At 54.2% G+C, this 94,493-nt stretch carries 96 protein-coding genes, 3 tRNA genes and 1 other RNA gene (1 of these 100 only partly in view); 59 read left to right on the top strand and 41 right to left on the bottom strand.

The genetic code is table 11. From position 1 onward, the window contains the following. The 4 genes in view from glnE to ROA7450_RS02190 are tightly spaced (at most 57 nt apart) and all read left to right on the top strand, a layout consistent with a single transcriptional unit that may run on beyond the window. On the top strand, positions 1 to 961 hold the 3' portion of the coding sequence (glnE, locus tag ROA7450_RS02175) for a bifunctional [glutamate--ammonia ligase]-adenylyl-L-tyrosine phosphorylase/[glutamate--ammonia-ligase] adenylyltransferase (RefSeq protein WP_085804133.1). It extends 1,838 nt beyond the left edge of the window; the window shows 961 of its 2,799 coding nt (coding positions 1,839–2,799); the start codon falls outside the window, past its left edge; the stop codon is at positions 959 to 961. Further along, positions 958 to 1,230: a hypothetical protein gene (locus ROA7450_RS02180; protein ID WP_085804016.1), complete on the top strand. Its 273-nt coding sequence runs from the start codon at positions 958 to 960 to the stop codon at positions 1,228 to 1,230. Before glnE ends, ROA7450_RS02180 begins: the two co-directional genes overlap by 4 nt. Before the next feature lie 57 nt (positions 1,231 to 1,287). Continuing rightward, on the top strand, positions 1,288 to 2,481 hold the full coding sequence (locus tag ROA7450_RS02185) for an RSP_2647 family RNA methyltransferase (protein ID WP_143534320.1): 1,194 nt from the start codon (positions 1,288 to 1,290) through the stop codon (positions 2,479 to 2,481). Further along, entirely contained in the window at positions 2,478 to 3,026 is a 549-nt protein-coding gene (locus ROA7450_RS02190) for an RSP_2648 family PIN domain-containing protein (protein WP_085804018.1), read from the top strand. The genes ROA7450_RS02185 and ROA7450_RS02190 overlap by 4 nt, the downstream gene beginning before the upstream one ends. Positions 3,027 to 3,132: 106 nt before the next feature. Here ROA7450_RS02190 and ROA7450_RS02195 read toward each other — a convergent pair whose 3' ends face one another. Both ROA7450_RS02195 and ROA7450_RS02200 read right to left on the bottom strand, forming a co-directional pair. Continuing rightward, positions 3,133 to 3,822 carry a M48 family metallopeptidase gene (locus ROA7450_RS02195; protein ID WP_085804019.1) on the bottom strand — a complete coding sequence of 230 codons (690 nt, stop codon included), beginning with the start codon at positions 3,820 to 3,822 and terminating at the stop codon, positions 3,133 to 3,135. A 48-nt stretch (positions 3,823 to 3,870) separates the two neighbouring features. Beyond that, positions 3,871 to 4,773, bottom strand: coding sequence for a hypothetical protein (locus tag ROA7450_RS02200; protein WP_085804020.1), 903 nt, complete (start codon positions 4,771 to 4,773; stop codon positions 3,871 to 3,873). 355 nt (positions 4,774 to 5,128) lie between these two features. Between ROA7450_RS02200 and ROA7450_RS21400 the strand changes: the two genes are divergently transcribed. Beyond that, on the top strand, positions 5,129 to 5,257 hold the full coding sequence (locus ROA7450_RS21400) for a hypothetical protein (protein WP_268808435.1): 129 nt from the start codon (positions 5,129 to 5,131) through the stop codon (positions 5,255 to 5,257). Between the two features lie 238 nt (positions 5,258 to 5,495). Next, on the top strand, positions 5,496 to 5,717 hold the full coding sequence (locus tag ROA7450_RS02210; protein WP_085804022.1) for a Rossmann-fold NAD(P)-binding domain-containing protein: 222 nt from the start codon (positions 5,496 to 5,498) through the stop codon (positions 5,715 to 5,717). An 81-nt stretch (positions 5,718 to 5,798) separates the two neighbouring features. On the opposite strand, the gene ROA7450_RS02215 is transcribed toward ROA7450_RS02210, so the two are convergent. The 5 genes from ROA7450_RS02215 to dksA form a co-directional block, all read right to left on the bottom strand. Beyond that, positions 5,799 to 6,947 (bottom strand): M24 family metallopeptidase, encoded by a 1,149-nt coding sequence (locus ROA7450_RS02215; protein WP_085804023.1) that lies wholly within the window; start codon positions 6,945 to 6,947, stop codon positions 5,799 to 5,801. A 203-nt stretch (positions 6,948 to 7,150) separates the two neighbouring features. Next, on the bottom strand, positions 7,151 to 8,572 hold the full coding sequence (locus tag ROA7450_RS02220) for a protein adenylyltransferase SelO (protein ID WP_085804134.1): 1,422 nt from the start codon (positions 8,570 to 8,572) through the stop codon (positions 7,151 to 7,153). Between the two features lie 29 nt (positions 8,573 to 8,601). Next, a complete protein-coding gene (locus tag ROA7450_RS02225) occupies positions 8,602 to 9,048 on the bottom strand; it encodes a GNAT family N-acetyltransferase (protein ID WP_085804024.1) in 447 nt (148 codons plus the stop codon). Positions 9,049 to 9,157: 109 nt separating this feature from the next. After that, positions 9,158 to 10,342 carry an FAD-dependent monooxygenase gene (locus ROA7450_RS02230; protein ID WP_085804025.1) on the bottom strand — a complete coding sequence of 395 codons (1,185 nt, stop codon included), beginning with the start codon at positions 10,340 to 10,342 and terminating at the stop codon, positions 9,158 to 9,160. A 71-nt stretch (positions 10,343 to 10,413) separates the two neighbouring features. Continuing rightward, complete coding sequence (gene dksA / locus ROA7450_RS02235; protein WP_143534321.1) at positions 10,414 to 10,836, bottom strand: RNA polymerase-binding protein DksA; 423 nt, start codon at positions 10,834 to 10,836, stop codon at positions 10,414 to 10,416. 189 nt (positions 10,837 to 11,025) lie between these two features. Here dksA and ROA7450_RS02240 point away from each other — a divergent pair, with 189 nt between their 5' ends. The 4 genes from ROA7450_RS02240 (at position 11,026) to ROA7450_RS02250 (ending at position 14,701) form a co-directional block, all read left to right on the top strand. After that, on the top strand, positions 11,026 to 11,865 hold the full coding sequence (locus ROA7450_RS02240) for an AAA family ATPase (RefSeq protein ID WP_085804027.1): 840 nt from the start codon (positions 11,026 to 11,028) through the stop codon (positions 11,863 to 11,865). Between the two features lie 100 nt (positions 11,866 to 11,965). After that, the gene (locus ROA7450_RS02245) at positions 11,966 to 13,324 is read left to right on the top strand and encodes a DUF2927 domain-containing protein (protein WP_085804028.1); all 1,359 of its coding nucleotides are present in this window, start codon (positions 11,966 to 11,968) and stop codon (positions 13,322 to 13,324) included. Between the two features lie 18 nt (positions 13,325 to 13,342). After that, entirely contained in the window at positions 13,343 to 13,510 is a 168-nt protein-coding gene (locus tag ROA7450_RS21120; RefSeq protein ID WP_200812913.1) for a hypothetical protein, read from the top strand. 6 nt (positions 13,511 to 13,516) lie between these two features. Further along, positions 13,517 to 14,701: a vWA domain-containing protein gene (locus tag ROA7450_RS02250; protein WP_085804029.1), complete on the top strand. Its 1,185-nt coding sequence runs from the start codon at positions 13,517 to 13,519 to the stop codon at positions 14,699 to 14,701. On the opposite strand, the gene ROA7450_RS02255 is transcribed toward ROA7450_RS02250, so the two are convergent. Beyond that, on the bottom strand, positions 14,698 to 15,879 hold the full coding sequence (locus ROA7450_RS02255; protein WP_085804030.1) for an NAD(P)/FAD-dependent oxidoreductase: 1,182 nt from the start codon (positions 15,877 to 15,879) through the stop codon (positions 14,698 to 14,700). The two genes, ROA7450_RS02250 and ROA7450_RS02255, sit on opposite strands and share 4 nt — an antisense overlap. Beyond that, positions 15,879 to 16,685: an exodeoxyribonuclease III gene (xth, locus tag ROA7450_RS02260; protein WP_085804031.1), complete on the bottom strand. Its 807-nt coding sequence runs from the start codon at positions 16,683 to 16,685 to the stop codon at positions 15,879 to 15,881. The genes ROA7450_RS02255 and xth overlap by 1 nt, the downstream gene beginning before the upstream one ends. A gap of 330 nt (positions 16,686 to 17,015) precedes the next feature. Between xth and ROA7450_RS02265 the strand changes: the two genes are divergently transcribed. Genes ROA7450_RS02265 through ROA7450_RS02275 form a run of 3 tightly spaced genes read left to right on the top strand, consistent with a single transcriptional unit; the run spans position 17,016 to position 19,438 of the window. Next, positions 17,016 to 17,408, top strand: coding sequence for a DUF6749 family protein (locus tag ROA7450_RS02265; protein ID WP_085804032.1), 393 nt, complete (start codon positions 17,016 to 17,018; stop codon positions 17,406 to 17,408). A 39-nt stretch (positions 17,409 to 17,447) separates the two neighbouring features. Beyond that, positions 17,448 to 18,536: a DUF6902 family protein gene (locus ROA7450_RS02270; RefSeq protein WP_234999384.1), complete on the top strand. Its 1,089-nt coding sequence runs from the start codon at positions 17,448 to 17,450 to the stop codon at positions 18,534 to 18,536. Then, on the top strand, positions 18,536 to 19,438 hold the full coding sequence (locus ROA7450_RS02275) for a DMT family transporter (RefSeq protein WP_085804136.1): 903 nt from the start codon (positions 18,536 to 18,538) through the stop codon (positions 19,436 to 19,438). Before ROA7450_RS02270 ends, ROA7450_RS02275 begins: the two co-directional genes overlap by 1 nt. Positions 19,439 to 19,463: 25 nt before the next feature. Here the strand turns inward: ROA7450_RS02275 and ROA7450_RS02280 are convergent, their stop codons facing one another. After that, positions 19,464 to 19,787, bottom strand: coding sequence for a HesB/IscA family protein (locus tag ROA7450_RS02280; RefSeq protein ID WP_085804033.1), 324 nt, complete (start codon positions 19,785 to 19,787; stop codon positions 19,464 to 19,466). 77 nt (positions 19,788 to 19,864) lie between these two features. On the opposite strand from ROA7450_RS02280, the gene ROA7450_RS02285 reads away from it, so the two are divergent. The 6 genes from ROA7450_RS02285 to scpB all read left to right on the top strand — a co-directional run bounded on the left by ROA7450_RS02285 (position 19,865) and on the right by scpB (position 26,216). After that, positions 19,865 to 21,034, top strand: a complete 1,170-nt coding sequence (locus ROA7450_RS02285; RefSeq protein ID WP_085804034.1) for a deoxyguanosinetriphosphate triphosphohydrolase — start codon at positions 19,865 to 19,867, stop codon at positions 21,032 to 21,034. Positions 21,035 to 21,105: 71 nt separating this feature from the next. Further along, complete coding sequence (argS, locus tag ROA7450_RS02290) at positions 21,106 to 22,851, top strand: arginine--tRNA ligase (RefSeq protein ID WP_085804035.1); 1,746 nt, start codon at positions 21,106 to 21,108, stop codon at positions 22,849 to 22,851. 81 nt (positions 22,852 to 22,932) lie between these two features. After that, on the top strand, positions 22,933 to 23,763 hold the full coding sequence (locus ROA7450_RS02295) for an SPOR domain-containing protein (RefSeq protein WP_085804036.1): 831 nt from the start codon (positions 22,933 to 22,935) through the stop codon (positions 23,761 to 23,763). Next, the gene (gene nagZ / locus ROA7450_RS02300) at positions 23,760 to 24,767 is read left to right on the top strand and encodes a beta-N-acetylhexosaminidase (RefSeq protein WP_085804037.1); all 1,008 of its coding nucleotides are present in this window, start codon (positions 23,760 to 23,762) and stop codon (positions 24,765 to 24,767) included. Before ROA7450_RS02295 ends, nagZ begins: the two co-directional genes overlap by 4 nt. Then, positions 24,760 to 25,554, top strand: coding sequence for a segregation and condensation protein A (locus tag ROA7450_RS02305; RefSeq protein ID WP_085804038.1), 795 nt, complete (start codon positions 24,760 to 24,762; stop codon positions 25,552 to 25,554). Before nagZ ends, ROA7450_RS02305 begins: the two co-directional genes overlap by 8 nt. Beyond that, a complete protein-coding gene (gene scpB, locus ROA7450_RS02310) occupies positions 25,554 to 26,216 on the top strand; it encodes an SMC-Scp complex subunit ScpB (RefSeq protein ID WP_085804039.1) in 663 nt (220 codons plus the stop codon). Before ROA7450_RS02305 ends, scpB begins: the two co-directional genes overlap by 1 nt. 62 nt (positions 26,217 to 26,278) lie before the next feature. Here scpB and ROA7450_RS02315 read toward each other — a convergent pair whose 3' ends face one another. The 8 genes from ROA7450_RS02315 to ROA7450_RS02350 all read right to left on the bottom strand — a co-directional run bounded on the left by ROA7450_RS02315 (position 26,279) and on the right by ROA7450_RS02350 (position 31,713). Next, positions 26,279 to 27,355, bottom strand: coding sequence for a 2'-deoxycytidine 5'-triphosphate deaminase (locus ROA7450_RS02315; RefSeq protein ID WP_085804040.1), 1,077 nt, complete (start codon positions 27,353 to 27,355; stop codon positions 26,279 to 26,281). A gap of 73 nt (positions 27,356 to 27,428) precedes the next feature. Further along, positions 27,429 to 27,505: transfer RNA gene (locus ROA7450_RS02320), tRNA-Pro, on the bottom strand. Positions 27,506 to 27,568: 63 nt separating this feature from the next. Then, positions 27,569 to 28,273, bottom strand: a complete 705-nt coding sequence (locus ROA7450_RS02325; protein WP_085804041.1) for a MerR family transcriptional regulator — start codon at positions 28,271 to 28,273, stop codon at positions 27,569 to 27,571. Between the two features lie 15 nt (positions 28,274 to 28,288). After that, a complete protein-coding gene (ihfA, locus tag ROA7450_RS02330) occupies positions 28,289 to 28,591 on the bottom strand; it encodes an integration host factor subunit alpha (RefSeq protein ID WP_085804042.1) in 303 nt (100 codons plus the stop codon). Positions 28,592 to 28,699: 108 nt separating this feature from the next. Further along, complete coding sequence (locus ROA7450_RS02335; RefSeq protein WP_085804043.1) at positions 28,700 to 29,674, bottom strand: beta-ketoacyl-ACP synthase III; 975 nt, start codon at positions 29,672 to 29,674, stop codon at positions 28,700 to 28,702. After that, complete coding sequence (plsX, locus tag ROA7450_RS02340; protein WP_085804044.1) at positions 29,671 to 30,777, bottom strand: phosphate acyltransferase PlsX; 1,107 nt, start codon at positions 30,775 to 30,777, stop codon at positions 29,671 to 29,673. Before plsX ends, ROA7450_RS02335 begins: the two co-directional genes overlap by 4 nt. Positions 30,778 to 30,800: 23 nt before the next feature. After that, a complete protein-coding gene (gene rpmF, locus ROA7450_RS02345) occupies positions 30,801 to 31,007 on the bottom strand; it encodes a 50S ribosomal protein L32 (RefSeq protein ID WP_085804045.1) in 207 nt (68 codons plus the stop codon). Between the two features lie 151 nt (positions 31,008 to 31,158). After that, the gene (locus tag ROA7450_RS02350) at positions 31,159 to 31,713 is read right to left on the bottom strand and encodes a YceD family protein (RefSeq protein WP_085804046.1); all 555 of its coding nucleotides are present in this window, start codon (positions 31,711 to 31,713) and stop codon (positions 31,159 to 31,161) included. A gap of 89 nt (positions 31,714 to 31,802) precedes the next feature. Between ROA7450_RS02350 and ROA7450_RS02355 the strand changes: the two genes are divergently transcribed. The 3 genes from ROA7450_RS02355 to ROA7450_RS02365 all read left to right on the top strand — a co-directional run bounded on the left by ROA7450_RS02355 (position 31,803) and on the right by ROA7450_RS02365 (position 34,935). Then, positions 31,803 to 32,258 (top strand): outer membrane protein assembly factor BamE, encoded by a 456-nt coding sequence (locus ROA7450_RS02355; protein ID WP_085804047.1) that lies wholly within the window; start codon positions 31,803 to 31,805, stop codon positions 32,256 to 32,258. Positions 32,259 to 32,328: 70 nt separating this feature from the next. Then, on the top strand, positions 32,329 to 33,075 hold the full coding sequence (locus ROA7450_RS02360) for a GNAT family N-acetyltransferase (protein WP_085804048.1): 747 nt from the start codon (positions 32,329 to 32,331) through the stop codon (positions 33,073 to 33,075). A gap of 36 nt (positions 33,076 to 33,111) precedes the next feature. Then, the gene (locus tag ROA7450_RS02365; RefSeq protein WP_085804049.1) at positions 33,112 to 34,935 is read left to right on the top strand and encodes an ABC-F family ATP-binding cassette domain-containing protein; all 1,824 of its coding nucleotides are present in this window, start codon (positions 33,112 to 33,114) and stop codon (positions 34,933 to 34,935) included. 61 nt (positions 34,936 to 34,996) lie between these two features. Here the strand turns inward: ROA7450_RS02365 and ROA7450_RS02370 are convergent, their stop codons facing one another. From ROA7450_RS02370 to ROA7450_RS02380, 3 genes are read right to left on the bottom strand one after another with little or no spacing between them, the layout of a single operon-like run. Continuing rightward, positions 34,997 to 35,752 (bottom strand): SDR family NAD(P)-dependent oxidoreductase, encoded by a 756-nt coding sequence (locus tag ROA7450_RS02370; protein ID WP_085804050.1) that lies wholly within the window; start codon positions 35,750 to 35,752, stop codon positions 34,997 to 34,999. A gap of 52 nt (positions 35,753 to 35,804) precedes the next feature. Next, the gene (locus ROA7450_RS02375) at positions 35,805 to 36,857 is read right to left on the bottom strand and encodes an AbrB family transcriptional regulator (RefSeq protein ID WP_085804051.1); all 1,053 of its coding nucleotides are present in this window, start codon (positions 36,855 to 36,857) and stop codon (positions 35,805 to 35,807) included. 40 nt (positions 36,858 to 36,897) lie between these two features. Beyond that, positions 36,898 to 37,716: a DUF547 domain-containing protein gene (locus tag ROA7450_RS02380; RefSeq protein ID WP_085804052.1), complete on the bottom strand. Its 819-nt coding sequence runs from the start codon at positions 37,714 to 37,716 to the stop codon at positions 36,898 to 36,900. A 229-nt stretch (positions 37,717 to 37,945) separates the two neighbouring features. Here ROA7450_RS02380 and ROA7450_RS02385 point away from each other — a divergent pair, with 229 nt between their 5' ends. The 4 genes from ROA7450_RS02385 to ROA7450_RS02400 all read left to right on the top strand — a co-directional run bounded on the left by ROA7450_RS02385 (position 37,946) and on the right by ROA7450_RS02400 (position 41,649). Then, a complete protein-coding gene (locus tag ROA7450_RS02385) occupies positions 37,946 to 38,347 on the top strand; it encodes a hypothetical protein (protein ID WP_085804053.1) in 402 nt (133 codons plus the stop codon). A 64-nt stretch (positions 38,348 to 38,411) separates the two neighbouring features. Continuing rightward, positions 38,412 to 39,212, top strand: a complete 801-nt coding sequence (locus ROA7450_RS02390; protein ID WP_085804054.1) for an ion transporter — start codon at positions 38,412 to 38,414, stop codon at positions 39,210 to 39,212. Positions 39,213 to 39,430: 218 nt separating this feature from the next. Beyond that, a complete protein-coding gene (locus ROA7450_RS02395; protein WP_085804055.1) occupies positions 39,431 to 40,741 on the top strand; it encodes a DUF3300 domain-containing protein in 1,311 nt (436 codons plus the stop codon). Continuing rightward, a complete protein-coding gene (locus ROA7450_RS02400; protein WP_085804056.1) occupies positions 40,741 to 41,649 on the top strand; it encodes a DUF2950 family protein in 909 nt (302 codons plus the stop codon). The genes ROA7450_RS02395 and ROA7450_RS02400 overlap by 1 nt, the downstream gene beginning before the upstream one ends. Positions 41,650 to 42,523: 874 nt before the next feature. Here the strand turns inward: ROA7450_RS02400 and ROA7450_RS02410 are convergent. Next, positions 42,524 to 42,600 (bottom strand) — tRNA-Ile (locus ROA7450_RS02410). 106 nt (positions 42,601 to 42,706) lie between these two features. Here ROA7450_RS02410 and purM point away from each other — a divergent pair. From purM to rnd, 3 genes are all read left to right on the top strand, one after another. Continuing rightward, positions 42,707 to 43,753, top strand: a complete 1,047-nt coding sequence (purM, locus tag ROA7450_RS02415) for a phosphoribosylformylglycinamidine cyclo-ligase (RefSeq protein WP_085804058.1) — start codon at positions 42,707 to 42,709, stop codon at positions 43,751 to 43,753. Further along, positions 43,750 to 44,343, top strand: coding sequence for a phosphoribosylglycinamide formyltransferase (purN, locus tag ROA7450_RS02420; protein WP_085804059.1), 594 nt, complete (start codon positions 43,750 to 43,752; stop codon positions 44,341 to 44,343). The genes purM and purN overlap by 4 nt, the downstream gene beginning before the upstream one ends. Positions 44,344 to 44,424: 81 nt before the next feature. Next, positions 44,425 to 45,582 (top strand): ribonuclease D, encoded by a 1,158-nt coding sequence (rnd, locus tag ROA7450_RS02425; protein ID WP_085804060.1) that lies wholly within the window; start codon positions 44,425 to 44,427, stop codon positions 45,580 to 45,582. Positions 45,583 to 45,591: 9 nt separating this feature from the next. Here the strand turns inward: rnd and ROA7450_RS02430 are convergent, their stop codons facing one another. Next, entirely contained in the window at positions 45,592 to 46,107 is a 516-nt protein-coding gene (locus ROA7450_RS02430) for a hypothetical protein (protein WP_085804061.1), read from the bottom strand. 126 nt (positions 46,108 to 46,233) lie between these two features. On the opposite strand from ROA7450_RS02430, the gene ROA7450_RS02435 reads away from it, so the two are divergent. Continuing rightward, positions 46,234 to 46,641, top strand: coding sequence for a SufE family protein (locus ROA7450_RS02435; protein ID WP_085804062.1), 408 nt, complete (start codon positions 46,234 to 46,236; stop codon positions 46,639 to 46,641). A gap of 42 nt (positions 46,642 to 46,683) precedes the next feature. On the opposite strand, the gene ROA7450_RS02440 is transcribed toward ROA7450_RS02435, so the two are convergent. The 3 genes from ROA7450_RS02440 to ROA7450_RS02450 are packed head-to-tail and all read right to left on the bottom strand — an operon-like array spanning position 46,684 to position 48,836. Next, a complete protein-coding gene (locus tag ROA7450_RS02440) occupies positions 46,684 to 47,697 on the bottom strand; it encodes a zinc-binding alcohol dehydrogenase family protein (protein WP_085804063.1) in 1,014 nt (337 codons plus the stop codon). A gap of 32 nt (positions 47,698 to 47,729) precedes the next feature. Then, the gene (locus ROA7450_RS02445; protein ID WP_085804064.1) at positions 47,730 to 48,527 is read right to left on the bottom strand and encodes an SDR family NAD(P)-dependent oxidoreductase; all 798 of its coding nucleotides are present in this window, start codon (positions 48,525 to 48,527) and stop codon (positions 47,730 to 47,732) included. A gap of 21 nt (positions 48,528 to 48,548) precedes the next feature. After that, positions 48,549 to 48,836: a putative quinol monooxygenase gene (locus tag ROA7450_RS02450; RefSeq protein WP_085804065.1), complete on the bottom strand. Its 288-nt coding sequence runs from the start codon at positions 48,834 to 48,836 to the stop codon at positions 48,549 to 48,551. Positions 48,837 to 48,910: 74 nt separating this feature from the next. Between ROA7450_RS02450 and ROA7450_RS02455 the strand changes: the two genes are divergently transcribed. After that, on the top strand, positions 48,911 to 49,297 hold the full coding sequence (locus ROA7450_RS02455; RefSeq protein ID WP_085804137.1) for a winged helix-turn-helix transcriptional regulator: 387 nt from the start codon (positions 48,911 to 48,913) through the stop codon (positions 49,295 to 49,297). A 2-nt stretch (positions 49,298 to 49,299) separates the two neighbouring features. Here the strand turns inward: ROA7450_RS02455 and ROA7450_RS02460 are convergent, their stop codons facing one another. The 5 genes from ROA7450_RS02460 to ROA7450_RS02480 all read right to left on the bottom strand — a co-directional run bounded on the left by ROA7450_RS02460 (position 49,300) and on the right by ROA7450_RS02480 (position 52,356). Beyond that, positions 49,300 to 50,148 carry an MBL fold metallo-hydrolase gene (locus ROA7450_RS02460; protein ID WP_085804066.1) on the bottom strand — a complete coding sequence of 283 codons (849 nt, stop codon included), beginning with the start codon at positions 50,146 to 50,148 and terminating at the stop codon, positions 49,300 to 49,302. 39 nt (positions 50,149 to 50,187) lie between these two features. After that, complete coding sequence (locus ROA7450_RS02465) at positions 50,188 to 50,841, bottom strand: DUF1638 domain-containing protein (RefSeq protein ID WP_085804067.1); 654 nt, start codon at positions 50,839 to 50,841, stop codon at positions 50,188 to 50,190. A 167-nt stretch (positions 50,842 to 51,008) separates the two neighbouring features. Further along, entirely contained in the window at positions 51,009 to 51,332 is a 324-nt protein-coding gene (locus tag ROA7450_RS02470; protein ID WP_085804068.1) for a YbjQ family protein, read from the bottom strand. A gap of 1 nt (position 51,333) precedes the next feature. Then, complete coding sequence (locus ROA7450_RS02475; protein WP_085804069.1) at positions 51,334 to 51,549, bottom strand: hypothetical protein; 216 nt, start codon at positions 51,547 to 51,549, stop codon at positions 51,334 to 51,336. A 102-nt stretch (positions 51,550 to 51,651) separates the two neighbouring features. Then, complete coding sequence (locus ROA7450_RS02480) at positions 51,652 to 52,356, bottom strand: cobalamin B12-binding domain-containing protein (RefSeq protein WP_085804070.1); 705 nt, start codon at positions 52,354 to 52,356, stop codon at positions 51,652 to 51,654. 206 nt (positions 52,357 to 52,562) lie between these two features. On the opposite strand from ROA7450_RS02480, the gene ROA7450_RS02485 reads away from it, so the two are divergent. The 3 genes from ROA7450_RS02485 to ROA7450_RS02495 all read left to right on the top strand — a co-directional run bounded on the left by ROA7450_RS02485 (position 52,563) and on the right by ROA7450_RS02495 (position 57,458). Next, on the top strand, positions 52,563 to 53,651 hold the full coding sequence (locus tag ROA7450_RS02485; RefSeq protein WP_143534322.1) for a PA0069 family radical SAM protein: 1,089 nt from the start codon (positions 52,563 to 52,565) through the stop codon (positions 53,649 to 53,651). A 199-nt stretch (positions 53,652 to 53,850) separates the two neighbouring features. Further along, positions 53,851 to 56,514, top strand: coding sequence for a phosphoenolpyruvate carboxylase (locus tag ROA7450_RS02490; RefSeq protein ID WP_234999386.1), 2,664 nt, complete (start codon positions 53,851 to 53,853; stop codon positions 56,512 to 56,514). A 122-nt stretch (positions 56,515 to 56,636) separates the two neighbouring features. Continuing rightward, positions 56,637 to 57,458 (top strand): glycosyltransferase family 8 protein, encoded by an 822-nt coding sequence (locus tag ROA7450_RS02495; protein WP_159453981.1) that lies wholly within the window; start codon positions 56,637 to 56,639, stop codon positions 57,456 to 57,458. A gap of 36 nt (positions 57,459 to 57,494) precedes the next feature. Here ROA7450_RS02495 and bmt read toward each other — a convergent pair whose 3' ends face one another. Continuing rightward, positions 57,495 to 58,514: a betaine--homocysteine S-methyltransferase gene (gene bmt / locus ROA7450_RS02500; RefSeq protein WP_085804074.1), complete on the bottom strand. Its 1,020-nt coding sequence runs from the start codon at positions 58,512 to 58,514 to the stop codon at positions 57,495 to 57,497. A gap of 330 nt (positions 58,515 to 58,844) precedes the next feature. On the opposite strand from bmt, the gene ROA7450_RS02505 reads away from it, so the two are divergent. Then, positions 58,845 to 60,077 carry an MFS transporter gene (locus ROA7450_RS02505; protein ID WP_085804075.1) on the top strand — a complete coding sequence of 411 codons (1,233 nt, stop codon included), beginning with the start codon at positions 58,845 to 58,847 and terminating at the stop codon, positions 60,075 to 60,077. 135 nt (positions 60,078 to 60,212) lie between these two features. Here ROA7450_RS02505 and ROA7450_RS02510 read toward each other — a convergent pair whose 3' ends face one another. Continuing rightward, positions 60,213 to 60,527, bottom strand: coding sequence for a DUF1476 domain-containing protein (locus ROA7450_RS02510; RefSeq protein ID WP_085804076.1), 315 nt, complete (start codon positions 60,525 to 60,527; stop codon positions 60,213 to 60,215). A 156-nt stretch (positions 60,528 to 60,683) separates the two neighbouring features. Between ROA7450_RS02510 and purC the strand changes: the two genes are divergently transcribed. From purC to ROA7450_RS02540, 6 genes are all read left to right on the top strand, one after another. After that, complete coding sequence (gene purC, locus ROA7450_RS02515) at positions 60,684 to 61,442, top strand: phosphoribosylaminoimidazolesuccinocarboxamide synthase (RefSeq protein WP_085804077.1); 759 nt, start codon at positions 60,684 to 60,686, stop codon at positions 61,440 to 61,442. 62 nt (positions 61,443 to 61,504) lie between these two features. Continuing rightward, positions 61,505 to 61,744: a phosphoribosylformylglycinamidine synthase subunit PurS gene (gene purS / locus ROA7450_RS02520; RefSeq protein ID WP_085804078.1), complete on the top strand. Its 240-nt coding sequence runs from the start codon at positions 61,505 to 61,507 to the stop codon at positions 61,742 to 61,744. Further along, complete coding sequence (purQ, locus tag ROA7450_RS02525; protein ID WP_085804079.1) at positions 61,744 to 62,412, top strand: phosphoribosylformylglycinamidine synthase subunit PurQ; 669 nt, start codon at positions 61,744 to 61,746, stop codon at positions 62,410 to 62,412. The genes purS and purQ overlap by 1 nt, the downstream gene beginning before the upstream one ends. 61 nt (positions 62,413 to 62,473) lie before the next feature. Continuing rightward, complete coding sequence (locus ROA7450_RS02530) at positions 62,474 to 64,234, top strand: sensor histidine kinase (protein ID WP_085804080.1); 1,761 nt, start codon at positions 62,474 to 62,476, stop codon at positions 64,232 to 64,234. Positions 64,235 to 64,238: 4 nt separating this feature from the next. Further along, on the top strand, positions 64,239 to 65,576 hold the full coding sequence (locus ROA7450_RS02535) for a sigma-54-dependent transcriptional regulator (RefSeq protein ID WP_085804081.1): 1,338 nt from the start codon (positions 64,239 to 64,241) through the stop codon (positions 65,574 to 65,576). 401 nt (positions 65,577 to 65,977) lie between these two features. After that, on the top strand, positions 65,978 to 68,860 hold the full coding sequence (locus ROA7450_RS02540; RefSeq protein ID WP_085804138.1) for an Rne/Rng family ribonuclease: 2,883 nt from the start codon (positions 65,978 to 65,980) through the stop codon (positions 68,858 to 68,860). Positions 68,861 to 68,927: 67 nt separating this feature from the next. Here the strand turns inward: ROA7450_RS02540 and ROA7450_RS02545 are convergent, their stop codons facing one another. After that, the gene (locus ROA7450_RS02545; protein WP_085804082.1) at positions 68,928 to 69,158 is read right to left on the bottom strand and encodes a sulfurtransferase TusA family protein; all 231 of its coding nucleotides are present in this window, start codon (positions 69,156 to 69,158) and stop codon (positions 68,928 to 68,930) included. Between the two features lie 92 nt (positions 69,159 to 69,250). On the opposite strand from ROA7450_RS02545, the gene ROA7450_RS02550 reads away from it, so the two are divergent. The 3 genes from ROA7450_RS02550 to ROA7450_RS02560 all read left to right on the top strand — a co-directional run bounded on the left by ROA7450_RS02550 (position 69,251) and on the right by ROA7450_RS02560 (position 72,712). After that, positions 69,251 to 70,003 carry a cytochrome c biogenesis CcdA family protein gene (locus ROA7450_RS02550; RefSeq protein WP_085804083.1) on the top strand — a complete coding sequence of 251 codons (753 nt, stop codon included), beginning with the start codon at positions 69,251 to 69,253 and terminating at the stop codon, positions 70,001 to 70,003. 133 nt (positions 70,004 to 70,136) lie between these two features. Next, positions 70,137 to 71,345 (top strand): hypothetical protein, encoded by a 1,209-nt coding sequence (locus ROA7450_RS02555; RefSeq protein WP_085804084.1) that lies wholly within the window; start codon positions 70,137 to 70,139, stop codon positions 71,343 to 71,345. Beyond that, entirely contained in the window at positions 71,342 to 72,712 is a 1,371-nt protein-coding gene (locus tag ROA7450_RS02560; RefSeq protein ID WP_085804085.1) for a cytochrome P450, read from the top strand. Before ROA7450_RS02555 ends, ROA7450_RS02560 begins: the two co-directional genes overlap by 4 nt. On the opposite strand, the gene ROA7450_RS02565 is transcribed toward ROA7450_RS02560, so the two are convergent. From ROA7450_RS02565 to ssrA, 5 genes are all read right to left on the bottom strand, one after another. Next, on the bottom strand, positions 72,709 to 72,936 hold the full coding sequence (locus ROA7450_RS02565) for a ribbon-helix-helix domain-containing protein (protein ID WP_143534323.1): 228 nt from the start codon (positions 72,934 to 72,936) through the stop codon (positions 72,709 to 72,711). The two genes, ROA7450_RS02560 and ROA7450_RS02565, sit on opposite strands and share 4 nt — an antisense overlap. Beyond that, entirely contained in the window at positions 72,933 to 73,109 is a 177-nt protein-coding gene (locus ROA7450_RS02570; RefSeq protein ID WP_085804087.1) for a DUF4169 family protein, read from the bottom strand. The genes ROA7450_RS02565 and ROA7450_RS02570 overlap by 4 nt, the downstream gene beginning before the upstream one ends. Further along, a complete protein-coding gene (gene fumC, locus ROA7450_RS02575) occupies positions 73,109 to 74,503 on the bottom strand; it encodes a class II fumarate hydratase (RefSeq protein ID WP_085804088.1) in 1,395 nt (464 codons plus the stop codon). The genes ROA7450_RS02570 and fumC overlap by 1 nt, the downstream gene beginning before the upstream one ends. 114 nt (positions 74,504 to 74,617) lie before the next feature. Then, positions 74,618 to 75,088 carry an SspB family protein gene (locus ROA7450_RS02580; protein WP_085804089.1) on the bottom strand — a complete coding sequence of 157 codons (471 nt, stop codon included), beginning with the start codon at positions 75,086 to 75,088 and terminating at the stop codon, positions 74,618 to 74,620. Positions 75,089 to 75,238: 150 nt separating this feature from the next. Beyond that, positions 75,239 to 75,593, bottom strand: a transfer-messenger RNA (tmRNA) gene (ssrA, locus tag ROA7450_RS02585). A 271-nt stretch (positions 75,594 to 75,864) separates the two neighbouring features. On the opposite strand from ssrA, the gene ROA7450_RS02590 reads away from it, so the two are divergent. Further along, positions 75,865 to 77,940: a hypothetical protein gene (locus ROA7450_RS02590; RefSeq protein WP_085804090.1), complete on the top strand. Its 2,076-nt coding sequence runs from the start codon at positions 75,865 to 75,867 to the stop codon at positions 77,938 to 77,940. Next, the gene (locus ROA7450_RS02595) at positions 77,941 to 79,287 is read left to right on the top strand and encodes a hypothetical protein (RefSeq protein WP_085804091.1); all 1,347 of its coding nucleotides are present in this window, start codon (positions 77,941 to 77,943) and stop codon (positions 79,285 to 79,287) included. Positions 79,288 to 79,458: 171 nt separating this feature from the next. Here the strand turns inward: ROA7450_RS02595 and ROA7450_RS02600 are convergent, their stop codons facing one another. Beyond that, a complete protein-coding gene (locus tag ROA7450_RS02600) occupies positions 79,459 to 81,282 on the bottom strand; it encodes a BCCT family transporter (protein ID WP_085804092.1) in 1,824 nt (607 codons plus the stop codon). Between the two features lie 393 nt (positions 81,283 to 81,675). On the opposite strand from ROA7450_RS02600, the gene ROA7450_RS02605 reads away from it, so the two are divergent. The 13 genes from ROA7450_RS02605 to ROA7450_RS02660 all read left to right on the top strand — a co-directional run bounded on the left by ROA7450_RS02605 (position 81,676) and on the right by ROA7450_RS02660 (position 92,576). Then, complete coding sequence (locus ROA7450_RS02605; protein ID WP_085804139.1) at positions 81,676 to 82,896, top strand: aminotransferase class V-fold PLP-dependent enzyme; 1,221 nt, start codon at positions 81,676 to 81,678, stop codon at positions 82,894 to 82,896. Positions 82,897 to 83,029: 133 nt separating this feature from the next. Next, positions 83,030 to 83,485 (top strand): TrgA family protein, encoded by a 456-nt coding sequence (locus ROA7450_RS02610; RefSeq protein ID WP_085804093.1) that lies wholly within the window; start codon positions 83,030 to 83,032, stop codon positions 83,483 to 83,485. Positions 83,486 to 83,514: 29 nt separating this feature from the next. Further along, on the top strand, positions 83,515 to 84,600 hold the full coding sequence (locus ROA7450_RS02615; RefSeq protein ID WP_234999388.1) for an NUDIX domain-containing protein: 1,086 nt from the start codon (positions 83,515 to 83,517) through the stop codon (positions 84,598 to 84,600). Positions 84,601 to 84,655: 55 nt separating this feature from the next. After that, complete coding sequence (locus ROA7450_RS02620; protein WP_085804095.1) at positions 84,656 to 85,687, top strand: cysteine synthase A; 1,032 nt, start codon at positions 84,656 to 84,658, stop codon at positions 85,685 to 85,687. Then, the gene (locus ROA7450_RS02625) at positions 85,684 to 88,143 is read left to right on the top strand and encodes a DUF3772 domain-containing protein (RefSeq protein ID WP_234999389.1); all 2,460 of its coding nucleotides are present in this window, start codon (positions 85,684 to 85,686) and stop codon (positions 88,141 to 88,143) included. Before ROA7450_RS02620 ends, ROA7450_RS02625 begins: the two co-directional genes overlap by 4 nt. A gap of 124 nt (positions 88,144 to 88,267) precedes the next feature. Next, positions 88,268 to 88,357: transfer RNA gene (locus tag ROA7450_RS02630), tRNA-Ser, on the top strand. 149 nt (positions 88,358 to 88,506) lie between these two features. Continuing rightward, positions 88,507 to 89,679: a tyrosine-type recombinase/integrase gene (locus tag ROA7450_RS02635; RefSeq protein ID WP_085804096.1), complete on the top strand. Its 1,173-nt coding sequence runs from the start codon at positions 88,507 to 88,509 to the stop codon at positions 89,677 to 89,679. A 20-nt stretch (positions 89,680 to 89,699) separates the two neighbouring features. Continuing rightward, on the top strand, positions 89,700 to 90,638 hold the full coding sequence (locus tag ROA7450_RS02640) for a hypothetical protein (RefSeq protein WP_143534324.1): 939 nt from the start codon (positions 89,700 to 89,702) through the stop codon (positions 90,636 to 90,638). A 94-nt stretch (positions 90,639 to 90,732) separates the two neighbouring features. Then, positions 90,733 to 90,942 carry a helix-turn-helix transcriptional regulator gene (locus tag ROA7450_RS02645; protein WP_085804098.1) on the top strand — a complete coding sequence of 70 codons (210 nt, stop codon included), beginning with the start codon at positions 90,733 to 90,735 and terminating at the stop codon, positions 90,940 to 90,942. After that, on the top strand, positions 90,942 to 91,133 hold the full coding sequence (locus tag ROA7450_RS20710) for a hypothetical protein (protein WP_143534325.1): 192 nt from the start codon (positions 90,942 to 90,944) through the stop codon (positions 91,131 to 91,133). The genes ROA7450_RS02645 and ROA7450_RS20710 overlap by 1 nt, the downstream gene beginning before the upstream one ends. Beyond that, entirely contained in the window at positions 91,126 to 91,437 is a 312-nt protein-coding gene (locus ROA7450_RS02650; RefSeq protein WP_085804099.1) for a hypothetical protein, read from the top strand. The genes ROA7450_RS20710 and ROA7450_RS02650 overlap by 8 nt, the downstream gene beginning before the upstream one ends. After that, on the top strand, positions 91,437 to 91,955 hold the full coding sequence (locus tag ROA7450_RS02655; protein ID WP_085804100.1) for a helix-turn-helix domain-containing protein: 519 nt from the start codon (positions 91,437 to 91,439) through the stop codon (positions 91,953 to 91,955). The genes ROA7450_RS02650 and ROA7450_RS02655 overlap by 1 nt, the downstream gene beginning before the upstream one ends. Before the next feature lie 42 nt (positions 91,956 to 91,997). Then, positions 91,998 to 92,576: a hypothetical protein gene (locus ROA7450_RS02660; RefSeq protein ID WP_085804101.1), complete on the top strand. Its 579-nt coding sequence runs from the start codon at positions 91,998 to 92,000 to the stop codon at positions 92,574 to 92,576. 666 nt (positions 92,577 to 93,242) lie between these two features. Here the strand turns inward: ROA7450_RS02660 and ROA7450_RS02670 are convergent. After that, positions 93,243 to 94,493, bottom strand: a 1,251-nt coding sequence (locus ROA7450_RS02670) for a DMT family transporter (protein WP_234999391.1), incomplete at its 5' end; no start/stop codon positions are given.

The following is a 94,493-nucleotide window of genomic DNA, read 5'->3' on the forward strand; positions in this document are numbered from 1 at the left end:
GCAGCAATATGCCGATTTGGCCGGGGCCGTGATTGAGGCGCTTTGGCCCGTCGTGGTGGCGCAGTTCGCGCAAAAACACGGGATGCCGCCGGGGCGCGGCGCGGCCATTCTGGGGATGGGTTCACTGGGGGCAGAGCGGTTGAATGCGCGCTCGGATCTGGATCTGATTGTGGTCTATGACGCCGATGGCGTGGATTTTTCCGAAGGGCGGAGACCGCTGGCCGCGCGACAATATTATGCCAGATTGACGCAGGCGATGATCACCGCGCTGAGCGTGCCCATGGCTGAAGGGCGGCTCTACGAGGTGGATATGCGCTTGCGCCCCTCAGGCAATCAAGGACCTGTGGCAACGGCTTGGGGGGCCTATCAGACTTATCAACGCGAAGAGGCCTGGGTCTGGGAGCATCTGGCGCTGACACGCGCCCGTGCCGTGGCTGGCGACCCGGAGATGAAGCGGGCGTTCGAGGACTTTCGCATGGCTTTTCTGGGAGAAAAACATCGAGATCCGGCACTGGTTATGAAAGAACTGGCGGAGATGCGTTTGCGCATTTCCGAAGCAAAGGAACCATCGGGGTTGTGGGATGCCAAGTTGGGGCCCGGGCGGTTGCAGGATCTCGAACTCATTGCACAAGCCGCGACATTGATTTCTGATGGCGTTGGGCGTGACAATATCGCGGGGCTGCAAAACGGTGTCGCTTGTGGCTGGTTGAGTGACGCGGATAGCGTTGCGTTGGGGCATGCACATCGGCTTTTCTGGCAGGTGCATCAGGCGGCACGTTTGCTTGGGGATAGACCGTTGGATGCAGAGACAATCGGCGTGGGTGGGGCGGCCTTTGTGTTGCGTGATACCGGGTTTGAAACCATGGTAGATCTAGCGGATGCGATGAGAAATATTTCGGCGAAGGCCGCAAGGGTGATAGACCGGTTGTTGCCGGAGTCGGGCAAGGAGAGTGGCGCATGAAGACGGACGACCCGCTGGACCGCAAGGGATTGATGGTCGAGGCCTACCGTATTGAAGGCATTGATGCAGGCGAATGCCGGTCGATCTTTCTGGATTGGGCGCTGTCTCTGCCTGATGGGGCGGATATGGCGACCTCGATCAATGCCATGTTGGAGCAGTATCAAGGCCATAACCCGGATCATCCGATGACGGTTGTTCTCAATGACGGAATGAAAAAGGCGGAAAAGCCGCGTCGTCGCGGTGGTTGGCGCTCGCGCGAACGGGATTGAAACTGAGTTTAATCTGATCTTTCGCGTGCCGCTTAAAGGGGATATGGGGAGGGTATGATGTCTGTATCCCAACCTGTGATCCGTCTGAAACCAAAAGTCCGCCCGCAGACGTTTCTGCACGGCGTGCCGTGGGTTTATGACAATGAAATTGTGACCGACCGGCGCGCGAAGAAGATTGCGCCCGGATCTTTGGCCATTCTGGAGGATGCTGAGCGTCGCCCGATTGCGCAAGTGGCGGTCAATCCCGGCTCGCGCCTGTTTGCGCGGATTTTGGATCTGGATCTGAAGGCAGAGATTGACCAGAGCTGGTTGGAGCGGAAATTGGCGCGTGCGTTGGCTTTGCGTGAAGCGCTATATGACCTGCCATACTATCGCCTGATCCATGCCGAGGCAGATGGCTTGCCCGGTGTGGTGATAGACCGCTTCAATGATGTGGTGGTGGTACAGGCGAATGCGGCTTGGATCGAAAACATGTTGTCGGAGTTGACCGTGGCCTTAACCGCGTTGCCGGGGATCAAGACCGTTTACAAGAACGCTTCAGGGCGCGCTCGTGGGCTGGAAGGGTTGGATGATGTCAGCGAGGTTCTTACAGGGGCCCTGCCTGATGTACCGGTGCCGGTGCCGATGAACGGTGCGACTTACATGGCGGATCTGTCCGGCGGGCAAAAAACCGGGTTGTTTTTTGATCAGCGCCCCAATCATGCCTTTGCAGCGCGCTTTTCAAAAGGCGCGCGGGTTCTGGATGTGTTCTCGCATGTTGGCGGTTTCTCCCTGGCTGCGCTTGCAGGTGGCGCAAAGAGCGCTCTGGCCGTGGATGGGTCAGAGGCGGCTTTGTCACTGGCAGCCGAAGGCGCGCGTCGAATGGGCAAGACGGATCAATTCGAGACCCGCAAGGGAGATGCCTTTGACGTGCTGGCCAAGTTAGCAGAAGAGGGGCAGACCTTTGATGTGGTGATCTGCGATCCGCCCGCCTTTGCGCCGTCAAAAAAGGCGCTGGAGGCTGGCTTGCGCGCTTATGAACGGGTGGCGCGGTTGGCCGCGCCCTTGGTGGCTGAGGGTGGTTATCTGGGGCTGTGTTCCTGTTCTCATGCGGCGGATTTGAGTAAGTTTCGGGCGGCATCGACTCGGGGCATTGGTCGGGCTGGACGCTCGGGTCAGTTGATCCACACCGGATATGCTGGGCCGGATCACCCGTTGCATCCGCAACTGGCCGAGTCAGGTTACCTCAAGGCTTTGTTTTATCGGCTATGAAGCTGTTGCTGGATACCTGCGTGATCTATCCGACCGTGATGCGGGAGATGCTGCTGGGGGTCGCAGCAGAAGGTGTGTTTGAGCCGTTCTGGTCTGCGCGGATCATTGAAGAATGGCAGCGTGCGGCAATCAAGCTGGGGCCAGACGGTGTTGCGCAGGCCAGTGCCGAGGCAGCATTGCTGAAAGCGCGTTGGCCTAAGGCCGAGATTTCCGCGTCACCAGGGTTGGAGGCGCGGTTGTGGTTGCCGGATCCGGCGGATGTGCATGTGTTGGCAGTGGCGATCTCTGGCTCGACAGATGGCATCATCACCTTGAATAAAAAGGATTTTCCGCAAAACATTTTGAGCGAAGAAGGTCTATCACGATTTGAACCAGACGGGTTTTTGCATGGGGTGTGGTCGGCGCAACCTGAATTGGTTCAAGGGGTTGCTGAAACCGTATTGAACACAGCAAACCGATTGTCAGGGGAAGCGTGGGTGATACGTAACCTGATGAAAAAGGCGCGCCTGCCGCGGCTGGGCAAGGCGCTGAGTGGCAATCCATAAAATTGAGCGCCTGCGGCGCGCTCGATGTCTCGTTGTCGGCCTATGGCCTCCGGCTCGGATTTTGCCTCCGGTGGCGATATTTATGGCCAAACGGGGCGCTCTGCGGTTAACGGTTTTTGCTCCATTTGACTTCCAATTTGCGGATGGTCTTTATACGCTCGGCGGTTTTCGGGTGGCTCATTAACCATGCGGGCGCAACACCTGCGCGAGATTTGGTCATCTCATCGAGCTTTTCAAAAAGTGAAATCTGTGGCGCGGTGCCAATGCCCGCTTTGGTCAGCAGGGCGGCGGCATATTCATCGGCCTCGTATTCGTCGCCACGTGATAGGCGTGCTGCTAGGAGCGTAGTGATGCCATTCGCGATCCAGACGCCGATGCCGGGAAGTATGCGGGCAAAGACCATGGCCAGCGCGGTGCGCAGAGCGTTTTGGCCGGAAAAGTCAATCATCCGGCGGCGGGCATGGCCTAGGGCGACATGGCCCAGTTCATGCGCGATGACGCTGGCCAGTTCTTCGGCGGTGACCTCGCCATTCAGGAACTTGCGGTAAAACCCGCGGGTGATGAAGATGCGCCCGTCCGGGGCAGCGAGGCCGTTTACTGGGTCAATCTCATAAATGTTAACCCGAATGCGCGGAAGATTCAGCGCCTTGGCCAGACGGTCCGTCATGTCCTTGAGATTTGGATCTGCCAGTTCGGTCGATTGAGCATCCAACTCGCGCTTAGTGCGCCAGACCGAAAACCGGTACATAGCAAAAGCATAAAGAATGGCCAGCAGGATGGGCGTAAAGCGGATCATGAAGTTGATATGGTGCAAGCTTTAACAAGTGACAAGGCGCAAAACTCTTTAATCCGTTGACTTGTTCGTTGGTTCACATTCAGCTGGCGATTGGTTCACTTCTATGGATCTATCCAAAAATACATCCGGGCTCTCTTGCATGAACGCGCGGATCATAAACATCAAATCCTGAGCAAAGAAGACACGTTCGGAAGGGTTCCAGACAGTGTCATATGGAACGCCCGTAGTCGCAACAACAACGACATAATCCTGTCCGTCGACTTCTCGCGATAGGAAGCTCTTGTTGAAGGCATAAGAGATAACGGTACCATCACTAGTGCTGGCGTGTTTGGCGCCTTCAGATTGAAGTGCCTCAATCGCAAGCGAGTGCTGAAATTTGTTTCGCAAGAAATCCTCGAGATTTCCGGAAATCCCTTCGAGTTGCATGAGATCGTCAAGGTCAGTTCGCAAGAAAGCGACATTTATGTTCACACGTTTGATGTTCATTTCAACGCGAAGATTCAGTTTGAGTGTGCCAGCCGGGCTTGGAACGCGGATTACATAATCAGCATAACAACGCCCCGTTGAATGAAACAAAGAAATGTTCGCAAGCTCGGTCGACTTCGTTTTTGCAGAGCGCGTGTAGTTTCGGAATTCAACGAAATTACGCGTTTCTTCAGGTATGAACTGAAGATGGTAAGGAATTGTTCGAACGAGCATTTTTTCTGTTCGCCTTAAAATCGAAAGCTCACCAAAGGACGCACCAGCGATCACTATAACAATAATTAAAATTGGGAAAACGATACCAAGGAGGTAGGTTCCAGCGGCGAGCCAATTGGCTTTTTCACCATCAACTAGAGCCCAATAGAAAAGATAACCACAAATCGAGATTGATGAGAGCATTATCACGGCGATCGCTACGCGGATCCACCAAGGGATGTAAATGATCTGAATTTGATTGGAAATGTTCATCTAATAGCCTTCGCAATCGGAATTGTGGGATAGAAATGAGATGGCATGATAATGAGTACGTAATAGATATCTCAACAGCTATTCTAAATTTGTAGAAAGAATGTGTGCAACCAATCTGTTGGACATGACGCACAGGAGCATAGGGGAAGAGTGATGCAAAGATCTATGACCCTCCCGCTCTGCGCAGGATCTGCATCGCAAACCACCCATGGCTTGTTCCATGCCCACGTCACTCAGCATAAGCTGGAAAATATCGTTGACCAACTGCGCGACAGGGCCATTGGGCTGCCGGACGTGGATGAACATCACAGTTTGGTCTTTGTCCCTAGGGCACGTGCGATGCTGATCCATGATTATGTCGACTGTAACCACGCCGCTTTTGGCAGGGTGCGAGTTCGCCCACATCCATCCGCACCCCGACAACAGCAGCATGCATGTGCAACTGCCACAGGAGGCCGCGCTTGAAGGGATAGAGGCAGGCTGAGGGAACATCACACCTTGGTTTTGAAGGGCCATCGGCCGGTCGGGCTGGTTATGGATATTTCGACGCGTTACGAGGCAGAGCTCAATATGATCAAGACCATTCTTGCTTGCGCCAAAAAATATGCGACCGGCACGGTGTTGACGGCGTAGGCATTATTACTCTGAACTGGAGAAAAATTATAAAATCATAGTCGTAAGCACTAAAGGCACTATTGCGAAGGCCGTAGTCGCGGCAATGTATGATGCGGCCGGCATCTGTGGATGCGGTGATCACCACCGCGGGGCTTGCTGGGTTTGACTCCTTTGCCGAGATGGATGATGTCGCCTATGAATTGGCTCTGATCAACAATCAGATGGGCCAGTTCAATCTGGCCCTTATTGGTCAAAAAAACCTGAAGGATGGTGGGTCTGTTACGTTGGCCGCCGGGATCTTGTCACGCCAGCCAATGCCTATATCGTAGCGGTCGAGGCGCAATGAGTGGTGAAACACTAGATGTATCGGACTACGTGTAAGTTTGGTTCGGTGAAACCTCGCTCTCAGATTACTGTATGAGCATATCCAAGGGCTGGCGTGACAGACGCTCGACACCTGTTTCGGTCACCAGCACGGAATGGCCCAGACACATGGCCAGACCGGCCTCGCTGTCCATCAAGATCATGTGGTAGAAGAACACCTGACCAGCCTGCATCAAGAGCGGGTTGCCTTCGTAAAACATTGGAAAGTCGACCCAAACCGGATTGTAGACGGCGCCCATCCCATAGCCGCAGGCCTGCAGCTTGGCATGGCTGAGGCCGTGGGCGTCAAACACGCGCGCGTGCGCGTCATAGACATTGCCCATCGGATCGCCGGGGCGGGTTGCGGCCTCGCAGGCCTCAATCGCTTCTTGTGCCGCGGCATGCATGCGGTTCTGGGCGTCATTGGCTTGACCGATGACCACCGTGCGCATCATCGCGGCGTGGTAGCGGGCGTAGGCGCCAGACCATTCCCATGTCATCTGATCTTGCGCATCCAGATGGCGTCGGCCTGAGTAGTAGCGGCAGAGTAGGGCACCGGGGCCGGAGCCAAGGATGAATTCGTTCCCGGCGTAATCACCACCACCTTTGAATACAGCGCCTTGCATGGCGGCAAGGACATCGCCCTCGAATGCACCAGCGTGGGTTGCAGCAAGGCCAGCATCCATGGCGTCGTCAGAAAGGGCGGCGGCCTTGCGGTGCATCTCGATCTCGGCCGGGGATTTAACCCGGCGCAGGGCGCGGATCAGGTCGGAATGGTCTTGGAGGTTGGGCAGGGCAGCGCGCAGCATCTGGCCGTTGAAGTCGGTGAGGCCGGCGGTTTGGCTTTCAAAGCCTAGCCGACTGTTTGCGACATTTAGTTTTTGCAGGAGCTTCACTAGATCCTGTGCCGGGGTTGCACGTTCAACCTCAGTCCAGATGTGGATCTGATCCTCGCTGAGCGTGGAGGTCAGCCGCGCCTGCCGCAGGTCGGGTAGGCGGGTGAGCAGGTGCAGATCGCCGTTGGCTGTCAGCACCAGCGCCTGGAACATGGCAAATCCGAAAGTGTCATAACCGCAGAGCCAGAAATGACTTTCAGGGGCGAACATGATCAGGGCATCCAGTTCAGCATCTTGAACAGCTTGCGTCGCGCGGGCGTGGCGTGCCGAGTATTCGGCGGCGTCAAAATGCAATGTCATACGGGGTCCTTTCGCGTTAACTCGCGGTGAGTGTGCGAAGCGAAGGCGAATGCGTCTTGTTGCGTGCCGACATAGTGTGTCGTTTTATAACTGTTTAAATGTGCACCTGCGGCGCGCTTGATGTCTTGTTGTAGACCTTCCGTCCCCGCCTCGGGATCGCCTTTGGCGAAGGTCGTGATGGTCAGATGAAACAGGCGGGTATTTCAAGTGCCGCAAAAGGTTTGGCGCACAACCTGATCGGCTGTAGGTGGGTGTGTCAGTGTATTTTGGGAAGGCTGTTCAATGAAAGGTATTGCGAGCGCGGATTGTAGCGTTTCAAAGGGGATGAAATCGCCAGTGACAGCGGCTTGGATCATTTCCTCAATGCGATGATTGCGGGGGATTACCCAGGGGTTGTTGGCTTGCATAAGCTCTGTCGAGTCTCTCTCACCCGACAGGCGTTGTTTCCAGTTGATTTCCCAAGTGTCGTAATCTTTGGGATTGAGGAACTGATCTCGTGCCTTTTCTGTGCCAAGGGCACGGAAGGTGTTGGTGAAATCGGCGCGGTTGTTGGCCATCGCCTGCAGCAGGTCGATGATCAAGGTTTCATCTTCGGGGGTGGCTTTTGCTATACCCAGCTTGCGGCCAAAGACCTGCAACCAGTGGCGGTGAATGACGTCCGGCATGGCGTGAACGGCTTCGGTGAAATCTTTCACCGCCTGATCACGGTCGGGCATGAGTTGCACCAGGCAGGTGGCGAATTGCGCCATGTTCCAGACGATGATGTTGGGCTGGTTTGAATACGCATAACGCCCCTGAGCATCGATGGAACTGAAGACCATATCGGGATGGAACAAATCCATGAAAGCGCAGGGGCCGTAATCGATGGTTTCGCCGGAAATGGTGGTGTTGTCGGTGTTCATCACGCCATGGATGAAACCCACACCCATCCATTTGGCAATCAACTGTGCCTGCCGGTCGATTACAGCGTTCAGGAGGTCGGTTGGCGTATCGATCTCGGGGTAATGGCGGGCGACGGTATAGTCATAAAGGGTTTGGAGGCCTTCGACATCGCGGCGTGCGGCGAAGAACTGGAAGGTGCCAACACGGATATGGCTGGAAGCCACACGGGTCAGGATCGCGCCGGGCAGGGCACCTTGTTCGCGGTAGATCTGCTCGCCCGTAGTGACGGCGGCCAAGGCGCGGCTGGTAGGAATGCCAAGGGCATGCATCGCCTCAGACACGACATACTCGCGCAAAACCGGCCCGAGCCAAGCGCGACCGTCACCATTGCGGGAATAGGGCGTGGGACCGGAGCCTTTGAGTTGGATGTCACGGCGTTTGCCTTTTTTGTCTATCACCTCTCCCAGAAGGTTGGCGCGACCATCCCCCAAAAGCGGAGAAAAGCCGCCAAACTGGTGGCCAGAGTAGGCTTGAGCCAGAGGTTCTGACCCTTCGGTAATGGCATTGCCAGCGAAGGTTTCTGCTAGATCTCTCTTTTCACCGGGGCTGATTCCCAGTTCGGTCGCCAAATCGGCATTGAAGGCGATCAACTGCGGGTCTATCACTGGCGTCGGATTGCGACGGGTGAAGAACCGGTCAGGCAGGCGGGCGTAACTGTTGTCGAATGGGATTCTCATGCTCATGCTGCCAATATAGGTCCGCATTTGGAAAGCTAAAGCTTGCGCGACATCAGCATGTAATTTTCTCTTGGGGCGAACTTGAGCTTTTCGTAGAGCTTGCGGGCACGGGGATTATCGCGATTGACCTCCAGATGCAGCGCCTTAAGGCCTGCGCCTGCCAGCGCCTTGGGCAGTGCATTGAGTACTTCAGATCCTATGCCACGGCCCCGGACACTGGGGCGGATGTAGATTTCGTCAATCATGCCATCAAGGCCGGCAAATTCCACTGACCAGCCAAAACTGATGATGATATAGCCAATGGGCGCACGTGCAGGCCCAAGCAAATAGACAGCGCCATGAGGGGAGCCCTCGAGCAAAGGCATAAGAGCGTCGCGACGGGTATCGTTGGTTTGCTCAATGTCTTCTTCGGCGTGAAAGTCTGCGACGAGTTTAAGTAAGCGTTCGATATTGTCCGGACGGGCAAGGGTAAGTGCGGTCACGTGATTTGTGGCCTTTCTGATTTACGGTTTTTCTGGCTGACCGCCAGTTTGTTCTGCTCAGGGCTACAATGCCAGAGGATGGTGCAGATTGCCACTGACTTACGTCAAGTCAGCGGGGGCTTGCCGGGGTGTCCTGAGTTACATCGTGGTTATAGATCCAATCGAATTGATGCAGCAGCTTGTCGGGGGCAAATCGCCCACCGAGCCGCATGGCACTATGAGCGGCCCAACGCAGCGGAGGGAAGGAGAGGTGGTACTTCCAAGCATTGCCGCTCGCTGTGTCGACGATCTTGCGGGTGCGGTGTTCCCTCAATGACTGGTAGTTTGACAAACGATCTTTGAGGGTGCCCACGCGTTCAAGGCAATCCGCTAGAACCCAGGCGTCTTCCAACGCCATGGAGGCCCCTTGGGCCATAAATGGTAGCGTTGGATGAGCGGCATCACCAAGGAGCGTGACGTTGTCGGCGTACCAGAGCGGGGCGACAGCGTGACGAAAGAGACCCCAGAGGTTTACGTCTTTGACTTGCGATAACATCTGCTGGGCCTCGGGGCAAAAATCGGAAAAGGCCGCTTGCAAGGTGGTAGGGTCGTCCTTTTGGCTCCAGCTTTCCTCGGCCCATGCGGCGCGTTCTTGCACGGCTACGATATTGAGGTACTCACCACTACGGATCGGGTAGCTGACCAGGTGGCGGTGTGGTCCCATGTGAAGTTGCACCTCGGGGCCACGGTCAAAGGTATTGGGAACAATCGTTCGCCAGGCCACTTGGTTGGTGAAGAAGGGCCAAGAGGTTCCGTTAATTGCGGTGCGGACCACGGAATGCAGGCCGTCAGCACCAATGACAAGATCAGCTTTGAATTCAGCACCATTAGCCAGATGGACGACTGGTTTTTCACCCGTGCTGATCCTCTCGACGTGTTGTAGAAGCCGGAGCTTGGCCCCCGCTTGTCGAGCGCCATCAGCAAGAATTGCGATCAAGTCTGAACGATGAAGGAAGAAATAGGACTGGTTTTGTAGTCGGCTCAGATCCAAGCGGGTGACCTGCTTGCCGCGATAGTCGATCAGGTTCACAGCTTGAGCCTGTACGGATTGCGCACTCAGATTGTCCCCCAGACCAAGCGCATTGAGTACAGCAAAGCCATTCGGACTGATTTGAATGCCGGCGCCAACCTCTTTGATTGCTTCCGTCTGTTCCAAAACGGTGACCTTAGCGCCGCGCAACGCCAAGGCACGCGCCGCGGCCAGCCCGCCGATACCTGCGCCGATGATGGCGATTTTCATACCGTTTAGTGTCATGGGGCCTAGTTGATACGAAAAACGCCGGAACAAAAGCCCCGGCGCCTAATTCATTGTTCTTTTTGGTGCGATCAGTCGTCGCGGTGAACCTTTTCGCGGCGCTCGTGGCGTTCTTGTGCCTCAAGGCTCATGGTTGCGATTGGACGCGCATCCAGTCGTTTCAGGCTGATCGGCTCGCCAGTCACTTCGCAATAGCCGTATTCACCTTCGTCAATGCGGCGCAGGGCGGCATCGATCTTGGCCACAAGCTTACGCTGACGGTCACGGGTGCGCAGTTCCAGTGCCCGGTCAGTTTCTTCACTGGCACGGTCAGCGACATCGGGAATGGCACGTGTGCCGTCCTGTAGCCCTTCGATGGTGTCGCGGCTGCCTTCCAGCAGTTCTTCTCTCCACGCAATCAGTTTGCGGCTAAAATATTCAAGTTGCCGGTCGTTCATAAATGGTTCGTCTTCGGCCGGGCGGTAATCGTCAGTCACAAAAGCTTCGGCTTTCATTATGGTCCCCTTAATAAAGGCCAGTAACCGCCATGGATCATGCGCGGATACCGTGCTCTCCTCGACGCAGCACTTACACCCACAACGGGGGATTGTCACTAGCCAATCACATCGCATTGATGTGTTTTACGCAACGCTCTAAGGTGCGCCTGAATTGCGGGTCTGTTTGACTGGAAAAGGTTAAGAAATATGAAGTTCCAAGGTACCGACGCTTATATCGCTACGGATGACCTAAAAGTGGCTGTAAATGCTGCCGTCACGTTAGAGCGCCCCTTGCTGGTCAAAGGGGAACCCGGCACTGGTAAGACCGAGCTGGCCCGTCAGGTGGCGCAGGCGCTGGGTCTGGAGATGATCGAATGGAACATCAAATCAACCACCAAGGCGCAGCAGGGGCTTTATGAATATGATGCGGTTAGCCGTCTGCGCGATAGCCAACTTGGGGATGAGCGCGTTCATGACGTGGCCAATTACATCAAGAAAGGCAAGCTTTGGCAGGCCTTTGAGGCTGATCAGAAGCTGGTCCTGTTGATCGATGAGATTGACAAGGCCGACATCGAGTTTCCGAACGATCTGTTGCAAGAAATCGACAAGATGGAGTTCCATGTTTACGAGACGGGGAAAACTATCCGTGCACGGCATCGCCCTATTGTGATCATCACATCGAACAATGAAAAAGAACTGCCGGATGCGTTCTTGCGTCGCTGTTTCTTTCACTACATTCGCTTCCCGGATGTGGAGACGATGAAGAAGATCGTCGAGGTACATCACCCGGGCATCAAGGACGCTCTGCTCACCACCGCGCTCACTCAGTTTTACGAGATTCGCGAGCAGGCGGGTTTGAAGAAAAAGCCTTCAACATCAGAGGTTCTGGACTGGCTCAAGCTGATTCTGGCCGAGGATCTGACGGCAGAAGACCTCAAACGTGATGGGGCGGATGCTTTGCCAAAGCTGCATGGTGCGCTATTAAAGAACGAACAAGATGTGCATTTGTTCGAGCGGTTGGCCTTTATGGCGCGGCGGCAACGCTAAACAGAGTAAGCAAGGATAGCCATTGTCGTTGATAGATCAGACCGGGTCGAAGACTGATAGATGGAGTGTTTCGTCCGTAGGACAGGCGCTAAGAAACACTGTGCGTAAAGTTTGGATGATCCCGGTCTGTGTGGCGTTGGTGGCCTGTGACACCGGAGCACCGCAAGAGCCCGCCACACGCGCGGCGGTGCCTGATACCAAATCCTTACGCGCGATGAAAACCTTTGGCCCCACGCGGCCTTCTCCACCGATGCGATCGAACCGCGATATGACGCGGGATTTTCTGGATCTGGCTTTTAGCTTGGAATCAGGGCGTGACTTGAACGTTTTCACCCGGTTTGAAGGGCCAATCACCGTGCGGGTGACGGGGACACCTGTACCGACGTTGGTCTCGGATCTTGATCGTCTTTTGGCCCGGTTGCGTAATGAGGCTGGGATAAACGTGCGCCGCACTAATAGTTCGCAAGCCAATATTACAATTGAGGCTGTGACACGAGCACAGATCCAGCGGCAATTGCCCAAAGCGGCCTGCTTTGTGGTGCCCAATATAGATAAGCTATCCGATTACCGCCGTGCTAAGCACAACAAGGCAACCAATTGGGGACTGCTTGAGAAGCGCGAAAAGCTTGCGATCTTCTTACCTAGTGACTCCAGCCCGCAGGAAGTGCGCGATTGCCTACATGAAGAGTTGGCGCAGGCGCTGGGGCCGTTGAATGATCTCTATCGGTTGCCGGACAGTGTGTTCAACGATGACAATGTGCACACCATCTTGACCGGGTTCGATATGCTGATGCTACGGGCCTATTATGCACCGGAGCTGCGTAATGGCATGAGCCGCGGGGAAGTGGCCGCGCGGATACCCGGCATTCTGGCACGATACAATCCGCGTGGTCAAAACATCGCGGCACGCTATCCATCGGCGACACCACGCAGTTGGGTGAAAGATATTCAAACTGCGCTGGGCCCGGGAACACGCCCGGCACAGCGCGAGAAAGCCGCGCAAAACGCGTTGCGCACTGCAGAGAAAGCCGGGTGGACTGATCACCGTCGGGCGTTCAGCCATTTTGCGCTGGGCCGGATCACCCAATCCAGCAACACCGCTTTCGCTAAGCAGCAGTTCCAGATTGCCAATCGCTTCTATAGCCAGACACCGGGAGCCGAGTTACACCGGGCCTATTCCGCCTCGCAATTGGCTGCCCACGCGATCAACGAAGGCAATGCCAAGGCTGCGTTGTCTTTGGTCAACCCCCAGATCCCCGTGGCCAAACGTTATGAGAATGCCTCTTTGCTGGCGACGTTGCTACTATTGCAAGCCGAGGCCATGGACATGCAGGGCCGCGCCACAGAGGCGCATGCCGCACGTCTGGACAGTATCGGCTGGGCACGATACGGGTTCGGCGCGGATTGGGTTATTCGGGCGAAGCTGCGCGAAATATCGGCCCTAAGCCCGCGGCAATAAAAGACAGGTAGACAGCAGATGTTCGTGATTTTCGGGGCAGTCATTGGCGCACTTCTGGGCGCATTTAGGGCGAAAGCACGTAAGGGAAAGCTTGCTGACATTTTGCAATATGCCTTTGTTTACAGCTTGATATTCGCGCTTGCAGGGCTTTTCGTGACCCTGATTATTCATCGCAGCGCGGTGTGACCGAAGATGTTCCTGCCGTTTTTTGAAAACTTAAGACAGGCAGGCATCCCGGTCTCTTTGCGGGAGTACCTCACGTTTCTCGAGGCGATGAATCGCAACATCGTGCTTTATGATATCGAGGGGTTTTACTATCTGGCCCGTAGCGCCATGGTCAAAGACGAGCGGTTGATTGACCGGTTTGACCGCGCCTTTGCCACCAGCTTTGAAGGGCTTGAGAAGATCTCAATCGACGAAGTGGTCAACGCTGTTGATCTGCCACAAGAGTGGCTGGAGAAAATGGCGGAGAAATTCCTCAGTCCAGAAGAAAAGGCCGAGATCGAAGCGCTTGGTGGTTTTGACAAGCTGATAGAAACGCTGAAAGAGCGCCTGAAGGAACAGCAGGGGCGGCATCAGGGGGGCAACAAGTGGATAGGCACTGCCGGGACCTCGCCTTTTGGGGCCTATGGTTACAACCCTGAAGGCGTGCGTATTGGCCAGAGTGAAAGCAGACACCAACGCGCCGTGAAGGTCTGGGATAAACGCGAATTTCGCAATCTTGATGACACGGTCGAGCTGGGGACACGCAACATCAAAGTCGCGCTGAAACGCTTGCGCCAATGGGCGCGGGACGGGGCGGATGAGGAATTGGATCTCGAAGGTACCATTCGCGCGACGGCCGAGCAAGGCTATCTGGATGTGAAAACCCGGCCAGAGCGGCGCAATGCGGTTAAGGTGGTGCTGTTTCTAGATGTGGGCGGATCGATGGACCCGCATATCAAACTGGTAGAAGAGCTGTTTTCAGCCGCGCGCGCCGAATTCAAACATCTGGAGTATTATTATTTTCACAATTGCCTGTATGAGGGCGTGTGGCGTGATAATAACCGGCGTTGGAATGAGCAGATACCCACAGACGAAGTGCTGCGTACCTACGGGTCTGATTACAAATGTATTTTCGTCGGGGATGCGTCGATGTCACCTTATGAAATTGCCTATCCCGGCGGCGCGAACGAGCACTGGAATGCCGAGGCCGGGCAAGTTTGGTTGGAACGTGCACGTACGCAATGGCCTGATCATTTGTGGATCAACCCAGTGATGGAGCGCAGCTGGCCCTATACGCAATCGATCCAGATGATCCGCGATATCTTCGAGGACCGCATGGTGCCGATGACGCTTGAGGGCTTGGATCGGGGCATGCGTGAATTGGCACGTTAACCTTCAGGTGCGAAACAGGTATTGTAGCCTTCGCCATTAAGAGATCGACCGTTTGCGATCTTCGCGCCAAGCCGTCCAAGTTCATCCGCGCATTTGGCCCCGGCACCGTTGCCGCCGGTCAGGGCGATGATGCGATCTGTTTGGGGATAGATCAGAGGCCGATCTGTCGGGGACATAGAGGTGACGCAGCTGTCTGTTGAAACGCTGCGGAATCTGAGGTCTGGCATGATACTCAGGAGCTCTTGGGACAGATGCTCGCCTACTGCTGCGCTACCATCAGAGCGCAACCACTCTTTAATGTCTCGTTCCGTCTCCAACGCTATATCAGTCGGGTCGCCGCCGATTTTGATATAGGTCTTGCCATCTGGATAGACCACTGGCGGTAGAACATACACGCGCTCGGTAAAGTTTTCGCCGCCGTAGATCAAAGAAGGCATGGCCTTCAATCTCTCGCACTCGGCTTGATCAAGTTCGAAAAACGCGATGGTGCGCGCGTAAATGGTTAGCGGAACTGTGTTGGGCAATAGACCAGGTTGCTTGGAAAACCCTCCGGTCGCCACAATGACCTTCTGAGCCTGATAAGTTTCGCCTTGTGTGGTGGTGAGAGTGACCCCGTTAGAGGATTCATCAATCTTTGAAACTTCTGCCTGCACATGTTTTGCACCGGCTTTTTTTGCTGCGATGAGTTCGGCCAGAACGTGTTGCCGCGGGTTGATGTAGCCGGCTTTATTGGGCTCAAAGTACGCGACGGTACCGAGTGGGAATTCAAAATATGGGAAATCTTCCCGAAGCGTACGTTCTTCATATCGAAGTGCTTGTATGTTGTGGCTGGCGTTTACCGCCTCAACGCTACTGATGTATCTCGCCATGGAGCCCGAACCCGGGCCAGCCATCATTGCTCCGACCTCGTGATAGAATTGCAGCCCGCTCTCTCGCTCAATCTCTGCATAGCGGTTGATGGCATTGGTCGACAGGCGTGACCAGTCGGCGCTGGTGGCGAGTTGTCGGGTGATGCGGGCCTGATCGTAGTGGCTGGCGAAAACGCCATTGTGGTTTGCTTTATCAGCGGGTTCGCCCGGGCCGATGATAGCGACCGATGCCCCGGATTTGGCAAGATGACGCGCTGCGGCACTGCCCATCAGGCCCGCACCGACAACGATAACGTCAAACCCTGGCATCAGGCGTCCAATTCAACCCAGATGGGTACGTGGTCCGAGGGTTTTTCACGGCCGCGGATTTCTTTGTCGATCTGACAATCGATCATCATATCGGCGGCTTGTGGGCTGAGCAGGAAATGGTCAATCCGAATGCCATTGTCACGTTGCCAGGCTCCAGCCTGATAATCCCAGAACGAATAGTGCCCGGGTCCATGGGTGCGGGCACGGAAGGCCTCGGTAAAGCCAAGGTTCAGAATCCGGCGGAAGGCCGCGCGGCTTTCGGGACGGGCGAGGGCGTCTTCCTGCCAGCTTTCAGGTTTCTTAGCGTCTTCATCCTGCGGGATGATGTTATAGTCGCCAGCCATCAGGAAGGGTTCTTCGGCAGCCAGCAATTCCTGTGCGCGGGCATGCAGGCGTTCCATCCACTTCAATTTGTAGTCATACTTACCTCCGCGCACAGGCTGGCCATTGTCTAGCTCGACCGGGTTGCCGTTGGGTAAGTACAGGCCGCACACGCGTACGGCGGTTTTGTCGCCTATAACGGTGGCCTCGATCCAGCGGGCCTGTTCGTCGCTGTCGTCACCAGGTAGGCCGCGAGAGACATCTTCGAGCGGTAGTTTTGACAGGATAGCCACGCCGTTGAAACTTTTCTGCCCATGGGTTTCGACCCGGTAACCGCGCTCCTCGAAAAGCTCGCGGGGAAAGGCCTCGTCCACCGATTTGATTTCCTGCAACAGAGCGACATCAGGCTGTGCTTCGTCCAGCCAATCCGGCAGCGCTTTGATCCGAGCCTTGATGCCGTTGATGTTGAAACTGGCGATTTTCATGTTGCACCTCTCAAAGCCCTTTACGCATCTATCGCCCAGCCAGATGAAACTGGCAAGGGACTGTTCGCGCGGAGAAACAGGTCTCCATCACCCTATGGTTGATTCGCTCGATAAAGCGCAAGCGAAGAGCGGTATCACGATATATTGGGGGTGTGGATAAGTTTTTTGCCACATTCTGTATCCGCCTTTTCGGACGGAAAACCAAGGCGATACCATCTTAGTATTTGTTACACGCCGTGTGGATAAGTGGATTGGCGAGAAAATGGCATTGCAAAACAATTTAAACGTGTGATCGTTTTAGCGTAGCAACTTAATCCTGGGAGAAAATAAATGCTCGCACAACGTAAAGCAGAATATGTTATTTCAGAGGTTTGCGCTCTCAGCCTGCATAGCGGGGAGGAAACCGGTCTGTTCACATCGTCACTGGGTCCGGTTCTGTCTGATTGCATGGATGTTGGTGAGGCGGTGGAAATGTTCACATCCAGCCTGAACCCATCTGCGGCAGCCGTCATTACCACCGGAGAAGGTGTTGAGATGTTCACGTCGTCCTTGGGCCCAAATATTGTTGCCTTTGCTGGTGCAGGTGAGAGTGTCGAGATGTTTACATCTTCGCTGGCTCCAACTGTGACGCAGGGCGAAGCAGTTGGTGCATTCACTTCGTCGCTGGTGGCAGAAGTCGCAGAAGAGGGCGACGGCTGCGAGATGTTTACTTCAAGCCTGTAAGCCGGACTGAAACGGGGCATTCAGCCTGTTATTGACACAATGGAGATCGAACCCATGGGCATGATAATAAAATTGGATGTCCCGTTTCGCCAAAACGATAAAGCTGCGCGGCAATCCGCTTTGCTACGCTGCTTTGCCCAAGACCGCAGGAACGGGGAAGATGTATTCTGGCTCAAGGAAAATGCAGAAGCCCTGAATGTATTGGAAAGCAGCGACGCTATATTGCCGATCGAAGCATTGGATGTTTACGCCGAATTTTACGAAAGCCTTGAACGTCGCATCGGGTTTTTCCCACAGTATTACAGGTTTTTGCTGTCGATCTGTATGGACCTAGAAGATCTTGGTATAGAGGGAGGTAAAGGCGCAACACTGGCGCAATGGGTCGCCGAACAGGGGCTGGCACAGTCAGAGCTGTCAGATTTGCAAAGAGCCGAGGCCCGACGGTTATGTTTGCGCCGAGGTGTTGATCCACTGGCCGGGGACGAAGGGCTTGAAGAGCGCCTGCGGAGCTTTGCGGGCCGCCGCACCACATTTTCGATACCGAATAAGAAAGCTGCCTACGAGCTGACGCACATCGTGTTTTACCTGTCCGAGTACGGCCGGGTGGATCCGCAGTTGGATGCGGAATTCATCGATAGTTTACGGTTTTCCGGCACTTTAGCTTATCTGGATTTAAACGTCGATCTGCTCGCCGAAATCTGTATCGCCCTGCGCTTTGCCGGCCAGGAATCGCCGCAGATATGGAAATCATGGCTGTCAGAACAGGCGAGGAATTTCGTTCTGCAAGATGTTCCACATGCGGCGCAAAATGATGATTATCATCAGTTCCTAATGGTAAATTGGTTCATGCGGGTCAATGGCTTAGGAGGGTTCGCTCATCAAATTCCAGACGGGTTGGTGCGGTTCATTCAGGCAGATCCGGGACGTGGGCCGCTGCGGGACATGTCGGAACAGATGTACGGCATGGATGGGGCAAGGTCGTCGGATTGGGAGAAGATGCGCAGTGCACTATCCGAGGCGCTCTCTGACGATGCGCGGGCGGTGTTGAACGCTGCAGAGGCCTCAATCGACAAGTTTGACGAATTTTTCTCCGGATTTTCGCGTACGGACCTGCAGGAGAGGAAATGATGACGCGCGGCACGACCATTTGGACAACGCTCAGCGGCGTAGGGTTGGCTATCCTGTATTCGGTTCTGATTTCGGGTGCAGATGGGATTACGAAATTTATTGCCACATCCTACGCGGCGCCACAACTCTTTGCCCTGTCGGGGGGGATCGTTGCTGGGTTGAGCCTGATTGGGATGATGCGGAGAGATGGGGTAAGGGGACTCAGAACCTCTTGCCCCGATGCCATGCTAATCCGGAGCGCCACCACGGTTATGGGTACGATTTCATTTTTCTATGCGTTCAAACTGCTGCCATTTGCGGATGTGTTCTTGTTCACGGCGATGATTCCATTGATGGCTGCCTTGATTTCTGGCCCTGTCCTGAAGGAATCAGTGCGCCCGCAGGTTTGGGGGGCATTGGCGATGGGGCTGATAGGGGTTTTCTTTCTTTTCCCTGAAGGCATATATGCATTAAGTACTGGGCATTTAGCGGCCACTGTCGCAGTGATTTGTGGAACAGTATCAATGGTTTTGTCGCGCTATATTGGCTTGCGGGAAGACAACATTCTGGCACAGGTGTTTTACCCCAATTTTGCGCTGATGATGGTGATGGCACTGGCTTTGCCGTTCGTCTACAGCCCAATGTCGTGGCATGATTTTAGCTGGGCTGTTCTTTACGGGATATGCCTGTTTGCGGCCCGCTGGGTTCTGGTTTCGGCCCTGCAAAAAATCCCGGCCTATGTGGTGACGCCCCTATTGAATGTACAATTCGCTTGGATGGTGGGTATTGGGTTTTTCATCTTTGGCGAACATCCAGCCATTGGAGTCTACACTGGGGCGGCGATTGTTGTGGGAGCTGGTTTGTGGTTGATATACCTTCAGTTACAGCTAACTGAAGAAACCGCAATCATCGCAGCGGAGTAAGTTAACATTTAATCGTAACCAATTGTTACATTGAGAAAGATGTGCCGCACCCGCAAGAACTTGTCGCATTCGGATTCTCGATTGTGAACCTTGCTCCGATCAGTTCTTCGGTGAAATCAATCACAGCACCGGTCAGGAATGGCAACGAGATGGAATCGACCACGACCTTTTCGCCTTGCCCTTCTAGGACCAAATCATCCTGCGCAGGTTCGTCAAGCTTGATCTCATACTGAAAGCCGGAACAGCCACCGCCCTCTACGGCGATCCGCAGGGCCTGACCCTGTTCGTTAGCGCCGATCTCTGACAGGCGTTCAAATGCGCGGTCTGTGACTTTTGGGGGCAATTGCATCGCGCCGTCCTGATCTTTCCATTGTTGTGCAAACTGCAATATATGGGTCTTGGGCAGACACGACAAGGACAGTTGAGATGTATCAACCCTATGCGGCCAATCCGGCACAGGCGCGGGGGCGGCTGGTGAGTGAGGATGAGAGCGCGTTTCGCTCGTGTTTTCAACGGGATCGCGACCGAATTATCCATTCCAGCGCGTTTCGAAGGCTCAAACACAAGACACAAGTTTTTGTTGAGCACGAAGGCGACTATTTTCGCACCCGTCTGACACATTCCATTGAGGTCGGGCAGGTGGCCCGGACGATTGCCGGGGCTTTAGGGTTGAACCAGGAGCTGACCGAAGCCATCGCGCTAGCGCACGATCTGGGGCATACGCCCTTTGGCCATACCGGAGAGGATGCACTGGATGCATTGATGGCCCCCTATGGCGGATTTGACCACAACGCGCAGGCTGTGCGGATTGTGACGTCGCTGGAACGGCATTATGCCGGATTTGATGGGTTGAACCTGACGTGGGAGACGCTGGAAGGCATCGCTAAGCACAATGGCCCGGTGCAGGGGGATTTACCCTGGGCGTTGACGGAGTATAACGCGCGACACGATCTGGAATTGCACACTCATGCCAGCGCAGAGGCGCAGGTGGCGGCCCTTGCAGATGATATTGCGTATAACAATCACGATTTGCACGACGGGTTGCGCGCCGAACTTTTCACCGAAGAAGATATTCGGGGGCTACCGGTTGTAGGTGATTGCTATGCAGAAGTCGATACACTGCACCCTGGACTGGATTATTATCGCAGGCGACACGAAGCGCTGCGGCGCGTCTTTGGCGTTATGGTGGGGGATGTGATCGATACCTCAAAGGCGATCTTGATCGACGCTGGACCAAAGGATGTAATTGACATTCGCCATCTGGGGCGGCCCGTAATCCGGTTTTCGGATGCTTTGTTTGCCCAACTCAAGGAAATCCGCGAATTCTTGTTCACGCGGATGTACCGCGCTCCATCAGTCATGCGGATGCGGCAAGATGTGACCCGAGTTGTCGAGGAATTGTTCCCTTTTTATATGGCGCATTCCGATCTGCTGCCTGTCCGCTGGCAAGAGGACGTGGCACAGGCGCAGGGTGATACCGCGCTGGCGCGCCTGGTCAGTGATTACTTATCCGGCATGACCGACCGCTTTGCCTTGGAACAACATGCGCGGCTGTTGGGCGGTATCGAGAGCACCCGAGAGCGCCACGGCGTATAAAACATGGGCTGTTTGCATTGACGCGCGGGCTGTCAGTGATAAACCGGCCTGCGAAGTACAAGGACGTCGAAATGAACCTCTTTACCGAAATCCGGGAACTGGTGCTGGATGCGCTGGCAAAAATGCAGACGGCAGGCGATTTGCCTGAAGGGCTGGACCTGAAAAACGTGGCTGTTGAACCGCCACGTGACGCTGCCCATGGGGATATGGCGACCAACGCTGCGATGGTTCTGGCCAAGCCAGCCAAGATGAAACCCCGTGACATTGCGGACAAGCTGGCAGTATTGCTGTCCGAAGATGCGCGCATCACCTCGGCCGAGGTGGCCGGGCCGGGGTTTCTTAACCTGCGTTTGGCGGATAGCCTGTGGCACGGCGTTGTGCGCGCGGCTCTAGCCGCAGGCAATGATTTTGGCCGGTCTGACATGGGTGCGGGTCAAAAGGTCAACGTCGAATATGTCAGCGCCAATCCAACCGGACCGTTGCACGTGGGGCACACCCGCGGTGCGGTCTTTGGCGATGCCTTGGCCAGCTTGTTGGATTTTGTCGGCTTTGATGTCACCCGCGAATATTACATCAACGACGGCGGTGCGCAGGTCGATGTTTTGGCACGGTCGGTCTATCTGCGGTATCTAGAAGCCCATGGCCAAGAGGTGGCGTTTGAGGATGGCACATATCCCGGCGATTACCTGATCGCTGTGGGCGAGGCGCTCAAGGACAAGGTCGGCGATGCCTACGTTGATCAACCTGAAGGCGTCTGGCTGGAAGAGATCCGTAACTACGCCACCGAACAGATGATGGATTTGATCCGGGCCGACCTGAAGGCGCTTGGCGTTGAGATGGACCATTTCTACAGTGAAAAGTCGCTTTATGGCACAGGCCGGATCGAGGCGGCACTGAAAGCGCTGGAAGACAAAGGCCTGATCTACGAGGGGGTTTTGGAGCCGCCGAAAGGTAAGAAGCCAGAGGATTGGGAGCCTCGCGAGCAGACCCTGTTCAAATCGACCGAACACGGTGATGATGTAGACCGCCCAGTGAAAAAATCCGATGGCGCCTGGACCTATTTTGCGCCTGACATTGCCTATCACTATGACAAGGTTGAACGCGGCTTTGACGCGCTGATTGATGTGTTTGGTGCGGATCACGGTGGGTATGTGAAGCGGATGAAAGCTGCTGTTTCGGCCTTGTCTGATGGCAAGGTGTCATTGGACATTAAGCTGACGCAGCTGGTGAAGCTCTACAAAAATGGTGAGCCGTTCAAGATGTCCAAGCGGGCAGGGACCTTTGTGACCCTGCGCGACGTTGTGGATCAGGTGGGCGCGGATGTGACCCGCTTTGTAATGCTGACCCGCAAGAACGATGCGCCGCTGGATTTTGATTTTGACAAGGTGTTGGAACAATCCAAAGACAACCCGGTGTTTTACGTTCAATACGCCAATGCACGGATCAATTCAGTGATGCGCAAGGCGCGTGAGGCTGGGGTTGATCTGGATGATGCCACGATTGCCAATGCAGACCTGTCTGGCCTTTCGGATATTGCGCAGCTCAATACTATGAAAAAACTGGCCGAGTGGCCGCGTTTGGTTGAGATTGCGGGTCGCACAAATGAGCCGCATCGCGTTGCCTTCTACCTTTATGATCTGGCAAGCGAGCTGCATACGCTGTGGAATCGGGGCAATGATAAACCCGAATTGCGCTTCCTTGATGAGGCAGATGTTGCGGGTACACAGGCAAAAATCGCCCTAGCTTGTGCCGTAGCCGTTGTTATTTCTGCTGGTCTTGGTATTCTAGGCGTAACACCGGCAGAAGAGATGCGCTAAGACATCCGATAATCGCCGGGGTGAGGCAGTTCAGTGATCCCCGGCTAGACATTTTACCGCCGGTGGCAGCGAGGCAGTAAAATGGCGAGTTATCAGGAAATTCAGTCCGAGGTCCATGACGGCCGGGGCGGCGCAGTTGGCAAAGCAACCAATTTTTTAGGTGCGGGGATGTCTTTGGCATTGATCGCGGGCCTTGGTATGTGGGGTTATGACCTGCTGGTGCGGGATGTGAGCGGCGTTCCAGTTGTGCGTGCAGCCGAAGGGCCGATGCGCGAAGCGCCAGAGGATCCGGGCGGAAAACCCGCGTTGAACCAAGGTTTGGCCGTGAATAATGTGGCAGCCCAAGGCATTGCTGAAGGCCCAGCTGAACAGCTAATTCTAGCACCCGAACCGTTGGAACTGGACCTTGATGATTTGCAGGGGGAAACGGTGGCGGGGGCCTCATCGGAGCCTGAAGAAATCGCCAAGCCTGCGGCCAACCAAATTGAACTGGCGGTTCTGCAGGTGACTCAAGACGAAAAGCCCGAGGCCAAGGTGATCAAAGCCGGCTTGGCCAAATCCCTGCGCCCACAATTGCGCCCTGCAAGCTTGAACACAGCTAAGCCGGTTGCAACAGAGGCACCAAAGTTAGCACTGGATCTTGATCCGGCCAATATTCCGGCTGGTACACGTCTGGCGCAGCTAGGAGCCTATGAAAGCGATGCGGTTGCCCGGTCCGAGTGGGAACGTTTGTCTGGCAAGTTCGGCGATTACCTCGAAGGCAAGCAACGTGTGGTGCAAAAGGCGACCAGCGGCGGGCGTGTGTTCTATCGTCTACGCGCGCATGGGTTCTCGGATCTGAGCGATGCACGCCGATTCTGTTCTGCGTTAGTGTCGGAAGGGGCGGACTGTATCCCGGTTGTCAGCCGATGAGCCGTTACGGGGCCTGCATTCTGGATGCAGAGGGATTGCGGTTAACATCTGAAGAAAAGGCGCTATTTTCCAAATCTAGGCCATTTGGTTTTATTCTCTTTGCACGCAATATCGACACGCCGGATCAGATTCGCGCGCTTTGTGCTGAAATGCGCGAGGCCGCGGGGCATAATGCGCCAATCCTTATCGATCAAGAGGGCGGGCGCGTGCAGCGCCTGCGGGCGCCTTTGTGGCGTGAATGGCTGCCACCGTTGGATCATGTGGTTGCAGCAGGGGATGCCGCTGTTGAGGCGATGTACATCCGTTCACGGATCATGGCGCATGAGCTACTTGATCTGGGTATCGACAGCAATTGTGCGCCGCTCATTGATGTGGCTTGCGATAAAACCCACCCGTTTTTGAAAAACCGCTGTTATGGCACGGATCCGGCTCAAGTTGCGGCGATTGGCCGAGCTGTGGCGGATGGTCATTTGGATGGTGGTGTTCTGCCCGTTGCGAAGCACATTCCGGGCCATGGTCGAGCCGCTGCGGACAGCCACTTTGATCTTCCCGTAGTCAATGCACCTCGCTCAGAGTTAGACACCGTGGATTTTGCACCGTTCAAGGCGCTGAATGACCTGCCGATGGGGATGACCGCGCATCTAGTCTATGAGGCGGTTGATCAGCGCCCGGCAACCACGTCACCGATAATGATGGACATCATTCGTAATCAGATTGGTTTCGATGGGTTGATTATGACCGATGATATATCGATGAAAGCGCTAAAAGGGTCTCTTGCGGACTTATCGAGTGCCTCGTTGGACGCCGGATGCGACGTGATCCTGCACTGCAATGGAACTTTGACCGAACGCGCCGAAGTGGCTGAAGCGTCCGGCGAGATGACTGAGATCGCGGAAGTGCGTGCAGAACGGGCGCTGAGCGCGCGGAAAGCCTCGCAAGAGGTTGACATTGCGGCCATAGAGGCGAAGCTGGAGGCGCTGAGTAACAGGCGCGCGGATGGCTGACGAAACATTTGATGAGATGAGCACAACGGAATCGGTGGCGGAGCGCATCGCCTCCGAAGCGTTGATCGTGGATGTTGATGGGTTTGAAGGTCCGTTGGACCTGTTGCTGACCCTCAGCCGGACGCAAAAGGTTGATTTGCGCAAAATCTCAGTTTTGGAACTTGCGCGGCAATATTTGGCCTTTGTTGAAAAGGCTAAACGTTTGCGATTGGAATTGGCCGCGGACTATCTGGTGATGGCGGCGTGGTTGGCGTTTCTCAAGTCTCGCCTGCTGCTGCCTCCTGATCCAACCGAAGAGGGGCCTTCGGGCGAGGAACTCGCAGCGCACTTGGCGTTCCAGTTGGAGCGCTTACAGGCCATGCGCGATGCCGCCGCCAAGCTGATGGCGCGGGATCAACTGGGCAAGGATTTCTTTGCACGGGGTATTCCTGAAAACGTTGAACGCGTGAAGAAAGTGACCTACACGGCCACGCTGCTGGATCTGATGCAAGGCTATGCCCGGATCAGAACCAAAGATGAGTTTCGCCCCTATGTCATGGATCGCGATGCAATTTTTACCATGGAGCAGGCCCTGGAACGCATGCGGGGGCTGATCGGTTTTGCTGGGACGTGGACTGATATCATCAGCTATTTACCGGATGATTTCACATCCGAGCCCGGCCGGCGGCGCAGTGCAACTGCCTCGACATTTGCGGCCTCATTAGAATTGGCCAAACAGGGCATGGTCGACATCCGCCAATCCGAAACATTTGCGCCGATTGAGCTGCGCCGCAAGAAAGACAATTGATGTCCGAAGAGAGTGTTACACAAGAAGAAAGCCTGTTTGAGGCGCCACCAATTGCCGAACAAGAACGCATGTGTGAGGCGATCCTTTTTGCTACGGCTGAGCCGGTCACGGTGAAGGAAATCGAAGCCCGCATGCCACACGGCTGTGACGCGGCCGAAGCCTTGGTGCATTTGCGCAAGCGGTATGAGGGGCGGGGTGTGAGTGTTGAGAAGGTCGGGGATGCCTGGGCCATGCGCACTGCACCAGATCTTGGATTTCTTATGCAAAAGGAAACGGTTGAGATCCGCAAGCTCAGCCGTGCTGCGATCGAGACCTTGGCGATTATTGCGTATCATCAGCCGGTCACGCGGGCAGAGATAGAAGAGATCCGCGGAGTCTCAGTCTCGCGCGGGACTGTGGATCAACTGCTGGAAATGGAGTGGATCCGTTTTGGACGCCGTAAGATGACTCCGGGTCGTCCGGTGACGTTTGTTGTCACGCAGGGCTTCCTCGATCATTTTGGTCTAGAAAACGCGCGCGATCTGCCAGGGTTGAAGGAACTGCGCTCTGCCGGACTGCTGGACAACCGCCCACCGCCGGGGGCCATGCCGCAGTTGGGCGAAGGCGACGAAGACGCAGCAGAAGCAACGGAAGAGGGGCAAAGCGAGTTGTTCGAAGACTGATCGGGTTTCGACCGTTTGCTCCTATCACCACAGATCAGCCGCGCCCTTGATCAAATGCAAAGTCAGCTTTTGAAGTGCTTAGAGAGTTTCAGGCCCTGACCCTGATAATTCGAAGCTATATCCGTGCCATAAAGTTGCTGCGGGATTTCATCCATTTTTTCATAAACCAAGCGGCCTACGATCTGACCATGTTCCAATACAAATGGTGCTTCATGGCAACGCACTTCGAGGACGCCGCGAGAGCCTGATCCTCCAGCAGCATCGAATCCAAAGCCCGGATCAAAAAAGCCCGCATAGTGTACGCGGAATTCACCGACCATCGCCAGATAAGGGGCCATTTCAGCAGCGCAGTCTGGCGGGATGGCGATCGCCTCGCGGCTGACGAGAATGTAGAACGCGCCGGGATCAAGGATGATACGGCCGTCTGTGGTGTGAACTTCTTCCCAATACTCAGAAGGGTTGTAATGGGCGAGTTTTGACAGATCCACGACGCCGGTGTGGCGTTTGGCACGATATCCGACGAGGTTGCCGGATTTCGGTTTCAGATCGACTGAAAACCCCAACCCATCTGAAATCACAGGTTCGCCCGAAACGATGGGCGTTCGATGATGAACCTCGAGCAATTCTTCGTCTGACAGGATGGTCTTGCCTTGCCGGAATATAATCTGGTTCAGCAGCTGCCCAGGCTGCGCCACGACGGAAAAACTCTGTGGGCAAAGCTCGGCATACAGCGGTCCATCATAGCTTTCGGGTACGCGATCAAATTCGATGCCCTGATCAGTGATGACTCGGGTCATCAAGTCAAGGCGTCCGATTGAGCTTTTGGCACTGGCGGCGGCCGTCATGCCCACGGGCAACCGCAGCTGTTCCATCAATGGCACGACATAGACACAGCCTTTTTCGAGTACGGCACCGCCTGCCAGAGGGATCTGGTGCATCGTCAGTTCTTCCAGCCGCTCAGATACCGTTGAGGACTTACCGGGCAGGAACGAGGCGCGCACGCGATAGGCAATGTCGCCTAGGCGCAAATCGAGAGATGCAGGCTGAATTTGCTCGTCCAGGATGGGGGAGGAAGCCGAGATACCACCTTCGGCAATCATCTGGTTGATTTGCCGATCTGACAAAACGCCGGTTTTCATGTGCGTTCTCCCTCGACGCCAAGATGCAGATACAAAAACACCCGCCCAAGAAACGGGCGGGCGGTTTTGAAAATGGTCGGGCTAGCAGGACTCGAACCTGCGACCTTCCGTCCCCCAGACGGACGCGCTACCAGGCTGCGCCATAGCCCGACGATTGGCGTTACATACCGCATTTCGCACCGGGAACAAGAGGGAATTCCCAAAATTTCCACGTTAGCTTGCTGCCTTGCTCTTCTGGCGGTTTGCTACGGCTTGTAGCCGTTCAGCAATCGGGGCAAGGGCGATGATTTCTTTATCAGAAAGAGCGCGATTAAGCTGTGCAAGAGCGCTAAGCGCACCGGACGTTGTAGTAATATCGTCACTGGGATCATTTGGGACCGTGACCTTGGCAGGGCGGAACGCTGGGGCTTCCGCTTTCACCGCTTCTTTGGAAGGTGTCATCACCGGCATTTGTTCAGGAGATGGTTCCTGTAGCGTACTTGCGATTACAGGCTCGGCGGCGGTCTCCGTTTCAGGGCTTTTCTGCACAGTGCTCGCCTGAGCTTCAGGAGGTGCTACAGTCTCAGGAGCACTCGGTTGCTCCACAACTTTTGACACTGAAGCGGGTTCAGCAGGACCATACAACGTGGCGGCATCACCGTCATCTAGGGGTTGGGAAAGGGCAGTCACATGTTTGATGCCCTCAGAACGCAGAATCTTTTGCACGCCTTTGATGGTCATTCCATCGTCATGCAGCAGCTTCTTGATACCACCGATCAACCGCATGTCATTGGGGCGATAGTACCGTCGCCCGCCTGCGCGTTTCACCGGTTTGATTTGGCTGAACTTGCTTTCCCAGAATCGGAGCACATGGGCAGGTGTATCAAGCCAGTCGGCGACTTCGCTGATTGTTCGAAAGGCATCGGCGGATTTGGCCATAACCGTTTCCCGATGTTATTTCTTGTTCCCTGCGGCAACGCGGTCCTTCATCAGGTGTGAAGGGCGGAAGGTCAGAACGCGGCGCGGATTGATCGGGACTTCTTCGCCGGTTTTGGGGTTACGACCTACGCGGGCCGTTTTTTGGCGGACAGAGAACGTCCCAAAGGAAGAGATTTTGACCTGCTCCCCTTTCACAAGGGAATCAGAGATGTGATCGAGAACACTTTCGACCAACTGGGCAGAATCATTTCGCGACAGGCCCACTTCGCGAAAGACGGCCTCGCTCAAATCCATTCGGGTTAATGTTTTATCACTCATGAAATCCCCTCCGACTGTTGTACGACTTTAGGGCGGAAGGAATTTACGAGTCAATGTCAACGACTTGGCAGAGGCAGTTTAAGCGATAATTCCCGGTTACTTAGGGGATTACCAGCGCAGAATCACCGCGCCCCAGGCCAATCCGCCGCCGATTGCCTCGGTCAAAACCAGATCGCCTCGCTTGATTTTGCCCTCGGATACACCAACGGACAGGGCCAAGGGAATCGATGCGGCAGAAGTGTTGCCATGATTCTGTACGGTCACCACGACGTTATCCATCGAGATCCCCATCTTCTTGGCGGTGCCTTGAATGATGCGGATATTGGCCTGATGGGGAACGATCCAGTCGATATCGCCGCTTGCCAGTCCGGCCTTATCCAGTGCCGCCTCTGCGGTGCTGGCCAGCTTCTCTACCGCCTGGCGGAAGAGGGCGTTGCCCTGCATGCGCAGCTTGCCCGAAGTGCCTGTGGAGGAGACACCGCCATCAACGAAAAGCATGTCGCGATAACGGCCATCGGAGTTCAAATCAGCAGACAGAATCCCACGATCATCAGTTGTGCCATTCCCTTCTTGCGCAGACAGGATCAGAGCACCGGCGCCGTCTCCAAAGAGCACACAAGTCCCGCGGTCGGTCCAGTCCATGATCCGGCTGAAAGTTTCTGCACCAATCACAAGCACGCGATTGGCCTGACCCGATACCACCATCGCATTGGCATTGGTCAAGGCATACACAAACCCTGCACAGACGGCCTGAACATCAAAGCCAAATCCGCGTGTCATTCCCAAGCCTTGTTGAACCATTGTCGCAACAGAGGGGAAGGTCAGATCAGGGGTTGAGGTGGCAACGATAACGCCGTCTATGTCATCCGCTTGCAAACCGGCGTTTGCCAGAGCCATCGTTGCTGCCCTGATAGCCAAGTCCGAGGTCAATTGTCCCTCAGCCGCAAAATGGCGCTGTTCGATGCCGGATCGCGTGCGAATCCATTCGTCTGTGGTATCGAGTATCTTTTCAAATTCCGAGTTCGGAACAATGCGCTCTGGCAGATAGTGCCCGACGCCTTCGACAACGGCGCGTATAGTCATTCAGTTTCACCGTCGTTTGAGATTTCGGTTGGGCCATCCTGCTCAAGCAGCGAAGCAGATGCAACCCGTGCAGCGAGCTTTTCAGTAAAACCAGTCTCAGCCAGCTGATACGCCAGTTTCACAGCTGCGGAAACGCCAGTTGCATCAGCTGCGCCGTGAGATTTCACTACTGTGCCATTGAGGCCCAAGAATACGCCGCCATTGGCGCGGCGTGGATCAACGCGCTTTTTCAAGCGTTGCAACGATGTATAGGCCAGAACCGAGGCCAGACGTGAGAGAGGGCTGTACTTAAACGCTTCTCGCAGCAGGGTCGAAATCAGGCCAGCTGTGCCTTCGCCGGTTTTCAGGGCGACATTACCGGTAAAGCCGTCAGTCACAATCACGTCACATGTAGTCCCAGGTAAATCGCGCCCTTCGACGAAGCCGACAAAATCGAAATCTGCGTTGTGCGCATTGGCTGCGATCAGATCATAGGCCTCTTTCAGTTCAGAACGGCCTTTGTGTTCCTCTGTGCCTACGTTCAACAGACCGACACGGGGGCGTTCCAGCCCGAATCCGTTGCGGGCATAAGATGTGCCCATCAGCGCATATTGCATAAGATCCTTGGCATCGGCGCGAATGTCAGCACCACCATCAAGCATGATGTTGAAGTTTTGCGGGTTCTGAGAGGGCCATAGCACGGCGATCGCGGGGCGGTAAATCCCCGGCAGTTTGCGTAAGCGTACCACAGACATCAGCATCAGTGCGCCGGTGTTGCCGCACGACACACAAACCGTTGCCTCGCCATTTCGCACAGATTCGATGGCTGACCACATCGATGTGTCTTTGCCCTGACGCATGATCTGACTGGGTTTGTCAGTCATCTGAACGACATCACGCGCATCGCGAAGTTCGCACCGCCCTGCAAGATTTTTCTTGCGGGCAACTAGCCGTTTCAGCTCGTCTTTGGGGCCGTGTAGAATAAACGCAATGTCTGGGTTTATTTGCGCAGAACTGGAAATACCGGCAACAACTGCTGCCGGTCCTTGATCTCCACCCATGGCGTCAACAGAGATAACTATGCGTCCGCTTTGAGCGTTGGACTGATCCAAGGCAGAAGTCATGCGGACGCCAATCCCTGTTTAAATTAGGCTGCGTCGTCTTCCAGATCGACTTCGTCTGCCATCGCGACGACTTCGCGGTCTGCATAGTGACCACAAGCACCGCAAACGTGGTGTGGGCGCTTCAGCTCACCGCAGTTTGGGCACTCATTTGGGTTCGCAGCAACCAGTGCGTCATGCGCGCGACGGTTGTTGCGACGTGATTTCGATACTTTGTTTTGTTGGACGGCCATGTCGCAACCTCAATTCTAGTGGGTCAGCAGACCCGTGTTAACAGCTTGATCGGGCTCTTAATCGGTCAAGAGTGCCTGATTCAAGTCCAAATCCCGTGAGAGCGCGAAAATACAGTGAATTCGCCAAGGGGCAAGTGTTTTTTTGCCACGCCTATTCCGGCTTTTCCAGCTTTGCTTTTAGGGCTGAGAGCCCTGCAAAGGGGCGTGTATCTTCATCGGTCATGGGTGTGACACCGGGTTCGGCAAAGTTTTGCTGTTCCAGCGCCCCATTCTCGGATCTTGGGTAGTCAGGGAGCGCTAGTGCGAGCGACTCGATCATAATTGATTCGATATCGATAACCTCGCCCAGTGGTTCGAGGGTGTCGTCTTCTTGCATCTCGAACCCATCACCGGTTAATTGTTGCTCAGGCATCTTCTTCACGAATAGCCGTGAGACCGATTGGTCGATACGGGTGGTAACAGGGGCGAGTGTGACGATGCACGGCTGAACAATGGTTGCGCCAAGTTCAGCGCTGATCAGCCAATTCGCCTTGCCGCTGGCTTTCAATTCGCCAGCAAATCGCAGTTTTCGCAGCCCTTCCAGGCCTAGTGATTGTGCGATTGCATCGCATTTCGCCGAATCTGGCGTCAATTTGAACGCAACAGGCTTGTGCGGAGACAGCTTTGCAACGTAGTAGGAGGTCGTCGTGTGGGTCTGATCTTGCATGTTCTTTGGTCTCTAGTTTCTTGAACCGGTAGGCCACCTTGTTGTAAGCGGGATAAAAGGCCCATGGGGCCGAGTTCAAGAGGGCAGTGATGTTCGCAGTCAAAAAAAGGGTTCTGTCCGGTCTGGGCGTGTTGGGTTTGATCGCTGTTACAGGATGTAGCGCACAATATAGCAATCATGGCTATGTGCCACCCGAAGAAGAACTCGCTGATCTGGTGGTTGGTGTGGATAACCGGGCAACCGTTGATGATGTGATCGGTGCCCCGTCGACATCGGGCGTCCGTAGCGATGGAGATTACTACTATATTCGCAGTCGCATCCGGAAATACGGTGTAAAAAAACCAGAAGTTGTTGAGCGTCAGGTTCTTGCGATCAGTTTCAATGAGTCTGACACTATTAAAAATATTGAACGCTTTAGCTTGGCGGACGGTAATATTGTGCCGCTCGCACGGCGCGTGACGGAAACGTCAGTTAAGGGGCGAGGCTTCCTCAAGCAACTGCTCGGCAATATCGGCAACTTCGATCCCAGCGACATCTTGAACTAACGTCGCGATCTTGTCATATTTTTCATGTTAAGCAGAACATGTCTTGCTTAACTGTTGAGGTGTGAAAGGTATGTCGCCAATTCAAACCGCACGCTATGTCGCCACAATCGCCGAATCAGAAGCCGATGTTCGGGCGGCGCAGGCCTTGCGTTATATGGTGTTCCGTGATGCGGGGGATATGTCACAGAATTTGGATGCCGACGTATTTGACAAGATCTGCACACATGTCCTTATTCGCGAAGTTAAAACCGGCAAACTGACGTGCTGTTTTCGCATTTTGCCTTTGTCAAATGGGTCGGAAATTGGACACAGCTACTCGGCGCAGTTTTACGAGTTGTCCGCCTTGAGCGATTTTCAGGGATCGATGGTTGAATTGGGACGTTTCTGTATACATCCGGATCACAATGATCCCGATATTCTGCGTGTCGCCTGGGGAGCAATGACCCGTTATGTGGATGATAATAATATAGAAATGTTGTTTGGATGTTCGTCATTCAAGGGCACGGACTCTGACACCTATACAGATTCTTTTGCGATGTTGAAAGATCGCCATCTAGCCCCCCGCAGATGGTTGCCAAGGGTCAAGGCACCTGCCGTGTTCCGTTTTGCGCAAATTCTGCGGTGGCGCAAACCAGATGCCAAATTGGCGATGTCGCGCATGCCGCCCTTGCTGCGCACATACCTTCTAATGGGCGGATGGGTCTCAGATCATGCGGTGGTGGATAACCATATGGATACTTTGCATGTTTTTACGGGGCTCGAGATCAAATCAATTCCGGCGGCGCGCAAACGATTGTTGCGGGCGGTGGCGCAATAGCTTGACGGCGCAGGGTTGTCGCGATAGCGGCAGAACATGGTACGTATACCCCTTCTTCAGCTTAACGATATTTCCCTGACATTCGGCGGCGAGCCGGTGTTTCATGACCTCTCCCTTGTGGTGCAGCCCGGTGATCGGGTGGCGCTGGTCGGGCGCAATGGCTCTGGCAAGTCAACCCTGATGAAGGTCATGGCTGGGTTGGTCGAGCAAGATCAGGGCAAAAGCGTAGTCCCTGCCGGCATCAGCGTGGGATATATGGAGCAAGATCCGGATTTGTCTGCGTTTGAAACGCTGGGCGATTATGCGGCCAGTGCTTTGGATCCGGGCGAGATGTACCGGGTTGAAATGGCCGGTGAAGGGTTGAAGTTTGATCCCGACCGTCCTGTTGCAACCGCCTCTGGTGGGGAGCGGCGTCGGGCGGCACTCGCCAAATTAATGGCTGAAGCACCGCAATTGATGCTGCTGGACGAGCCGACGAACCATTTGGATATCGAGGCTATCAACTGGCTGGAGCAGGAGCTGAAGTCAACCCGCTCTGCCTATATTCTTATCAGCCACGACCGCGCTTTCTTACGTGCGCTAACCCGCGCAACCCTTTGGATTGACAGGGGAATGGTGCGGCGCCAAGAAACCGGTTTCGAAGGCTTTGAAGCCTGGCGTGATAAGATCTGGGACGAGGAGGACCAAGCCCGGCACAAGCTGAACCGCAAGATCAAAGCCGAGGCCCGTTGGGCTGTTGAAGGGATCAGTGCACGACGCAAGCGGAACCAAGGCCGGGTGCGCGCTTTGCAGGAACTACGCGCGGAGCGTTCGGCCCAGATTAAACGCGAAGGTGGTGCCGCTATGGCGTTGGATAGCGGCCCGAAGTCGGGCAAAAAGGTGATCGAAGCTAAAGGTATATCAAAGACTTATGGCGATAAGGTCATCTTGTCAGATTTTGATCTCAAAGTTCAGCGCGGCGATCGGGTGGCTTTTGTTGGTCCAAATGGTGTGGGCAAAACCACAGTGCTTAAAATGCTGCTGAAAGAGATTGAACCGGACAATGGTACCGTTGGATTGGGTACAAAGCTGCATAAGGCAGTGTTTGATCAATCTAGGGCGCGACTGGACCCTGAGCAAAGTCTTTGGGATAATCTGACAGCTGATGATGAAATGCGAATTTCCGGGCAGTCGGACCAAATCATGGTGCGTGGCCAGCCACAGCATGTTGTGGGCTATCTTAAGGCGTTTTTGTTTGACGAAAGGCAGGCCCGAGCACCGGTTAAGTCCTTGTCTGGTGGGGAAAAAGCCCGACTTTTGCTAGCTAAACTGATGGCCCGCGAAAGTAATTTGTTGGTGTTGGATGAACCAACCAACGACTTGGATATTGAGACGCTGGACCTGCTGCAGGAACTGCTGGACGACTACGATGGCACGGTGCTGCTGGTTAGCCATGATCGTGACTTTCTGGATCGTGTCGCCACCATCACTGTTGCGATGGAGGGTAACGGTCAGGCGGTGGCTTATGCCGGAGGGTGGTCTGATTATCAGGCGCAAAAGTATGAAGCAGGCGCATCTGATCGTAAAGATTCTAAAGAAGAAACAAAGACTAAGGACAAAGGGGCAAAGTCAAAGGCAACGCCGCAAAATAGCATGTCTTTTACTGAAAAGCACCGTTTGGAAAAGCTGCCCAGTGAGATGGATCGGCTAAATGCCGAGATTGCCAAACTGGAAGAGTTGATGGCGGATCCGGAGCTGTTCACGCGCGAGCCGGTGAAGTTTAAGAAGGCGACAGAGGCGTTAAGCCAACGGCAAGAAGCGCTAATGGCGGCCGAGGAAGAGTGGCTGGAACTGGCGGAGAAGGCCGAAGCGGGGGCCTGAATGAAACATACAACTTGTAAAAGTTGTACACGGGTTTTGTACAAAACTCTGAATATGGGCCTTATTGCATTCTGAGTGCGCCATCGAGGCGGATGACCTCGCCGTTCAGATAATCACATTCGACGATGAAACCGGCCAGTTTGGCGTACTCGTTTGGGTCACCCAGACGTTTGGGGCAGGTTACATCCTGCGCGAGTGTGTCCTGAACCTCTTGCGGCAGTCCTTGCAGCATCGGGGTAAGGAAAATGCCTGGAGCAATCGCCATCACCCGGATGCCGTCGCGTGCCAGATCGCGAGCCACGGGCAGGCTGAGGCCGACGATGCCGCCCTTGGATGCGGCATAGGCGGCTTGTCCCTTTTGGCCGTCAAAAGCAGCGATGGAGGCGGTGTTGATGATCACACCACGGGTGCCGTCCTGGGCGGGGGAGTTCTGGGCGATTTCAGCAGCGGCGAGGCGGGCGATATTGAAACTGCCGATCAAGTTGATATCGACGGTGCGCTGGAAGGCGGCCAGATCATGCGGGCCGTCGCGGCCGAGGGTTTTTTCGCCAATGGCGATGCCAGCGCAGTTGATCGCGGCTGTGATCCTGCCCATCTGCGCACTGGCGGAGGCAAGTGCTTGTTGAGCCGAGTTCTCATCGGTCACATCGACTTCGACAAATTGCGCGCCGATGTCTTGGGCGAGTGCGCTGCCTGCCTCCACATCGCGGTCCAATATCGTGACTTGCGCGCCCTGGCTGCGGAAATACCGGGCGGTGGCGGCCCCGAGACCGGAAGCGGCACCGGTGATGATGGCGGCGGTTTGGTCGAGTTTCATACCAGATCCCTTAACTGAACATATGTTCAGATAAGCTGACCCGGCTAATATGTCAAAGCTGACGCCGCATCATACGCGCGCTGATCGACAGGCCGATGACCGTCAGCAGGATGCGCCAGACGTGGTGCAGGGTGACAAGGGTGGGGCTGGCATTGAGGCTGAGGGCAACGAGTGCCATTTCGGTCACGCCGCCAGGGGAGAAGCTGATGAACAGGGCATCAAAGGGCTGGCCAGTGTAATGGTGCAGGGCAGAGGCAAATCCGGCGGCCATGATGAGCATACCGCCAACTGAGACCAGAGAGAGCAGGATACCCTTTTGCAGTTGCCTCCGGTTCAGCCCAGCGAACTGGCTGCCAAGCGCTGTACCAATCACAATCTGTGCAACATTGATCAGCCATTGCGGCAGGTTTAAATCCACCAGACCTGTCAGCGTTACAATCGCCGCCAACACAAGCGGAGCGGTCAGTTGCTTTGCTGGGAGCGGGATATAGAGGCCAGCGAGAAGGCCAGCCGCGATGACCGCGATGGTCGGAGGCAGGTCAGTGAGGGCGATGTTGGCCTCTGCCATGGTCATGCCCCCGGCGCTGCCAACGGGGCTGCCGACCCAGAGCGAGATGCCAAAGGGCAGGGCGGTGACCACCAGGATCAGGCGCAGGAACTGTTGCAGGGTCAGGCGCGCCATGTCGGCGCCCATTTCCTCGCCCAGGGCCAATGATTCATAGAGACCCCCGGGCGCACCGGCGTAGAAGGAGGTGACATGGTCATACCGCCCAAGCTTGCGAAAGATTGCGTAACTATATGCGTGGGCCAACGGGACGAAGATCGCGATTGCCGTCAGACCGGCAATCCGCGCGGGAGTGAGGGCGAACAATTCGGGTGTGATCCGTGCCCCAATCATCACGCCGATGACAGCGATGAAGATCAGGCGCAGCCAATAGGGGAAGTGATAGGCGTCGGGCAGCCGGCGCGGCAGGATGGTGGTGATCAATCCGCTGAGCACCAGTGGCCCGATCAGATAGGGCAAGGGCAGGCCTAGCCATTCACCGCCGAGGGCAGCTACGCTGCCCAGAACGATCAGAATGGCGGTGGTTACGGCATGGGGCATGTACCCTATGAACCACCGCCAAGTGCTTGGCGCAAGGGGGTTATTCGTTCAGGGACCAGTCATAGGCGCTGTTGTGGATACGGCCGATTTGTGTGATCGCAGCCTTGCGCTCGGAATCGGCATATTTGGCCAGATGGTTCAGAACGGCGGCCTCGGAATTGCCGAAGTCATAGGTAAACCATTTGTAGATCTTGGAGACGGTGATTTTACCGTTACTCACGGCCAGTCCGCGCGGGCTGTTGATGTAATCGCGGGCCAGCTTATCCATCAGTTTGTTGGCGTTTTTGGCGGTGAAAGCCTGATTGTGAAGGTTGGGGCATCCGACCGAGGCGCAATTGACCGCGTAGTGAATGCGCGGGTCTTTCCAGATTGGACGCAGGATGGCGTGTTCGATGTCGTCCAATGCAAGGTCAGCTTCTTCAATGGTGATCAGTTCTGACCCCCAAGGACCGTTTGAGAAAAGTCCCGAAGTGTCGATGTCGCGGATGGATTTGACCGGGTAATGGTCAAGGATCACTTTGACGGTCAGGGCGTTGTAAAGATTGATCCAATAGGCCAGCTGTACCGGGCGGGCTCGGTCAGTGATTTCGATCTGACTGAGCTGCCCGATGTAGGTGTTCAGCGCAGCCTTGTCTGCGGCGGAAACCTTGGAATAGGCAAAGCGGTTGAGGCCGTTTTGATCCTGACGAACATATTTCTTCAACAACTTGTCCCATGTACTGTGATCAACCGGCTTGGCATTGGCAGGATTGTGGCCTTCCCAGATGTCCCAGACTTCGGGGGCAGAAGTCTTCCACGCGGCGAGCGTGGCGGTCGGCAGCGTGAGCAATGTCAGTGCGATCATGAATTTGCGCAGCATGGGGGCGATCCTGTCTGTGGTGTTTTCTGAGATATGGGAGGATCAACCTGAAAGATGCAAACAACGCTTCTGCACAACGGCGTGAGGAAGGTTACAGCGTAGGCTAGGCAAACGGTCCAATTTGGTGAAAACTGGATGCTCGATGAAGAAACTGCTATTGTAATCTTATCGTTACAAGACGTTCTTTGTTTTCTTTGTTCGAGAGGTACTTGGGTTCAGGAGGGTTGAGATGGTCAATATCAATCCGGATTTTATATCCCCGGAGCGCAAGGCGTTGATGGCCAGCGCCGCGCTGCCCCGTGCTGACCGCCTGAAGGTGATGGAGCTTATCGTGGACGAGGCATACCTGCATGTCATTCAGGAGCAGAATGCCGGCCAGGTGGTCAAATACCTTGAGCACAAAGTCGAAGATGACGCCCTTTGGGACATGTATGAAGATGTCACGCTGGATGCTGTTTTGCATGATCTGGCCAAGGAAGCGCTGATCAAACGCGCATTATCGCGCAAATTGCTAAGCGGGTGGGGGGCACCGCATTTTTGCGCGGTTTCGGCCTGTTCGCGCTATTGTGCCGTGGACGGGGATGCGGATAATCACGGGCGGCACCGGTGCCGGTATCACTGGGATTGGTAGGATATTGGCTCGCATCCGATAGAACACCTTGGCAAATCCGCTGGCTTACCCCATATGCAGGCGCATGACACAGAGCACCAATCTCCCGACCTCGTCTTTTCGCGTCCGGCTTCAGGGCGTCCTGGCCAGCCCGATCGTACGTAATTTCATACTGGGCGTGATCCTGTTTAACGCGATCATTTTGGGGTTGGAGACCTCGGACGTGGTGATGGAGGCGGCTGGCGGTCTGATCGTGACATTGGACAAGCTATGTCTTGCTGTCTTTGTTGTCGAGATTGCAGCGAAGCTGGTGGCGCATCGCGGGCGGTTTTTCCGCGATGGCTGGAATATTTTTGATTTCGTGATTGTCGGTGTTGCCCTGATCCCGGCGGCACAGGGGCTATCGGTGCTGCGGGCGTTGAGGATTCTGAGGTTGCTCAGGGTGATCTCTGTCGCACCCTCGCTGCGCCGGGTGGTGGAAGGGCTGATCAACGCGCTTCCCGGGATGGGATCGGTGTTCCTGTTGATGGGGCTGATTTTCTATATCGGTGCGGTGATGGCGACAAAATTGTTTGGCGCCGCATTTCCGCAGTGGTTTGGCACGATAGGCAGCTCGGCCTATTCGCTGTTCCAGATCATGACGCTGGAAAGCTGGTCGATGGGGATCGTGCGCCCTGTGATGGAAGTTTTCCCGTACGCCTGGGTGTTCTTTGTGCCCTTCATCCTGATCACCACCTTTGCCGTGGTAAACCTTGTGGTCGGTCTGATCGTGAATTCGATGCAGGACGCGCATAATGCTGAAGCGGATGAACGCACGGATCATTATCGTGATGAGGTGTTAGCAAGATTGGAAGGCATCGAGTCGCGGTTGAAAGAACGAGACTGAGCGAAACGAAGTGCGGCACTCTTTTGGTTTCCGCGATGACGTTTGGATGCGTTCCACAATGTTCATATGTGGTTTCAGATTCTAAAATTCTTGCGGGATGGTCGGGCGCGGGATAGCCTGAGTGTCACAATGTATCAGTTTAGGCTGCCTGAAAAATTGTACAGGCTTGGCATGCCCGAATTTGAAATTAAACAAATTACTCAGGGTGGAGGCATCACATGCCTAAGACAAATTTCTTATTTGCATTGGCGTTTGCATATCTTCTGGTTTTGACACCGGTCAACGCGCAAGAAAGCGATACGGCGACCGATGAAACAAGTCAGGTTGAAGAGGTAGATGAAAGCGCGGAAGATGAGCTGTTTTCCGACGCCGAACTCCAAGAGTTGGTTGCACCGGTGGCGTTATATCCGGACACTTTACTGATCCAGATATTGGTAGGGGCGACCGCGCCCATTGACGTGGTAAAGGCGGACCGACTGCTTTTGGAAAACGAAGGAAGCAGTCAGGAAGAGCTTGAGGACGAGATCAAGGCGCAGGGGTATGATCCGAGTGTCGAGGTCCTTGCCATCGGGTTCCCGACAATCGTGAATCGAATGGCTGAAAACATTGAGTGGACCGAAACCATCGGCAACGCAATGCTGGCACAGTCCGATGATGTTATGGATGCGGTGCAGGTGAAACGGGATCAGGCGATTGAGACTGGGGCCCTCATTGATACCGAGGAGCAGACTGTCAGCCGGGATGAGACATCGGATTCCGTGATTATACAGCCGGCCGATCCCGAGGTGGTTTATGTCCCGCAGTACGACTCGGAGGTTGTTTATGCTCAGGACAACACCGGCGATATCATCGCAGCGGGTTTGATCACCTTTGGGACGATCCTGTTGGTTTCTGAAATCTTTGACGATGACGATGATTGGTATGGGTACTGGGGGTGCCGAAATTGTGGGGGTTGGGGAGGAGGCCCAATTTATCGAAACCCCAATATCAATATCGATGTGGATGGAAATGTGAATATTGGGAATGAGATCGATATTGATCGACCCAATGACATCGGACCGGACGGAGGTTGGAAACCCTCCGATGACCGGAAAGACAAAGCCCAAGACCGTATTTCAGAACGAAAAGACAAACCGGGTGCGACGACGCTGGGTATGAAAAATTCGGGCGGTACACGAGAGTCGGATGCCTTGCGCAAGAACCTATCTGAAAAGACCGGCGCAAAAGATATCTCGACTGGGGCTGTTGCTGCCGGAGCGGTGGCAGGTGGGGCCGTTGCAGGGGGGAAAGCGATCAAGTCGTCGAACAAATCCAAGGGCCTGAAGGAACACAGCCAAGGCTCGACAAAAGTCAACAGGCCCAAACAATCGGTCAAACCGAGCGCGAAACCGCAAAATCGCAACGGTCACAAGGCAGCACCAAAAGCCAAGCCCAAGGTTTCCAAGCAGAGATCCGGTAGTGGTGCCAAGGCGGCTTCGCATCGTGGTGGGTCATCGATGAAAAAAGCAAACATCAAGAGGAGGAGGTAATGATGGGACGTCTTTCACAAATTGCCTTCGTCACGTTGAGTACTGTGACATTTGGTCAAACACTTTGGGCAGATGGGGCGCCGGTATATGCAACTCCTCAGGCCGCACTGGAGGCTTTGGTCGCAGGGCTTGAAACTGGCGACGCACAGGTTGCGGTTGACGCGATGGACCCTGCTGTTGCCGATCTGATGCGGGTCGAGGATGAAGGAGCCACGCAACAGAATATGGCAAGCCTGCTGGCGCTTTATCGGGAGGGATATCGGTTTGTACCGGCTGAGAATGCGGTTGTCATCGAGCTTGGCGAAGATGGATGGCCCTTTCCTGTGCCTCTGATGCAGGTTGAAAGCGGCTGGTCGTATGATGCACTGGCCGCAGAGGACGAATTGCTGGCACGCCAGATTGGGGGCAATGAGATTGCGATCATCGAGGCGTTGGAGGGCTATGTCGAGTTGCAGTCTGAATTTCGCCAGACAGATCAGGACGGAGATGGCGTGATGGAATTTGCCGCATCGATCATTTCGTCGCCGGACAATCGTGACGGTCTGTTCTGGGATGGGGAGAACAGCCTGATCGGGGATCTGGCTGCGCGGGCCAATCTCGATGGATTTGAAGAGGGCGGCGAAGACGCCGCGGCAGATCCATTCAACGGCTATTATTTCCGGCTGTTGAAAGCGCAAGGGGACGCCGCCCCGGGCGGCGCGATGCCCTATATGGTGAACGGCAACATGGTTGCCGGGCACGCCTTGCTGGCCGTGCCCGCGGAATATGGTGTAACGGGCGTTCACAGCTTCCAGATCAGTGAATCTGGTGTGGTTTGGGAGGCGGATCTAGGGCCGGAAAGCCTTGAGGCTGCGATAGAGGTTGTGGTGTTCAATCCGGATGAAAATTGGAGCGCACTGACCAACTGATTGAGGGGGTCGTTGAACTGGCGTGTTGGGTTATCGCAATCTGGCTGAAACTTATGAAGTTCAGGTCTTAATATGCTTGGGTGAGAGTCAAATCTCTGAACGGCATTGCTTGCGGCGGTTTTTCATCTCGTCATAGGTCACGGTCATGATTAGGTGTTTGCAACGAACAGGCCAGTCTCTAAAGTGTTTTCAGTTTACAATGCTCGCGCCGCTCGACAGATGACCAGATTCTGCTAGGATCACGAGCATCGCACCAATTTCGTTGAGTTCCGAGGATTGATCGCGCAAGTGAAAATATTTGGCGCCGCTTTTCTTCTTTGGCTGCTATTGGCGATCCCGGGTCCGGCGCAGGACCTTACGGGGGTCTGGAAGGCGTCGGGTTACGCGCACGAATACGGCAATATCGATTTTTTGGTAAAAATTGAGCGTGACGGGACCAATGAGTGGCATGCCAGAAAGTTGAACCCTTCGCGCTTCGTCCCTGTGGGGGATACACGAAGAAGTGCAACTATGGTCGGCAGCGTGGCTTGCTATTTGTGGATGGCACAGATGTATGCACCACTCTGATTAGGGAAGGTTTGGCCGTGAGATATTGATGCGGCGCAACGAGCTGCCCGCGGCGTTCTGGGAATTGGTGCAACTAGCAAAAAGCTCGAAGGTCAAATCTAAGTTACGAAGCAATTGATACTGCCGATGAGCCACAGCTAAGGAACGACTGGTCTTTGGTAAGGCCGGAATATCTATCCGTTGAATTCGGTTTAATCATGCGAAAAACGTGGGACACTTTGCTTGTAAGCTATTGAAATCATATGGGCCACTTTGCCCAATTCGTGGGACACCCATTCGTTGATTATAAGGGAATAAATGGCGGTTGTGGTAGGCCCGGCAGGACTTGAACCCGCAACCAAAGCGTTATGAGCGCTCTGCTCTAACCAATTGAGCTACAGGCCCGCCTAAGACCTCTGGTACGGCGGTTGGACAGAGTCGTCAAGGCTTTGCGATTGCGCTGTATTGGTGGATAGGCTAACGGGGGCGCATCAGATTTAGGAGCATGGCCATGAGCGACGGAAAGAACGGGATTACCTATGCCGATGCGGGTGTGGATATTGATGCGGGCAACGCGCTGGTGGACCGGATCAAACCGGCGGCGAAACGTACAAATCGTTCTGGTGTGATGTCTGGCCTTGGTGGTTTTGGCGCTTTGTTTGATCTGAAAGATGCCGGTTACAACGACCCTATTCTGGTGGGAGCCACTGATGGGGTCGGTACCAAGCTGCGGATTGCGATTGATACCGGCAATGTGGACACCATTGGCATCGATCTGGTGGCGATGTGCGTCAACGACCTGGTCTGTCAGGGGGCCGAGCCGCTGTTCTTTCTCGACTACTTTGCCACCGGCAAGCTGGAAACCGAACAGGCGGCACGGATCATCGAAGGGATTGCTGAGGGCTGTGTGCGCTCGGGCTGTGCCTTGATCGGTGGTGAGACTGCCGAGATGCCGGGCATGTATGGCGCGGGTGATTTTGATTTGGCAGGCTTTGCCGTCGGCGCGATGGAGCGGGGTGCGGCCCTGCCGGAGGGCGTGCAAGCGGGCGATGTTCTGTTGGGGCTGGCCAGCAATGGCGTGCACTCAAACGGCTATTCATTGGTGCGCAAGCTGGTTGAGATGTCCGGCCTTGATTGGGACGCCGATTGCCCATGGGGTGAGGGCTCGCTGGGCGAGGCACTGCTGGCGCCGACACGGTTGTATGTGACGCAAGTGCTGGATGCAATCCGGGCCGGTGGCGTGCATGCTTTGGCGCATATCACCGGAGGCGGGCTGACCGAGAACCTGCCGCGAGTTCTACCGCATGATTTGGGAGCCGAGATTGATCTGGACAGCTGGACGCTGCCGCCGGTGTTCAACTGGTTGGCCGAGCAGGGCGGCATGGCTGAGGCAGAGATGCTCAAGACCTTCAACTGCGGCATCGGCATGATTTTGTCAGTGCAGGCTAGTGAGGCAGATGCGGTTACCGCTTTGCTGCGCGAGGCCGGTGAAGAGGTTTCCGTGCTGGGCACCGTGGTGGCCGGTGAGGGCGTTGCTTACACAGGGTCGCTTCGGTGACAAAACGGGTTGCCATTCTGGTCTCGGGCGGCGGGTCGAACATGGTGTCGCTGATCGACAGCATGCTCGGCGACCATCCGGCGCGGCCTTGTTTGGTGCTGTCGAATAATGCTGACGCGGGTGGTCTGGCCAAGGCGCAGGCGCGTCGCGTGGCCACGGCGGTGGTCGATCACCGACCTTACGGCGAAGATCGGGTCAGCTATGAAAAACAGCTGATCGACGCCTTGGAAGCCGCGCAGCCCGATATCATCTGTCTGGCCGGGTTCATGCGGGTTCTGACCGAACATTTTGTCAACCACTGGCAGGGGCGAATGCTGAACATTCACCCTTCGCTATTGCCCAAGTATCGCGGGCTCAATACCCATGCGCGAGCTTTGGAGGCAGGTGACGCTGAAGCAGGATGCACGGTACATGAGGTGACGCCAGCCTTGGATGATGGACCCATATTGGGCCAAGCACGGGTGCCGATTCTTGCAGGTGACACACCAGAGAGCCTTGCCAAGCGAGTTTTGACCCAAGAACACATCCTCTATCCGGCAGTTTTGCAACGGTTTGCTGCGGGTGTGACCGAACGGATTGATTTGGCCTGAGCGCCTGTTTTCTTTCGAAGCCCGTTCACTTATAGGTGAGAGGGACAGTGAACAGCATTTAAGAAAGCGTCAAATCCCTCGATGAAAACTTTGAAGACGACGCAAGAGCTGGCCGAGTTCTGCAGCCGGGCCGCCCAACACGATTACGTAACCGTTGATACTGAATTCCTGCGTGAACGCACCTATTATTCCAAGCTGTGCCTTGTGCAACTGGCTTTTGCCGGGGACGGTGTGAATGATGCGGTTTTGGTGGACCCGCTGGAAGAGGGGCTGTCGCTTGAGCCGCTCTATGAGTTGTTTCGTGATACGTCGGTGGTCAAGGTCTTTCACGCGGCGCGGCAAGATCTAGAGATCTTCTATGTCGATGCCGGGGTTATTCCCGCGCCATTGTTTGACACACAGGTGGCAGCAATGGTGTGCGGTTTTGGCGAGCAGGTTGGATACGAGACACTGGTGCGCAAGATTGCAAAGCAATCGGTGGACAAAAGCTCTCGGTTTACGGATTGGTCGCGACGCCCGCTGACCGATGCACAAAAGGTTTATGCCTTGGCCGATGTTACTCATTTGCGCCAGATTTATGAGTTTCTGGCAAAGAAACTGGCCGACACCGGGCGCGCCGCTTGGGTGACGGAAGAGCTTCGTGTTCTAGAAAACCCGGACACCTATATCATTGATCCGGAAGACGCCTGGAAGCGGGTAAAAACGCGCAACTCATCCAGTCGTTTCTTGGCGATTGTGCGTGAACTGGCACGTTTTCGCGAAAATCATGCCCAGACCAGGAATATTCCGCGCAACCGAGTGTTCAAGGATGATGCGTTGGTGGAATTGGCGTCGACAAAGCCTTCGGACACCAAGGATCTTTCACGCTCTAGATTGCTGTTACGAGAGGCCCGGAAGGGCGACATTGCGGAAGGCATCTTGAAAGCGGTCGAGGTGGGTAAAGCATGTCCAGCGGATCAAATGCCGAAGGTAGACGATTCGCGCGACAAGCTGCAGGTCAATCCGGCGTTGGCGGATCTGCTGCGGGTGCTATTGAAGGCGAAGGCCGAAAACTTTGGGGTGGCGTCCAAGCTGATTGCCAATGCGGCCGAGCTGGATGCAATGGCGGCCGGAAAACGCGATATGCCTGCGCTTATGGGTTGGCGGAATGATGTGTTCGGCAAACATGCCATTCGCCTGTGCAATGGTGAGATTGCACTGGCGGCGAAAAAATCCAACGTCAAAATTGTTGAGCTATAGAGCCTGCAATCAGCGTCGCGCCCTCACACTGTTTGCGGTGCCGGAGACGCGAATGGTGTTGATGCCTTGCAAGTCCTGATTGGACAGAAACAGGGCGGCCTGAATTTCGCGTGAGCGCTGTGTTCCTTGCGGTGTGGTTGCGGGCTGGACCGCGTTTAATGTGTAATGCAGCACTCCGGGCTCTGCGTTGGTGCGGATCAGGCGCACGTCAAACGAGCCTTGCTGGGTTGGTAGTCCAGTGGCCAGCAGGATTGCTCCACCGGCTGTATCGTTGACCTCAACCGATTTAATCTGTGCCACCGGAATACCCTGATAGGGGATAACTTTGATCTTTTTCTTGAACAGGCCTGATCTTTGAACCGTAGACGTATTCTTGGCAGGTTGAAGGTCACTTTTCTTGTCAGGATTGATCAGCGGGTTCACGCTTGACGTACCGCTGGTCTGAACCGATGTCGTTTTGGATTTTCCGCCGCAACCAGCAAGGGCGATTGAGGACAGAAGGACACCACAAAGAAGAATACGCATTTTACCGGCCTTTTTTTCTTTCCTTCCGGTTACCCCATCCACTGCGCGATGAAAAGAGACTTACGGGGCTGGACCTTTGGAATTTGGACACATAGGTGTCATCGCGAAGACAGCAGGAGCATAAGAATGGCCCAGCCGGCATTTGAAGAGATTGTCGAGGATTTCGAATTTTTGGAAGACTGGGAGGACCGGTACCGCCACGTGATTGATCTGGGCAAGGCAATGGACCCGCTGGCTGAGGCACTGAAAGTACCCGCAACCAAGGTGGATGGGTGCGCCAGTCAGGTTTGGTTGCATATCACCATAGAGGGCGATGTGTTCACCTTTGAGGGCGAAAGCGACGCGATGATTGTGCGCGGGCTGATTGCAGTGCTCAAGGCGCTATATAATGGCGCGGCGGTCAAAGAGGTGGCCAATGTCGATGCTGTGGCCGAGATGGGACGTCTGGGCCTGAACGAGCACCTGTCGGCGCAGCGCTCGAACGGGTTGCGGGCGATGATTGCCCGGATTCAGGAAACAGCGGCTGCGGCCTAAACTGGGTGTCTGGCGGCGTGGTGGCCGCCAGAGTTTTTGAATTTAGAAACCTTCCAACACCAGTTTGCCCTTGGCCTTGCCGGTTTCAAGGAAGGCATGTGCTTGTTTGAGCGTCTCGGCATTGATCGTGCCCAGCGTTTCGGTAGCTGTTGACCGGACCTTGCCTGCATCGATCAGCCCGGCAACCTCGTTCAGTATGACGCTTTGCTGGGCAATGTCGGCGGTGCCAAAGAGCGAGCGGGTGTACATGAACTCCCAATGGGTCGAGATTGATTTGTGTTTAAACGGTGCGATGTTCAGGTTTTCCGGATCATCAATCAAGCCAAACCGACCTTGCGGCGCGATCAATTCCGCCACCTGTTCGATGTAATCGCCGGTGTGATTGGTTGAAAACACATAGCCCGGTTGGCCGATGCCAAGCGCCTCGATTTGAGGAGCGAGGGGTTGGCTGTGGTCAATCACATGATGTGCGCCAAGTTCTTTTACCCAAGCCTGCGTTTCGGGGCGCGAGGCGGTGGCGATGACGGTTAGATCGGTTCTGGCACGCAGCAACTGGATGGCGATGGAGCCAACACCACCGGAACCGCCGATAATGACCACGGCTGGCGCGGCCCCAGGTACCGGGTTGGTGACTTGCAGGCGGTCAAACAGCATCTCGTAAGCGGTGAGGGTGGTCAAGGGCAGGGCGGCAGCGGCGGCATTGCTGACCGATGTCGGCTTGTGCCCCACGATGCGCTCATCCACGAGGTGATATTCGGCATTGGTGCCGGGGCGGTCGATGGCACCTGCGTACCAAACGGCATCGCCCAGCTTGAGGGTTTCGACAGTATCGCCGGCCTCAACCACTTCACCAACCGCATCCCAGCCGAGAATATCCGGTGTGTCACCTTCGGGCGCGCGCAGTTGGCGAATTTTTGTGTCAACCGGATTGACCGAAATAGCTTGAATCTTGACCAGCACGTCGCGGCCGGTTGGGGTTGGTTTCTCAGCGTCGAAATCAATCAGCGCGTCAGCACGATCAATGGGGCCAGTAGCGGTGTAACCTACAGCTTTCATTGTGTTTTCCTATGGGCTTTGAGTGGGTTGGCTTAGGTGTTGCGGGTAAGTGCAGCGTCGATGGCCGCGACGACTTGCGTCACCTCCGATGCGTCCAGCGCGTCAGGATGCGGAGCACCGAATTGGCCGATGTCATTATCGAAGTATTGACCTGTGGCCTGTGCGAATTCATCCGATAGCGCGGCACGGACGAGGATTTGAGCGCCAATATCCAAGCCTTTGCCAGCAATGCCGAAGCCTTCCTTGACCATTTTGCTACCCAAGAGCGAACCCGGGTTGACGGCAATGATCGCGGGGCCGTTTGCCCCCAGTTCTTTGCCCATATGGAACGACCACATGGTCAGGGCCAGCTTGCTTTGGGCGTAGGCCTCCATGTCCTGCATTGGGTGGCTCGTACTTAGGGCTTGCAGGTCCACGGGCGATTGTGCGGCGGACGATAGATTGATGACACGGCCATCGGCGGGCATCAGTGGAAGCAATAGTTTGGTCAACAAGGCCGGGGCAAAGGTATTGACGGCAAAGCGGGTGTCGAACCCGTCAGGTGTCGTTGTTGCGGGTGTTTTCAAGATGCCCGCGTTGTTGATCACAACGTCCAATGTGTCATGTTTGGCTGCAATGTCAGCGGCAAGGTTTTCAACCTCATTCAAGCGCGAAAGGTCGGCAAGAAAGCCCTCGACCATGCCGGATTCTTTCAATTCATCCTGTGCTGTTTTGAGTTTTTCTGCGCTGCGTCCGTGCAATAGAACGGTATGCCCTTGTGCCACCAGCAACCGTGCGGTGGCAAGGCCGATGCCGTCAGTTGCGCCGGTGATGAGGATTGTTTTGGTCATGGTACTCACTCCATTATGGGGCTAATCGGCTTTGGTCATTTCATGCAGGGTGAAGCTTTCAACTGCCCCTTCAGTTGCGGTCATATAAGCGCTGAGATGGGGGGCGTTCATGTGGGTCTGCCACAATTCGCGGCTTTTCCAATTTTCGAAAAACATGAAGTGGCTTGGGTTTTCATTATCCGAGTGAAGATCATATTGCAGGCAGCCTGTCTCTTCACGCGTGACAGGAACGAGCTTCTCAAGTTCAGAACGTACCAGAGATTCTTGTCCCGGCTTTGCGGTGATGTGGGCGACGATCGTAAGTGCCATAATGATGATCCTTTTGACTTCCTGTTGTGAACATGAATATGTCTATAGGGAAGATATGTGCAATACGCACAAAAATGGCATATAGGTACCAAATGGATACTGCTGGCAAAACAGCCAGAGAGTTGGACGGCTCGCAACCTCGGTTTACCAAATACGACTGCAGTGATGGCTGCCCGGTCGAACTGGCGTTGGAGCAGATTTCGGGCAAGTGGAAGGGGTTGGTGATCTACCACTTGCTGGGCGAAACGATACGATTCAACGAGGTGAAGCGCCGGATGGGGAGCGTTACACAACGGAGCCTGACCAAGCAATTGCGCGAGCTTGAGGCCGACGGGATCGTGCACCGGGAGGTTTACGCGGTGGTACCGCCGCGGGTTGAATACAGCCTGACCGAAAAGGGGCAGAAATTAAAACCCGTGATAGAGGCGTTGCATGCCTGGGGATCGATGCAGATGCCTTAACTTTATTCGGTGTCCCATTTGAAGGCATCGCCGTCGGCTCGGATGCGCCCGACCGAGGGGAGGGTGAAATGGGTGCCAATGACTTTGCAGCCTGATTCACTGACCTCCTCAAGGAGGGATTTTCGTGAAACAACAGCTTCTTCGGGATCGATGTCGTAACGGAAGTGCCAGTCAGGACGATGGCATTGTGCTGTGGAGTGAATGGCATCGCCGGTGATCAGCGCCTCGGAAGTGCCGGATTTTATGAGCACTGAGACGTGGCCGGGTGTGTGTCCGGGCGTAGGGACTAACAAGACATAATCGCCGAGCTTGTGATCGGCGGTAACCAGTTCGGCCTGACCGGCGGCAATGACGGGCAGAACGCTTTCTTGATATGTGTCATTGGGATTGGCGGAATAATGGTCGTTGTCTGCATCGGGCAGAAGGTATTTGGCGTTCGGAAAGGTCGGGATCCAACGGCCATCGACAAGGCGGGTGTTCCAGCCAACGTGATCGGCGTGCAGGTGGGTGCAGAGCACATAATCGATATCATCTGGGGTGACGCTCGCCGCGGTGAGGGCGGCCATGAACCGATTGTCAGAGCGTTGATGCCAATCTGCTGTTCCGTGATTGGTTTTGTCATTACCGACACAGGCATCGACCAGAATCGTATGTGAGGGTGTTTTCAGCAGAAACCCTTGAACCGGTATGATCAATTTGCCGCTGTCTGGGCAAAGCTGGCCCGGAGCGTGTTTGTTCAAAACTTCATGCAGGTCGGGACCAGCGGTTGGGTACAATTCTTTTGCCGGTTTGAACGGGCCATTGATTTCCAGAATGCGCCAAACTTCGACGTCGCCGACTCGCAATAACATGAGTTGATCCTCCTTTGGGGGTGGATCAAAGACGATCCATTAGGCGTGTTTGGCCAATGTGGTGGCCAAGTCGCCGTAGCCAGTAAAGCGGTATTCGAACGCGAGGCCAAGGCGGTCGGCGCAGTCTTTGGCCTTTTCTTTCAGAGCTGGGTTTTCCAACTGAGCCTGATAGACCAGTTTGGTGTAGTTGCCAAAAATCATGTCGCGCAACTCTGGGTGGCGATCGAGGCCCATGGGTTTCCAGATAAAGGCATCAAACTGGCGAACCAGAAAGTCGGTGAGGTAAAAGGCCGTGATTTCACCGGCTTCACTGCGGGCGTCAAAGGCATCGTTGCCCTCAAAGAAAGAATAACAATGCGGGCCTTCGACCATTTGAACACCCAGTTCCTCACATTTGGTTTGAAGTTGTCCGCCTGTGCCGCAATCGGCGTAGACGACAAAGATGTCGCCGTAATCGTCGCGGTGCTTTTCAACGGCCTCAACCACGGCGTCTGTGATCTTTTCCGGATAGAGGTGCAGTTTGGCCGGAAGGCAGGTCAGGCTCATGTGATCCCAACCGTTGAGCTTCTTCAGTGCGAGGATTTCGTGGGCCAGAGCTCCGCATGCAATTAGCAGGATGCTGCCGCGTTGTTCAGCTGCAAGGCCGGATTCGGTCAGTGTTTCGTCGTCGGGCAGGGCAGGGTTGCTTGTCATTGCTGGGCCTCGCGATGGACTGATATGGTCAGGATATAAGCGCAGACGGGAATTTACACGAGGGCCAACGCCATTTTGTGATCTGCAAACGACTTGAAGTCGCCTGGGGGCAGAAAAACGAGGCCGGATTTGCCCCCGTTCTGCCGGCATAGCGGGTCGATTGGTTGTCAGTTGGTGTTGGTTAGTTTGACCGCTGTTCCATAGGCCAGAAGTTCGGACGCGCCTTTAGCGATGGAGGATGTCTCCATTCTAAGCCCGACTATGGCGTCTGCACCCATTTCGCGGGCCTGCGCGACCATGCGGTCGACGGCTTGTTCGCGGGCACCTGCCATCAAGGATGAGTAACCCCGCACCTCGCCGCCGACGAGGTTTTTCAGGGATGCGATGATGTCGGTTCCGACGTGTTTGGTGCGTACGGTCGAGCCGCGGACGAGGCCGAGAGTTTCGGAAATGTGATGTCCGGCAATGTCGGGTGTGGTGGCGAGCTTCATACTAATGATCCATATTGTCGTAGTGGTCTTCTTCGGCGTTACCGACGCGTTCTGCGATAACACGGTAGATCACATATATCACCAGGCCCACCGGCGCGAGGATCAGCCATCCGAAGGTGAATTGAAAAAAGGCGGCCACAAAGAGGCTAAGCCAGATGGTTGCCCCAGCGGCGGCAATGACGACAACAATGATCAAAACCAGTTTATCAATCGGCATGGGCGAACTCCTTCATAAATACGAAGGTAAGGGCAGTGTAGAGAATTAAAAACCCCGCCGGAAGGACGGGGCTTTCACTATATTGAATTCTGCGATTGCAGATCAGCCGGTTACGCCTTGGTTGTGCTTGCGGCTCATGAAATCCTTGGCGGTTTCAACAGCTACGGCCGCGTCACGGCAATAGGCGTCGGCGCCAATGGCTTTGCCGAACTCTTCGTTCAGTGGCGCGCCGCCAACCAGAACGGTATAGTCGTCACGGATGCCTTGCTCGACCATCGTGTCAATCACAACCTTCATGTAGGGCATGGTGGTTGTCAGCAGGGCTGACATGCCCAGAATGTCTGGTTTTTCGTTTTCCAGAGACTCCAGGTAGTTTTCTACCGGGTTGTTGATGCCGATGTCGATCACTTCGAAGCCCGCACCTTCCATCATCATGCCGACAAGGTTTTTGCCGATGTCGTGGATGTCGCCCTTGACTGTGCCGATGACCATTTTACCAACGCGTGGCGCGCCGGTTTCAGCCAGCAATGGTTTCAGGATGGCCATGCCGCCCTTCATCGCGTTTGCGGCGAGCAGAACCTCGGGAACGAACAGGATGCCGTCACGGAAGTCTTTCCCAACGATGGTCATACCGCCAACCAGCGCTTTGGTCAGGATGTCGTAAGGCATCCATTTGCGCTCAAGAAGGATGTTTACGCCTTCTTCGATCTCTTCCTTGAGACCGTCGTAAAGGTCGTCAAACATCTGCTGGACAAGTTCTTCGTCGTCCAGTTCCGACAGGATGATGTCTTCTTCTTCGTCAGACATATGCGGCTTCCTTGATATTTGGGCGCGGTGGCGCGCGTGTTAACTCTTGGCCAGCTTTCGTCAATTTGTCGCAGTCGGACTTTGCAATTTGCGACACTGACGAGAGCGGTTCCGACTTCTTAACAGCTAATTTCGGGGTGTGGTGGAAAAACTTGCGCGGGTCCGGGCAATTTTCTAGAATGTTCACTAATTGTTCTGGTGGTGTCATGCGAAACGAAAGAACGGTCAGACATGGGGTGCAGCTTGCGGGGCGGGGAAGCCTGAGCAATGCCGCAGGACGGTATGAAGCGCATGGTGTGGCCTATGAGGATGACGGCTGGGATTTGCCTGAAGAAGAGCAGCTGCTGCGAACGCATGTGACGTTTGAGAATGCCCGCAAGTTGATCACCTATAACCGGTCGCCGGATCTGCCGTTCGATCGCTCGATCAATCCGTACCGTGGGTGTGAGCATGGGTGCGTTTACTGTTTCGCCCGACCGACGCATGCCTGGCTTGGCATGTCGCCGGGGTTGGATTTCGAGACGCGGTTGATTGCCCGGCCGAATGCGGCAGAAGTTCTGGAGCGAGAATTGCGGCGAGCCAAATATAAGCCCGCAGTGATAGCCATTGGAACCAATACAGACCCCTATCAACCGATTGAAAAACAGCATAAAATTATGCGGGACTGTTTACAGGTCTTGAACGCATTCTCGCATCCGGTGGCGATAGTCACGAAGGGAACTTTGATTGAACGGGACATCGATATTCTGGAGGATATGGCGGCGCGGAAACTCACGGCGGTCGGCGTGTCGGTGACCACGCTGGATGCTGATCTATCGCGCAAGATGGAGCCGCGTGCACCCGCACCCAAGCGCCGGTTGATGATCATTCGCAGGCTGGCTGAGGCAGGGATCCCGGTGAGGATCATGACATCACCCATGGTGCCGGGACTGACCGATCATGAGATGGAAGAGATCCTGACCCTGGGCAAAGAGGCGGGAGCAGTGGCCGCAAGTTGGATTATGTTGCGTTTGCCGCTGGAAGTGTCTGGATTATTCAGAGAATGGGTCGAGCGACACTATCCCAACAAGGCAAACAAGATTATGTCGTTCTTGCGCGATATGCACGGTGGGCGAGAATACAGCGCGCAATGGGGCAAACGCATGCGAGGGGAAGGGCCATATGCAGATTTGGTGGCCCGCCGGTTTGAGCGAATTACGCATCAGTTGGAGTTGCGGCGGCATATGATTCCGCTTGATTGTGATCAGTTTGCGCCGCCAATGGCGCAGGGAGCGCAGATGAATCTTGAGTTTTAGGGAAGAGCCTTATCTGCTTGAGGTGTTATCGCTCACATAAGCTTGCAATAAATTCCCATTGGGAATAAAATATTACTTGACGGAATGTAAATTGCTGCCAAAATCAGCCCAAGCCTGCCCAAGTTTCGGTGTGAAATAAACTTGTGTCGCAAATGAATGTTCAAGGGCAGAACGAATCTGCTCTTGAGGGGACTGCAAAATGAAAGCCACGCGCACTGGAGTTAACCGAATGGACCATGCCTCTGACATCACCGCAGATTACGCGCAGGATTTACGGGCCACGTTGAAAGGTTTGTTGTTGTCCATTGTGGAAAAGCGTGCGCCTAACATTGCTCCCCTGTTGGCGGATGAGGGGGCGGATGATGTTCCGAGTGCCGAGACGATGGGCCAATATCTGCAAGCGGCGAATATTTGGTTTCAGCTCTCAAAAATTGTTGAGGAAAACGCTGCAGTGCGTGAGCGTCGGTACCTTGAGACAGATGAAGGCGCTGCCGCTGTGGAAGGCTCCTTTGCACAGACCATGGGACAGATCAAAGCAGAAAACGCGGGCGCCTTTGGCGCAGCGGAGGCGCTTCTTTGTGTTGGGCCGACACTGACGGCACACCCGACCGAAGCGAAGCGTGTGACCATTCTGGAAATCCACCGCCGCATCTATCGCCTGTTGGTGTCACTGGAAGCTGATCGCTGGACGCCGCGCGAACGCGAAGACCGGGTTGAGCAGTTGCGCAACGAGATTGATCTTTTGTGGTTGTCAGGTGAATTGCGCATGGCGCGACCAAGTTTGGCGGATGAAATCGAGTGGGGGCTGCAGTTTTTTCGTGACAGCCTGTTTGATGCGACGCCGCAATTGTTTGAAAGCTTCGCTCGGGCCAAAGCCGAAGTCTTTGGGGATGAGGCTGCAGATGTGCGTCCCTGTGTACGGTTTCATTCTTGGATTGGCGGCGACCGAGACGGCAACCCAAATGTGACCGCTGAGGTTACTGAAGATGCTATCCGGCGCGGGCGCGTGGCTGCGATGGAGTGTTATCAGGAGGGTTTGGGGAAAGCGATCCGGATGCTGAGCATCACCGGCACGTTGTCGCGTATTCCGGATCCGGCAAAGGCCGCGCTCGAGGCCGTTGTATCGCGTGTGCCCGAGGCCGAAGCGATTGCTGCCCGCAACAAGGGTGAGTATTTCCGGCAGGCTCTGAGTGCGGTTGCAGCGCGCCTGAATGGCGAGAATGCTTACCGTCATGTCAGTGATTTCATCACAGATCTGAAAGTGGTGGAGCGCGCACTGGATACGGTTCAGGCCAAAGGGTTGAGTGAGCAGCTGGTACGTCCGATCCGGTGGCGGGCCGAGGTATTTGGGTTCCGCACAACCTCGCTGGATATCCGGCAAAACTCGACCGTGGTGACGTCCGTGCTTGCTGAAGTTTGGGCGGCCACGGGCAAGCCGACCGCCTTTGGCTCAGGCGATTGGTCCGCGCGGCTACGGGCGGAGATTGGCAAGGAAAAGCTCAAAAAAATTGACATGGCGTTGCTGAGTCCTGAGGGGCAAGAGCTGATGACGCTGATGGGGGTGATCCATGCGACGCGGCAGGGCGATGATCCTGAAAGCATTGGCTCTTTCATCCTGTCGATGACACGATCCACTGACGATTTGTTGGCTGTATATTTGCTGGCGCGTTACGCTGGCTTTTCTGCAGAATTCATTAGCCTGCCAATTGTGCCGTTGTTTGAAACCATCGATGACTTGCGCAATGCACCTGCGATCTTACGCGATTTGTTTGCCGTACCGATTGTGAACCGAAGCCTCAAGCGGCTTGGCGGTAAGGTTGAGATCATGCTGGGCTATTCCGACAGTAACAAGGATGGTGGCTTCATCTGCTCCACCTGGGAGCTGGACAAGGCACAGCGCAAAATCACACGCGAGTTGGCCTTGCATGGATATACGCCACGATTCTTCCACGGGCGCGGCGGTTCAGTTAGCCGGGGCGGGGCGCCCACGGGCCGTGCTATTGCGGCCCAACCTGCGGGAACCATTGGTGGCGCAATGCGCACAACCGAGCAAGGCGAAGTGGTTTCTGCCAAATATGCCAACCGGGGCACCGCACTTCATGAGCTCGAACTAATGGCGTCATCGGTGTTGTCGCATACGGCGCTTTCCAAACCGTCGGGCAAGGATGAACCGGAATTTCATGATGCATTGGAGGCGCTGTCGGGCATGTCGCAGGCCGCCTATAGCAACCTGCTACACCGTCCCGGTTTCGTGGCTTATTTCCAAGAGGCCAGCCCGGTTGAGGAACTGGCGCAGCTCAAGATCGGGTCACGTCCGGCGCGGCGGTTCGGGGCCAGCAGTCTGGCCGATCTGCGGGCAATCCCCTGGGTGTTTGCCTGGACCCAGAACCGGCACTTGCTGACTGGTTGGTACGGCTTTGGCACAGCTTGCGAGTCGTTCCAGAAGGTGCGCGGGGCCGAAGGCAAGGCGCTGTTGGCCAAGATGTACGAGCGATCACACCTCTTCCATCTGATGGTGGATGAGGTGGAAAAGACGCTCTATCAAGCGGATATGAAAATAGCGGCAAGATATAGCGCGTTGGTGACGGATCCGGCGGTGCGAGAGGATGTGCTCGGGCTGATCGAGGCGGAATATGAGCGGTCCAAAGCTGCGATCCTGATGATCACTGGAGAGGACGCGCTGGCGGATCGTTTTGTGAAACTTAAGGATCGGTTTGAGCGCGCGCAACCGCAGTTGAACGTAATCCATCAGATCCAGATCGATCAACTGACTCAACTGCGTGGAGATAACGCCTCGAAAATGTCAATTCCATTGCTGCAATCCATGAACTGCATCGCGGCAGGATTGGGATGGACCGGCTGAGAAAATCCTTCGTTGCGTGATGAACCATGTTTGTCACGCAGATTGAAGTAATTCTAAGACCCAGAATGCGATGGATTTTTTTCGTTAAAGTGAATATTTGACGTTCCAGGTAGATGTTTTGTTTGGAACGAGAGTTTATGACGGTGCATGTGGCGATCGCAGCGGATGATGCGATCTTTCGATACAGCGGAAATTTGTTGCGGTCGATTCTGGCGCATGCCAGTCAGCCGGTTAAGTTTCATGTCTTCGTGGATTTTGAGTATGAGCGGGCGGAAAAGGTGCTAAACGCCGCGATTCCAGATGCGGATATTGAATTCTACTATCTTGATGCGTCTGTCTTCAAGGATCTGCCCAATCGCACACATCTTTCCCCAATGACCTATGCGCGCCTGATCATGCCCGAACGGATCGAGGCCGACCGGTTCTTGTACTTTGATACCGATATGATTGCTCAGGCGGATATCGCAGAGCTTGTTGACATTGATTTGCAGGATAATTTGATGGCTGCGGTTTTTAATGGTGGTGGCCTGAACTCCGGTCTGCTGCTGTTCGATCGGGAGAGCTGGATCGCGGAAGGATTGACTGAAAAATCGCTGAAATATGCCCAAGAGCACAGACCAGATTTTGGCGATCAAGCAGCGATAGAAGCCGCCGTTGGGGATCGGTTTCTTATACTGGAGGAGGATTGGAACTTGGTCCTGGATCCGGTTTGGACCGGGAAGGAACGGCTTGCAGAGAAACGAACATCACGTGCAAAGGTTATCCACTACTGTACGGGATTTAAGCCCTGGAACCTTGGCCGTCTGGCCATGCCAAGACACTTGCAGGCCTTGTGGGATTCTCACGGAAAACCACTCAAATTGCCGATGAATTTCCGATATGAATTCAAGATGGCCGGTTGGGCCATTTATATGTACGCGCGCAATTTTATCACGGGAAGATAGATCGAAAAATTTGCACGCGATATTTGAACGTTCAAATCAAGCTGAACGGCGGCGGCGTGACCGGCGGGCTGGGGCAGCGTCATCGTCGCCTGTACCATCGGCTGCCGATGAAAACGCACCGAGCTTTTCTGCGATCAACTCTAGTGAAGGTCGCTCACCACGTGGGCGGGTTTCCAATGCGTCGCGCATTTTCTCCAGATGCTCGGGCATCGTGCCACAGCAACCGCCGATGATCTTGGCCCCGGCGTCGCGCGCCAGGCAGGCGTAATCCGCCATTAGGTCAGGCGTGCCGTCATAATGGATGTGGCCATCATGGTACTTTGGAATGCCGGCGTTGCCTTTGGCGATGATCGGGCGCTCGGTGCCTTGAGCGGCAAAGCCCAGCACAGTGCGCAGCAAGTCGGAGGCACCGACGCCGCAGTTTGCTCCAAAGGCCAAGGGCGGGGTGGGCAGTTTATCGACCATGGTGGCCATGTCAGCCGAAGTCACCCCCATCATGGTGCGCCCGGCGGTGTCAAAGCTCATGGTGCCACACCAGGGCATGTCAGCGAGGGCAAAGGCCTCGGCGGCGGCTTTGTACTCTTCCGGGGCCGAGATGGTTTCCAGCCACAGCACATCTGCGCCACCTTCTTTCAGACCTTCGGCTTGTTCGTGGAAAATTTCGACAGCAATCTCATGCGTCATAGAGCCCATGGGGGCAAAGATTTCGCCGGTCGGACCAACCGAGCCTGCAACGATGACCTTGCGGTCGCGTTTGTCGGCCACGTCGCGGCCAATTTCGGCAGAAATGCGGGACAATTCATGAGCACGCTTTTGTGCATCGTGCAGCTTCAGACGCGCGGCATTGCCACCAAACGAGTTGGTCAAGAACAGATCGCTGCCTGCATCCACGGCCATGGTGTAGAGTTTGTTAATCTTCTCGGGGTGCTCATCATTCCACAACTCGGGCGCATCGCCGGAACTGAGCCCCATGTTGAACAGGTTGGTCCCCGTGGCCCCATCGGCCAGAACCCAGTCACGTTCGTTCAGAAAGTCGGCAAATACTGTGTTTGTCATGGGGGCGTTCCTATTGTCAACGCGCCTGTATCACACGCGCGCGTGCGTTAGGCAAATTCATAATATTCATGATGATTGTGAGGTTTGTTTGAATTGGGGTTCGTTGTCATAGAATGTAATGACCGCAATGCGGACAAAGCGGAATTTCGCAGGTCGCCGTATATGCCAATTCCAGAATGCTCTCGTAATCTGTTTAGCTACTTAGCTAAATCAGAACACCCCCGGCTAGATTTGCCATCGACATGTTGCGCGGCCTTGCAAATAACCTCCAACTACGCGACTGATCCTACCAATAAGACTTTTTCGATTTTCACCGGTATGATTGACAGTATGAGCAAGCCAATTTCCTTAGCAGCTCTCGGATCAGTTTTAACGATCCTGGCGTGCGCAGCTTTTCTTTTCGCAGGCAACGGCCTGTTTCAGACGCTATTACCAATCCGGGCCAGTCAGGAAGGTTTTTCTACCTCACTCATCGGACTTTTAGGTACGGCGTATTTTGGCGGCTTTGCAGTCGGTTGTTTTGTCGGCCCAAAAATCATCATGATTGTGGGTCACGTACGCGCCTTCGCCGGATTAACGGCTGTGTTAACTGTCACGTTTCTGGCGTTCCCACTCTATGTCGATCCGGTGTTCTGGGGAATTATGCGGGTTATTGGCGGCGTCTGTTTGGCGGTGCTTTATATTGTGGTTGAAAGCTGGCTGAATGACAGTTCAAACAATGCAAACCGTGGCCGTATTTTTTCGTCTTACATCATCGTGACCAATATCGTGACCATGGCCGGGCAGCTAATGGTCACCTCTTACGACACATTAGCGCCCACATTATTTATCGTCGTGGCTATGTTGATCTGTTTGTCTATCGTGCCGCTTAGTTTGACTCCAACATTGTCGCCTACGCCCATACCATCTGCGCGACTGCAGATGCGCAACTTGTACAAAGTGTCTCCCGTCGGTGTAATCGGATGCTTGTTGTCTGGAGGCGTCGAAGGCGCTTTTTGGTCGCTTGGCCCGGTGTTCGCTCAGGGGCGCGGCATGGCCACCACGGACATAGCTTTGTTGATGGCGGCGTTTGTGTTCGGCGGCACTCTCTCGCAATGGCCGCTGGGATGGACTTCAGACAAAATAGACCGGCGGATCGTAATCGCGGCTTTGTCCTTTTGCACCGTCGTTACAGGTTTGCTTTTAGGATTTGGCGCTATTCCCGACGGTGTGGTGATTTTTGTATTGGCCGCCGCTCACGGCGCTCTGATGATCCCGATATACGCGCTGTGCATATCTCATGCGAACGACAATGTTCCAAATACACGAATGGTTGAAACCAGCGGCGGTCTGCTGCTGTTTTTTGCAATTGGCGCAACAATGGGCCCTCTATCTGCTTCCGCATTTATGGGTGACGGTCGCATCGGCGGTTTGTTTATTTTTATCGGCGTGGTTTTGTTTTCGCTGGGGGTGTTTACCGTCTATCGTTTGGTTGTGGACACCAATCGAACTCGAAGTGATAAATCTCATTTCGCACCAACGGTGGCGGCTTCACCCTCGATTTTTCCGTTGGATTCCGACTAAGGTAGTGCTCGAATTACTAGGTCCGCTTTGGGCTCAAACCAGACATTAGCTTATGGTCGAATTGGGTGTTCATATTTCCCGCAAAACAAAAGGCGCACCAATAAGATGCGCCAGTTGTCCAACTTAAGATTGAGATCACGTCTCGTTCAACACCTGATCACGCGCTATGGCCAGCAATTGGGCCATTTTGGCGCGGATCGTGTCTGGATCGGCGAGATCACCGAGGTCTCCGGCAACTTTACGCACCACATCCTCGTGGCCTTGTTCTTCGAAATCAGATAGGACCACCTCTTTGGCATAAGCCTCGGCATCGTCGCCAGATTTTCCCATCAAATCAGCCGCCCAGAGGCCCAGAAGCTTGTTACGGCGGGCTTCGGCCTTGAAGTTCATTTCCTCATCATGGGCGAACTTGTTTTCATAGGCTTGTTCACGTTCGTCAAAGGTTGTCATGGCGCTCCCTCATTCTGCTGTTTCTTCACTTATAATATGTGCATTCACTTAATAAATCTCAAGCTTGCATAGCCATCTTGCGACAATTGGGTGCATGCACTATGAGAGCGCATGAGTTCCGGGCAGATTCACCCGGGATTACCCGATGGAGAACCCATGGCACGCCGCAAAAAAATTTACGAAGGCAAAGCTAAGACCCTGTATGAGGGCCCTGAGCCAGGCACCATTGTCCAATATTTCAAGGATGATGCGACCGCTTTTAACGCTGAAAAGAAGGCCGTGATCGAAGGCAAGGGGGTTCTGAACAACTTCCTGTCCGAGTATTTCATGACCGGCCTGACCAACATCGGTGTTCCTACGCATTTCCTGAAGCGCATAAACATGCGCGAACAGCTTGTACGTTCTTGTGAGATTGTGCCGCTCGAGGTGATCGTGCGCAACTATGCCGCCGGAACCATGGCCAAACGGCTGGGGCTGGAAGAGGGCACGCAGCTGCCACGCCCGATCGTGGAATACTGCCTCAAAGACGATGCTTTGGGTGACCCGTTGGTCACTGAGGAGCACATCGCCGCATTTGGATGGGCCAGCCAACAGGATATGGACGATATTCTGAGCCTTGCGCTGCGCGTGAACGACTTCATGTCGGGTGTGCTGTATGGCGTTGGTATTCGTCTGGTCGACTTCAAGATCGAGATTGGCCGGATTTATGACGGCGATTTCCAGCGCCTGATCGTGGCCGATGAAATCAGCCCCGATAGCTGCCGCCTGTGGGACATCGAAACCGGCCAGAAGCTGGACAAGGACGTGTTCCGCCGCGATCTAGGCAGCCTGACCGACGCGTATACCGAAGTGGCCAAACGCCTTGGCGTTCTGCCCAAAGGGGCCACACCAATTCGCCCGACGCTGATCAACTAAGATCACGTCACCAAAGATTAAATCGGGCGCGTTAGGCGCTCAAAAGACGGGAAGATAGGGTTATGAAAGCACGCGTGCATGTCATGCTGAAAGATGGTGTTCTGGATCCACAGGGCGAGGCCGTGCGCCACGCGCTTGGTGCACTTGGGTTTGACGGCGTCGAAGGCGTTCGTCAGGGCAAGGTGATCGAGCTGGAACTGGCGGACATTGACGCGGAAACGGCCAAGGCCCAAGTAGGTGAGATGTGCGAAAAGCTGCTCGCCAATACCGTGATCGAAAGCTACCAAGTGGAGATTGGCTGATGCATGCTGCCGTCATCGTATTCCCCGGATCCAATTGTGATCGGGATATGGCCGTGGCCTTTGAACAGGCCGGTGCAAAGGTTTCGATGATCTGGCACAAGGATGCGGAACTTCCATCGGATGTTGATGTGGTCGGCATTCCTGGTGGGTTCTCTTTTGGCGACTATCTGCGCTGTGGCGCGATTGCCGCCAACTCGCCGATCTGCCGGTCGGTGATTTCACATGCTGAACGGGGTGGGTTTGTTCTGGGCATCTGCAACGGGTTTCAGGTGTTAACCGAAACCGGCCTGCTGCCGGGTGTTTTGCTGCGCAATGCGAAGTTGAAGTACATCTGCAAGAACGTTGAATTGAAAGTGGAAAACACTGACAATGTGTTCACCTCGGCCTATGAGGCGGGGCAGAGCATCACCGTGCCGATTGCCCATCATGATGGCAACTATTTTGCCGATGCTGAGACGTTGGCGAAGCTGAATGGCGAAGGGCGCGTGGCCTTCCGTTACAGCGAAAACCCCAATGGTGCGATTGAAGATATCGCTGGGATCCTGTCACCAAATAAGCGTGTGCTGGGCATGATGCCACACCCAGAGCGGATGGCAGACCCTGTGCATGGCGCCACCGATGGCGCCGGGCTGTTTTCGGGGTTGGTGGGTCAGCTGACAAACGCCTAAGCACGGTGACGTGAGGCTCGTGCCACTTGAGGCCCGGGCCTATGGGGCGTAATCTGCTGTTATGAGAGACAAGAAAGACGCAGAGCCCGCCAAACGGACGCATGCCATTGGCTGGCGTGCGCGAGGCTCTTTGTTGTTTATGGTAAGCCTGTTTATCGTGATTATTTTGGTCACCAACTCATTGTTAACAGACAGATTTACCGAAAATACCCGGAACCGGGCCGAATTGCGGCTGGCACTCTATAGCGGCAACTTGCTGAGTGAATTGCGGCAAAACGCGATCGTGCCGCAATTATTGGCGCGCGACCCAACGCTAATCAGCGCCTTGGATACAGCAGATTACAGTCAATCAACCCAGCGTTTGATTTCGTTTAACGAAGAGATCGGCGCCGCATCGCTGACCTTGTTGGATAAAGATGGGCGCACCGTGGCGTCGACCGCGCGCAACACGCTGGGCGAAACCCACCGCCAAGCACCTTATTTTATCGAGGCGTTACGGGCAAATGACACGGTATTCACCCAACTTCAGGACGAAACGGGGGCTTTTAAGTTTTTCTATAGCCGCGCGATCAAGAGCCAGAATGAGCCTACGGGTGTTATCTTGGTTGAAGTAGACCTGCAGAAATACGAACGCGCCTGGGCGGGCATTTCTGACGCAGTTCTAGTTACGGATAGTGCGGGGCAGGTGATCCTCGCGACTGAACCACGTTGGCGTGGACTGACAGAAACCGACGCGCTTGCCCGTGAGCCGGTAAGCAGCGCCATTCAACGCGCTATTCAGGCAACGGCAGATTGGACATCATTGCCGCCCGATGCATATGTCGAAGGGCAAGGTGTGATGCGTATCGAGGGGCGGGTGGCCTTTCGTGGCTGGCGCATTGCCAGCTTCACGACCTTTGCCAGCATTCGAGAAAAAGTGAATGGGGTTCTGGCCTTAGAGATCATGGTGTTTGCGATTCTTCTCGCGGCTGCCTTCTATTTGCTGAACCGGAAAACTGCTGTTCGGATGGCTCTGTTTCAACGCGAGTCGGCAGAGCTTCGCGCATTGAACGCACGGCTGCAGCGAGAAATCGCCGAGCGCCAGAGGGTCCAAGAGAACCTTGCCGTGGCTGAACAGACCTTAGCGCAGAGTTCGAAATTGGCAGCTTTGGGCGAGATGTCGGCAGCCGTCAGTCACGAGTTGAACCAACCGCTGGCAGCGATGAAAACCTATCTGGCCGGAGCCAAGTTGTTGATGGACCGAAACCGGCCGGACGAGGCGATATCATCCTTCCAGCGCATTGACGATTTGATTGAGCGTATGGGGGCCATCACCAAGCAGCTTAAATCCTATGCGCGGCGAGCAGGAGATCAGTTTGTGCCTGTAAACATGGGCGATGCGCTCAGTTCAGCCCTTGCGATGATGGAACCGCAACTGCGCCAGAGGAAGGTGAATATCACCCGGACTGAACCAGATCAGCCGGTGATTGTTATGGGTGACAGATTGCGGATTGAACAGGTGATCATCAACCTGTTGCGCAATGCCATGGATGCCACGCAGGTGACACGCGATGCTCAAATTGATATTCTGTTGGCTGCCGGAGAGACGGCGGTTCTCACGGTACGCGACAACGGTCATGGTATTGAAGATATCGAAAACCTGTTTGAGCCGTTCTATACCACCAAACAGCCGGGTGATGGCGTTGGGTTGGGGCTTGCCATTTCCTCGGGTATCGTGAACGACCTAGGGGGACGATTGACCGCTCGTGACGCAGCGCAGGGCGGGGCTGTGTTTGAGATGCAGTTGCCAATCCTACCAGAAGAGACGCAGGCGGCGGAGTAAGAATATGCCCACAGCGATGAAAATTGCGATTGTAGATGACGAACAAGATATGCGTCAGTCGATTAGCCAATGGCTGGCCTTGTCTGGCTATGACACGCAGGCCTTCGCCTCGGCCGAAGAAGCGCTGAAGGTGCTGGGGCCGGATTACCCTGGGATTGTGGTCACCGACATTCGTATGCCTGGCATGGACGGGATGCAGTTTCTGAAAAAGCTGATGGGCACGGATTCGACGCTGCCGGTGATCATGATCACGGGGCACGGTGATGTTCCGATGGCGGTCGAGGCGATGCGCCTTGGCGCGTTCGATTTTCTGGAAAAGCCCTTCAATCCGGACCGGATGAGCGAACTGGCGAAAAAGGCCACCAATGCACGCCGGTTGACGTTGGATAGCCGCGCGTTGCGGCGCGAGTTGAGCGATGGCGGGCAGTTGATGAAAAAGTTGATCGGAGCCAGCCCGGTGATGGAACGTCTGAAAGAGGATATTCTGGATCTGGGGCAGGCCGATGGTCATATCTTGATTGAGGGTGAAACCGGTACGGGCAAAACGTTGGTTGCGCACGCCTTGCATGCTGCCGGGGCGCGGGCCGGTAAGAAGTTCGTGTTGGTGTCTTGTTCGGCGTTTGAAGAAGACGCGTTGATGCGCCGCCTGTTTGGCCCGGTGCAGCCGGAAGACGCACAACTTCCGGCCGTGGAAGAAGCGCGCGGTGGCACATTGGTGTTGGAAGACATAGAAGCGCTTAGCGATGCGGCACAGGCGCGCTTGTTGACGTTCATCAATGACGAAGGTACGCCGCCGGAAACTAGGATCATTGCGATTTGCAACATGCAGGAACAGGATAAGACCTGCGAAGATGCCCTGCGCGCAGACCTGTTTTACCGTTTGGCCAGTCTGCGCATCACGGTGCCGCCGCTGCGTCAGCGTGGCGAAGATATTCTTACGCTGTTTACCCGATTGAGTGAGCAGTTCTCGGACGATTACGGTTGCGAGCCACCACAGGTATCGGCACAAGAAGCGGCACAATTGTTGCAGGCTCCGTGGCCGGGCAATGTGCGTCAATTGATCAACCTGGCGGAACGGGCGGTGTTACAGTCGCGCCGGGGTAGTGGGACGATTGCCTCGCTGTTGATGTCGGATCATCAGGAAATGCAGCCGGTGATGACCACCGAAGGCAAGCCGCTCAAGGAATATGTCGAGGCGTTTGAACGGATGCTGATCGACAACACTATGCGACGTCACAAAGGATCGATTGCGTCGGTGATGGATGAGTTGTGTTTGCCGCGCCGGACCTTGAACGAAAAGATGGCAAAGTATGGATTGCAGCGCTCGGATTACCTTTCATAACTGACGAAGTCAGGCTTATTCACATTTTGCCATTGTAATTCGTCCACATCAGACATTAGTGTGAACTTAAGATGCGTGATTAAGAATGTAGCGCATCCGAGAGTTTCGCTGTTTGAAACTGATGTCAGGACAGACTCCGACACGTTTGAACAGACCGATTGTGCCCCGCTAAAGCAGGGCAACCCAAATGCCTGCGGCCTGGATAACCGGCTGCTTGCACATAAACGGGCCTTCAGGGGCCGGAGAAGAACCGCGATGAAGCGCGCGAGACAAGAGATCTTAAGAGCAGGGGCCGCAAGCGGAACCCCTGTTTGTGCGCTGTCCATTGCCATCAACACAAAACCGCCGCAGAACGCTGCCCCACCGGGGCCGGTTCGTTTGCCGCGGTCAAGACGGAACACATGGCTAAGAAAATGCTTATCGATGCCACCCACGCGGAAGAAACCCGCGTTGTGGTGGTCGACGGAAACAAGGTTGAGGAATTTGACTTTGAATCCGAAAACAAACGGCAACTCGCCGGGAATATCTATCTCGCAAAGGTAACACGGGTCGAACCCTCGCTTCAGGCGGCTTTTGTTGAATATGGTGGAAACCGCCACGGATTCCTGGCGTTTTCCGAAATTCATCCGGATTACTACCAGATCCCGGTGGCCGACCGCGAGGCGCTGTTGGAGGAAGAGCGCGCCTATGCCGAGGCGATGAAGGCCCGCGACGAGGAAGACGAAGCACCAAAACGCAAATCCCGCGCTCGCAGCTCTAGCAAGGCAGAGAAGGTCAAATCCGAGGACGCTGTAGCGACGACGGATGTCGCCGACAGCGATATCACCGGAATGGAAACCATCGATCTGGACGAGGACGAGGCTGACGATACTGTTGTGGGCGCGGATGATGCTGCAGAAGACAACGCCGATGTCCCCGCAGCTGCAAACGATACGGACGCCCCTGCAGAAACTGAAGAGGCTTCGGTAGAGGAAGCTGAGGCGGAGGAAGCTCCTGCTCAGGAAGACGAATCGTCAGACCCTCAAGACAGCAATGTTGACACCGCACCTGCGGAAGAGGTGAGCGAAGGCGATGCTGAGAAAGCCACTGTAGCAGACGCCGAAGAAGAGCCATCAGATGAAGTGGACTCGGAAGATACCACTTCGGATGAAGCTGCATCCGATGACGACGACGATGACGGCAAGGAGGCAAAGCCACGCAATCGCCGCCGTGGCCGTCGCAACTCGCGCCGGGCGGATGCCAAGGATAAAGACGATTCAATCGAATCTGTTGCAGACGAAGACGACAGCGATGACATTCGTCCACCGCGCAAACCGCGCCCACGTCGTTACAAAATCCAAGAAGTTATCAAGGTGCGCCAGATCCTGTTGGTGCAGGTGGTTAAGGAAGAGCGCGGCAACAAGGGCGCCGCTCTGACAACCTATCTGTCACTGGCTGGTCGCTATTGCGTACTGATGCCGAACACCGCGCGTGGTGGTGGTATTTCCCGCAAGATCACCAACGCTTCTGATCGCAAGAAATTAAAAGAGATCGCCAACGAAATTGATGTTCCACAGGGGGCTGGACTGATTGTTCGGACCGCTGGTGCCAAACGCACCAAGGCCGAGATCAAGCGCGATTACGAATACCTGCAACGCATGTGGGAGCAAATTCGCGAATTGACGCTGAAATCCATCGCGCCGGCGAAAATCTATGAAGAGGGCGATCTGATCAAACGCTCGATCCGCGATTTGTACAATCGTGAGATTGAAGAAGTGTTGGTCGAAGGCGAGGGCGGTTACCGTATAGCCAAAGACTTCATGAAGATGATCATGCCGTCACATGCGAAGAACGTGAAGCATTATACAGACTCGATGCCGTTGTTTGCGCGTTTCCAGGTCGAAAGCTACCTGGGATCGATGTTCAACCCGACGGTACAGTTGAAGTCGGGCGGCTATATCGTGATCGGAGTGACCGAAGCCTTGGTGGCGATTGACGTGAACTCTGGCCGGGCCACCAAGGAAGGCTCGATCGAAGATACCGCGACCAAGACCAACCTTGAAGCCGCCGAAGAAGTGGCCCGTCAGTTGCGTCTGCGTGACCTTGCGGGGCTGATCGTGATCGATTTCATCGACATGGACGAGCGCAAGAATAATTCCGCCGTTGAAAAGCGGATGAAAGACAAGCTCAAGACTGACCGTGCGCGCATTCAGGTAGGTCGGATTTCGGGCTTTGGCCTGATGGAGATGAGCCGCCAGCGCCTGCGCCCCGGTATGATCGAGGCGACAACCCAACCTTGTCCATCGTGCCATGGCACCGGTCTGATCCGCTCAGATGATAACCTTGCGTTGTCAATCCTGCGCCAGATCGAAGAAGAGGGCGTGCGTCGTCGCTCACGCGAGGTTTTGGTCAAATGTCCGGTGGGCATTGCCAACTTCCTAATGAATCAAAAACGCGAGCACGTTGCCCAAATCGAAGCGCGTTATGGTCTGTCAGTCCGGATCGAAGGGGATCCTATGCTGATCAGCCCGGATTATTCGATTGAGAAGTTCAAGACAGCCACCCGCGCAGTGCCCGAGGCCACGGCTCCGGTTGTGTCGGTTGACAGTTCCTTGATGGATGATCTGCCGGTTGAGGAAGAGGCTGAGGCCGAAGTTCAAGCGCCAGAGTCCGAAACCGAAGAACAGCCGAAGAAAAAACGCCGTCGCCGCCGTCGCCGCTCGAAAGGGCAGCGTAACGCAGAGGCGAATGGTGACGAGGGTCAGTCTCAAGAGGGTGAAGCTCCGTCGGAAGAGGCCATGGAGCAACCATCTGAGGAAACACCTGTAGAGGAGTCGCCTACGCCAGAGGGTGAGGCGGAAGCCACGCCTGAGGCAACTGAGAAGCCGAAGCGCAAGCGGACCCGGAAGAAACCTGCGAAGAAGGTGGAAGAGGCCGCTGCAGAAGCGCCTGAGGTCGAAGTAAAAGCAGCGGATGCGGATGTGGCGGTAGAAGCGCCCGCTGAGGAAGAGGCCCCGGCCAAACCAAAGCGGACGCGCAAGAAGCCTACAAAAGCCAAGGCCACCAACGACGAGGTGAAGGAAGACGCACCTGCGCCAACCGAAGAGGCCCCAAAGGCCGAGGAAGTGCCTGCGGAACCTAAGCCCGAGCCTGTACAAGAGGCTGCACCTGCGCCAGAGCCGGTTGCGGCGGAAGCTGTGGCTGAAGCGGTTGCTGTTGCAGAACCTGAGGCCCCGGTAGTGGAAGAGGCGGCGGAACCCGCTGCTCCGCCCAAGCCGAAACGCCGCGGCTGGTGGTCGCTGTAGACTTAGGTTTCTAAGATCAAAGAAGGCCCGCAGATCCTCTCTGTGGGCCTTTTATTTTGAGCGATGCTCAGGCGATTTTGCGCACGAAATAAGCGGTGCTGGTCTCACGCTCTTCGGTTTTGACCAACTCGTTGCCCGATTCATTGCAATAGTGGGGCACGTCAATGACCGCTGCCGGGTCATCGGCGATCAGCTCCAGCACGTTGCCAGCCGCAAGCGATTTGATCCGCTTTTGCAGTTTCAGCACGGGCAGGGGGCAAAGCAGCCCTCGGGCGTCTATCGTCAAGGTTGGTTCCATAGGCGCGAGATAACGAACCGATCACGCGGTGTCCACAAGGATGTGACAGCACGCCGCGTGACCTTTGCCATGCAATTGATTATGTGGGGGATATGTTTGGAATCGAAATCATAGACGCCAGCCTGTTGCCGGCAATGATCGTGGCGCTGCTAGCGGGGGTTATCTCGTTTCTCAGCCCCTGTGTGCTGCCCATCGTGCCACCCTATCTGGCGTACATGAGCGGTGTGACCTTGTCTGACTTGAATGAAGATTCAGGCGTGCGCGCAAAGGCCCTTGGACCGGCGCTGTGTTTCGTTTTGGGCCTATCGACAGTGTTTTTGCTGCTTGGGTTCGCAGCCTCGGCATTCGGCACAGTGTTTTTACAATATCAAAGCACTTTCAACACTTTGGCAGGCGTCATTGTGATGGTTTTTGGTGCGCATTTCATTGGGATCTACCGCATTCCATTCCTCAATCGTGAAGCGCGTGTGGATGTGGGCGATCGGGGCGGCTCGGCCTTTGGAGCCTATATCTTGGGCCTTGCCTTTGCCTTTGGCTGGACGCCCTGTATCGGGCCGCAGTTGGGAGCAATTTTGTCGCTGGCGGCCTCAGAAGGGTCAGTATCGCGTGGCACATTCCTGCTGGCGGTTTACGCTATCGGTTTAGGCGTGCCATTTCTGGTGGTGGCTTTGCTGTTACCCAAACTGGGTGGGGTGATGAGCTGGATGAAACGCCATATGGAGCAGATCGAGAAGGTCATGGGTCTCTTGCTTTGGACGATTGGTTTGTTGATGCTGACGGGTGGGTTTTCGGCGTTTTCCTTCTGGCTGCTCGAGGCTTTTCCAGCACTGGCTACAATAGGCTGATCTTGCTTTCAGGTACATCTGCAAGCCTTTGATGACGTGGGAACTTTGAGTTCCGCACGGCATTTGGCAATTGAAAAACAACACTCTTTCCACGCTTCACAATTGTGTCCTACAGTGAGGCAAGAGGATATGTATGAGCAGTTCAACCACGTCATCAGTGCGGCACCGTCACGTGTTTTATGTTCCGGGGTATGATCCATTTCATCCGCGCCGGTATCGAGAGTTGTATCGCTCAGAGAGTGCCGAGCAGGGCCAGATTTCCGGGTATGATATCGCGATTTCGCGGGCGAAAAGTGGCGGTCTGTATGGCTGGAACGTCGATGCCAAAATCGAAGGGCAGGACACAAAAACAACGGTTGAAGTGCTCTATTGGTCAGACTTGGTCCGAGACAGCATGAAAGGCGGAGTCATCGAGACGTATCAGCGTCTGATCAAAACCGCGTGGATCTATATCAACACCGGGGCACTGTTTCGCTTGGCCAAACTGCGCAAGGGGCCGGTGATTGCGGCGCTGTATCCTGTGGGTTTCTTGCTATTGCAGCTTGTAATCGCGCTATGTGCGGCCTGGGGACTTGGTAAAATCTTGTCGTTTCTGAATCCGTTGTTACATTGGGCCGGCCTGATTGTTGTGCCTTTCATATTAGGGTGGTTTCGCAAAAACGATAATCGGTTCTACGCTTATTATCTGATGCAGGACTATGCCTATTCGGCTGGTGAGCGAGGGGCGTATCCACCCGAACTAGAAGGCCGCATGGATGAATTCGTGAATGAGATTGCCCGCGCACTGGCCAGTGATGTGGATGAGGTGTTGGTGGTTGGCCACTCTTCCGGGGCTTATTTGGCGGTGACGATCCTTGCCGATCTTCTACGTCAGAATGATTCAGAGAAGTGGAAGGCGGAACTGTCGTTTCTGTCACTGGGCCATGTGGTGCCGATGGTCTCATTCTTGCCGATGGCTGACAAGTTGCGCGGTGATCTGCAATATCTGTGCGAGCGGGAGGAGTTGGTCTGGGTTGATGTGACGGCTCCGTCTGATGGGGGAACGTTTGCGCTTTGCGATCCTGTGGCCGTGACCGGAGTTGCAACCGAGAATAAACGTTGGCCTTTGGTTCTGTCAGCGGCTTATACGCAGACACTAAGCCCCGAGAAATGGCAAAGCATGCGTTGGCGGTTTTTTAAACTACATATCCAGTATCTGTGTGCGTTTGATCGACCCGGTGACTACGATTATTTTCAGATCACAGCTGGGCCTCAGACCCTTTCGCGACGCTACCGGGATCGCGCGTCGTCACCGAGTCGGATTGAGCGTGCAACCTCCGGCTACCGCGGGGTGGGCTCATGAAACGCCCGCCAAAGCCAGAAGCGCGAAAAGGTTCGGTTTCGACTCTCCGGTTTTTTCAATTGGCGCAAAAGGACATTCTGTCGGCTTTGCCCGCGCGGCTTTACTGGGCGTGGATGGCTGAGTTTCGAACCCCGTTCTTTCGCTCATATTTGTGTAATCAGCCGGAGCTGGTTGATCTGGTGTTGAAGCAAAATCCCGATGCGTTTCCCAAGTCAAACCGTATCCGCGAGGGGTTGGCCCCCTTGCTGCGCAACTCGGTTTTTGTGACCAACGGTGAGGTGTGGAAAAAGCAGCGTAGGATCATTGATCCGGCGTTTGAGGGCGGCAATCTGCGCGATATCTTCTCGGCGATGGTGGCGGCCGCGGAGGGGGCGGTGGCGCGACTGAAGCCGCTGGCAAACGGTGAGGCGATTGAGACGGAGTTCCACACCAGCCATACTGCGGCAGACGTCATATTCAGAACACTGTTTTCAATTCCCATCGAACATGAGCAGGCGTCACGCGTGTTCCACGAGTTTCAGGCGCATCAACGGATGCAGCCGGTGCTCAATCTGGGAGCCTTGGTGCCATTGCCACGCTGGTTTCCGCGCTTTCACCGGCGCAAGACGCACAGCACGGCGCAAAACATTAGGGCACTGATTGAAGCCTTTGTGCAAGAGCGTCAGACGCAGATCGAAGATGGGACGGCCCCAAATGATCTGGCAACCAAGATCATGACAACGGCAGATCCGGTGACTGGGGATCGGTTTGAAGTTGAGGAAATGATCGACCAAATTGCGATCTTTTTTCTGGCGGGACATGAAACCAGTGCTTCAGCGTTGGCCTGGGCGCTCTATTTGCTGGCGCTTTTTCCGGACTGGCAAGAGAAGGTGGAGCAGGAATGTGCGACGGTGATACCTTCGGGTGGGCCATCATTCTCGGATATTTCAAAACTGCGCATCACCCGAGATGTGTTTCGCGAAGCGCTAAGGCTCTATTCCCCGGTGCCGATGATGGTGCGTGAGGCCACTTGCCCGCATCAGTTCCGCGATCGTCAGGTGCCCAAGGGCGCGCAGATCGTGCTCAGCCCGTGGCACCTGCACCGGCATGAGCGGCTGTGGGACAATCCGGATGATTTCGATCCCGCGCGTTTTGGCACTGAGAACGGCAAGGCCTGTCTTCGCACGGCCTATATGCCGTTTTCAGCGGGGCAGCGGGTTTGCCCGGGCGCGGGGTTTGCAATGATCGAGGGCCAGTTGCTGTTGGCCATGCTCGTTAAAGCATATCGATTTGAGGTGGTCGAGGGGCGGGAACCTGTGCCTGTCGCCCACCTGACTGTGCGCAGCAAAGACGGGATCTGGCTGAAAGTAACTCCGCGAGTGGGCTAGCCGCCGATTTGATCCTGGTAGTGTTTTAAAACAAAAAGCCGGATGGCTGAGGCGAGTCCGGTATCATCTTCTCGGCCCGCATCAATTTGAGCGGCCAGCGCATTGAGCGGCATGTCCTGATCTTGTGCAATTTTTCGAAATGCCTGCCAAAACTCTTCTTCAAGTGACACGCTTGTACGATGCCCTTGCAAGGTCAGGGAATGTTTGACTGGCCGAGCCATCAGGGGTCGCGTTTGTGATCCGATAGATCACGCTCTTGTTTTTGCGAGCGGGCGCGGTCCAGCTCCTTGTCAGCTTTGCTACGCCCGAATTTGATCGCATTTTCGTCGGCACGGGCTTTTTTGTCAGCCCGCGCTTTTTCCTTGCGGAACCGGTTCAGGTTGACCGGCTTTCCCATCAGTCTTTTGGGCCGATCATCTGTTCGGGTCGAACGACAGCATCAAAGGTTTCTTCGTCGACAAATCCCAGAGCAATGGCCTCTTCTTTAAGTGTTGTGCCGTTCTTATGCGCGGTTTTGGCGACCTTGGTGGCGTTGTCATAGCCGATGGTGGGGGCCAGTGCGGTGACCAGCATCAGGCTTTCCTTCATAAGCTTGTTGATGCGCGGCTCGTTGGCTTGAATACCCAGCAGCATACGTTCGGTAAAGCTGTCGGCAGCATCCCCCAGCAGCTGGATCGATTGCAGCAGGTTGTAGGACATCATTGGGTTGTAGACGTTGAGCTCAAAATGACCCTGCGATCCGGCAAAGGTCATCGCGGCATTGTTGCCCATGACGTGGGCGGCGACCTGTGTCAGCGCCTCGGCTTGGGTTGGGTTGACCTTGCCAGGCATGATCGAGGAACCAGGCTCGTTTTCCGGCAAGATCAGCTCTCCCAGACCAGAACGTGGGCCCGAGCCAAGGAAACGGATGTCGTTAGCGATCTTGTAGCAAGAACCGGCAATAGTGGCTAAGGCACCGGACATGAAGACCATGGCGTCGTGGGAGGCGAGGGCCTCGAATTTATTTGGCGCGGTGACAAAAGGCAGATCGGTGATTCTAGCCATGTTGGCAGCAACGGTTTCACCCCAGCCTTTTTGCGTGTTCAGACCGGTGCCAACCGCGGTACCACCCTGCGCCAGTTCGTAGATGTCGGGCAGGGCGGCCTCGACCCGTTTGATGCCTTGGCGGATCTGGTGGGCATAGCCACCGAATTCTTGACCCAGTGTCAGGGGGGTCGCGTCCTGCGTGTGGGTGCGCCCTATCTTGATGATGTCTTTGAACTCGTCAGATTTCTGCTCAAGACCCGCGGCCAGCTTTTCCAATCCAGGAAGCAGCACGTCACGCACGCTCATCGCGGTGGCGATGTGCATGGCGGTAGGGAAGGTGTCGTTGGAGGATTGACCCATGTTGCAATGGTCATTGGGGTGGACCGGGTCTTTGGAGCCGATCACGCCGCCGAGGATCTCAATCGCACGGTTGGCGATGACCTCGTTCGCGTTCATGTTTGATTGCGTGCCTGAACCAGTCTGCCAGACAACCAGTGGGAAATGGTCATCGAGTTTGCCGTCGACGACTTCACCAGCTGCTTCGATAATCGCGTTGGCCAGTTTCGCGTCCAGCTTGCCCGAGGCTTGATTGGCCATGGCGCAGGCCTTTTTGATCACACCCAAAGCCCGGACAATGGCAACCGGTTGCTTTTCCCAACCAATCGGAAAGTTCATGATCGAACGCTGCGTTTGCGCACCCCAGTATTTATCTGTGGGGACTTCCAGGGGGCCAAAGCTGTCGGTTTCGGTCCGGGTATCTGTCATTTGGGGTGCTCCTGTTGATCTGCCCTTGTCATACCGCAGCGGGGCAAAAGTGCAATGTTCTAACCGGCGCTAACATTGCGTTATAACACGTAATAGCGGCCAAAACTCTTGGAATTACTTGCGAAAACTGTCCAATGAGACGACTTCCGCGTCTTCGCGGGGTTGGTCGTCATCGTCGCCAACCACTTCCAACTCATCTTCTGAGGTCAACTCGTCCATCTCGTCGTCATCATCCTGCGTTTCAAATCGCAGACCAAATTCAACGGAGGGATCAACAAAGGTTTGCACTGAGTCAAACGGAATGACCAGATTTTCCGGTGCATCACCGAAATTCAAGGTTACCGAAAACCCGTCGTCGGTCACGATCAGATCATCAAACCAATGCTGCATGACCACGGTCATTTCGTCTGGATAGCGCTCACGCAGCCAGTCTGCGATCTGTACATCGGGATGTGTCGTGTCGAAGGTGATGAAGAAATGATGTGCACCCGGCAGGCCAGCATCCCTGACATCCGTCAGAACCTGTTGGATTAATCCACGCATGGCGCGGTGCATTAAGCTTCCGTAGTCAATGGTGTGTGACATGGGCACATTCCTGTCTTGCGCAATTCAGCATAAGGGATTCGGTGTAAAACAAAAGACCCGATAGCCGGTTGTCGGGAACACTTATGTTGCATCTTCAAGCATGTCCAGACGCAGGCTGTAGGCTGCCAAAAATCCGCTGAATTTTTAAGAAGTGCAGGCTTCTGTTGCCAGGTGCCTGCGAACCCCGCCTAATCTGGCTAGAGATTAGGGCTTAAGTTTCGGTATTTCGAACAGCTTACGCTGCGAGAGCTACCGGAGCACGATTGTTATTGGCAATTATGCTTTAGCGAACCGATAACGGTGGTATCTCACCGAGACAAAGCTAACCCCTTTAGACGTTCGTCGATCCTGTTTCGACCCCATGCCACCCTCCAATAAAGGGATATTTGGTGGAGTCGTCGGGTACCGCCCCCGAGTCCGATCCGCTTATTACGAGCGCGTTTATGTCCATAGTTCCCAAGGGAACAGTGCATATATAGTTTCACAATTTCAGAATGCAAAGTACCTTTATCGCTCAATGTGGTTAAGTGCTCGGTTCCCTCAAAAGTTGAGAGATTTGAAATTCAGGTTGTGTTCTGGTATGCTGGACTCGTTTTAAGGATGATATTGGAGTGATCCAAAATGAATTTTATTATTTCGGCATTCGCCTGTTTGGTTTTGATGAGCTTGGTTTGGATAACACTATCGGAAGGACATGGGGCGGTAAATGCGGGCCCATGCAATCCGTCTATACAGAAGTGTTATTGACCTGAACCCATTTAACCTAGTGGTGCACTATGAATACCCTCATTTACGTGGGTTTCGTGATTGCGGGCGCTGTAACCTTATTGATCGAGGCATATCGCAATTATAATTCCTCATTAACTTCCGTTCCATTTAAGGAACATCCGATTTTACAAAATGTAGAAGTGGCGAAACTTTGCACGCCCCGTGAAAAAAATATCGGTTTTGTGTTTTATTCGTTACTTTATCTTGTCACGTATATCCTCGTTTTGAGTTCAACGGAAATTTATGAACTTGTCACGCAGGCAGCTGCATCCAGTTCTGAGATCGGACCGACGGATGATCAGATTGGAAGTTCCGATGAACCTCAAAGTCTGTTTAGCGAACAATACGGTAAGCCAATATTTATCTCAGCCGCCATAATTGCTATCTTTTCAATTGGTGCGCTGAAGCCAGTTGAAAGCACGATGAGGTCCCTAGCACATCGCTTGGCTGGTGTGCCGCGCGGCGTGTACCGGGTAATTGAAATTCTGCATGGAATAACTTTTGAGGAGGAATCGTTTAAAAACGTAACCGACGCAACGCCACTTTGCGAGCTGTTCACGTTGAATGCCCAGAGAACTTTCCAGGAAAGCTATGACAAGAGCTCTATTCCAACAATTTTATTGTCACTAAAAACTATCGATTATCTGGCGCCAACACTGATCGGAACTCAGCGGAACAGTTACTTTTCCCTGACGCAGTTAGATAAAATGGCAGAGCTTTCAAAAAAGCTGGAGGCTGATGTCGATGATTTGAAGGGCCTACTTGTTGTTCCGCTGGAAGCTTCAGACGACAAAAGAAAAGAGCTCTTTGATAAAGCAAATCAAGTAGCAAATGACACGATAGCTCTTTTCGCAGTCCATTTTCTTAGAAACAACAGGGCAGTCAAAAACCTGAACCAGTCCGAAAACTCTGCCATCGCGAAAATTAGTAATGAAGTAAAACGTGCCTATCGCGTTGAATTGAATGCATTTGCTTTGGGAACCTTATCATCTCTGGTTCTGTCAGTCTCAGTTGCATTCGCAATGGTATATACGTGGCATTATTTCGAAGATCCGATAAAGGCCAAAATGGTGACAAATAGCGTTACCACAGTGGCGAAAAATGAACTTACTGAAATAAATGATAAAAACCGAGATTTATACGCGGAGGCGTGTGCAGAGGTTTTTAATGACGAAGACAAGCTAAAAGATGTCCTGCCTGACAACAATAAATGGGACAATGAAAAGCTGAATACTTCGGCGCAGTTACCAACTGAAGCGAAGGAAAAGTGTATAAAGATCTGGAAGGATGCACGAGATACTAAAAAAACAGAGAATATACAAGGGGTGCTTTTCTATTCTTTTAAAGAAGTGGCCAGTGTACTTCTTGCAACGGTTTTAGCCGCGATTACTGCAATCTTTGGCCGAGAAGTACGCAAAGAGGATGAGTCTTGGCCTGCATGGAAATTCCGCAGGCCACCATTCTTGCGGCTGAGTTCGATGGCTCTTATTCCAGCAATTATGGCTGTCGTGGGCGTGGCAGTGGGATCTTTTCTCGTAGATTGGTATAATCTCGACTTCGTAATGACCGAAAACCAAATTCAGTCGTTTTTCCGAGACAATGCTGTCTTTTTTGCAATGCATCTTGGATTTGGATTCATCATGGGTGTTTCTGTTCTCATTTTGATCGATCAGCATGATGAATGGTCTGCGTTTCTAACAATTCCCCTGGGGATAGTTTGTGCATTCGTCGTGATATTTTGGTATTATTTAACGGTGATTACCGGGTACGCTCCGGGCAATATCAGGCCAAAACCATTGGATTTTGAAACCTTGGCGTTCAACATTGGATTTGGACCCTTTGATGTAGGTTTTTGGGGGCACCTAAGTTCATTCGGATTTGTTACACGAGAAGCGATTGTGTATGGCGCGTATCCCGCATTCTTTCTGATTACCTTCGCAATATTTCTGGAGATACTCGAAGAGGTTCCGATTTCGAAACGCCGAAGCGGCCAGAACGAAGTTGCGCAGGCGGGATTCTTTCGAAAGCTTTTGGAGAAAGTTCCATTTCTAAGAGCTAAAGCGACCAAAAAAGGGGGAAGCTGAATGCGTAATTTTAGCCGTAGTTCAATCATTCTCGCAAGCCTGTTTATTATTGGGTGTGGTCAACCTACCAACGCGAATGAAAAATGGCGTAGTGCCGCGTTGGATATCTGGAATGCATATACGGCTATTGGCAGAGATTGGCGCAACGATGAGCTACGTATAGGTGTGCGCTCTGCGGCTGCACCATTCTCGTATAAAGTATCTGGCAATCGATCCTATTTGGATGAAGTTCGCGTCGACGAACGACTTAACATCTCTACGGGCTCGGGTCCTATCCGTTCAAAAGGATATGATGGATATATGGTTCGGATTTGTGATGAAGTATTAAAGAAAATGCTGATCGAGCAGCCTGGTGCGCCAAAACTATCAGCTACCAACATTGAAGTCGTCGATGTAGATCGGGAGATCGTGAAGATCGCAAACGAAGCTAAGAAACGACAAGATGTTGAAGTGCGGCAAGCAGAAGACCTTGTTGAGGTAGCAGTTAAGGCAAAAAAACGAGCGGAAAGGGCAGTCACAGGTGCGAAACAAAGGCCGCAACAAGAGTTGGAATCGGCTGAAAAGGAACTTGAGGGCGCGACATCTGCACTTGAGGAAGCTCAGGACCAGTTGGACCAAGCTAAGAATAGTGACATCACTGCAGTAGATCGGTTTTCTTTGCTTGGAAAGCAATTTGATATACTTTGCGATCCGGCAACCATTAACGATGATCGCGTCAAAGGCTTTGCTGTTTCACCGCCACTTTTTGTAACTGGTATAGGCTATCTATCTCTAAAAGATGAAGTGCCGCCGAAAGATGCTTGCCAAGAGGGCAAAGCGCTAATCGGATTTGTAGGGTCAACCAATGCAGCCAGCCATGGTATTCAGAAGATATTAAATGATGGCGAGTGGCATAGGTATCGGGACGATATTGTAACAGCTTTGCGTGCGGCGAAAGGATCGGAAAACAGGAATTGCCCAAAGCATTTTGGTCTTGATGGAAAAGGTGGGATCTTTTGGTCAGGTTATACCCACGATCAGGTTGCAAAGCAGTTTTGTGAGCGTAAAATTACATATTACGTGGGGGATCTGGAAATCATATCAGAATATGCGCGTAGTTATCCTGGTTGTGATTTTTCCAGTGGCGTCAAAAGCTTTACTTCTGATCAGTATGCGGTATTCGCAGACATAAATTACGAAAGTAATCCAGAGAGGGCGTTGCTGATCTATCGGTTTTTTGAAGTGCTGAACCGAGAAATTACCACGTCTCTTTCGATTTTGGACCAAGCGTTCATCGCTACGTTCGGTGAAGTTCCAAAATCCAGAAAGTTGGAGGTGTTTTTCTGGTCTATGCGCGGATCTCCATAAGCGCAAACATTTGGATTCGAAGCTTCGCCAAAGGAAATTTCTAAGTGTAACCGAAGAAGAGTTTGACAGTGCAAAGCGGGCTAAGCAACACCGCAGAATTTTGAAGTGACATTCTAAAGAAGAACGGCGCCGAAATTCGGCGCCGTTTTTGGTTCTTATGCTACGCTGAGATTATTCAGCAGGCTGCTCTGCAACGCCTTGCTTTTCACGCTGGCTGTCTCGATAGAGCGCTTTGGTGAGCGCGACCATCATCAGACCCATAACCATCGTGAAGGGCAGGGCACCGATGATCATCGCGTTTTTCAACGCATCAAGCGGGTTGTTATCGCCTGCGGCAATGATCAGAGAGCCAATCACAGCCGTCAGGATGAGGCCCCAGATGATACGGTGCTTGATGCCCGTTTCCTGTGCGCCACCGGACATAATGGTGTTCATCACGAGAATGCCGGAGTCAGCCGATGTCACCAGGAAGGTCAGGATCAGAACAACACACATGACAACGAGGATGCCATAGAGGCCTTCGCTAAGGATGTTTTCCAGAGCCACGAACAACTTGTTGGTTGTTGATGCTGCCGCGATCGATGGATCGGCCAGACCAGCAACTTCCAGGTCAACCGCTGTGCCACCCAGGATGGTCATCCATGCGAAACACACCAGAGCTGGCGCAATCACACAGCCCAAGATGAACTCACGCACGGTACGGCCTTTGGAGATGCGTGCCAGGAACAGACCGACGAAAGGTGAGAAGGCAATCCACCAAGCCCAGTAGAAAGTTGTCCAACCCGCTTGCCAGCCGAACAGACGTCCGTTTGTGCCCGCTTCATATGCAGCGATGAGTGTTTCTTCTGGTAATTCAGCTGCCGCACCTTCGAGGCCGGATTTGAATCCGTCAAAGTTGCCCCAAGCATTTGTCGCGCCGCCAAACAGTGCTTCGGCATGAGGCTGGGCTGCTTCTGGCAAAGTCGCTGCGAAGTCGCCGGCTGACTGAGGGCCGAAGGCTTGGAATGACAACGATACGAAGTGCAGAATGTAGTCAACCATCGCTGTTGCATATGTTGTCATCGCAAACAGGAAAGAGCCGAAGATGACAAAGGTCATCAGCAAGATCAGCGACAATACCATATTCAGGTTCGACAGGTATTTAACACCACGACCAACACCGGAAACCGCCGAAATGATCGACAGCCCCATGATCACGACCAAAGCCGAAATCAGGCCAACGGTGCTAGGTGTCGGAACCTCACCTTCATTATTCATCAGCCAGTCCATCGCGGTCACGGCGTAGAGGCCGTCAACGAACTGAGAAACACCAAAGCCGATGGTGACCGAAACGCCCAGAATGGTTGCTACAACACCAAGAACGTCAACGATATGTCCAATGATGCCGTTTGCAGCGGAGCCCAGTAGTGGGGTCAAAGCCGTACGAATGGTCAGGGGCATGTTGCGTGTATAAGCGTAGTAAGCTAGCGACAGACCAGTTACGACGTAGATCGCCCAAGCGTGGAAACCATAGTGCAGGAAGGTATAGCGGAAAGCGGATTGCACAGCTTCTTCCGAGCTGCCAGCAACGTCACCGGCGACAACAACTGGGTTTGATCCCCACAGACCCATTGGTTCGGCTGTCGCGTAAACCATCAGACCCACACCCAGACCAGCGCCGAACATCATCGAGAACCATGAGAAGTTCGAGAACTCGGGTGCTTCACCTGGTGTTCCCATGACCTTGCGGCCCGAATAGGGTAGCAGCGCCACAACGAAGAGGAAGAAGGCGAAGAGGCCGACGATGATGATATAGAACTGGTTAAAGCTTTCCAGCAGCTTCCAGTTCAGGCTGCCCAAAGTGCCATTTGCGTTTGCAGGCCAGATTAGGGCCCAAAGAACCAGCGCCACCATGATGCCTTTGCTGAGCATGGCAATCGGCAGGCTGTTGTTTGCATAGAATCCCGAATCTTCTGTTTTGATTTCGAGATCCGTAAACGGAGGTTTGATGCTCATAAGTTCGTCCCTGTTCTGTTTCAACGATGAAAAAACATGGCTAAATGCACTGCGGCCGAGCAGGCCTCAGATACGATATTTCTTCATCCGCACAATGTCTCATGTATGCGCGACAGGCCCTAGGGATATTTCCGGCATCAACCTTTCTATATGCGACCTTTTTGATGTTTTGTTTGCGACATCAAAGGGTGAAGTGTCAATTTATGTTGAATATGGTTAAGTAAAATTGAAGTTTCGATTTGAACCTTGTGTAGGATTCGTAGGTCTAACTATACTTGGATCTTTTGTGTGCAATGGGGAAAGCGTGAAAAAATTCCCTGCGCGAAATTTCGCCGAAATCGCACTGTAAATCAGGGGCTTGTCACTGCGCTTGTGCTGGTGTTCAGTGCCTCCATGGAACTTGATCTAGATTTCGTGCGGGCACAGTTTCCCGCGTTTGCCGAGCCGACGCTTGAAGGCCAAGCGTTTTTCGAAAATGCGGGTGGGTCTTACACCTGCGCGCCGGTGATCGAGCGTCTGGAACGCTATTACCGCCAACGCAAAGTGCAGCCCTATGCGCCCTATGACGCCTCACGTCTGGCCGGGGAAGAAATGGACGAGGCGCGTAGTCGTCTGGCAGCACTGCTGGGAGTGGCGACGGACGAGGTCAGCTTTGGCCCATCGACTACGCAAAACACCTATGTTCTGGCGCAGGCATTTCGCCAATGGATGAAAAAAGGCCAAGCGATCATTGTCACGGATCAGGATCACGAGGCCAACTCCGGCCCATGGCGCCGTCTGGCGGATGACGGTATTGAAATTCGTGAATGGAAAATCAACACTGAGACGGGTTTGCTGGATCTATCGGATCTGGAAAACCTGCTTGATGAAAACGTCCGTTTAGTCTGTTTCCCTCATTGTTCGAACATTGTCGGCGCGATCAATCCGATTGTGGAAATCACCTCTGCGGCTCATGCAGCAGGAGCGTTTGTTTGTGTTGATGGGGTCAGCTATGCACCGCATGGATTTCCGGACGTTGGCGGCTTAGGCCCCGATATTTATCTGTTTTCTGCCTATAAAACCTTTGGACCGCATCAAGGGGTAATGGTGATCCGACGTGAACTGGGCAGCCTGCTGCCCAATCAAGGGCACTGGTTTAACGGCGATAGCTTGTACAAACGGTTTACGCCTGCTGGCCCGGACCATGCCCAGGTGGCTGCCAGTGCGGGTATGGTGGACTATTATGACACCTTAGCCGAATATCACGACATTAAGGGCACTGCGTCAGAGCGTTGCCGCGGTGTGCACGATCTGATGCGTACCCACGAAACTCAACTTTTGCAACCTCTACTGGATGCCCTGAAAGATCGAAACTCTGTGCGCTTGATCGGCCCTGACCGTGCCGAGGCTAAGGCACCCACTGTGGCTGTGGCGCTCAATCGCCCAGGATATGAAGCCGCGCAGGATCTGGCAAAACATGGCATTATGACCGGCGGCGGGGACTTCTATGGTTCGCGCCCGCTGCAATCCATGGGCGTGGATATGGATTTTGGCGTATTGCGGCTTAGCTTTGTGCATTACACCAGCAAGGCCGAGGTGGATCAGTTGCTCAATGCCCTGGATGATGTGCTCTGACGGTGCAATTGTCATATTGATGCCGTTCTGTCGCCGCGATGACGTGCAAATTTTATGAAAAACGGGACTCTCTCGAGCAGGTGTTCGCGCCGCGTTTTGCGTGGTTAGCAGCGCGCAGAATAGGAAAACTAAGATGCCATTAACTGACAACATGCCAACAGCAGCCAGATTCGTGACTGCCATGTTGTTTGCAGGTGTGGGCTGGCAGGCCTCAGAAATGATCCGCCCACTTATGCCGGAAGGGACCGACTTTGGTTGGTTTAATCAGGTCAATATTGTTCTGGGTCTGCTATGTGGTTGGATTGTCACTGGATCGCGTCTGGGACGCGGTTATCCAGAAGGGATCAGCGCCGGCCTCACCGGGTTGGGGGCTCTAGTCTTTTGGGCCCTATTTTTGCAAAGCTTTAACGAGATGCTCAAACTCGCGCTTGAGCGCCGATATGAGGGGCCGGTCGAAGGTATCATCGCGATTTTCAAGATTGCCATCGATTACGGGATCGAAGTCCTGTACATGCCCTTGATCATATTTTTAGTTGGGGCATCAATCGTGATCGGGCTGATCGGAGAAATATGCGCGCGGCGCTGGTAGGGTAAATGGAATATTTTGTTTGTGGAGCAATGGTATATCGGCCATTGCTAAACTTAGTTGTTGGATGTAGTGATCTGTCGACATTGCAAACTGAGAATCTGCAGCATGCGGCGCTTTCCGCAGAACAGGCATGCTTTCCATTCCTTATCCGGGTCAAGGAGCAGTCAGTCGAAGGATTACTTCTTTCGGACCTAACGGAGGCAGAACTCGAGCGACTGACCTTCTTTTCAAATTGCATCGGAGGTGAGGCAGGCCCATATGACGGCATGGGAACGTCCAAGATCATTGCGTATTGGTCCGTTGTGGCAGATCAGAAAACAGCACAGGACCACGATGCAGATCTCTGGGTGCAAAACTGGTCGGCTATTGCTTTGGAAGCCGCGCAGGAAATCATGGGTTATTTCAGACTAAGGTCCGCAAGCGAAGTGCGCGCTGGATTACAGATGATATTGTTACGGGCACATGCTCGGGTTGAGGCTGCTACAGGTGTGCCTGCAAATGTGCGAAGTGCCAAGGAGTCTAACCAAGTCGATATCGTCCATCAAGACAGCCCCCATGCCGGATACTTTGTTACACGCGATTTCAGCTTGCGCCATCCAACTTTTGCCGGTGGTCAAAGCCCGATCGTACGACGCGAAGTTTTCGTTGCCACTGATGCGGCGATTGTATTGCCTTATGATCCAGTAAATGACCGCGTTATGCTTGTTGAACAATTCCGCATGGGACCCTTTGGTAGGGGGGACGTCCGCCCTTGGATGTTGGAGCCTGTCGCGGGACGCATTGACCCGGGGGAAACGCCAGAATCCACCGCTCGTCGCGAATGTGAAGAGGAAGCCGGCCTGACCCTTCACCGGCTAGAGAAGATCTCCAGTCATTATAGCTCTCCGGGTTGTTCCACCGAGTATTTCCATCTCTTTTTGGGCGTCTGTGATCTACCGAATCTTGACCAAGGGCAGGGCGGTCTGGACGCTGAACACGAAGACATCCGCACACATGTTCTACCCTTTGATCAGGCAATGGACCTTTTGACCACGGGCGAAGCGGATAACGGTCCATTAGTCCTTTCTTTGCTATGGCTTGCACGCGAGCGCGAAAGGTTGCGATCCGCCGCTTGAGTTCCCGTTCCGCAGCCTCTACATCTTGGGGGCATTTTTCTAAGGAGCACGCGGAATGCACGTACACAAGGATCTGGCCGCCGCCATTGGTAACACCCCCCTTATCCGGTTGCGCCGGGCCAGCGAGGCCACAGGCTGTGAGATCCTTGGCAAGGCCGAGTTCATGAACCCCGGCCAGTCGGTCAAAGACCGCGCCGCGCTCTTTATAATTCAAGACGCAATTGCCCGCGGTGATCTGCGTCCTGGCGGCACCATTGTTGAAGGTACCGCTGGTAACACGGGCATCGGTCTCGCGCTCGTGGGAGCCTCATTGGGGTTCAAAACCGTCATTGTGATCCCGGAAACCCAAAGCCAAGAAAAAAAGGATATGATCCGTCTGGCCGGGGCCGAATTGGTGCAGGTGCCCGCAGCCCCATACAGCAACCCTAATAACTATGTTCGCTATTCCGGGCGATTGGCCGAAAAACTGGCTGAAACTGAAGAAAACGGTGCGATCTGGGCCAATCAGTTCGACAACGTTGCAAACCGTCAAGCACATGTTGAAACCACCGGCCCCGAAATCTGGAAGCAGACCGGCGGCAAAGTTGACGGTTTTGTCAGCGCAATCGGATCAGGCGGTACTTTGGCGGGAGTAGGCGAAGCGCTGCAGCCAAAAGGGGTCAAAATGGCACTGGCTGATCCGATGGGCTCGGGGATGTACACCATTTATCTTGATGGCAAGGCAGCGGCCGAGGGCAGCTCGATCACCGAAGGTATTGGGCAGGGGCGGGTGACCGCCAACCTCGAAGGGTTTACCCCCGATATGTTGTTCCAGATCCCAGACGATGAGGCATTGCCCATCGTTTATGACCTGCTCGAACATGAGGGTCTTTGTCTTGGCGGTTCATCGGGCATCAACATTGCAGGTGCGATGCGGATGGCGCGCGAAATGGGTCCGGGTCACACCATCGTCACCATGCTGTGTGACTATGGCACGCGCTACCAGTCTAAAATGTTCAATCCTGACTTCCTGCGCGAGAAAAACCTGCCGCTCCCAAGCTGGATTTCGCAAGCGCCAGAATCCATCCCAGGGGTCTTTGTCGAGTGATCACCGTTGCAAAACATCTTTTGGCTGCGATCTGTCTGACCCTAACAGTACTTTGGGGGGCAGCCGCGTGGGCACAAGATGGCAGTGTGGTCCCTGATTACGAGACGTGGCAGAAAACTGCGTCGGTTGCGGAAGACGCAATCGAAACGGAAAAGATGTCGACGGTAGGGTTTGAGGATCTGCGCGACGAACTGGCCAACTGGCGTGAAGAGTTTCGTGATCGCGGCTCAGTCAACAGCAACGCGATTGCGATCGTGAACGATCAGTTGGCGGCGCTTGGACCTGTTCCGGAAAGTGGCACCGAGGACGCCGACACTGCCCAACAACGCGAAGACCTGAATACCCGATTGTCCGAGTTGGAGGCCCCGGTTAAACGAGCAGAGCTGGCGTATCGCCGGGCCGATGGGATGATCAGTGGGGTTGATGACCTGCTCCGCGAACGCCGCAAGAAAGAGTTTCTAACGCTAGGTCCCTCACCGCTGAACCCTAAACACTGGGAAGAGGCGTTGTTTACAGTTGGGACTACGCTGCGCGATATTCATAGCGAGATTGCTTCGGCATGGGATAATCCTAAACATTTCAAGGAAATTATCGAAAGGACACCGATCGCGATTGTTTTGGCGCTCATTGGGCTGTTCTTGCTGGTAAAGGGAAGAAGTTGGGGGCAGCGTCTGACGGACAACGTGCTGGGCTCCGATCCTCCTGCAGCCCGTCGCGCCTTGGGTTTTCTCGTGTCCCTCAGCAGTATGTTCCTGCCCTTGCTTGGAGTGTTCATCTTCGTCCAAGGGGTTTATCTGAGCGGATTTGTGGGGCTGCGCGGGGACTTCATTCTCAAGTCGACCCTACCATCGATGGCTGTTTATCTGTTCGCGCGCTGGCTGACACAGAGAGTTTTTTCGCCCCTTGAACAAACCGAACCGATCCTGCGGTTGACATCGGCGCAACGCAAAACTGGACGTTGGTGTGGTGATTTTTTGGGTGCAGTAACCGGCTTATATCTTTTTACATTCGATGTGGCGCAAATCGGAGACTGGGAATCTGCAACCCGTAATGTGATCTTGTACCCGCTCATCGTGATTGCAGCACTGCTGTTGTTCCGGTTAGCACAATTGGTTCTTATTCATAGCCGCATTCGCGAAAGTGAATGTGGTGAAGCTACCTATCGTTCACGCTTGTCTCATCTGACTGCCCGCACATTGATGGGTTTGGCTATTGCGCCGCCTATATTGGGTGCTGTGGGGTATTTCGCAGCTGCACAAGGCTTGATGTTGCCAACCTTATTATCGCTTCAGATCTGGGGCGCGCTTTTGGTCGTGCAACGCCTTGTGGGGCAAGTGTACGTGATGCTGACGCACGGGCGCAGCAGAGCTTCGGATTCTCTCATTCTGGTGGTGATTAACTTCTGCCTTTCGGTGCTAATCTTACCAATTCTAGCTTTGGTCTGGGGTGCGCGTTGGGCCACCCTGACCGAATATTGGACCAAGCTGAATGAAGGTGTATCGCTGGGAGAAACCCAGATTTCACCAACCGTGTTTTTTACTTTGGTCATTGTCTTTGTCATTGGGTTTCTAGCAACCCGCTTGATCCAAGGCGCGCTGAAAGCCACCGTTCTGCCGAAAACCAAACTGGACCCGGGCGCCCAAAGTGCCATGGTTTCGGGCTTTGGTTATATCGGAATCTTTTTGGCGGCCCTGGCTGCCATCGTTTCCGCCGGGATCAACCTCAGTTCGATCGCGATTGTTGCGGGTGCTCTGTCGGTCGGGATCGGCTTTGGTCTACAAACCATTGTGTCCAACTTTGTCTCAGGCATCATCCTGTTGATCGAGCGTCCCATTTCCGAAGGTGACTGGATTGAGGTTGGTGGAAACATGGGCTACGTGCGTGATATCAGCGTGCGTGCGACCCGGATCGAGACCTTCGATCGTTATGATGTGATCGTCCCAAATTCAGATTTGGTCAGCGGCACGGTCACCAATTACACTCGCGGAAACACCATTGGCCGAGTGATTGTTCCCGTCGGCGTCGCTTACGGTACAGACACGCGCCGGGTCGAAAAAATCCTGATGGAGATTGGCGAAGCACATCCGATGGTACTGGCGGATCCAGCACCCTATGTGGTGTTTCAGGGCTTTGGCGACAGTTCGATAGATTTTGAGATCCGTGCCATTCTGCGCGATGTGAACTGGGTGTTGAATGTACGGTCAGATATGAATCACGAAATCGCCCGTCGGTTTACCGAAGAAGGCATTTCTATTCCGTTCCCACAGCGCGATATTTGGATGCGTAGCATCGACGCAGAACAACAAGGTGGCCTTGCTGGCGTTGCGCGACAAACGCAAAAACAGGGGGAGGATACTGCTGCCTCGTCGATGTACGTCTCCGAAGCCGACCTTGGAGGAGGGCAGAGTGACGGCGACGGTGGAGGTGGCGACGGAGGCGGTGATGGAGGGCGTTAACCGTCTGAAATCTGTTTATTGAACAACAGTTCTCTTAACCCCGGACGGCATTTGAAGAAAAATACCTCTAGCTCCCGAAATAGCCTTGCCATTGCCAAGGGTTATAAGATACGACCGGCGCCACGGAGCGGTGGCCGAGTGGTCGAAGGCGCACGCCTGGAAAGTGTGTAGGCGGGAGACCGTCTCCAGGGTTCGAATCCCTGTCGCTCCGCCACTACCACATTTCATTCAATTTCATCTGGTGTAGTTAGATGCCTTTAATGTCATATTTTTATGGCGATTGCTCCACCCGAGGATTTTATTGAATTTCACCTGATTATACCCGTATACTTTCATTGAGTGGTATAATTTGTGGTATGTTGCATGGTCGCACTGAGCGGAAAGCTGACAAAGAAGCTCGTTGAGAATCTTGGACCGGGGCGTCATGGGGATGGGTCTGGCCTGTATCTGGTTGTCGATCCCTCCGGTGCGCGGCGTTGGATAGTGCGGGTCACAGTCAAAGGCCAGAAAAATCGCAAGGGTGCGCCGCTTCGAACAGATTTTGGTTTAGGTGGCGCTGATGTGGTGACCCTGAACCAAGCCCGAGAACGCGCGCTTGAGTATCGGCGCATGGCCAAGGCAGGGCTCAATCCGAGATACAATGCAGTCCAAGAAGTCCCGACATTCGAAGAACTGTGCCGCCAGGTGCATATCGAGCGCCTGCCCACATGGAAGAATGCCAAACACGGCCAACAATGGCTGAACACGCTGAGAGACTATGCCTTTCCCAAAATCGGGCGCATGCCAGTGGATAGCATTGGACAGCCCGAGGTGCTGATGTGCCTTTCTCCGATCTGGACGGAAAAGTATGAAACGGCGAGGCGGTTGTCGCAACGGATCAAGACAGTTTTGGATGTTGCGAAGTCAAAAGGGTTTCGGACTGGTGAAAACCCTGTGACGGAAATTCGTGATGCCAAGGTCCTGCCAACCGTCCGCGCCAAGGTACAGCATCACGAGGCCATGCCATGGCAAGAGGTGCCAGCTTTCTATGCAGGTCTGGCCAAGCGCAAGGCAATGGCGGCCAAGGCCCTGAGATTCACCATGCTGACGGCCTGCCGCACCTCGGAAGTGCTAGAGATGAAGTGGCCCGAGGTTGATTTTGACGCCAGGCTGTGGACGATCCCGGCCGAGCGGATGAAAACGGCAGTCGAGCATCGTGTCCCCCTGACAGATGAAATGCTGTCTATTCTGGAGCCGCTGCAAGCCATGGCATCCGAATATGTATTTGAAGGGCAGAAACGTCATCAGCCGTTGTCTAATATGTCGATGCTTATGTTGCTGCGCCGGATCGGGATCAAGCATGTGACCGTGCATGGCTTTCGCAGCAGCTTTCGCGATTGGGCGGCGGAATGTGCCAAAGCCCCGCGAGAATTGGCTGAGGCAGCCCTAGCGCATCAGGTTGGAACAGATGTTGAGCGGGCCTATGCGCGGTCGGATTTGCTAGAAAGGAGGAGGGAATTAGCTGAGTATTGGTCGAACTTCGTGCATGAATTTTAGAAAGGTGGCAATGTAACAAAATGTTTTCGCCGGAAGGATACGTTGGTTTTAGTCGGATGACCGAATTCATATCTGACTGGGCGCACAAAATTTACTTAGCCTATTTGGTCGAAGAGCTCGGAAACGAACCTGAGCGTGTATTTCGAGAAACAAAAAATGCTGAATCTATGTTGGCTTCTTACCGTTTAAAGCAACTTCGAAGCAGTAACCCAAATTTCACAGCAACATCTGAAGATAAACACTGGAGAAAGTACTTAGCTACGGCTAATGAAGATGCCCTCAACGTAGCCGTGATATTTCATTGTATTTTTTCAAAATTGTTGATGCGATTTGATACTTTGTTAGTTTCATCTGAGGGAAACATTATGCGCCCTGATGACTATATTTTCTTACATCTTGATAGATTGGATTGGGTGGACCCTTGCTGGCCAATAAGGAATACATCTGCTCTCAGCAAAATTTTTGAATATTTCGACAAAGGCAGGTTCGGCCGAAATAGTTTGGCAGACAGGTACTGTTTCATAGATTTTGAACTTGGTACTATATGTCTTAAAAACAATTCGCTCTCTGGTTTCAAAGAGTGCTCTCATTTTTTTGATGATAGCCCTTTTGATCGCTACTATAAAATCCACGTCGAGCCGTTTCTTGAACGAGCAATAGTTTGGCGTGAAGATGATTTACCACAAAACTTTCCCGAGTTTTTTGAAACAATTTCAGCAATCGAAGCTCGTTGGGGGCTGCCCGCAATCTTCGCGCGAATGGAAGAAAACAGGGGGCATCAACTTAAAAGGGGCGTGAAGCCAACTGGAGCTAGAAGCGAGTTTCTTCGACGATATCCAGATGGTAAACCCGAACACTTAAGTGCAGAAGCTGTAGCGGCAGAATTGACTGAAGCTGGATTTCCCATTTCAGGTAGGCAAGTGCAAAACTACGATAGAGAAAGAAGAAATAGGAAGTAATTCTTGGTTCTAATTACTTCCTACGAGGCCTCTTCAAGAAGAGTACATTAAGCGCCACCGTAAGCCATCAGAAGCAACCGATGAGGTTTTATCGATGGCAGATATCTTTGAAAGCAACCGAACCTATTTGCTTGGCGATCCGGAACTTGAGGTTCTGGGTAGCCGGGAAAAACTTGCGCAATGGCGGCACCGCAATGTGGGGCCAGCCTTTATCCGGATTGGACGGCGCATTGCTTATCACGGGGCAGATCTGAATGCCTGGCTGAACGCCCGCCGCATCGACCCCAGCAATGAGGCCGCCTAATGAAAAACCCCAACTCCACTTTCGGGGCCGGGGTTCTTCCGCTGACATTGGATGCCAGACGAGACATCTCATCTGATGCCAGAAAACGGCCCACGCCCGCAACTGAAATCCGCAAACGCTTTTATCTGTGCCCCGGCACCAACTCGGTTGAGCCCATCCGAATACGAAGAGGAGTGATCAGGGATGACTGAATTCAAACCACTCCAATCGGATGTTGGGGATCTGGCACAGGGTACTGATCACCGAGAAAGCGTAGAGGGCTATCATTCTGTTATCCTGCGCGGAGATTTGTACCGCGTGATTGCCTGCAAGGACCATCTGCAGTGGATCATCCAGTGCCGCGCCGGTGTGAGGCACGGTGGAGTGCGATGGGACAGCCTTGCCTACTGTCGCACCCGTGACGCCCTGATCCGGCGCTGGACGGGCCTTCAAGCCGATGGCTCAACCAACTGGCCCAGCCTTGAGCGCCTGCCTGCGCAGATCGGGAGATCATAATGGGGCGGCGCAAAGGAAAACGGCCTGAAGACGGGCAGTATGTGAATGTGCCCTACGCCATGATCAAAAGCGAGGCCTGGCGGTCCTTGTCTGGCACTGCGATGCGCCTGTGGTTCGAGCTGCACTGTCGCTACAACGGCGGCAACAATGGACGGTTGACGCTGTCTTATGCAGAAGCGGCGGATCTTCTGGGCATAGGCAAGGCCAGCGCGCAACGGGCCTATCAGGAATTGGTCGAGAAAGGTTTCCTTGCGATGGAGCAGGAAGGCAACTGGTATCACCGTCGTGCCCACCAATGGCGCTTGACCACAAAACCGATGCAGCGCGCCAAAGGGCGCGAGACGCCAACCCAGGATTGGCGCTCCTGGCGATCTGAAAAAACAAAACGCGGTTCTGAAATGGAACCGTCAGGGTCTTCCGTGGTTCCATTTGGGAACCCAAAACCCGCTCATGGTTCCATCTCAGAACCCGTCAGGGCCAAATCAAGGCGCTCCTTCGGTTCTGAAACGGAACACTAATACTAACCACTCTCTTCAGAGCAGAGGAAAGGATACAGGCACATGGCGAAAGAGACCAAGGCACAAAAGAAAGCCAAAACGAAGGACGTGGAGAAGTCCAATCGTCTCGAGAGCTCGGTCGGTCTTTCGATGTCGGGCAACCCGAAGGACGGACACATGGCCCTAATGGAGCACGAGGATGCGCTGAAAACGATTTTTGGAACAGACATGCCGGAGCTTGCGGAAGATCTTCTCAAGCATTGCCTGAAGGTTCTGAGGTACGAAGAGGCCAGTGATGAAAATGCGGCCAATGATGAGCGGCGGTTCATGGTTGCAGCTGTTGCTGACATGAAGCCAAGGGATGCCTTTGAGCGTCTCTTGTCTGTGCAGATGGCAGCCACCCATGTTGCGGTGGTGCGATCTGCAAGGTGGCTGGCCAATGCGGATCAGCTCGAACAGGCGAAGGCGCATTACTCAGGTTATACCAAACTTGCGCGCGCTTATGTGTCCCAGATGGAGGCGCTGCGAAAACATCGAAACGGCGGCAAGCAGACCGTGACAGTCCAGCACGTCAATGTGGAAGACGGCGGCCAGGCGATTGTCGGAAACGTCGACCGGGGGAGAGGCCAAGATGAAAAGTGACACCAACCCCATGCAAAGCGCTCATGCGGCCCCAAGATGCACGGCACGGTGCAAACGCACGGGTCTTCCTTGTAAGAACCCTGCGGTGCGGGGATGGACGGTCTGCCGTATGCATGGCGCGGGTGGTGGGCATGGTGCCGGGCAGGAAAACCCAGCCTATCGGCATGGAATGAGGACGCGGGAGTGGAAAAGAATTCGAGGTGAGGTGCACGCGTTGCTCCAAGAAAGTTTGAAACTGAAGCAAAAATAACTTGCGTCAAACGTATGATGTTCTCTAATTGTTCCGAATGAGATCTCGAAGCAGAAGCCGTTTGAAAAACAATGCAGAACGTAAGTTTCCGGTCCGGGTTCGAGTGAAATGCCCCGAGACAGGATACGGTTTGCAATACGACGAAATTTACTGTTGGCTGCAACGAGAAGTTGGAGCGGGTAATTATGTCTGGACAAGCGACAATCAGCCTGGGTTTGACGCCTCAGCAATTTTTCTCCGGAATTTGGATGATGCCAAAGGATTGGTCGAGAGGTTCGAGCTGGAATTACTCTATTTAAAAGAACAAGTTCTAGTTTAGTGTAATCTCGTCAAATGACTGCTTTGTTCGTACCATAGTCATCTGCGACCAGCGCAGCTAATGGCGGTAATGAGCCCAAAGCGGACATCGTTTGCGGCTAGGATTTTGACAGATTTGTGGACACGTTTCGCGTGACTTTGCTTTGCGTCAGGGCAATTGCAGCCAAAATGAGCACGCAGGCGACGAACTGAGGCACTGTCAATTTTTCTCCAAACACCAAGATGCTCACAGCAAACATGGTTGGAAGTTCGATGCTTCCAAAAACCGCAGTTCGCGATGTCCCGATCACGGGGGAGCAAATGGTATAAATCAGTTGTGGAACAAGCGCGGAGACAATTGCCAGTCCTGCAACAAGAACCCAGACGGTTGCTGTTTGTGGGATGACGTCTTGAGCCTCAGATACGACCATCAGCGGGCAGAGCGCAACCATTGCGCCCAAACTGACCGATGCGACCCGTGCGAGCGGAGGAATGCGTGAAAGGCGGTGGACGAGCACGCAAATACCAAACCCGAAACCAAGTGGTGCAGCCAGTGAAACAATTAGAGCTGGTATTTGACTGGCTGGAACGACTTGCGGATTTCCTGCAATCAAAGCAGCTACGAATATCATAGCTGAGGCGATCAAAGCACGACGGGTGGCGGTGTCACCAAACAACAACCACGCCAGAAAGACAGTGAAGACGGGATAGGTCATGTAGAGCACGCCAACGGTAGATGCCGGGGCAACTTCGACGGCAGCGACGTAACCGATCCAACCTAGCCCCATCGCAGCTCCAGCGGACATGCCCCAACCAACCTCTCGCCAAGCGGAGACCTGTTTGATCAAGACGGGTAACAGAACAAACGCAGTGATGACGTAGCGAAAGAAAGCAACGGCATGGGGGGCTAGCCCTTGTTCCGTTAAACCACGCGCAAAAAACGGAACAACACCAAAGCAGATTGAGGCGAACAACACACCAATTGCAGCCAGTGCATATGACGGCGAGGCACTTGTTCTATGCGAGGTCTGGAGTGTCATCCGGTTTGCTAACACATTTGCATCCAGCTGGGTATTGTTGAGTTTTCGAACGGCAGCATTGTCCGCCAACTGTGAGTTCGACCATCTCTCAATTCTGCGCATGCAGCGAAAGTCCTGTGTGGATAGCCCCTGCATAGCAAGACATTTTTGAAATAATTTTGCACTGGTCAGAAGCAGACGTGTGTCCGGCCTGTTTGCGCGGTGCACGCGGCCGCTGGCCCTGATGGTTTCCGCAGGCCAAGTCCCATACGGGTTCTCGGACAACAAGGTGTCCTGGACATTCGACGGGGTGTCTTGGTTGGCGGGCTGACTGTGCTCCATCATTTCAAG

The sequence above is a fragment of the Roseovarius albus genome, from assembly GCF_900172335.1.
GTDB classification, from domain to species: Bacteria; Pseudomonadota; Alphaproteobacteria; order Rhodobacterales; family Rhodobacteraceae; genus Roseovarius; species Roseovarius albus.

Bases quoted from the DNA above. Each gene is read 5' to 3' on its own strand.
- ROA7450_RS02180 (WP_085804016.1), top strand. From the start codon at position 958: ATGAAGACGGACGACCCGCTGGACCGCAAGGGATTGATGGTCGAGGCC.
- ROA7450_RS02185 (WP_143534320.1), top strand. From the start codon at position 1,288: ATGTCTGTATCCCAACCTGTGATCCGTCTGAAACCAAAAGTCCGCCCG.
- ROA7450_RS02190 (WP_085804018.1), top strand. From the start codon at position 2,478: ATGAAGCTGTTGCTGGATACCTGCGTGATCTATCCGACCGTGATGCGG.
- ROA7450_RS02195 (WP_085804019.1), bottom strand. From the start codon at position 3,822: ATGATCCGCTTTACGCCCATCCTGCTGGCCATTCTTTATGCTTTTGCT.
- ROA7450_RS02200 (WP_085804020.1), bottom strand. From the start codon at position 4,773: ATGAACATTTCCAATCAAATTCAGATCATTTACATCCCTTGGTGGATC.
- ROA7450_RS21400 (WP_268808435.1), top strand. From the start codon at position 5,129: ATGTCGACTGTAACCACGCCGCTTTTGGCAGGGTGCGAGTTCGCCCAC.
- ROA7450_RS02210 (WP_085804022.1), top strand. From the start codon at position 5,496: ATGATGCGGCCGGCATCTGTGGATGCGGTGATCACCACCGCGGGGCTT.
- ROA7450_RS02215 (WP_085804023.1), bottom strand. From the start codon at position 6,947: ATGACATTGCATTTTGACGCCGCCGAATACTCGGCACGCCACGCCCGC.
- ROA7450_RS02220 (WP_085804134.1), bottom strand. From the start codon at position 8,572: ATGAGCATGAGAATCCCATTCGACAACAGTTACGCCCGCCTGCCTGAC.
- ROA7450_RS02230 (WP_085804025.1), bottom strand. From the start codon at position 10,342: ATGACACTAAACGGTATGAAAATCGCCATCATCGGCGCAGGTATCGGC.
- dksA (WP_143534321.1), bottom strand. From the start codon at position 10,836: ATGAAAGCCGAAGCTTTTGTGACTGACGATTACCGCCCGGCCGAAGAC.
- ROA7450_RS02240 (WP_085804027.1), top strand. From the start codon at position 11,026: ATGAAGTTCCAAGGTACCGACGCTTATATCGCTACGGATGACCTAAAA.
- ROA7450_RS21120 (WP_200812913.1), top strand. From the start codon at position 13,343: ATGTTCGTGATTTTCGGGGCAGTCATTGGCGCACTTCTGGGCGCATTT.
- ROA7450_RS02250 (WP_085804029.1), top strand. From the start codon at position 13,517: ATGTTCCTGCCGTTTTTTGAAAACTTAAGACAGGCAGGCATCCCGGTC.
- ROA7450_RS02255 (WP_085804030.1), bottom strand. From the start codon at position 15,879: ATGCCAGGGTTTGACGTTATCGTTGTCGGTGCGGGCCTGATGGGCAGT.
- xth (WP_085804031.1), bottom strand. From the start codon at position 16,685: ATGAAAATCGCCAGTTTCAACATCAACGGCATCAAGGCTCGGATCAAA.
- ROA7450_RS02265 (WP_085804032.1), top strand. From the start codon at position 17,016: ATGCTCGCACAACGTAAAGCAGAATATGTTATTTCAGAGGTTTGCGCT.
- ROA7450_RS02270 (WP_234999384.1), top strand. From the start codon at position 17,448: ATGGAGATCGAACCCATGGGCATGATAATAAAATTGGATGTCCCGTTT.
- ROA7450_RS02275 (WP_085804136.1), top strand. From the start codon at position 18,536: ATGACGCGCGGCACGACCATTTGGACAACGCTCAGCGGCGTAGGGTTG.
- ROA7450_RS02280 (WP_085804033.1), bottom strand. From the start codon at position 19,787: ATGCAATTGCCCCCAAAAGTCACAGACCGCGCATTTGAACGCCTGTCA.
- ROA7450_RS02285 (WP_085804034.1), top strand. From the start codon at position 19,865: ATGTATCAACCCTATGCGGCCAATCCGGCACAGGCGCGGGGGCGGCTG.
- argS (WP_085804035.1), top strand. From the start codon at position 21,106: ATGAACCTCTTTACCGAAATCCGGGAACTGGTGCTGGATGCGCTGGCA.
- ROA7450_RS02295 (WP_085804036.1), top strand. From the start codon at position 22,933: ATGGCGAGTTATCAGGAAATTCAGTCCGAGGTCCATGACGGCCGGGGC.
- nagZ (WP_085804037.1), top strand. From the start codon at position 23,760: ATGAGCCGTTACGGGGCCTGCATTCTGGATGCAGAGGGATTGCGGTTA.
- ROA7450_RS02305 (WP_085804038.1), top strand. From the start codon at position 24,760: ATGGCTGACGAAACATTTGATGAGATGAGCACAACGGAATCGGTGGCG.
- scpB (WP_085804039.1), top strand. From the start codon at position 25,554: ATGTCCGAAGAGAGTGTTACACAAGAAGAAAGCCTGTTTGAGGCGCCA.
- ROA7450_RS02315 (WP_085804040.1), bottom strand. From the start codon at position 27,355: ATGAAAACCGGCGTTTTGTCAGATCGGCAAATCAACCAGATGATTGCC.
- ROA7450_RS02325 (WP_085804041.1), bottom strand. From the start codon at position 28,273: ATGGCCAAATCCGCCGATGCCTTTCGAACAATCAGCGAAGTCGCCGAC.
- ihfA (WP_085804042.1), bottom strand. From the start codon at position 28,591: ATGAGTGATAAAACATTAACCCGAATGGATTTGAGCGAGGCCGTCTTT.
- ROA7450_RS02335 (WP_085804043.1), bottom strand. From the start codon at position 29,674: ATGACTATACGCGCCGTTGTCGAAGGCGTCGGGCACTATCTGCCAGAG.
- plsX (WP_085804044.1), bottom strand. From the start codon at position 30,777: ATGACTTCTGCCTTGGATCAGTCCAACGCTCAAAGCGGACGCATAGTT.
- rpmF (WP_085804045.1), bottom strand. From the start codon at position 31,007: ATGGCCGTCCAACAAAACAAAGTATCGAAATCACGTCGCAACAACCGT.
- ROA7450_RS02350 (WP_085804046.1), bottom strand. From the start codon at position 31,713: ATGCAAGATCAGACCCACACGACGACCTCCTACTACGTTGCAAAGCTG.
- ROA7450_RS02355 (WP_085804047.1), top strand. From the start codon at position 31,803: ATGTTCGCAGTCAAAAAAAGGGTTCTGTCCGGTCTGGGCGTGTTGGGT.
- ROA7450_RS02360 (WP_085804048.1), top strand. From the start codon at position 32,329: ATGTCGCCAATTCAAACCGCACGCTATGTCGCCACAATCGCCGAATCA.
- ROA7450_RS02365 (WP_085804049.1), top strand. From the start codon at position 33,112: ATGGTACGTATACCCCTTCTTCAGCTTAACGATATTTCCCTGACATTC.
- ROA7450_RS02370 (WP_085804050.1), bottom strand. From the start codon at position 35,752: ATGAAACTCGACCAAACCGCCGCCATCATCACCGGTGCCGCTTCCGGT.
- ROA7450_RS02375 (WP_085804051.1), bottom strand. From the start codon at position 36,857: ATGCCCCATGCCGTAACCACCGCCATTCTGATCGTTCTGGGCAGCGTA.
- ROA7450_RS02380 (WP_085804052.1), bottom strand. From the start codon at position 37,716: ATGCTGCGCAAATTCATGATCGCACTGACATTGCTCACGCTGCCGACC.
- ROA7450_RS02385 (WP_085804053.1), top strand. From the start codon at position 37,946: ATGGTCAATATCAATCCGGATTTTATATCCCCGGAGCGCAAGGCGTTG.
- ROA7450_RS02390 (WP_085804054.1), top strand. From the start codon at position 38,412: ATGACACAGAGCACCAATCTCCCGACCTCGTCTTTTCGCGTCCGGCTT.
- ROA7450_RS02395 (WP_085804055.1), top strand. From the start codon at position 39,431: ATGCCTAAGACAAATTTCTTATTTGCATTGGCGTTTGCATATCTTCTG.
- ROA7450_RS02400 (WP_085804056.1), top strand. From the start codon at position 40,741: ATGATGGGACGTCTTTCACAAATTGCCTTCGTCACGTTGAGTACTGTG.
- purM (WP_085804058.1), top strand. From the start codon at position 42,707: ATGAGCGACGGAAAGAACGGGATTACCTATGCCGATGCGGGTGTGGAT.
- rnd (WP_085804060.1), top strand. From the start codon at position 44,425: ATGAAAACTTTGAAGACGACGCAAGAGCTGGCCGAGTTCTGCAGCCGG.
- ROA7450_RS02430 (WP_085804061.1), bottom strand. From the start codon at position 46,107: ATGCGTATTCTTCTTTGTGGTGTCCTTCTGTCCTCAATCGCCCTTGCT.
- ROA7450_RS02435 (WP_085804062.1), top strand. From the start codon at position 46,234: ATGGCCCAGCCGGCATTTGAAGAGATTGTCGAGGATTTCGAATTTTTG.
- ROA7450_RS02440 (WP_085804063.1), bottom strand. From the start codon at position 47,697: ATGAAAGCTGTAGGTTACACCGCTACTGGCCCCATTGATCGTGCTGAC.
- ROA7450_RS02445 (WP_085804064.1), bottom strand. From the start codon at position 48,527: ATGACCAAAACAATCCTCATCACCGGCGCAACTGACGGCATCGGCCTT.
- ROA7450_RS02450 (WP_085804065.1), bottom strand. From the start codon at position 48,836: ATGGCACTTACGATCGTCGCCCACATCACCGCAAAGCCGGGACAAGAA.
- ROA7450_RS02455 (WP_085804137.1), top strand. From the start codon at position 48,911: ATGGCATATAGGTACCAAATGGATACTGCTGGCAAAACAGCCAGAGAG.
- ROA7450_RS02460 (WP_085804066.1), bottom strand. From the start codon at position 50,148: ATGTTATTGCGAGTCGGCGACGTCGAAGTTTGGCGCATTCTGGAAATC.
- ROA7450_RS02465 (WP_085804067.1), bottom strand. From the start codon at position 50,841: ATGACAAGCAACCCTGCCCTGCCCGACGACGAAACACTGACCGAATCC.
- ROA7450_RS02470 (WP_085804068.1), bottom strand. From the start codon at position 51,332: ATGAAGCTCGCCACCACACCCGACATTGCCGGACATCACATTTCCGAA.
- ROA7450_RS02475 (WP_085804069.1), bottom strand. From the start codon at position 51,549: ATGCCGATTGATAAACTGGTTTTGATCATTGTTGTCGTCATTGCCGCC.
- ROA7450_RS02480 (WP_085804070.1), bottom strand. From the start codon at position 52,356: ATGTCTGACGAAGAAGAAGACATCATCCTGTCGGAACTGGACGACGAA.
- ROA7450_RS02485 (WP_143534322.1), top strand. From the start codon at position 52,563: ATGCGAAACGAAAGAACGGTCAGACATGGGGTGCAGCTTGCGGGGCGG.
- ROA7450_RS02490 (WP_234999386.1), top strand. From the start codon at position 53,851: ATGAAAGCCACGCGCACTGGAGTTAACCGAATGGACCATGCCTCTGAC.
- bmt (WP_085804074.1), bottom strand. From the start codon at position 58,514: ATGACAAACACAGTATTTGCCGACTTTCTGAACGAACGTGACTGGGTT.
- ROA7450_RS02505 (WP_085804075.1), top strand. From the start codon at position 58,845: ATGAGCAAGCCAATTTCCTTAGCAGCTCTCGGATCAGTTTTAACGATC.
- ROA7450_RS02510 (WP_085804076.1), bottom strand. From the start codon at position 60,527: ATGACAACCTTTGACGAACGTGAACAAGCCTATGAAAACAAGTTCGCC.
- purC (WP_085804077.1), top strand. From the start codon at position 60,684: ATGGCACGCCGCAAAAAAATTTACGAAGGCAAAGCTAAGACCCTGTAT.
- purS (WP_085804078.1), top strand. From the start codon at position 61,505: ATGAAAGCACGCGTGCATGTCATGCTGAAAGATGGTGTTCTGGATCCA.
- purQ (WP_085804079.1), top strand. From the start codon at position 61,744: ATGCATGCTGCCGTCATCGTATTCCCCGGATCCAATTGTGATCGGGAT.
- ROA7450_RS02530 (WP_085804080.1), top strand. From the start codon at position 62,474: ATGAGAGACAAGAAAGACGCAGAGCCCGCCAAACGGACGCATGCCATT.
- ROA7450_RS02535 (WP_085804081.1), top strand. From the start codon at position 64,239: ATGCCCACAGCGATGAAAATTGCGATTGTAGATGACGAACAAGATATG.
- ROA7450_RS02540 (WP_085804138.1), top strand. From the start codon at position 65,978: ATGGCTAAGAAAATGCTTATCGATGCCACCCACGCGGAAGAAACCCGC.
- ROA7450_RS02545 (WP_085804082.1), bottom strand. From the start codon at position 69,158: ATGGAACCAACCTTGACGATAGACGCCCGAGGGCTGCTTTGCCCCCTG.
- ROA7450_RS02550 (WP_085804083.1), top strand. From the start codon at position 69,251: ATGTTTGGAATCGAAATCATAGACGCCAGCCTGTTGCCGGCAATGATC.
- ROA7450_RS02555 (WP_085804084.1), top strand. From the start codon at position 70,137: ATGAGCAGTTCAACCACGTCATCAGTGCGGCACCGTCACGTGTTTTAT.
- ROA7450_RS02560 (WP_085804085.1), top strand. From the start codon at position 71,342: ATGAAACGCCCGCCAAAGCCAGAAGCGCGAAAAGGTTCGGTTTCGACT.
- ROA7450_RS02570 (WP_085804087.1), bottom strand. From the start codon at position 73,109: ATGGGAAAGCCGGTCAACCTGAACCGGTTCCGCAAGGAAAAAGCGCGG.
- fumC (WP_085804088.1), bottom strand. From the start codon at position 74,503: ATGACAGATACCCGGACCGAAACCGACAGCTTTGGCCCCCTGGAAGTC.
- ROA7450_RS02580 (WP_085804089.1), bottom strand. From the start codon at position 75,088: ATGTCACACACCATTGACTACGGAAGCTTAATGCACCGCGCCATGCGT.
- ROA7450_RS02590 (WP_085804090.1), top strand. From the start codon at position 75,865: ATGAATACCCTCATTTACGTGGGTTTCGTGATTGCGGGCGCTGTAACC.
- ROA7450_RS02595 (WP_085804091.1), top strand. From the start codon at position 77,941: ATGCGTAATTTTAGCCGTAGTTCAATCATTCTCGCAAGCCTGTTTATT.
- ROA7450_RS02600 (WP_085804092.1), bottom strand. From the start codon at position 81,282: ATGAGCATCAAACCTCCGTTTACGGATCTCGAAATCAAAACAGAAGAT.
- ROA7450_RS02605 (WP_085804139.1), top strand. From the start codon at position 81,676: ATGGAACTTGATCTAGATTTCGTGCGGGCACAGTTTCCCGCGTTTGCC.
- ROA7450_RS02610 (WP_085804093.1), top strand. From the start codon at position 83,030: ATGCCATTAACTGACAACATGCCAACAGCAGCCAGATTCGTGACTGCC.
- ROA7450_RS02615 (WP_234999388.1), top strand. From the start codon at position 83,515: ATGGTATATCGGCCATTGCTAAACTTAGTTGTTGGATGTAGTGATCTG.
- ROA7450_RS02620 (WP_085804095.1), top strand. From the start codon at position 84,656: ATGCACGTACACAAGGATCTGGCCGCCGCCATTGGTAACACCCCCCTT.
- ROA7450_RS02635 (WP_085804096.1), top strand. From the start codon at position 88,507: ATGGTCGCACTGAGCGGAAAGCTGACAAAGAAGCTCGTTGAGAATCTT.
- ROA7450_RS02640 (WP_143534324.1), top strand. From the start codon at position 89,700: ATGTTTTCGCCGGAAGGATACGTTGGTTTTAGTCGGATGACCGAATTC.
- ROA7450_RS02645 (WP_085804098.1), top strand. From the start codon at position 90,733: ATGGCAGATATCTTTGAAAGCAACCGAACCTATTTGCTTGGCGATCCG.
- ROA7450_RS20710 (WP_143534325.1), top strand. From the start codon at position 90,942: ATGAAAAACCCCAACTCCACTTTCGGGGCCGGGGTTCTTCCGCTGACA.
- ROA7450_RS02650 (WP_085804099.1), top strand. From the start codon at position 91,126: ATGACTGAATTCAAACCACTCCAATCGGATGTTGGGGATCTGGCACAG.
- ROA7450_RS02655 (WP_085804100.1), top strand. From the start codon at position 91,437: ATGGGGCGGCGCAAAGGAAAACGGCCTGAAGACGGGCAGTATGTGAAT.
- ROA7450_RS02660 (WP_085804101.1), top strand. From the start codon at position 91,998: ATGGCGAAAGAGACCAAGGCACAAAAGAAAGCCAAAACGAAGGACGTG.